Origin of the sequence: Clostridium cibarium, from assembly GCF_014836335.1 — a bacterium.
Classification (GTDB): domain Bacteria; phylum Bacillota; class Clostridia; order Clostridiales; family Clostridiaceae; genus Clostridium; species Clostridium cibarium.
On the sequence record NZ_JACSRA010000002.1, the window covers coordinates 1 to 115,343 of the forward strand.

116 protein-coding genes and 1 pseudogene (1 of these 117 running past the window's edge) are annotated in these 115,343 nt (G+C 29.0%); 9 read left to right on the forward strand and 108 right to left on the reverse strand.

The features are described from left to right. From H9661_RS19390 to H9661_RS01310, 8 genes are all read right to left on the reverse strand, one after another. The coding region (locus H9661_RS19390; RefSeq protein WP_207729612.1) for a hypothetical protein at positions 1-543 on the reverse strand (543 nt) is incomplete at its 3' end. Further along, the gene (locus tag H9661_RS01280; protein WP_191767508.1) at positions 527-1,300 is read right to left on the reverse strand and encodes a hypothetical protein; all 774 of its coding nucleotides are present in this window, start codon (positions 1,298-1,300) and stop codon (positions 527-529) included. The genes H9661_RS01280 and H9661_RS19390, both read right to left, overlap by 17 nt. Before the next feature lie 75 nt (positions 1,301-1,375). Further along, complete coding sequence (locus tag H9661_RS01285) at positions 1,376-1,786, reverse strand: hypothetical protein (protein ID WP_191767509.1); 411 nt, start codon at positions 1,784-1,786, stop codon at positions 1,376-1,378. Between the two features lie 259 nt (positions 1,787-2,045). Beyond that, positions 2,046-2,354: a hypothetical protein gene (locus H9661_RS01290; protein WP_191767510.1), complete on the reverse strand. Its 309-nt coding sequence runs from the start codon at positions 2,352-2,354 to the stop codon at positions 2,046-2,048. Positions 2,355-2,376: 22 nt separating this feature from the next. Next, positions 2,377-3,129 (reverse strand): rolling circle replication-associated protein, encoded by a 753-nt coding sequence (locus tag H9661_RS01295; protein WP_191767511.1) that lies wholly within the window; start codon positions 3,127-3,129, stop codon positions 2,377-2,379. A 267-nt stretch (positions 3,130-3,396) separates the two neighbouring features. Then, positions 3,397-3,582 (reverse strand): hypothetical protein, encoded by a 186-nt coding sequence (locus H9661_RS01300; protein ID WP_191767512.1) that lies wholly within the window; start codon positions 3,580-3,582, stop codon positions 3,397-3,399. 86 nt (positions 3,583-3,668) lie between these two features. Further along, complete coding sequence (locus tag H9661_RS01305) at positions 3,669-3,830, reverse strand: hypothetical protein (protein ID WP_191767513.1); 162 nt, start codon at positions 3,828-3,830, stop codon at positions 3,669-3,671. Positions 3,831-3,889: 59 nt separating this feature from the next. Continuing rightward, positions 3,890-4,132 (reverse strand): helix-turn-helix domain-containing protein, encoded by a 243-nt coding sequence (locus tag H9661_RS01310; RefSeq protein WP_191767514.1) that lies wholly within the window; start codon positions 4,130-4,132, stop codon positions 3,890-3,892. Between the two features lie 273 nt (positions 4,133-4,405). On the opposite strand from H9661_RS01310, the gene H9661_RS01315 reads away from it, so the two are divergent. Continuing rightward, on the forward strand, positions 4,406-4,783 hold the full coding sequence (locus H9661_RS01315; RefSeq protein ID WP_191767515.1) for a helix-turn-helix domain-containing protein: 378 nt from the start codon (positions 4,406-4,408) through the stop codon (positions 4,781-4,783). Then, entirely contained in the window at positions 4,783-6,498 is a 1,716-nt protein-coding gene (locus H9661_RS01320; protein ID WP_191767516.1) for a recombinase family protein, read from the forward strand. The genes H9661_RS01315 and H9661_RS01320 overlap by 1 nt, the downstream gene beginning before the upstream one ends. On the opposite strand, the pseudogene H9661_RS01325 reads toward H9661_RS01320, so the two are convergent. Continuing rightward, positions 6,478-7,266: pseudogene (locus H9661_RS01325) on the reverse strand (FAD-dependent oxidoreductase); the annotation flags it as partial. The gene H9661_RS01320 and the pseudogene H9661_RS01325 overlap by 21 nt on opposite strands. Then, positions 7,263-8,255: a sulfide/dihydroorotate dehydrogenase-like FAD/NAD-binding protein gene (locus H9661_RS01330; RefSeq protein WP_191767518.1), complete on the reverse strand. Its 993-nt coding sequence runs from the start codon at positions 8,253-8,255 to the stop codon at positions 7,263-7,265. The gene H9661_RS01330 and the pseudogene H9661_RS01325, both read right to left, overlap by 4 nt. A 145-nt stretch (positions 8,256-8,400) precedes the next feature. On the opposite strand from H9661_RS01330, the gene H9661_RS01335 reads away from it, so the two are divergent. Continuing rightward, entirely contained in the window at positions 8,401-9,270 is an 870-nt protein-coding gene (locus tag H9661_RS01335) for a methionyl aminopeptidase (RefSeq protein WP_143314286.1), read from the forward strand. Positions 9,271-9,370: 100 nt separating this feature from the next. Here the strand turns inward: H9661_RS01335 and deoC are convergent, their stop codons facing one another. Together deoC and H9661_RS01345 are read right to left on the reverse strand one after the other, a co-directional pair. Then, on the reverse strand, positions 9,371-10,036 hold the full coding sequence (gene deoC / locus H9661_RS01340; protein ID WP_143314288.1) for a deoxyribose-phosphate aldolase: 666 nt from the start codon (positions 10,034-10,036) through the stop codon (positions 9,371-9,373). A gap of 78 nt (positions 10,037-10,114) precedes the next feature. After that, positions 10,115-11,026 carry a D-alanyl-D-alanine carboxypeptidase family protein gene (locus tag H9661_RS01345; protein WP_143314290.1) on the reverse strand — a complete coding sequence of 304 codons (912 nt, stop codon included), beginning with the start codon at positions 11,024-11,026 and terminating at the stop codon, positions 10,115-10,117. A 137-nt stretch (positions 11,027-11,163) separates the two neighbouring features. Between H9661_RS01345 and H9661_RS01350 the strand changes: the two genes are divergently transcribed. Both H9661_RS01350 and ytfJ read left to right on the forward strand, forming a co-directional pair. Continuing rightward, a complete protein-coding gene (locus H9661_RS01350) occupies positions 11,164-11,745 on the forward strand; it encodes a DUF2953 domain-containing protein (protein ID WP_191767519.1) in 582 nt (193 codons plus the stop codon). After that, positions 11,742-12,194, forward strand: a complete 453-nt coding sequence (ytfJ, locus tag H9661_RS01355; RefSeq protein WP_143314294.1) for a GerW family sporulation protein — start codon at positions 11,742-11,744, stop codon at positions 12,192-12,194. Before H9661_RS01350 ends, ytfJ begins: the two co-directional genes overlap by 4 nt. Before the next feature lie 128 nt (positions 12,195-12,322). Here the strand turns inward: ytfJ and scpB are convergent, their stop codons facing one another. The 49 genes from scpB to H9661_RS01600 form a co-directional block, all read right to left on the reverse strand. Continuing rightward, positions 12,323-12,925, reverse strand: a complete 603-nt coding sequence (scpB, locus tag H9661_RS01360) for an SMC-Scp complex subunit ScpB (RefSeq protein WP_191767520.1) — start codon at positions 12,923-12,925, stop codon at positions 12,323-12,325. Further along, positions 12,918-13,667: a segregation/condensation protein A gene (locus tag H9661_RS01365; RefSeq protein WP_143314298.1), complete on the reverse strand. Its 750-nt coding sequence runs from the start codon at positions 13,665-13,667 to the stop codon at positions 12,918-12,920. The genes scpB and H9661_RS01365 overlap by 8 nt, the downstream gene beginning before the upstream one ends. A gap of 134 nt (positions 13,668-13,801) precedes the next feature. Further along, complete coding sequence (locus tag H9661_RS01370; protein ID WP_243129487.1) at positions 13,802-15,070, reverse strand: D-alanyl-D-alanine carboxypeptidase family protein; 1,269 nt, start codon at positions 15,068-15,070, stop codon at positions 13,802-13,804. Between the two features lie 124 nt (positions 15,071-15,194). Next, positions 15,195-16,499 (reverse strand): pyrimidine-nucleoside phosphorylase, encoded by a 1,305-nt coding sequence (locus H9661_RS01375; protein WP_191767521.1) that lies wholly within the window; start codon positions 16,497-16,499, stop codon positions 15,195-15,197. A gap of 19 nt (positions 16,500-16,518) precedes the next feature. Then, positions 16,519-17,688, reverse strand: coding sequence for a phosphopentomutase (locus H9661_RS01380; protein ID WP_143314302.1), 1,170 nt, complete (start codon positions 17,686-17,688; stop codon positions 16,519-16,521). A gap of 54 nt (positions 17,689-17,742) precedes the next feature. After that, a complete protein-coding gene (locus H9661_RS01385) occupies positions 17,743-18,621 on the reverse strand; it encodes a tyrosine-type recombinase/integrase (protein WP_143314303.1) in 879 nt (292 codons plus the stop codon). Positions 18,622-18,708: 87 nt separating this feature from the next. Next, positions 18,709-19,338 carry a stage II sporulation protein M gene (gene spoIIM / locus H9661_RS01390; RefSeq protein ID WP_143314304.1) on the reverse strand — a complete coding sequence of 210 codons (630 nt, stop codon included), beginning with the start codon at positions 19,336-19,338 and terminating at the stop codon, positions 18,709-18,711. A gap of 153 nt (positions 19,339-19,491) precedes the next feature. Continuing rightward, complete coding sequence (locus tag H9661_RS01395; RefSeq protein WP_191767522.1) at positions 19,492-20,010, reverse strand: NUDIX domain-containing protein; 519 nt, start codon at positions 20,008-20,010, stop codon at positions 19,492-19,494. A 41-nt stretch (positions 20,011-20,051) separates the two neighbouring features. Beyond that, positions 20,052-20,543 (reverse strand): hypothetical protein, encoded by a 492-nt coding sequence (locus tag H9661_RS01400; protein WP_143314309.1) that lies wholly within the window; start codon positions 20,541-20,543, stop codon positions 20,052-20,054. A gap of 160 nt (positions 20,544-20,703) precedes the next feature. Beyond that, entirely contained in the window at positions 20,704-22,740 is a 2,037-nt protein-coding gene (locus H9661_RS01405) for a pectate lyase family protein (RefSeq protein WP_207729613.1), read from the reverse strand. A 424-nt stretch (positions 22,741-23,164) separates the two neighbouring features. After that, complete coding sequence (spo0A, locus tag H9661_RS01410; RefSeq protein WP_143314313.1) at positions 23,165-23,980, reverse strand: sporulation transcription factor Spo0A; 816 nt, start codon at positions 23,978-23,980, stop codon at positions 23,165-23,167. Positions 23,981-24,384: 404 nt separating this feature from the next. Further along, complete coding sequence (gene spoIVB, locus H9661_RS01415) at positions 24,385-25,572, reverse strand: SpoIVB peptidase (protein ID WP_191767523.1); 1,188 nt, start codon at positions 25,570-25,572, stop codon at positions 24,385-24,387. 162 nt (positions 25,573-25,734) lie between these two features. Then, positions 25,735-27,429, reverse strand: coding sequence for a DNA repair protein RecN (gene recN, locus H9661_RS01420; RefSeq protein WP_191767524.1), 1,695 nt, complete (start codon positions 27,427-27,429; stop codon positions 25,735-25,737). Between the two features lie 20 nt (positions 27,430-27,449). Beyond that, positions 27,450-27,899 carry an arginine repressor gene (locus H9661_RS01425; protein WP_143314319.1) on the reverse strand — a complete coding sequence of 150 codons (450 nt, stop codon included), beginning with the start codon at positions 27,897-27,899 and terminating at the stop codon, positions 27,450-27,452. A 12-nt stretch (positions 27,900-27,911) separates the two neighbouring features. Next, entirely contained in the window at positions 27,912-28,751 is an 840-nt protein-coding gene (locus H9661_RS01430; RefSeq protein WP_143314321.1) for an NAD(+)/NADH kinase, read from the reverse strand. 17 nt (positions 28,752-28,768) lie between these two features. Next, positions 28,769-29,578, reverse strand: coding sequence for a TlyA family RNA methyltransferase (locus H9661_RS01435; protein WP_143314323.1), 810 nt, complete (start codon positions 29,576-29,578; stop codon positions 28,769-28,771). A gap of 15 nt (positions 29,579-29,593) precedes the next feature. Further along, the gene (gene dxs, locus H9661_RS01440) at positions 29,594-31,450 is read right to left on the reverse strand and encodes a 1-deoxy-D-xylulose-5-phosphate synthase (protein WP_191767525.1); all 1,857 of its coding nucleotides are present in this window, start codon (positions 31,448-31,450) and stop codon (positions 29,594-29,596) included. Positions 31,451-31,469: 19 nt separating this feature from the next. Beyond that, positions 31,470-32,342 (reverse strand): polyprenyl synthetase family protein, encoded by an 873-nt coding sequence (locus tag H9661_RS01445; protein WP_191767526.1) that lies wholly within the window; start codon positions 32,340-32,342, stop codon positions 31,470-31,472. Then, positions 32,329-32,553, reverse strand: a complete 225-nt coding sequence (xseB, locus tag H9661_RS01450) for an exodeoxyribonuclease VII small subunit (RefSeq protein WP_191767527.1) — start codon at positions 32,551-32,553, stop codon at positions 32,329-32,331. The genes H9661_RS01445 and xseB overlap by 14 nt, the downstream gene beginning before the upstream one ends. A gap of 9 nt (positions 32,554-32,562) precedes the next feature. Beyond that, complete coding sequence (gene xseA, locus H9661_RS01455; protein ID WP_191767528.1) at positions 32,563-33,759, reverse strand: exodeoxyribonuclease VII large subunit; 1,197 nt, start codon at positions 33,757-33,759, stop codon at positions 32,563-32,565. Further along, the gene (locus H9661_RS01460) at positions 33,749-34,597 is read right to left on the reverse strand and encodes a bifunctional methylenetetrahydrofolate dehydrogenase/methenyltetrahydrofolate cyclohydrolase (RefSeq protein WP_191767529.1); all 849 of its coding nucleotides are present in this window, start codon (positions 34,595-34,597) and stop codon (positions 33,749-33,751) included. The genes xseA and H9661_RS01460 overlap by 11 nt, the downstream gene beginning before the upstream one ends. A gap of 11 nt (positions 34,598-34,608) precedes the next feature. Beyond that, positions 34,609-35,016, reverse strand: coding sequence for a transcription antitermination factor NusB (gene nusB / locus H9661_RS01465; protein ID WP_191767530.1), 408 nt, complete (start codon positions 35,014-35,016; stop codon positions 34,609-34,611). Positions 35,017-35,212: 196 nt separating this feature from the next. Beyond that, on the reverse strand, positions 35,213-35,590 hold the full coding sequence (locus tag H9661_RS01470; protein WP_143314337.1) for an Asp23/Gls24 family envelope stress response protein: 378 nt from the start codon (positions 35,588-35,590) through the stop codon (positions 35,213-35,215). Positions 35,591-35,677: 87 nt separating this feature from the next. Beyond that, positions 35,678-36,214 (reverse strand): SpoIIIAH-like family protein, encoded by a 537-nt coding sequence (locus H9661_RS01475; protein WP_143314339.1) that lies wholly within the window; start codon positions 36,212-36,214, stop codon positions 35,678-35,680. A gap of 42 nt (positions 36,215-36,256) precedes the next feature. Then, positions 36,257-36,853 (reverse strand): stage III sporulation protein AG, encoded by a 597-nt coding sequence (gene spoIIIAG, locus H9661_RS01480; protein WP_143314340.1) that lies wholly within the window; start codon positions 36,851-36,853, stop codon positions 36,257-36,259. A 13-nt stretch (positions 36,854-36,866) separates the two neighbouring features. Beyond that, entirely contained in the window at positions 36,867-37,433 is a 567-nt protein-coding gene (gene spoIIIAF / locus H9661_RS01485; protein WP_143314342.1) for a stage III sporulation protein AF, read from the reverse strand. Positions 37,434-37,437: 4 nt separating this feature from the next. Continuing rightward, positions 37,438-38,637: a stage III sporulation protein AE gene (gene spoIIIAE / locus H9661_RS01490; RefSeq protein WP_143314345.1), complete on the reverse strand. Its 1,200-nt coding sequence runs from the start codon at positions 38,635-38,637 to the stop codon at positions 37,438-37,440. Positions 38,638-38,646: 9 nt separating this feature from the next. After that, entirely contained in the window at positions 38,647-39,030 is a 384-nt protein-coding gene (gene spoIIIAD, locus H9661_RS01495) for a stage III sporulation protein AD (RefSeq protein WP_143314347.1), read from the reverse strand. Positions 39,031-39,038: 8 nt separating this feature from the next. Next, complete coding sequence (gene spoIIIAC / locus H9661_RS01500; protein ID WP_143314349.1) at positions 39,039-39,236, reverse strand: stage III sporulation protein AC; 198 nt, start codon at positions 39,234-39,236, stop codon at positions 39,039-39,041. A gap of 15 nt (positions 39,237-39,251) precedes the next feature. Further along, positions 39,252-39,770, reverse strand: coding sequence for a stage III sporulation protein SpoIIIAB (gene spoIIIAB / locus H9661_RS01505; protein ID WP_143314351.1), 519 nt, complete (start codon positions 39,768-39,770; stop codon positions 39,252-39,254). Next, positions 39,758-40,654, reverse strand: a complete 897-nt coding sequence (gene spoIIIAA, locus H9661_RS01510; protein WP_143314352.1) for a stage III sporulation protein AA — start codon at positions 40,652-40,654, stop codon at positions 39,758-39,760. The genes spoIIIAB and spoIIIAA overlap by 13 nt, the downstream gene beginning before the upstream one ends. Before the next feature lie 167 nt (positions 40,655-40,821). Further along, on the reverse strand, positions 40,822-41,184 hold the full coding sequence (locus H9661_RS01515; protein ID WP_143314354.1) for a CD1247 N-terminal domain-containing protein: 363 nt from the start codon (positions 41,182-41,184) through the stop codon (positions 40,822-40,824). 63 nt (positions 41,185-41,247) lie between these two features. Beyond that, the gene (gene efp, locus H9661_RS01520) at positions 41,248-41,805 is read right to left on the reverse strand and encodes an elongation factor P (RefSeq protein WP_143314356.1); all 558 of its coding nucleotides are present in this window, start codon (positions 41,803-41,805) and stop codon (positions 41,248-41,250) included. A 125-nt stretch (positions 41,806-41,930) separates the two neighbouring features. Then, entirely contained in the window at positions 41,931-42,347 is a 417-nt protein-coding gene (locus H9661_RS01525; RefSeq protein ID WP_191767531.1) for a hypothetical protein, read from the reverse strand. Next, complete coding sequence (locus H9661_RS01530; RefSeq protein WP_143314360.1) at positions 42,301-42,711, reverse strand: hypothetical protein; 411 nt, start codon at positions 42,709-42,711, stop codon at positions 42,301-42,303. Before H9661_RS01530 ends, H9661_RS01525 begins: the two co-directional genes overlap by 47 nt. Then, positions 42,692-43,318: a hypothetical protein gene (locus tag H9661_RS01535; RefSeq protein ID WP_191767532.1), complete on the reverse strand. Its 627-nt coding sequence runs from the start codon at positions 43,316-43,318 to the stop codon at positions 42,692-42,694. Before H9661_RS01535 ends, H9661_RS01530 begins: the two co-directional genes overlap by 20 nt. Beyond that, on the reverse strand, positions 43,293-43,625 hold the full coding sequence (locus H9661_RS01540) for a hypothetical protein (protein WP_191767533.1): 333 nt from the start codon (positions 43,623-43,625) through the stop codon (positions 43,293-43,295). The genes H9661_RS01535 and H9661_RS01540 overlap by 26 nt, the downstream gene beginning before the upstream one ends. Before the next feature lie 94 nt (positions 43,626-43,719). Continuing rightward, the gene (locus tag H9661_RS01545) at positions 43,720-44,172 is read right to left on the reverse strand and encodes a PulJ/GspJ family protein (RefSeq protein ID WP_143314366.1); all 453 of its coding nucleotides are present in this window, start codon (positions 44,170-44,172) and stop codon (positions 43,720-43,722) included. Further along, the gene (locus tag H9661_RS01550) at positions 44,165-44,572 is read right to left on the reverse strand and encodes a hypothetical protein (RefSeq protein ID WP_191767534.1); all 408 of its coding nucleotides are present in this window, start codon (positions 44,570-44,572) and stop codon (positions 44,165-44,167) included. Before H9661_RS01550 ends, H9661_RS01545 begins: the two co-directional genes overlap by 8 nt. Before the next feature lie 22 nt (positions 44,573-44,594). After that, a complete protein-coding gene (locus tag H9661_RS01555) occupies positions 44,595-45,059 on the reverse strand; it encodes a type II secretion system protein (RefSeq protein ID WP_191767535.1) in 465 nt (154 codons plus the stop codon). Next, positions 45,060-46,094, reverse strand: coding sequence for a type II secretion system F family protein (locus tag H9661_RS01560; protein WP_191767536.1), 1,035 nt, complete (start codon positions 46,092-46,094; stop codon positions 45,060-45,062). Continuing rightward, positions 46,045-46,770, reverse strand: a complete 726-nt coding sequence (locus H9661_RS01565; protein ID WP_191767610.1) for an ATPase, T2SS/T4P/T4SS family — start codon at positions 46,768-46,770, stop codon at positions 46,045-46,047. The genes H9661_RS01560 and H9661_RS01565 overlap by 50 nt, the downstream gene beginning before the upstream one ends. 504 nt (positions 46,771-47,274) lie before the next feature. After that, positions 47,275-50,325, reverse strand: coding sequence for a phospholipase D-like domain-containing protein (locus H9661_RS01570; protein WP_191767537.1), 3,051 nt, complete (start codon positions 50,323-50,325; stop codon positions 47,275-47,277). Between the two features lie 307 nt (positions 50,326-50,632). After that, on the reverse strand, positions 50,633-52,672 hold the full coding sequence (locus H9661_RS01575; protein WP_191767538.1) for an NACHT domain-containing protein: 2,040 nt from the start codon (positions 52,670-52,672) through the stop codon (positions 50,633-50,635). 152 nt (positions 52,673-52,824) lie between these two features. Further along, the gene (locus tag H9661_RS01580) at positions 52,825-53,364 is read right to left on the reverse strand and encodes a toll/interleukin-1 receptor domain-containing protein (RefSeq protein ID WP_191767539.1); all 540 of its coding nucleotides are present in this window, start codon (positions 53,362-53,364) and stop codon (positions 52,825-52,827) included. A 272-nt stretch (positions 53,365-53,636) separates the two neighbouring features. After that, on the reverse strand, positions 53,637-54,605 hold the full coding sequence (locus H9661_RS01585; RefSeq protein WP_191767540.1) for an HNH endonuclease: 969 nt from the start codon (positions 54,603-54,605) through the stop codon (positions 53,637-53,639). Continuing rightward, positions 54,598-56,754 (reverse strand): AAA family ATPase, encoded by a 2,157-nt coding sequence (locus H9661_RS01590; protein ID WP_191767541.1) that lies wholly within the window; start codon positions 56,752-56,754, stop codon positions 54,598-54,600. Before H9661_RS01590 ends, H9661_RS01585 begins: the two co-directional genes overlap by 8 nt. A gap of 137 nt (positions 56,755-56,891) precedes the next feature. Next, positions 56,892-57,530 (reverse strand): HEPN domain-containing protein, encoded by a 639-nt coding sequence (locus tag H9661_RS01595; protein ID WP_191767542.1) that lies wholly within the window; start codon positions 57,528-57,530, stop codon positions 56,892-56,894. A gap of 417 nt (positions 57,531-57,947) precedes the next feature. Further along, the gene (locus tag H9661_RS01600) at positions 57,948-59,606 is read right to left on the reverse strand and encodes an ATP-binding protein (RefSeq protein ID WP_191767543.1); all 1,659 of its coding nucleotides are present in this window, start codon (positions 59,604-59,606) and stop codon (positions 57,948-57,950) included. Between the two features lie 106 nt (positions 59,607-59,712). On the opposite strand from H9661_RS01600, the gene H9661_RS01605 reads away from it, so the two are divergent. Next, the gene (locus H9661_RS01605) at positions 59,713-59,940 is read left to right on the forward strand and encodes a helix-turn-helix domain-containing protein (RefSeq protein WP_191767544.1); all 228 of its coding nucleotides are present in this window, start codon (positions 59,713-59,715) and stop codon (positions 59,938-59,940) included. A gap of 361 nt (positions 59,941-60,301) precedes the next feature. On the opposite strand, the gene H9661_RS01610 is transcribed toward H9661_RS01605, so the two are convergent. The 7 genes from H9661_RS01610 to H9661_RS01640 form a co-directional block, all read right to left on the reverse strand. After that, positions 60,302-60,637 carry a hypothetical protein gene (locus H9661_RS01610; protein ID WP_191767545.1) on the reverse strand — a complete coding sequence of 112 codons (336 nt, stop codon included), beginning with the start codon at positions 60,635-60,637 and terminating at the stop codon, positions 60,302-60,304. Beyond that, a complete protein-coding gene (locus tag H9661_RS01615) occupies positions 60,624-62,657 on the reverse strand; it encodes a tyrosine-type recombinase/integrase (RefSeq protein WP_191767546.1) in 2,034 nt (677 codons plus the stop codon). Before H9661_RS01615 ends, H9661_RS01610 begins: the two co-directional genes overlap by 14 nt. Next, positions 62,650-64,683, reverse strand: a complete 2,034-nt coding sequence (locus H9661_RS01620) for a site-specific integrase (protein ID WP_191767547.1) — start codon at positions 64,681-64,683, stop codon at positions 62,650-62,652. The genes H9661_RS01615 and H9661_RS01620 overlap by 8 nt, the downstream gene beginning before the upstream one ends. A 58-nt stretch (positions 64,684-64,741) precedes the next feature. Beyond that, a complete protein-coding gene (locus H9661_RS01625) occupies positions 64,742-65,674 on the reverse strand; it encodes a tyrosine-type recombinase/integrase (RefSeq protein ID WP_191767548.1) in 933 nt (310 codons plus the stop codon). Positions 65,675-65,685: 11 nt separating this feature from the next. Continuing rightward, positions 65,686-66,006, reverse strand: a complete 321-nt coding sequence (locus H9661_RS01630; protein ID WP_191767549.1) for a hypothetical protein — start codon at positions 66,004-66,006, stop codon at positions 65,686-65,688. A gap of 424 nt (positions 66,007-66,430) precedes the next feature. Next, on the reverse strand, positions 66,431-67,129 hold the full coding sequence (locus H9661_RS01635) for a GspE/PulE family protein (RefSeq protein ID WP_191767550.1): 699 nt from the start codon (positions 67,127-67,129) through the stop codon (positions 66,431-66,433). Between the two features lie 82 nt (positions 67,130-67,211). After that, entirely contained in the window at positions 67,212-68,216 is a 1,005-nt protein-coding gene (locus H9661_RS01640; protein ID WP_191767551.1) for a hypothetical protein, read from the reverse strand. 182 nt (positions 68,217-68,398) lie between these two features. Here H9661_RS01640 and H9661_RS01645 point away from each other — a divergent pair, with 182 nt between their 5' ends. After that, complete coding sequence (locus H9661_RS01645) at positions 68,399-70,138, forward strand: Rqc2 family fibronectin-binding protein (protein ID WP_143314377.1); 1,740 nt, start codon at positions 68,399-68,401, stop codon at positions 70,136-70,138. A 39-nt stretch (positions 70,139-70,177) separates the two neighbouring features. Here H9661_RS01645 and H9661_RS01650 read toward each other — a convergent pair whose 3' ends face one another. The 21 genes from H9661_RS01650 to ychF all read right to left on the reverse strand — a co-directional run bounded on the left by H9661_RS01650 (position 70,178) and on the right by ychF (position 89,309). Beyond that, positions 70,178-71,347: a THUMP domain-containing class I SAM-dependent RNA methyltransferase gene (locus tag H9661_RS01650; RefSeq protein WP_191767552.1), complete on the reverse strand. Its 1,170-nt coding sequence runs from the start codon at positions 71,345-71,347 to the stop codon at positions 70,178-70,180. Positions 71,348-71,365: 18 nt separating this feature from the next. After that, the gene (pyrR, locus tag H9661_RS01655; RefSeq protein ID WP_143314382.1) at positions 71,366-71,902 is read right to left on the reverse strand and encodes a bifunctional pyr operon transcriptional regulator/uracil phosphoribosyltransferase PyrR; all 537 of its coding nucleotides are present in this window, start codon (positions 71,900-71,902) and stop codon (positions 71,366-71,368) included. Between the two features lie 11 nt (positions 71,903-71,913). After that, positions 71,914-72,831 (reverse strand): RluA family pseudouridine synthase, encoded by a 918-nt coding sequence (locus tag H9661_RS01660; RefSeq protein ID WP_143314384.1) that lies wholly within the window; start codon positions 72,829-72,831, stop codon positions 71,914-71,916. Positions 72,832-72,981: 150 nt separating this feature from the next. Next, positions 72,982-73,587 (reverse strand): DivIVA domain-containing protein, encoded by a 606-nt coding sequence (locus H9661_RS01665; protein ID WP_143314386.1) that lies wholly within the window; start codon positions 73,585-73,587, stop codon positions 72,982-72,984. Between the two features lie 15 nt (positions 73,588-73,602). Continuing rightward, on the reverse strand, positions 73,603-74,370 hold the full coding sequence (locus tag H9661_RS01670; protein ID WP_143314387.1) for a YlmH family RNA-binding protein: 768 nt from the start codon (positions 74,368-74,370) through the stop codon (positions 73,603-73,605). 2 nt (positions 74,371-74,372) lie between these two features. Next, positions 74,373-74,633, reverse strand: a complete 261-nt coding sequence (locus tag H9661_RS01675; protein ID WP_143314388.1) for a YggT family protein — start codon at positions 74,631-74,633, stop codon at positions 74,373-74,375. Between the two features lie 9 nt (positions 74,634-74,642). Then, positions 74,643-75,104: a cell division protein SepF gene (locus H9661_RS01680; RefSeq protein ID WP_143314390.1), complete on the reverse strand. Its 462-nt coding sequence runs from the start codon at positions 75,102-75,104 to the stop codon at positions 74,643-74,645. Continuing rightward, on the reverse strand, positions 75,097-75,777 hold the full coding sequence (locus tag H9661_RS01685) for a YggS family pyridoxal phosphate-dependent enzyme (protein ID WP_191767553.1): 681 nt from the start codon (positions 75,775-75,777) through the stop codon (positions 75,097-75,099). The genes H9661_RS01680 and H9661_RS01685 overlap by 8 nt, the downstream gene beginning before the upstream one ends. Positions 75,778-75,869: 92 nt before the next feature. Beyond that, complete coding sequence (locus tag H9661_RS01690) at positions 75,870-76,604, reverse strand: DUF881 domain-containing protein (RefSeq protein ID WP_143314393.1); 735 nt, start codon at positions 76,602-76,604, stop codon at positions 75,870-75,872. Between the two features lie 9 nt (positions 76,605-76,613). Then, on the reverse strand, positions 76,614-76,955 hold the full coding sequence (locus H9661_RS01695) for a small basic family protein (protein WP_143314395.1): 342 nt from the start codon (positions 76,953-76,955) through the stop codon (positions 76,614-76,616). Between the two features lie 11 nt (positions 76,956-76,966). After that, a complete protein-coding gene (locus tag H9661_RS01700) occupies positions 76,967-77,695 on the reverse strand; it encodes a DUF881 domain-containing protein (RefSeq protein ID WP_191767554.1) in 729 nt (242 codons plus the stop codon). A 13-nt stretch (positions 77,696-77,708) separates the two neighbouring features. Beyond that, positions 77,709-78,455 (reverse strand): cell division protein FtsQ/DivIB, encoded by a 747-nt coding sequence (locus H9661_RS01705; RefSeq protein WP_191767555.1) that lies wholly within the window; start codon positions 78,453-78,455, stop codon positions 77,709-77,711. Positions 78,456-78,592: 137 nt separating this feature from the next. Further along, complete coding sequence (gene spoVE, locus H9661_RS01710; RefSeq protein ID WP_243129492.1) at positions 78,593-79,711, reverse strand: stage V sporulation protein E; 1,119 nt, start codon at positions 79,709-79,711, stop codon at positions 78,593-78,595. A 21-nt stretch (positions 79,712-79,732) separates the two neighbouring features. Then, positions 79,733-80,707 carry a phospho-N-acetylmuramoyl-pentapeptide-transferase gene (gene mraY / locus H9661_RS01715; protein WP_191767556.1) on the reverse strand — a complete coding sequence of 325 codons (975 nt, stop codon included), beginning with the start codon at positions 80,705-80,707 and terminating at the stop codon, positions 79,733-79,735. Positions 80,708-80,759: 52 nt separating this feature from the next. Then, complete coding sequence (locus tag H9661_RS01720) at positions 80,760-82,106, reverse strand: UDP-N-acetylmuramoyl-tripeptide--D-alanyl-D-alanine ligase (protein WP_143314404.1); 1,347 nt, start codon at positions 82,104-82,106, stop codon at positions 80,760-80,762. A gap of 106 nt (positions 82,107-82,212) precedes the next feature. Then, positions 82,213-83,670, reverse strand: coding sequence for a UDP-N-acetylmuramoyl-L-alanyl-D-glutamate--2,6-diaminopimelate ligase (locus tag H9661_RS01725; protein ID WP_191767557.1), 1,458 nt, complete (start codon positions 83,668-83,670; stop codon positions 82,213-82,215). Between the two features lie 34 nt (positions 83,671-83,704). Then, a complete protein-coding gene (locus H9661_RS01730) occupies positions 83,705-85,906 on the reverse strand; it encodes a stage V sporulation protein D (RefSeq protein ID WP_143314408.1) in 2,202 nt (733 codons plus the stop codon). A 49-nt stretch (positions 85,907-85,955) separates the two neighbouring features. Next, positions 85,956-86,456: an FtsB/FtsL family cell division protein gene (locus H9661_RS01735; RefSeq protein WP_143314410.1), complete on the reverse strand. Its 501-nt coding sequence runs from the start codon at positions 86,454-86,456 to the stop codon at positions 85,956-85,958. Positions 86,457-86,490: 34 nt separating this feature from the next. After that, complete coding sequence (rsmH, locus tag H9661_RS01740; protein WP_191767558.1) at positions 86,491-87,423, reverse strand: 16S rRNA (cytosine(1402)-N(4))-methyltransferase RsmH; 933 nt, start codon at positions 87,421-87,423, stop codon at positions 86,491-86,493. An 11-nt stretch (positions 87,424-87,434) separates the two neighbouring features. Next, entirely contained in the window at positions 87,435-87,863 is a 429-nt protein-coding gene (mraZ, locus tag H9661_RS01745; protein WP_143314413.1) for a division/cell wall cluster transcriptional repressor MraZ, read from the reverse strand. 348 nt (positions 87,864-88,211) lie between these two features. Continuing rightward, complete coding sequence (gene ychF, locus H9661_RS01750) at positions 88,212-89,309, reverse strand: redox-regulated ATPase YchF (RefSeq protein ID WP_191767559.1); 1,098 nt, start codon at positions 89,307-89,309, stop codon at positions 88,212-88,214. Between the two features lie 219 nt (positions 89,310-89,528). On the opposite strand from ychF, the gene pdaA reads away from it, so the two are divergent. Beyond that, positions 89,529-90,314 (forward strand): delta-lactam-biosynthetic de-N-acetylase, encoded by a 786-nt coding sequence (gene pdaA, locus H9661_RS01755; protein ID WP_143314417.1) that lies wholly within the window; start codon positions 89,529-89,531, stop codon positions 90,312-90,314. A gap of 143 nt (positions 90,315-90,457) precedes the next feature. Here the strand turns inward: pdaA and H9661_RS01760 are convergent, their stop codons facing one another. The 9 genes from H9661_RS01760 to H9661_RS01800 all read right to left on the reverse strand — a co-directional run bounded on the left by H9661_RS01760 (position 90,458) and on the right by H9661_RS01800 (position 100,480). Continuing rightward, the gene (locus H9661_RS01760; RefSeq protein WP_143314419.1) at positions 90,458-91,108 is read right to left on the reverse strand and encodes a cyclodeaminase/cyclohydrolase family protein; all 651 of its coding nucleotides are present in this window, start codon (positions 91,106-91,108) and stop codon (positions 90,458-90,460) included. Between the two features lie 28 nt (positions 91,109-91,136). Then, the gene (locus H9661_RS01765; protein WP_143314421.1) at positions 91,137-92,051 is read right to left on the reverse strand and encodes an AEC family transporter; all 915 of its coding nucleotides are present in this window, start codon (positions 92,049-92,051) and stop codon (positions 91,137-91,139) included. Positions 92,052-92,149: 98 nt separating this feature from the next. Beyond that, a complete protein-coding gene (locus H9661_RS01770) occupies positions 92,150-93,295 on the reverse strand; it encodes a glycosyltransferase (protein WP_143314423.1) in 1,146 nt (381 codons plus the stop codon). Positions 93,296-93,298: 3 nt separating this feature from the next. Further along, complete coding sequence (locus H9661_RS01775; RefSeq protein WP_143314424.1) at positions 93,299-94,576, reverse strand: glycosyltransferase; 1,278 nt, start codon at positions 94,574-94,576, stop codon at positions 93,299-93,301. A gap of 9 nt (positions 94,577-94,585) precedes the next feature. Continuing rightward, the gene (gene murJ / locus H9661_RS01780) at positions 94,586-96,112 is read right to left on the reverse strand and encodes a murein biosynthesis integral membrane protein MurJ (protein ID WP_191767560.1); all 1,527 of its coding nucleotides are present in this window, start codon (positions 96,110-96,112) and stop codon (positions 94,586-94,588) included. A gap of 11 nt (positions 96,113-96,123) precedes the next feature. Further along, a complete protein-coding gene (locus tag H9661_RS01785; protein WP_143314428.1) occupies positions 96,124-96,831 on the reverse strand; it encodes a WecB/TagA/CpsF family glycosyltransferase in 708 nt (235 codons plus the stop codon). A 9-nt stretch (positions 96,832-96,840) separates the two neighbouring features. Continuing rightward, a complete protein-coding gene (locus H9661_RS01790; protein WP_143314430.1) occupies positions 96,841-97,929 on the reverse strand; it encodes a tetratricopeptide repeat protein in 1,089 nt (362 codons plus the stop codon). Positions 97,930-98,022: 93 nt separating this feature from the next. Then, positions 98,023-99,747, reverse strand: a complete 1,725-nt coding sequence (locus tag H9661_RS01795) for a phosphohexomutase domain-containing protein (RefSeq protein WP_191767561.1) — start codon at positions 99,745-99,747, stop codon at positions 98,023-98,025. A 112-nt stretch (positions 99,748-99,859) separates the two neighbouring features. After that, positions 99,860-100,480, reverse strand: coding sequence for a 50S ribosomal protein L25 (locus tag H9661_RS01800; protein WP_243129494.1), 621 nt, complete (start codon positions 100,478-100,480; stop codon positions 99,860-99,862). Between the two features lie 224 nt (positions 100,481-100,704). On the opposite strand from H9661_RS01800, the gene H9661_RS01805 reads away from it, so the two are divergent. Continuing rightward, positions 100,705-102,165: an aminotransferase class I/II-fold pyridoxal phosphate-dependent enzyme gene (locus tag H9661_RS01805; RefSeq protein ID WP_191767562.1), complete on the forward strand. Its 1,461-nt coding sequence runs from the start codon at positions 100,705-100,707 to the stop codon at positions 102,163-102,165. 163 nt (positions 102,166-102,328) lie between these two features. On the opposite strand, the gene H9661_RS01810 is transcribed toward H9661_RS01805, so the two are convergent. The 10 genes from H9661_RS01810 to H9661_RS01855 form a co-directional block, all read right to left on the reverse strand. Continuing rightward, on the reverse strand, positions 102,329-102,679 hold the full coding sequence (locus tag H9661_RS01810) for a DUF1667 domain-containing protein (RefSeq protein WP_143314435.1): 351 nt from the start codon (positions 102,677-102,679) through the stop codon (positions 102,329-102,331). Positions 102,680-102,682: 3 nt separating this feature from the next. After that, the gene (locus tag H9661_RS01815; protein ID WP_143314437.1) at positions 102,683-103,936 is read right to left on the reverse strand and encodes an NAD(P)/FAD-dependent oxidoreductase; all 1,254 of its coding nucleotides are present in this window, start codon (positions 103,934-103,936) and stop codon (positions 102,683-102,685) included. A 15-nt stretch (positions 103,937-103,951) separates the two neighbouring features. Then, positions 103,952-105,379 (reverse strand): NAD(P)/FAD-dependent oxidoreductase, encoded by a 1,428-nt coding sequence (locus H9661_RS01820; RefSeq protein ID WP_143314439.1) that lies wholly within the window; start codon positions 105,377-105,379, stop codon positions 103,952-103,954. Between the two features lie 156 nt (positions 105,380-105,535). Continuing rightward, positions 105,536-107,035 carry a glycerol kinase GlpK gene (gene glpK / locus H9661_RS01825; RefSeq protein ID WP_143314442.1) on the reverse strand — a complete coding sequence of 500 codons (1,500 nt, stop codon included), beginning with the start codon at positions 107,033-107,035 and terminating at the stop codon, positions 105,536-105,538. A gap of 53 nt (positions 107,036-107,088) precedes the next feature. Beyond that, complete coding sequence (locus tag H9661_RS01830) at positions 107,089-107,646, reverse strand: glycerol-3-phosphate responsive antiterminator (protein WP_143314444.1); 558 nt, start codon at positions 107,644-107,646, stop codon at positions 107,089-107,091. Positions 107,647-107,751: 105 nt separating this feature from the next. Then, positions 107,752-108,456, reverse strand: a complete 705-nt coding sequence (locus H9661_RS01835; protein WP_143314446.1) for an MIP/aquaporin family protein — start codon at positions 108,454-108,456, stop codon at positions 107,752-107,754. Between the two features lie 492 nt (positions 108,457-108,948). After that, positions 108,949-109,689, reverse strand: a complete 741-nt coding sequence (locus H9661_RS01840; RefSeq protein ID WP_191767563.1) for a 2-thiouracil desulfurase family protein — start codon at positions 109,687-109,689, stop codon at positions 108,949-108,951. Positions 109,690-109,738: 49 nt separating this feature from the next. Next, a complete protein-coding gene (locus H9661_RS01845; RefSeq protein ID WP_143314450.1) occupies positions 109,739-112,099 on the reverse strand; it encodes an endonuclease MutS2 in 2,361 nt (786 codons plus the stop codon). Positions 112,100-112,102: 3 nt separating this feature from the next. Beyond that, positions 112,103-114,442, reverse strand: coding sequence for a U32 family peptidase (locus H9661_RS01850; protein ID WP_191767564.1), 2,340 nt, complete (start codon positions 114,440-114,442; stop codon positions 112,103-112,105). 172 nt (positions 114,443-114,614) lie between these two features. Next, a protein-coding gene (locus H9661_RS01855; RefSeq protein ID WP_191767565.1) for a cell division protein ZapA crosses the window boundary here: on the reverse strand, positions 114,615-115,343 show its 3' portion. The gene runs 435 nt beyond the window's last position; only the last 729 of its 1,164 coding nucleotides appear in the window; its start codon lies beyond the right edge, outside the window; the stop codon is at positions 114,615-114,617.

The following is a 115,343-nucleotide window of genomic DNA, read 5'->3' on the forward strand; positions in this document are numbered from 1 at the left end:
AAATAATACACCTAAAAATGTTAGATATAATATAACTAAAATATTTGTATATATTACATAAGTTAGCGGTGAAAGTGTACTAGTAATAAATTTTACGATTTCTTCACTAAAAATCAAATTAACATTTCCTGTCATGTTGTGAAAAAAATATTCACTCCATTGATTTTCAAAACTTGTATTCATTATACATTCAATAAAGGCAATTAAATTCAATCCAACATCAAATATTATGCTTGTAAAAAAAACTGTCAATATATTTATATTATATACTTGTACCTTATTTTTAAATTTTAAGTGATAATATTTATAAAAACTACTACTATTACATAGATTATAAAGAAGTAACAAAAAGAAAAAGCTTAAAAAATAAAATAAATTTAAATACTGAAATTGTTTAATTATCAAATCATAAAAAGTATACTTATATGGATTGTTTATTAATTCAACATATAGCAAAAATTGAAATATGACGATACATACAAAAATTCCAATGATTTTATTAGAGTTAAATTTTAAATTAAAGTAATTAATTATCTTTTTCATTTTTCCATAGCACCCCAAAATAAAATAAAATAAATCCAATTGCAAACAATGCACATTGATAAAATATTACATCAAATTCTGTTGCAATTTGATGTAATGTAAATAGTATAGTAGCATTAAGTTTGTTTAATCCTACTGACACAAATAATGTTGCACTAATTACATAATAGAAAAATGCTGATAGAATTGTTAGATATCTATTCTTTACCCATGCAGATATTCCTAATGCAAAAGTAGAAAATACCACATTAAAAACAAACGAAACCATCATCAATACTATCACATATAAGAATTTTGATTTTAAAAAAATAAAATCAAATGGTCCTTGCACTGGATTTAGACTAGTTTTAGATATTCCAAGAAATATATATAATATGGCATATATAATTATAGAAGATATGGCCATAATTAATCCGCTTGCTAAAGCATTAACTAACACTTTAGTTAAAACATATTTTTTCTTTGATATTCGTAAATAAATAAAATTTAGATATCCTGACTCTAAGTCTAATAAATATGAATCTGAAAAAATAAATGTTGCCAATAATGGTGCAACTAAAGCAATCAAATCTACTCTTATCATTATAAAAACATCTACAGAATCATATATTTCATTAAATTCTTTTAAATTGAATCCTTCATAAAGGGTAAGATTATGCAAAGATATTAAGTATAAAATCATAGCAATAATAATGGATAGTGCAGCTCTTTTGGAAAATATTGCTCTTTTTAATTCACATTTTATATAGTTGACCAAAGTAGTCCTCCTTAATAGTATATTTGATAAATTATAATAATAGGAACTACAAAATGTAGTTCCTACTATCATATATTACATATCTGTATGAAATTCACCAGATACATCACATGCATGCATAGTTGTTGGAGATGTCTTAAGTTTTAAACGTATATATCCACCTCTATATTGATTAGCAAGATTTTGAGCTATTCTCATAGAATAAGAACCAGTTCCTGTAACATCAGTTCTAGCAGATAATTCTGAATTTTTATATACCCAAGTATAAATTGTAGAACCTGACCAACCAAATGAATTAACAAAATTTTTCATTTCGGTTGAGTTAGTTGTTTTGTGAACTGCCTCAGTAGTAGCATAATTAAATTGTGGCACTCGAATATCATAGTTTGTATAAGCATTCCAATCTGCAGCCTTTACATTAGCTAAACCAGAAAACGCTAAAAGACCCACAACTGTAGTTGCAACTATTTTTGATATTTTTTTCATAATTTTTCCCCCTTTTGAACTTTTTCTACATAATAATACCATTAAGATATTATTTTGTAAATATGTATATAATGTTTACATATAGATATTAAAAGAAAATTTACCATATTATTTGAATAATTGTATATTTAGTATTTAAAAAAGATAATAAGCATAATTAAACACTTACTATCTTTAAATTTTATATCAATATTTATATTATTAAATTGCTATACACTCATTATTAAACAAGTATATTTCCATAACTAAAAATTCTTCTTTAATTATTAACACTTAACTCCAATTTCCCAACTCTCCACTCCCCATTATCAATAAACTCAACCCTTAAACTATTATTCTCCCTACTGACCTTAAGAAAAGATACATCCCTACTATCTAACCCACTACTATTATAATAACTAAGAACAAACCTACTAAACCTAATCCTCTCAATCTCTTCAAGCTTACTATACCCTTCAATTTGATTTAACTTAACCCCGTAAATATAAAACAGATCATGGAGTGTCTCCAATTTATAATCCATTAATCCTCTTTCCTCATAAACCCTCTTTAAACTATCTCTATTCATAAATTTCCCCATCCCCTTCTCTTCAATTTAACCTTCTCATCTTTACATAAATATAAGTTCCTGAATTAATATCATTAACTTCTACTCTATGATCTGTAAATCTATATCCTGGATATAAATTTTCAAAAACTCTTTTATCCCCTTGCTCTCTGCTTAATTCCCACACCTTTCTATGAGAGTACTTATAATCATTTACTTTTACTATTGGCTGCTTCAAATTTTTACTTTGGCACCATCTCTTACTTCCCTTAGGATCCTTAGCAATATAATTAGCTAACTCCTCATACCCTAGTTCATTTGCCTTTAACCTATCCGCATTAGAATGTTTCCCCTTCCCCCATATCCTTTCAACTTCATCTCTGTCCATGCCACTCATAATTACATGATGATGTATCCTTGTCCTGGTTCTCTTATCTTCAGTTGCTTCTTTATATTCTGTTACTGCTATATACTTTAGTGGTTCTAGTCCATTCTTTTTTCTATATGTTTTAACTCTTCTTAGAAAATTTTGTACATTCCTCTTAGCCTCTTCTTCATCTTTAGGTAAATTTTTTTCATCATAAGTTGCATGGAATGCTATATCCTTGTCTGTAAAATTTGCATTAATTAATCTCCTAAGATGCTTCTTTGCATTTTTATCATTTAAGTTTTTTTGCTTAGGAAGTGATACTTTATTTTTCTTCCCTCTCTTCTGTTTTTGTTCCATCTTTGTTATTGGATAAATTTCAACTTCTAAATATTTTCCACTATAAATTCTCTTCTCTCTTATAGGCAAATATCTCTTCACCTCTTATCTTTTTATTACTTGTGGTTGTTAAGATAATACCTATTACAAGCCCGATAAAAGGTTGTTTTATAACCAATTTAAGGTTATAATTAATATGAGGTTTTTAATCAGGCTTCACACACATTGCAACCCGTCCAAAGCTTGCAATGTGTATTTTTTTGTAATAGTTTTACTCTTAATTTCTTTCATCTAATAACTTCCTTCTTAAATTACCAGTCTTAATAGCTTGTCCTTCTTTTGCTTATACATAAGTCTCTACTCATAAAAAAAACTTCCTGCAACATAAAATAAACTTATTAATGTCCATATTGCTAAAATTGTATTAATAATAATGCCCTTTTTCTTCTTGCTTATTTTCAAATCCCTAAGGCACAATATTAAAATCATTATTAAATAAATTAAAGTTAAACTGCCAGCTACTCTTTTTACTAAAATGTACATACATCACCTCCATGAAACAAAGCTTGTCTAAATTCCTTGTCTTTAAGAATAATATTTATTATGTTACTTCCTATTTTCTTAAGGCATTAAGCCCCTTTTTCTTTAGCTTCCAATTTATCAATTAAAATTTTCAATTCTTCTGTACTTAACATATCACAAGCTATATTTGCCATTACCCTTGCATAGCTCCTTTCAAGTTCTTCTTTTCCTTCCTTTGTACTTGGCAAAACTATTGATACAGTATACATTGCCCACCCCCATTAAAGCATCCATACATGATATGAATTATTTAACTAAAGGGTTACTATCATTTTTCTTTTTCTTTATCTTTAATATCACTCTCTTCATCCATTGCCTCCTTATTTAAGATTTCATAAATTGAAATATTAAGCCCCTCTGCAATTTTACTTACTGTATCAATACGTGGATTTTTAGCTTTTCCATTTAGAATATCATGCAATGTAGAATAAGGTACTTTGCATTTATTAGACAACTCATGCATTGATATTCCTTGTCTTTCAAGTGTTTTCATAATTTTATTTATATTCATATCCCCTCCTTTTTATCGCCAAAGCGAGATTATACTCAAATTATATATCGCTTTTCTGATAGAGTAAATATTTATTTATCGCTTGTACCACTTATTTTTTGCATAGATTACCATATTATCTCATTAATGCTCCCTTTCTCTTTTATTTATATCATATTAGCGATAATTTTTACTTTATTTTGTCACATTACCGATAATTAATTGTATTGCATATTATCGGCAAACTGATATAATTTACTTATAACAAATAAAAATATATAGAGGATGGTTTATATGAATATTAGTACCCTAGGTGTAAATATTAGATCGTTAAGAGAAAAAAAAGGATGGAGTTTAAATAAACTTAAAGAAGAATGCGAAATTGGATATGCAACATTACATGACATAGAAAATGGAAAAAGTCAAAACTTAAACTCCAATAACCTTGAAAAAGTTGCAAAAGCATTAGAGACTACAGTTGATGAGTTATTAAATCTAGAAACAATTGAATATCATGTTAGTGATATAGCAGATACTTTAGATACTGTATTTGAATCTGACGAACTTAGACTAGATGGTCAAAAATTAAATGACTATGAATCAAAGTTTTTAAAAGACTTTTTCAAAGCTGGAATAGACAGAATAAGAAAGAAAAGAGATGAAAGTAAATAATGCCTAAACGAGTAGCTATTTACAGTAGAAAATCCAAGTTCACTGGAAAAGGTGATTCAATTGAGAATCAAGTTGAAATGTGCAAGGACTATATAAATAGAAACATAGGTCAAGATGTTGAATTTACTATTTATGAAGATGAAGGTTTTAGCGGTGGAAACCTTGATAGACCTAAGTTTAAGAAACTCATGCATGCCATAAAGAGTAAAAAGATTGATATTCTTGTATGTTATAGATTGGACAGAATTTCCCGTAATGTAGCTGACTTTTCTTCTACACTTGAAATTCTGCAATCTCATAATTGTGATTTTATTTCAATTAAAGAACAGTTTGATACAAGTACCCCAATGGGTAGAGCTATGATATATATAGCTTCTGTTTTTGCCCAATTAGAACGTGAAACTATTGCAGAAAGAGTAAAGGATAACATGCTAGAAATGGCTAAAAATGGTCGCTGGACTGGTGGCAAAATACCTGTTGGCTTCATTTCAGAAAGGAATACTTTTATTGATGAAAATGGCCTACCAAGGGAAATAACTCAGTTAGTTATAAATGAAGATGAAATGAACTTAGTAAAATTCTTATATGAAAAATATCTTGAACTTGGTAGCCTCCATAAGTTAGAAGTTTACATCACTCAAAACCAAATCAAATCAAGAACAGGTATTATGTACGAGAAATCTACTCTTAAGATTATCTTGCAGAATCCTATTTATGTTAAAGCCAATTCAGATGTTATAGAGTATCTAAAAAATAATAATTGGTCCATATACGGAAATACTGATAATGTCCATTCGTTATTAACATATAACAAAACTGAACAAACTAAAAAGAATGGGAAATTCATAAAGCAAAACAAACCTTTAAGCGAAAGGTTTGCTGCAGTAAGTTCTATTGAAGGATTCATAGAGCCTGAGCTATGGCTTAAAGTCCAAGAACAGTTTGCTAACAATAAAACTAAATTCCCAAGGCTAGGGAAAACCCACAATGCTCTACTAGTTGGCAAACTTAGATGTGGAAGATGCAAAGAATATATGCTGATCCAACATGGATCTGTCTCCAATGTTACAGGCAAAAAACGTTTTTACTATACCTGCTCATTGAAAAGAAAATCCCACAAAGCCTTATGTGATAATGATAATGCTAAGGCAGATACAATAGAAAGACTAGTAATGCTAAGCTTAAAGCAGCTCTCTTATACTAAGGAAGAATTTCTAAATTCCCTAAAAGAGCAGTATAAAGAGAAATCTAAAGCAAATAGTATAGGTATAGAGAAAATTTCTCTTGAAAAATCTTTATTGAATAAAAGGAATCAAATTGACAATTTAGTAGAGAAATTATCTTTAACTTCCGACATATCGGAAGTTCTAGTAAATAAAATTAAAACCTTAGAATCTGAATGTAAAGATATTGAGCTTAAAATAAAGAATCTTGAATTAGAAAAATCTAAATTGAAAATAGATATGTTAAGTACTCAGATTATAGAGAAACATCTGAATGATTGCAGATGTATTGATACTTTGCCTAGAGAAAAGCAGAAAGAGATAATTGATTGCCTTATTGATGTTATCTATTGGTATGGTAGTGGCAGGGGGAATGGTGGTATAAAGATAAAGTTTATTGGAAGTGATGAAAGTGATGAGGAGGTTGAATATACTGAGGAGGAATTAACCAAAATTTTGCAGAATGGACTATCTGGGATGACCTGTATCTAGAAGTATAATATTTTCTGCAAATTCTTTTAACGCATATTGCTGACATACTTTACTATTAAGCTTATCATAATTAACATCTTCCTTTGGTACTTTTAATACAACTACACCTTTATCATCTAATTCATTTCTTATTTCATCTGATAAACTATCCTTAGCTAATTTACAAGATCCACTCATTGCACCTAATACATCTTCTGCTCTTTCTCCTTGCAAATCAGATACTCCACATCTTTGACTGATACTTATTCTTGGACCAAAAGATGGACATCTTAAAATACACATAGAACAGCCATTCCCATACCTTAAACAGTTTCCCATAGGCCCAGTGGTACCTGTAGTTTCAATAAAAACATCGCCCTCTACAAAGGTATCATCAGCCAAATATAATCCTTTGATTTTATGTCCATCAAATTCCACATCTCTTACTCTACTTTCCATATGGAGGTTAATTCCCAGTGTTTCCACATAATCTTTAACTTCCCCTTCAATTTTGTTTACATTATAAAGAGTCGCATGTACATGCCCTGGGAAATCTATATCCTTATGAGTTGCAACTCTATCAGTAATTTTTATTAGATCCCCACCACCAAGCACTATTAACTCTTCTGATGCAGTATATCTACCGTTATTTCTCATAATACCGCCAACATTGCCTAATCCTAATAATAGATCGGTTTTTTCATAAAGATGCACTTCTGCACCTGCTTTTTTTGCACTAATAGCTGCTGCTGTTCCTGCCCAACCTCCACCAACTATAACTATCTTCATATAAATCTTCTCCCCTCAAAAATGCTTCTTGGATCTTCTTGTACTTTACAAAACCTCTTAACTTTATGTCCAGCAAATCTTGCAGTACAAGCTCCGCAAATTCCTTCTCCACAGCACATTTTAAAATTATTACAACATGAAAGTTTTATATCATTTCTATTTAATTCATTTAAATACTCAATCACACCATGAGTTAAAATATCTGCACCTGCTAAATGTATAAACTCTATGTTCTTATCCTTAATTGAATGATCTATTATAAATCTGCCTTCATCTGACAACTTTCCATTATGAAGTAGATTAGTTTCTTTAGGAAATATTCCATACTTCTCAATATATTCTTTCGCAAAGTTCTCCTTAAATGGGTTGCAATCTACATAAACATCTACCTCATTTTTATTAGTTATAAGCTTTCTAATAACTGGCATCATTGGCGCCATTCCTATTCCTCTAGCAAAAACTAAACAATTTTTCCCCTTTTGATTAGCTATATTCTCTAGTCCGAATACACCATTCCAGTATGGACCTCTTATAACTATTTCATCATATAAATTTATTCCCCGTAATTTCTTTGTTTTAATTCCTCTAATTTCAATAACAACTGTAATTATATTATTTTCTATATCTGACTCCATAATAGAAATTGGAATATCAAAGAAATAATTTTCATCTGTTCTTATAAATATATAACTTCCTGGCTTCACCAAATCTAAAGCTAGCTTATGAGGAGCAATAAATTTAATCATAGAAGCTCCACTATCGAAAGTATTAACCTCTATAACCTTACAAGTTATAGCCTTTCTTCCCTCTTTAGCTTTCATCCCATTATTGAAATATTCTTGATATACACAAACTCCTTTCCAGTTTAAACAATCACAAAAACATTCTCCATGAAGTTGAGAACATAGTATGCATTCACCTGATTCAGCTAATTTACATGGACAATATTCTGTTCCACAGTCAATACAATCCACTTTTTCTTTAATCATTAAGTACTCCTTAATAGAAATTACTCCTTATAATAAAGTATTTTTTAAAATCTAATTTGTTACATCATTATACTTTTATTTCATTCCTATTCTTCCTTAAAAGTTATATAATAAATATAGATGACTAATAAAAGGAGAGATAAAAATGGATTTTAATAGAAATGATCTCTGTTGGTGTGGTAGTAATAAAAAATATAAAAAGTGCCATTTAGAATTTGATCAAAAAATACAATCATATGCAAATAAAGGTTGTATAACTCCACCAAGAGAACTAATAAAAAACGCAGAGCAAATTGAAGGAATAAGAGCAAGTGCTAAAATAAATACTGAGGTTTTAGATTTAGTTGCTAAAAATATTAGGATAGGCATGTCTACAGAAGATATAGATGTTTTAGTTCATGATTATACAGTTTCTAAAGGTGCAATTCCTGCTCCACTTAATTTTGAGGGATTTCCTAAAAGCTGTTGTACTTCTATAAATGATGAGATATGTCATGGTATTCCTGATAAGAATGTAATTTTAAAAGAAGGAGATATTATAAACGTAGATGTATCTACCATCTATAACGGATACTATTCTGATGCTTCACGAATGTTTATTATTGGAGAAGCCCATGAAGATTTAAAAAAATTGGTTAGAGTGTCTAAGGAATGCTTAGATTTAGCCCTTGAAGCTGCTAAACCTTGGGGTTTTCTTGGTGACATAGGCGAAGCTTGCCAAAAGCATGCTGAAGCAAATGGTTACTCTGTTGTCCGTGAATTTGGCGGCCATGGTGTTGGAATTGAATTCCATGAAGATCCTTTCGTAGCTCACGTAGGGAAAAAGGGTACCGATATGTTATTAGTTCCTGGTATGATTTTTACTATAGAACCTATGATTAATATGGGTAAACCTAATTTATTTGTAGATGCCGATAATGATTGGACAGCCTTAACAGAAGACGGATATCCTTCTTCTCAATGGGAATATACAATTCTTATAACTGAGACTGGAAATGAAATACTTACTCATTAGTATTTTTATATAAATTTAATAAATCATTTAGTTAAGCAAAAAATTCCTACTTACCTTTTGATATTATTGAAAGGTAAGTAGGAATTAAATTTCTTACTAATTAATATCCAGTAACTTCTTCATTATTAATTATTTTTACAATAGAACTAGTTCCAAGTCTGCTAGCTCCAATATTAATAAACAATTCAGCTGTTTCTAAATCTCTAACTCCTCCAGCTGCTTTTATCTTTACATTTGGACCTACATGTTTTGCAAATAATTCTAAATCTTCTTTAGTAGCTCCTCCTGTTCCAAATCCAGTAGAAGTCTTAATAAAATCAGCACCAGCCTTTGTTACAACTTCACACATTTTTACTTTTTCTTCTTCTGTTAAAAAACATGTTTCAATTATAACTTTAAGAATTTTTGAACCACAAGCTTCTTTTAATGCTTTAATTTCATCTTCTATAAGATCAAATTTTTTATCTTTAACCCATCCAAGGTTTATAACCATATCTATTTCATCTGCTCCATTTGCTAAAGCATCTTTTGTTTCAAACACCTTAGTTGCTTTTGTCATATACCCATTTGGGAAACCTATAACCGTACAAAGAGCCAACTTATCGCCAACATATTCTTTAGCTTCTTTAATATATGAAGGTGGTATGCAAACTGATGCTGTTTGATATTTTATACCATCATCACATATTCCTTTTATTTCTTCCCATGTACTAGTCTGACTTAATAATGTATGATCTACTGTACTTAATATTTTTTTCTTATCCATTTAACTTCCCCCTGTAACTTTTACTCTCTTCAGATTATCAAAATACTGTAAAAAAAGCAAACCATTTATTACAAAAGCTTACGTCCTAACTTCAAACTGTGCCTCTTCTTTTTCAAATCCATATTCCTCATCTTGATTTTTTACAAGTTCCTTCATAACCATACTTTCATAAGCATTGATTCCTTGTACATATTTATATATCTTTTCTGTTTGATTCCACCTATCTGGACAATTTAAAACTACAATTATTATATCTTTTCCATTATCATTAATGGATGAAACTAAACACTTTCCTGCTTGCCCTGTATAACCTGTTTTTACACCATTTGCTCCTGGTATTTTCCATAATATTTTATTTATATTATTATAACTTCTTGTAAAGTTATACTTTGATTTATCTATTTCTTTAGTTCCTACTATTTCTCTAAAGGTATCATATCCCATACCTTTTGCTGTTAAAATTGCAAGATCATAAGCTGATGAATAATGATCTTGTGAATCTAACCCATGAGGAGATTCGAAATGAGAATCTAATAATCCTAAACTAACAGCATAATGATTCATTATATCTGCAAACCCTTCAATTGATCCACCTATTCCTTCAGCTATAGTTATAGCTGCATCATTACCTGATTTATACATTAATCCATATAAAAGCTCCCTAATAGTTATTTGTTCCCCTTCTTTATATCCTACCTTAGAACCTCTTACACATGCAGCCTTTTTACTCACTGTAAAACTATTATCTAAATCACCTCTTTGAATTGCAATTAATGCTGTCAATATTTTTGTTGTACTAGCCATAGGAACTAACTCATAGCCTTTTTGCTCAAATAGTATCTGGCCTGTTTCTCTATCTATTGCTATTGCATTGTGAGCACTAACTCTAAAGTTACTCTTACTGTATGCTTCAGCAGTACATAGATTTATATTTAATATATAAATAGTAGTCACCATAAAGACAAATATTTTCCGCTTTATTTTTTTCATATAAACCACCTTCTAAATTGTACTATATGTGTAGTTTTTCTTTTTTTCGTTAAATAATACACCTCGTAAATAAAAATTATAGTTTATTTTGTGCATAACTGGTAATACTAAGAATGTTATATTTACGGAGGAATATCATGAAATTATTTCTATTTATAATTTTTCTTATTCTTTTTGTTCCTATCCCTATTAAAATTCACATACTTTTTTCTAAGGAAAATTACTATATAAAAATATATAACTTATCATTAATAAAGAAAGAAAAAAAAGCAAAAAAGAGTTCTAATAAGGTAAAACCAGAACAAAAAGATAATAATGCTGAAAACAAAACTAAAAATGCAAAAAATACTTTTCTAAATGGGCTTTCTATAGATAAAGTATTAACAATAATTAAGGAATTTAAAAAATCAACATTTAAACCTAGCTTAAAAATTCATGGCTACTTTAATTACTCTATTGGAGATGCAGCTAAAACAGCTATTTTATATGGAATTTTATCAACGTATTCACCTTTACTCTCTTGGTTTTTTAGTATAATTTTTAAAATTAAAAAATTTGGATTCAATATAAATCCAATCTTTAAAGACGAAATTATTGCAGAAATTAAATTAACTAGTATAATAACCCTTTCTATAGCACAAATTATTTATATGGGAATTTTATTCATTAAGGTAATTTTATTCATTAAAGAAGATGAACTTAAAGGAGGTAAAATATGAATAATGAACATCCAATTGATAATTTAATGAAAAGTACAATGGAAAATCTTAGAGACATGATAGATGTTAATACAGTAATAGGTGATGCCGTTGAAACTAAGGATGGCAGTTATATTATTCCTATATCAAAAGTTAGTTTTGGTTTTGCATCAGGAGGTAGCGAATTTCCAGATAAATCAAATTCTGATAAACTTGAATCAAAATATCCTTTTGGAGGAGGGTCTGGTGCAGGTGTTACAGTGAAACCAGTTGCTTTCCTAGTTGTAAAAGAAGATTCTGTAAGGCTTCTTCCACTAGATCACGACAGTACATATGATAGAATTGTAGATACTGTACCTCAAGTTATGGATATGATAAAAGATCTTTTTAAAAAACCATCATCAAATAAAAGCCAAAAATCAGATTCATATGATTCCACTGATTATTCATGCAAATTGAATGATGAATAAACATGGAGTTAACTATCCTTAATAGAAATTTAATATTTCCATTTACACAAATAATTTTTTCATAAAAATATTTAAGTAAAAATAAGTGTCTTTAAATAATTTACTCATTATTCAAGACACTTATTTCTTTACTCTTCTTCCAATGTGATACTAGCTTCACTTTTCTCATCTTCTGACACGAATAGATCTAATGATGGTAACTCCTTCAAATCATTTAATCCAAATTGTCTTAAAAATTCTTCAGTAGTACCATATAAAATTGGCCTACCTGGAACTTCAAGTCTTCCAACTTCTCGAATAATTTCTTTTTCAACAAGTTTTTGAATAGCACTTTCGGATTTTACTCCTCTAATTTCATCAATGTCTATTCTCGTTATTGGTTGTTTATATGCTATAATAGCCAAACTTTCTAGTGAAGCTTGAGATAAGGATTGTCTTTTATTCTTTTTTAATAACTTTTGGATATAATCACTGTACTCACTTTTTGTTACTAATTGATATCCTCCGTTAATTTTAATTAACTTTATCCCTCTCACTTCATTTTCATAATCATTCATAAGCTCTGTAAGTAAATCTTCTACATATTTTGTACTAGCTTCTAGATGAATAGCTAAATCCTTTAACATAAGAGGTTCTCCACTTACAAAAAGCATTGCTTCTATTATAGCTCTTTCTACACCTCTTCTTGATGTCTCTTCGAATTCAAATTGTCCAACTTCAAAATTATTCATCCTCTTCTGCCATCCTTTCAATGATTATGGTACCAAAGCTTGAACTTTGATATACTTTAACGACTTTTTGTTTAATCATCTCTAACAAAGCTAAAAAAGTTACTACACATTCTATTTTACATTCACATTCCATCATTATATCTTCAAAATCTGTAGCTTTTCCTTTTTCTAATCTTTCTGATAAATAACTAAATTTATCTTCAATTTTATATTTGTCAACATAAATCTTTTTTTGAATAACGTTAGCTCTATTTTGTTTATTCCTATGGATTTCAATTAAATTATTATATATGTTATATAAATCTAATAAAGTAATATTCTTTAGTAAATCCTGATTATCTATAGGTTCTCTAACTTCTTCTATTATCTCTGGCTTTTTAGTGAATATACTACCGGAACTTGTATATCTTTCTCTAAAAAAATTAGTAGACTCCTTAATTTTTTTATAAAGAATTAGCTTTTCTAACAAATTCTTTTCAATATCTTCTTCATCTTCTTCTTCCTTTTTGGGCTTTGGAAGCAAAGTCTTTGACTTAATTTCTATAAGGGTTGCTGCAACAACAATAAATTCTGAAGTAATGTCCAAATCCATTTCTTTCATTTTATCCAAATAACTTAAATATTGGTTAGTTACCTTATATATTTCTACATTATAAATATTCATTTGATTTTTCTTTATTAAATGTAATAACAAGTCAAAGGGTCCTTCGAAATTATCTATTTTTATACTTGGTAATTCCATATATAATCCCCCTTTACCCTATAAAATTCTATAGTCTACTCTTTATTATAATATAATTTTTATTTTCTTTAAACCTAATTTTTTTCATAATAAAAGGCTGCTTCTTCAATAGAAACAGCTTTTTATTAATTATCCTATTTAAATATACTTTTTATATTATATTTAATACCTTCTAAGAATCCACCTTTTTCTATATCCCTATCAGAATATATTTGTACTTCTCCAACCTTCTCTTTTCCTAGATAAACTTCACATTTTCCTACTACATCGCCAACTTTATATTGTTCCTTAAGTTCGTCAATTACTATCTTCTTCTCTAATTCGCCATCAATTCCTTTTGGTATTACTACTTCTAAATCATTTAATGCTTTTGCTATAAAAAATTTATCAGTTTTTTCTCCCATTTTAACTTCTTCTACATCTTCGTCTTTTGATAATAATTTCTTTCCTTGAAACTTTGAAAAACCATGATTCATAAGAATACCAGCGTCTCTGTTTCTTATCTTATATGTAGGAGCTCCCATTATGACAGATAACATCCTTACCCCATTTCTTTTAGCTGTTGCAGAAATACAATATTTTGCTTCACTTGTATATCCTGTTTTTAAGCCATCACACCCCTCAAAAAACCTAACCAATTTATTATGATTTACGAGTTCTATTGGAGATTTTCTTCCTTCTGAAATTGTCTCCATATATATTCCTGAATATTTTAATATAGTTGGATGTTTTAGTAATTCTTGAGACATGATTGCAATATCCCTAGCAGTTGATAGATGTCCTTCTGCTGGAAGTCCGTTACAGTTTTTAAAAGTGGTATTTTTCATTCCAAGTTCTTTTGCTCTTTTGTTCATCAAGATAACAAAATCCCCTTCTGTCCCACCTATGTATTCAGCTATAGCTACTGCAGCATCATTTCCTGATGCGATAGCTACACCTTTAATAAGTTCTTCTAACGTTCTCACTTCACCTGTATCTAAGAGCATTGTACTTCCACCCATTTTCTTAGCATTTTCGCTACAGGTTACCTTATCTGATAAACTTACCTTTCCACTGTCAATAGCCTCCATAGCAAGTAACATTGTCATAATTTTTGTTACTGAAGCAGGTGCAAATTTCTCATCTATATTTTTCTCATAAATTATCTTTCCAGATATAGGTTCCATTAATAAAGCTGATTTTGCCTCTATGTTTTCTGCTCCACCTGGAGTACTTTCTTCTTTCCCCTCCTCTTTCTCATCTGCTTCTTCAGCTTCTGTTTCAGTTTCTGCCTTTTCCTCTGTTTTTGGTTCTTGTTTTATATCATCTTCTACTGCAAATGCTATGCTATTATTTGGAATTATAAAAAATGTTAGCATAAATAATAGATATAATGATATAACTTTTATGCATTTTTTCTTCATTTATCTTCCTCCTTTCAAGAATTATTATCTCCATTTACAAAAAAAATATCACATATTGTCATTTAAATAAAAAAGCTGTATCAAAGTTTTAATAAGTAAACTTTGATACAGCTTTATAATTTTTCTACTTTATTATTTCATAAATTAAAGGAATTGTTTCAATATAAGAATCAGAAATAACAATTTCCTGAAGAAGCTTTTCTACAGCTCTTTCACCCTTTTCTTTCGAATTTGCATAAACAGTAGCCAAGACTTCTCCTTCCTTAACCTCTTCCCCTCTTTTCTTTCCAAGTACTATTCCTACAGATAAGTCTATAACACTATCCTTAGTTGCCCTTCCAGCTCCAAGTTCCATTGCTATTATCCCTACTCTTTCAGCATGTATCTTAGAAATAAAACCAGCTCTTTTAGATTTAACTTCCAACTTATATTTAGCCTTTGGAAATAAGTCTAAATCATCAATCATATTAGGATCTCCACCTTGAGCTTTTACAAATTCCTTTAACTTTTCTATAGCTTTACCATTTTCTATAGTTTCTAATAAAAGTTTCTTACCTTCTTCTATATTATATGCCTTCTTAGCTATCATTAACATGTTGCTACCTATTGTCAATGCTAACTCTAATAGATCCTTCGGTCCATTTCCTTTAAGAGTTTCAATAGCTTCAATGATCTCTAAAGAATTACCTATAGCAAAACCTAAAGGTTGATCCATATCTGAAATTACTGCAACAGTTTCTCTTCCTACATGTTTTCCTATATCAACCATTTCTCTAGCTAATGCTCTTGCATCTTCTGGAGTTTTCATAAAAGCTCCTTCTCCAACTTTTACATCAAGAACTATTCCATCAGCACCAGAAGCTATTTTTTTACTCATTATACTAGATGCAATTAATGACATATTATCAACTGTAGCTGTAACATCTCTTAATGCATATAGTTTTTTATCTGCTGGCGCTAAATCTGTTGTTTGGCCCGCTATGGCTATTCCTATGTTATTTACATTTTTAATAAATTCTTCTTCTGTAAGTTCTACTGAGAATCCATTAAATGCTTCTAACTTATCTATAGTTCCTCCGGTATGTCCAAGTCCTCTACCTGACATTTTTGCAACAGGAACGCCAAGAGCTGCAACCATTGGTGTTAACACTATTGAAATACTATCTCCAACACCACCAGTCGAATGTTTATCAACCTTTATTCCATTAATTCTATCTAAATTATATTGTTCTCCTGAATTAACCATTGCCATTGTTAAATCAGCAGTTTCTCTCTTATTCATACTCTTAAAGAAAATTGCCATTAAAAGAGCTGAGGCTTGATAATCAGGAATTTCTCCCTTAGTAAAGCCTTGAATGAAATAATCTATTTCTTCAGTTGTTAGCTCTTCTCCTCTCCTTTTCTTTAAAATAACATCGTACATTCTCATACTTTATCCACCTAAACCTTTATAGAATGATATCTATAAAAGATTCGCCTTTCAATTGATTTGGAACATTCAAGTAATCTAATATAGTCTTTCCTATATCAGTAAAAGATTTTCTTACTCCTAATTCTGCTCCACCCTTAACATTTTTGCCATACACAAGTATTGGTATGTATTCTCTTGAATGGTCAGTACTCTTAGTAGTAGGATCACAGCCATGATCTGCTGTTAGTATTAAGATGTCATCTTCCTTAAGCTTACTATATATTTCTCCTAATCTAGAATCAAACTCCTCGATAGCCTTTCCATATCCTTCAGGATTATTTCTATGACCATAAAGCATGTCAAAATCGACTAAATTGGTAAATATAAGTCCTTCATCAATACTATCCATGTACTCTAATGTCTTATCTACCCCATCCATATTTCCATTTGTATGAACTGCATCTGTTATTCCCTTTTTATTATATATATCTTCGATTTTACCTACTGCAGCTACTTTCTTATTTGATTCCTTAATATATTCAAGCATAGTCTTACCAAATGGATCCAAAGCATAATCCCTTCTATTTGAAGTTCTCTTAAAGTTTGGTGCTTCTCCAACAAAAGGTCTTGCAATTACTCTACCTACCGCTTTATCTCCAACTAACATATTTCTAGCCACTTCACACATTTTGTAAAGATTATCAAGTCCTACAACCTCTTCATGAGCTGCAATTTGGAACACACTATCAGCTGATGTATAAATAATTGGGTAACCAGTTTTTACATGCTCTTCTCCTAATTCCTCTATAATCTCAGTTCCTGAAGCTACTTTATTTCCTAGTATACCTTTGACCCCTGCCTTATCCATAAATTCCTTTATGATTTCCTCTGAAAATCCATTTGGATAAGTATTCAACGGTTTATCCAATACAACTCCTGCTATTTCCCAATGTCCAGTAACTGTATCCTTACCTATAGATTTTTCCATAGACTTACCAAAGGCCCCAATTACCTCTTCTTCTTTTCCAAGTTCATTAACTCCATCAATATTTCCAAACCCTAATTTTTTTAAATTTGGAACATTAATACCTCCAACACTTTTACATATGTTATCTAAAGTATGACTTCCTTTATCACCAAAAGCTTCAGCATCGGGCAATTCCCCAACTCCTAGGCTGTCTAAAACTATTAGTATTACTCTTTTCATTTAATGTTCTCCTTTCAATCTAGCAAATATCCTTTGTAAAAAATCATCATTTTCTTATGCTCTTGGATGTGATTTTTTATAGATTAAGTTTATTTTATCACTATTTATGATTTCATAATAGGTATCCATGTAAGTTAATACTTGATTTCCAAGTAATTTTTGAACTGCACGTACATTTGCACCATTTTGCAACATGTGAACTGCAAAGGAATGTCTAAAAGTGTTTAAATTAACATCTTTATCAATTCCAGCTTTATGAGAATATTCTTTTACTATTCTCCATATTCCTTGCCTTGTTAACTTGTTTCCATTTAAATTAACAAAAAGATTATTTACTCCTACTTCTGCTACCTGATCTCTAATAGAAAGATAATCTTCTATTGCTCTACATGCGCTTCTTCCAATAGGTATTAATCTTTCATAATGCTTGTTATCAGTACATTTTACAAAAGACAAATCAAGATTAACATCCTCAACATTTATTCCAATAAGTTCAGACACCTTCATGCCAGTTGCATACATAAGCTCAAGTAAAGCATTATCTCTTATCCCTTTAACTCCATCTTTGTCTACAGACCTTATTATTCTATCTACCTCATCAATAGTCAATATTTGTGGTAATTTTTTTGTATTTCTGCTACTTTTATAAGTTATCTTAGGTATATCATTTACTAAAGATCTACTCTTTAAATATCCGTAAAAACTTCTTAGACTAATTACAATCCTATTTATTGAACGTTCTGATTTTCCTTGGTTTAAGAGATGTTGAATATAAGCCATAACTGCCACATTATCAGAACTATACAAATTCATTTCCTTCTTTTCTAGGAATTTTGTATAAAGATTTACGTCAGTCACATATGCATATACTGTATTTTCACTCTTATCATTTTGCAGCAAGTAGTTCTTATAATTATTTATAATTTCTATCATTACCTTCTCCTACACCATTATTATAATTATATATTCGACATAATCAACCTTTTCCCTTCATCTATTCATCATTATGTTGTCATTATTCTAACTATATATCTTTGTTACCACTAATTTTATTAAATTTGGACACACATAGGTTTCTATCATTATTCCAATCACAAATAGCCCAGCTATTATTATAAAGTAATTCCCTAAACTTTTGGGATTAAATTGAACATTACTCTTTTTCAAGAACTTTACTCTAAACTTGGAAGCAGACAGCTCTAAGGCTATAACACTTAATGCTATAAAGCATGGTATATAAATAATGTTTTGAGGTATTATAGATGCAAAAGCTAAGCCTATACCTTTTCCTTCAAATGTTGTTAATAGAAAAGTAAAAGTATATCCTAAACTAAACCCTTTAAAAAAATCGATAATTAAAATAATTGGAGCTCCAAAAAAAGTAAAACCTAGTACAAATATTGGAAGTATCAGATATAAGTTTTTTTTAACTACATCAAATAGTAAAGTGCTATAATTTATCTCTCTATCACCAATACCATTTACAAATGTAGTAAAATAATTAGCTAAATCTTCTTTATCTCCTAAGTTCATATATTTTACTGTATAAGATCCTACTACTATTCCTACACAAAATAAAAGTAAAACAATTATATAGTAAAGTTTATTTTCTCTAAAAGTTTCATTCATTTTTTCTATTAACTTATTCATCTCTTCATCCTCCTACTGTTGTTCTAAATAATACTATGATTACTATTTATAAATTATGCCTAGTAGGTAGGTTACTAATATGTGAAGAGTGGAAAAAGGTACAAAACCTAAAATCTCTTTTAAGTTTTGTACCTTCCATTTGAAAATAATTTATTAAAGATACATCATAGATGATATTGTTTTTGCATCAATAATTTTTCCTTCTTTAATAAGCACTCTTACATCTTGAAGTTTATACGGTACTACTTCAATAAATTCATCATCATCTCCACCCTTAATTCCTTGAAATAGTTCAGAAGCTTTATATATGTGTATTTTTTCATCTGTAAATCCTGCACCTGTTGCAATCGTTCCTAAATACTCCATTTTTCTTGCTTTATATCCTGTTTCTTCTTCAAGTTCTCTATGTGCACACTCTACAGGATTTTCACCTTTTTCAAGTTTGCCAGCTGGAATTTCTAGTAAAGTCTTATTTAATGCCATTCTAAATTGCTCCACTAATAATATTGTTTCAGAATCTAGAAAAGCCAATAGTGCAACAGCTCCTGGATGTCGAACAACATCTCTGTTTCCTTGATTTCCATCAGGCAACCTTACCTTTAACTTTTCTACTACTAAAAAGTCACCTCTAAATACTTCTTTTTTATCAATAAGTGTTTCTTTAAAATCCATTACAATCCTCCCGATAAATATGTTACCAATTTACAAAATAATTATAACAAATCATCAGCATCAGTAATACTACTTATTTCCTCTTTAGAGCTTTCTTCTAAAACACTTTCTTCATTTTCAAACATTTCTTCTGTCGTTGATTTTTCTTCATATCCTTCACATTCTTCCTTCATCCACTTTACGTAGTCATTAATCTTCTGCACTACATCATATATTTCTATTGATTTATCTCTGTGAGCCTGACTTAATTTAAAGTCTCTTTCATTCTTTATTACATAGCTTGATTTGTCCTCAATAAAATCTATAGTACTCTCTAATGTGCTAGCCAAATTAAGCAATGAATTTCTTATTTCAGTAGCCATGGAAGGGAAATTATCAATGACATACTTAGTTATTTCTCTATCCATTATAGTTGTGTCTTTAATTTTTTTAAACTCATAATTTTCTACTTCCTTTTTCTCAATATTGTTTGTTTCATTCTGTGAAATTTCTGTATACTCATTACTTTTCTTAAAAAAACTTGATTTAGCCATATTATTTAATACCACCTTTATATTTTATTAAATTATATTCTATATGTAATATATTACCATATTATTCCAATAAAAAACACCTCTATAGTAACTTTTTTTACTATAGAAGTGTTTTTAGTATTTGCATATTTATTAAAATCTATTAAGGGTTGTTTAATTTTTAATATATTGTTTTAAGCCAATCTTGGGAGCTTAATTGAATGCTTCCTGCTCCAGCTCCATTAACTCCTGTTAATCTATCTATTAATGTTGCTGGATCATCAATTTTGTAATTATAAGGTAATTCAGAAAATCCGTTCCACGAGAAGCTTAAAGCTGGTGCTACCGGATTTGGTGCTAAAGGACTACCTGCTGTATCACTATCTCCTCTATATGACACATTATCATATTTATAGATAGTATCCGTTGCCTTAATCTTACCTGTATAATTTGCTTTATTAGGATCTTTTTGATTATTTCTTAGTGGGTTTTGAACCCCTAAAATTTGGCTCTTTTCTACAAGCACTGCACCACCTTCTGTAGATAATGCACCATTACTTGAAATGCCAAAATGATATCCTGCCTTTATTATTGCAGCAGTAACAGCTGAAGGCACTAATTTCGAAGCTTCATGAGCCCCTGTTGCATCCATTACTACATTATAAACATGTGCATTTCCACCTCTTAGTCTAGGCATACGATCTTGAGAATCTTTATAATAATTATGATGTAAAGTTACTTGTAGTTTTGCATTGTCACTTGCAAACTCTGTAGAACCAATTAAATGTGTTTTCTTTTGTGGAGCTGAAACTTTCATTATATCTTCTTTGCTTAATCCTTGAGATTTAACAAAGTTATACATTGGATACTTTGCTATGTTCTTCTCCATCTCGTCAAACATAGCAGTATAGAATCCTCCACTTGTCATATCACCTGGTAAGAACTTAGACCAAGATATAGTAAGACCTGTTGTACCTTTCTTTGAATCAACTATACCATCGTATGCTTTGCCAAAAGTACAGTGATCAATCCATACACCTTGACATCCCTGAACAGTCATGTAATCCCAGTCATTTCTATCATAATTTCCTTTTGTATTCTCATCCCATTCCCAAAGTTCATCAAATTGTAGATTTCTAATAACTACATTCTTACAACCATCTAAGGTTATACCAGCATGTTTCAACTTAGCTCCATTCTTAGAATAAATGGTAAGTCCATTAAAACTTTTAACATAAAGCTTACTTACACCAGTTTCCTTTAATATTGGATGTGTAAGTGGTGTATTAGCAGCACCAAAAGGTGATCCTTTTGCTGATTCTGGAATCTCGTTCCATCCTAAATTAATATCATTCATTATTTCTATAACTTTAGCATCTGATCTCTTATTCAAGGCTTCTGCTAATTCTGCTGCATTTGTTACTTTCTTATAATAAGGACTTGATTCGTCAATTACTCCACCACCTTGGTTTCCAGATGAAAATCCTGTAATTGAATATTCATTTAATGTTCCTACATTTCCTTGGTTTGGATTCACTGGCTTTGTTGGTTCAGATGGATTTGTTGGTTTTGTTTCATCATCGTTTGTATCAGTAGTTGATCCTATAACTTTTACATTATCATAAGTAGCACTTACTTTACTTGCCATTAATCCAACTGCTCCATTTTGTAAAGAATTATCATCCTTTTCTAATAGTAAAGTATCGTTTATGTACACTTTAATTGTTGTTCCTACCATTTCAAGCTTTACATTATATCTAGTACCAGCTTTGATCTCTGTTGAAGCTTTTGCTATAGTTTTATTGGATCCATTTACTTTCTTTTTTAATTCAACAGTTCCACCATTTTTGCTACTTAAGCTAACAGCATAGTAATTTTTAGCATCAGCATAACGTCCGCATAATAATGCTTTATTAGATCCATTAAAATCTAATACTTTTACATCTGCTTGTACACTATAGTCTGTCCATGCCTTGTCTCCTCTTGTAGCAACACCTTCAACTTTCTTTGAAGTCTGGCTAAACACTTGACTCTCGTCACTAGTTAAATCCCAACTTCCCTTTTCAACATTCCAGTTTTGACAACCTGATTCAAAGTCATCACTAAAATAACTTTCAGATGCAAATGTCACTTTTTGTGGCACTGCAACACCCATGAGCAAAGAAGTTGCAACTATACAGCATAAAGTTTTTCCTTTAAACTTTCTCCTGTATTTCATAAACATAAACCTCCCTCTATCTTTTTGTCTGCACTTGTATACTAATATTACATAAATTCATACACATACTAACATATTGAAAATGTCAACACAACAGTCATTTCCTAAAGTTGCTATTCTACTTCTTGAAATACACATACTTAAAATTTACGACTTTATTGTATACCATTTTTATGAATGTCTGCTATTTTTTGATTGAAATAAAAAAACTTCATATTCTCAGGTAATATTTCATATAAAAAAACAATCTTATTAATCTGCAAATCAATAAAAAACATCTCCTATCCATTAGTACTTAAACTAATAAATAGGAGATATTTGCCTAACAATACCATATTCTATTTACAGATATAATTTACTAAAATCAATAATAAACTTTTTAGAGTTTATATTAATCCATTAATAATATGCCATTATTACTAGTCTAGCTTACTTTGTTTTTTAATCTTAGCTTATCTGCAATTATTGCAATAAATTCACTATTTGTTGGCTTACCTTTTTCATTATGAACAGTATATCCAAATAGTCTATTTATTGCTTCTACTTGACCTCTTCCCCAAGCTACTTCTATAGCATGCCTTATTGCTCTTTCTACTCTTGAAGCAGTAGTATTATATTTTTTTGCTATTGAAGGATATAATTCTTTAGTAACAGCTGATAATAACTCCATATCATTAACAACCATTGTAATAGCTTCTCTTAAATACATATATCCTTTAATATGTGCTGGTACTCCTACTTCATGTATAATATTTGTTATTTCTGTTTCAAGATCTACAGGTCCTTTACTAGTTGCTGCTGTTTCTCTTTGCATAATTGGCATTTGAGCAACATGTCTTCCTATATCAGCTACTTCTGTTGTATTGAACATTTCTCTAATTCTTTTTGTGAAAATATCCATGTCAAATGGTTTAACAACATAATAATCTGCACCTAATGTAATTGCTTGTTGTGTTATTTTGTCCTGCCCTACTGCAGATAATACTATTACTCTTGGAACCTTCTCTAAAGTCATACTATTAAGTCTCTCTAAAACTCCTAAACCGTCTAAGTGAGGCATAATAATATCTAGAACAACCAAATCAGGTTGTCTCTCTTCAATTAGCTCTAAAGCTTCTCTCCCATCCTTCGCAATTCCTGTTACAACGATATCTTTTTGATTTAATAAATAATCATTAAGTATGCTGCAAAACTCTTTGTTATCATCAGCAATAAGTACTGATATTTTTGAATCTTCCATGTATTTCTCCCCTTTATCCAATATTTACCATCATAATTGATCTATTTAAATATTGTAAATTATTCTAACATGATGAAAATATATTATTTCCGTATCTTAACTGTATTCGACAAAACTAACTCGAAATCCTTCCTAAAAATAAATATAAAAAATTCAAGATATTAGAAATAATTTGACAATATATTTTTACAATTTTTATGATAGTACCCAATTCAAATGGATTTAATCCATTTATCTTTAATATTTCTTCCACTATTTGTAAATTATACACTATTATTTATTATTCGTAAATACTTTTAAATCATTTTTTTTATTTTGTTTACTCTATAGTAACTTAATTAGCTAGAATTGTATCGTGAATATAATAATAATTGGCAAGAATTTTGTATTCTTGCCAATTATTATTACTTAATTAATCCTACGTCTTCCAACATCCAGTCTATATAAATTCCATACCCTACATCTGGTTTATTAATTAACACATGTGTTACAGCTCCTATTATTTTACCATTTTGTATTATTGGACTTCCACTCATACCTTGCACTATTCCTCCTGTTTTTGCCAAAAGTTCCTCATCCGTTATCTTTATTATCATGCTTTTAGGCCCAGGCTCATTTTGTTCAAATAGCTTTACTAGTTCTATTTCATATTCTTTTGGTTCATTTTCATCTACAGTTGTTATTATTGATGCCTTTCCTATATTTATTTCATCCCTCTTTGCCACATGCATTGGTTTTGTATTATTAAATTTGCATGCATTTTTATTTCCTTCTCCAAATATCCCACATTGAGTATTTTTTTGTATTTTTCCTAATGGACTATCCTCTTCTTGGAATATCCCTCTAAGTTCTCCTGGAAGTCCCTTTTCACCTTTTTTTACACTAATAATTGATGACTTTAACAATTCTCCTTCCCTTATTGCAAAAGGCTCATTTGTTTCTCCATCTGTTACAGGATGTCCTAATGCCCCAAACTTACCACTTTTTTCATCATAAAATGTCATCGTTCCTACTCCAGCAGTTGAATCTCTTACCCATAATCCTATCTTGTACCCCTCATCTTTTTCCTCTATAAGTTTTATCTCCTTCTTTACATTCATCCCATCTCTAACAATATCTAATTCTAATTTGTTTGATTTTGAATTTTTCACTTTATCAATTAAATCTTTAGACTTCTCTATCTTTTCACCATTAACTTTAATTATTAGATCACCTATTTCGACACCTGCAAACTTTGCTGGACTTTCTTTTTTTTCATTATTAACCATTACATCTGAATGGCCTACAACTAATACACCTTCTGATGATAACCTAACACCAATACTATTCCCTCCTGGAATTACCTCTATATCATCTACTTTTCTAGCTGCTACAGATTTAGCTTGAAATGCTTTTAATAATTTATCTTTAAATTTTATATTTGAATTATTAAAATTAGCTAAAAGAGACATGTCTTCTTTAAAAGCTTCCAATGCCTGCATTTTATTTTTATTAGAATAATCAGGTATACTACTAATAGAAAGGCATGCCATAATTACCAGAATCAAGATTGGAGTTACTAATTTTATTCTTTTATTTAATACCTTCTTCATCTTTTCTCCTCCTCCTTTGCTTCTGTCTTTAAGTTGCCCTTTGTACATACCTTATATGCTATATTAAGTTTTCTATTATAGACAAAAATTTTTAACTAAAAAAAATAAAACCACATATCCTATGTGGTTTTATTTTTTCCAAAATCCCATTACTTATGTACTCTAATTGCCTTTTATCTCTTGTTTTTTATTTTCTGAAAACCTAAGCATTTCTCTAACGTTTTCCAATGTTGCCTCTGTAACTTCTCTACCGCCTAACATAGATGCAACTTGTTCTATTTTTTCATTAATTGATAAAAGTTCTATTTTGGTAAAAGTCTTTTCATCTTTCACTTCTTTTGAAACAAAATAATGATAATCTGACAATATTGCAATTTGTGGTAAGTGTGTTATGCACAAGACTTGATGTCCTAAAGAAACTTCATACATCTTTTCTCCAACTCGTTGTCCAACTTCACCACTTATTCCAGTATCAATTTCATCAAATATTAATGTAGAAATATCATCTTTATCTGCAAATACGCATTTTAATGCAAGCATTATTCTTGAAAGTTCACCACCAGATAAAACTTTTTCAAGTGGCTTTAAAGGTTCTCCAGGATTAGTCGATATCATTATATTAACCTCATCAAAACCTCTTTCTTTAATATCATTTTCAAGTTGCACTTCAATATGCATTCTTGATTTATCTAAGCCTACATAGGAAAGTTCTTCTAAAATCTTCTCTTCTAAAAACTTACTATTTTCACATCTTATATCATGCAATTTGCATCCAATACTTCTTAATTCCTTCAAAATATTATTTTCTTTTACCTTTAACTCATTTATTATTTCTTCGGCATTTATAAGTTCATCATATTTTTCTTTTAATTTTTTATAATATTCTATAACTTCTTTTATTGTTGTTCCGTACTTCTTTTTGTATGTATTTATTTCATAAATTCTTTCATTAATCTTTGCAAGTCTAGATTCATCATAAACTATTTCACTACCTAAATCTCTAATATCCCTTGCTACTTCTTGAATATTAAAATAAGCACCTTCAAGCAATTCTCTTTTTTCTCTTACTGTTTCTAAGTGTTTCTCGATGGATGAAATTTCACTTATTACTTTTGATAAAGATTCTAGTATTGAATTTCCATCTTCTCTAGAATCAAGATAACCATAACTAACTTTTATTGATGATATTATTTTTTCTGCATTGGATAAGATATTGTATTCTTCTTTTAATTCCTCTTCCTCACCAATTTGTAATTTTCCTTTCTCTATATCCTCAATTTGAAATTTAGTGTAATCTATTAATTTTTCTCTGTCCTCGCTTCCTTTAATGGCAGATATTTTATCTCTTATACTATGTAATTCTTCCTTCAATTTTAAAAATTCATTTAAAGGTTTTTCTATTTCCTTACCTATAAAATTATCTAAATATAAAATATGGCTTCCTCTTTGTAGTAGTGTTTGATTTTGATGCTGTCCATGAATATCTAATAGTTTTTCACGAATTTTTTTCAATTGAGATACTATTAAACTTTTTCCGTTTACCTTAACTATACTCTTTCCACTTATTAAAGTCATTCTTGATATTATTAATATATCATCGTATTCTATACCAATTTCATCTAAAATTAAATTAATTTTTTTATTATTTAATGAAAATACTGCTTCAACATAAGTTCTATCCTTGCCTGTTCTAATAAGATCTTTTGAAAACTTTCCACCTAAAACATAGTCTATTGCATCGATAAGTATAGATTTTCCTGCTCCAGTCTCTCCTGAAAGTATATTAAACCCTTCTCTGAATTCAACTGTTAGCTCTTCTATTAAAGCAAAATTTTTAATGTTTAACTGTATTAACAAATTAACACCACCTTTTACAATTAGGAAATGTATTCTCTGATTTTAATAACTAGTTCTTCAGCCCCTTTAATTGATCTTACCATAATAAATACTGTATTTTCACCAGCTATACTACCTGCAATATCATCAAAACCAAAACCATCAATAGCCTCTGCGACTGGATTTGCTCCAGCAACAACCGTTTTTACTATTACCATCTTATCTATATTTTCTACCGATACTGTTAACGTAGATAAAACCTTTGTCAACTTTGCAGATAAATGATTTTCTTCGGTTTTCGGTGCAGCATAACTGTATATTCCTGTCGCTCCTTGCATTTTAACAAGTCTCAAATCCTTTATATCTCTGGAAACTGTTGCTTGTGTAACATTAAAACCTTCACTCTTTAATTCTTCTGCAAGTTCTTCTTGAGTTTCAATATTTTTTTGTCTAATAATTTCTAGAATTTTTATATGTCTTTTAGATTTCAAAATACATCCCCCTTATTCATTTGAACTATTTAAAATTTTTGCCCTTAACACATTAAAATAATCATAATCGTCAAATAAAAGCAATTGTACATGTTTTTTAGCTCTTCTAACTTTAATAGGAGTTGCCTCCTTTATCTTCGTAGCTTTCTGTCCATCAATAGTCAAGTAAATTTCATCTTCTCCATTTTCTGGTATAATCTCTATAGTACTATTTCCACTTAGAACAATTGTATGCATACTCCTAGTATGTGGACATATTGGAGTTAAAGTTATCAAGTCAAGATTAGGATAAATAAATGGACCACCTGCTGAAAAAGAATATGCTGTGGAACCTGTAGGCGTAGCAACTATAAGCCCATCCCCCTTAAAAGTTGAATACAACTTATTATCGACAAAAACTTGAAATTTTACCATCCTTGACAAAGTTCCTCTAGCTACGACTATATCATTAAAAGCATTATCTATTCTAATACTTTTATCTTCATCATAATGACAATGAAGTAGCATTCTATTGTCAATTTTGAATTTCCCCTCTTTTATCTTTTCAATAGCTTCATCAATATCCGATATTTCAATACTAGATAAAAATCCAAGATTCCCTATGTTAATTCCAAATATGGGTACTATTGTTTTATTGCATACTTCTCTAGCAACATTTAAAAGAGTTCCATCTCCCCCCAAAACTACAAGTAAATCCATGTCACTATCAAATTCCTGTTTATCAGTTTCAAAAGAACTAAATATCTTGATTTCTTCTAAATCAAAGTTATTTTGAAACTTATCTATTATAAAATTTAATATTTTATTATCTATATCTTTTGTATTATTAATTGCTATGCCAATTTTTTTCATAATACCCCCCTTATATATTAAATTTCAGTATGTGACGCTTCCACTACCTCATCTATATCTTTCAGAGAGAATATAGTTTCTCTAGTTTTGTCCTTAGTAAAATAAACAAGATACTCTATATTTCCTTCTGGTCCCTTTATTGGAGAATATCCAACCCCGAGTATCACCAATTCCTGACTTAATAGATATTCAACTATTCCAGATACAACTTCCTTATGTACCAAACTATCTCTAACTACGCCTTTTTTCCCAACCTTTTCTCTACCAGCTTCAAATTGTGGTTTAATTAATGCTACTACTTCACCATTTTCTTTTAAAAGATTAATAGTCGCAGGCATAATTTTCTTTAGAGAAATAAACGAAACATCTATAGAAGCAAAATCTAATTTTTCTCCTATATCTTCTGGAGTAACATATCTAATATTAGTCCTCTCCATACATATAACTCTTTCATCTGTTCTTAATTTCCAAGCAAATTGTCCATATCCAACATCTACTGAAAACACTTTTTTAGCCCCATTTTGAAGCATACAATCAGTAAACCCTCCAGTAGATGCCCCTATATCCATACATACCTTTTCTTCTAAAGTAATAGGCCAAATCTTCATAGCTTTTTCAAGCTTTAGTCCCCCTCTACTTACATAAGGTAAATTATGTCCTTTATATTCAATATTAGCTTCAACAGAAACCTTTTCTCCTGCCTTGTCAACTCGTTGTCCATCAACAAACACATTGCCTGCCATAATGCAAGATTTTGCTCTCTCTCTTGAAGTAATAATCCCTTTCTCAACTAATAAAATATCTAATCTTTGCTTTTTTTCTGCCATAGTTTACTCCTTTAACTAAATTAACTCTAAGGCTTCTTTTGCAATTCCTTCTGGATCTAATCCATTTTCCTTGTAAAGAAGATCAACACTTCCTTGTTTAACGAATTCATCTTTATAACCTAAATTTCTAAACTTACCTTTATATCCTTCTCTAATCAATACTTCCATTATTGAAGACCCAAGTCCACCCTTTTTCATATTGTCTTCCACTGAAATTATATTGTAATTTTCATTAGACAATTTTTTTAACAATTCTTCATCTAGAGGCTTTATAAATGTAGCATTAATTATGGTTACATTAAAATCCTTCTTATCTAATATTGCTTTTGCTTTTAAAGCATGCTGCACCATTTTACCAGTAGCTATAATAGCTACCTTTTCTCCCTTACTTAATACTTCCCATTTACCTAATTCTATTTCTTTGCATGGATTTAATCCTTCAATAGAATCTCCGCCTCTCGGATATCTTATTGCTACAGGTGTTCCCTTTTTAATAGCCCATCTTAAAACACCTTCTACTTCACTTAGACATTTTGGGGCAACTATAGTCATATTAGGAATCATAGAAAGATACGAAATATCCATTATTCCTTGATGAGTTTCTCCATCTTCCCCAACTATACCTGCCCTATCTAAGCACAATACAACCGGTAAGTTCTGTATACATACATCATGCAATACTTGATCATAAGCTCTTTGCAAGAAAGTTGAATAGACTGCAAAGATAGGTTTTAATCCACTACAAGCCATACCTGCAGCAAGCGTTACTGCATGTTGTTCTGCAATCCCTACATCAAAAATTCTCTCTGGGAATTCATTAGCAAAACTTCTAAGCCCAGTTCCATCAGGCATCGCAGCTGTAATTGCTACTACATCTTTATCTTCTTTTGCTATATTTATAAGTGCTTTTCCAAAAGCTTTTGAATAACTGTTTTTAGGTGAAACATATGGTTCACCACTTTCTAAATCAAAAGGTGATACTGCATGATATTGCGCTGGACTTATTTCTGCTTTTTTATAACCTTTACCTTTTTTAGTGATTGTATGAATAATAACTGGACCCTTTATTTCCTTAGCATTATTAAATACTTCAATCATAGATTTAATATCGTGCCCATCAATTGGCCCTAGATATTTTATTCCCATGTCCTCAAAAAGCATTGAAGGTACTACTAATTGTTTTATACTATCCTTAATTTTAGAAAGAGAATTTACTACAGACTTTCCAATTTTCGAAGTACTAAGGGTGCTATTTATATCAGTTTTTAATTTATTATATCCAGGATCCATTCTGAGTTTTCCTAAATGTCTTGATATTCCTCCAACATTCTTAGATATAGACATTTGATTATCATTTAATATTATTATCATATCAGTTTTCTTAAAACCTACATCATTTAATGCTTCAAATGCCATTCCCCCTGTTAGTGCACCATCTCCTATAATTGATACAACTTTATAGTCTTCCCCTTTTAGATCTCTGGCCCTTGCCATTCCTAGTGCTGCAGAAATAGATGTACTGCTATGTCCTGTGTCAAAGCTATCATACTTACTTTCATTCCTTTTTGGGAATCCACTCATTCCATCTTTTTTCCTAAGAACATCGAATTTATCTTTTCTGCCTGTAAGTATTTTATGAACATAACTCTGATGACCTACATCCCAAATTAATTTATCTTTTTCCATATCAAAAGCCTTAAAAAGACTTAGAGTTAAATCAACTACTCCAAGATTTGAAGCTAAGTGACCTCCAGTCTTAGACACTTTTTCTATAAGGAATTCTCGTATTTCTTCTCCTAAGCTTTCTAGTTCTTTTGTGCTTAACTTTTTTACATCCCCAGGAAATTTAATACTTTCTAAAATATTATTCATTTATATCATTTCCCTCTTTTTAGTTTTCTCTATTTAAAAGATTAAACGTTAGTTCTTTAATATAAGTTGCATCTCCTGATATTTGATTTAACAATTCAATTCCTTCAGAAGTAAACTCCCTACATAAATCTTTACATTTATCTATTCCATACATGGTAACATAATTACACTTATTTTTCTTCATATCTTTCTGTGCATTTTTCCCAAGCTTTTCAACCGATCCAACAATATCTAAAATATCATCTTTTATTTGAAAAGCTAACCCAAGTTTTTTCCCATATTCATTTAACTTTTCTATATCTTCTTTAGGTGCATCAGCTAGCATTGCGCCTGCTACTATAGCACTTCGTATAAGTTCTCCTGTTTTTTTTGAATGCATATAGTTTAATTCATTTTCTGATATAGTTTCCTTGCTTTCACTAAGTATATCTACAACCTGACCACCTATCATTCCTTCTGCTCCAGCTGCAACAGCTATTTCTCTTGATGCCTTCAATGCACTTTCTCCGTATTTTAATGAAAAATCTAACATACATATAATTGCTTCATTTAATAATGCATCTCCAGCCAAAGTAGCTATACCATCACCAAACACTTTATGATTTGTAGGCTTTCCTCTTCTCAAGTCGTCGTTATCCATAGCTGGAAGATCGTCATGAATTAATGAGTAAGTATGAATCATTTCTATAGCTCCTGCCATTGGCAATACTCTTTTATAATCTTCCTTATACAAATTATAACTTAGTAATAATAATATTGGTCTTATTCTTTTTCCCCCTAAGTTTAAACTATAACTTGAGGCATCATAAATTAGCCTATTAAATGTTCCTTTACCTTCAAAATAACTGCTTAAATATTCTTCTATTTCCTTTTTACAATTATCTAATTCCATCTTCTCCTTCAAACTCCACTTCTTTACCATCTTTAACCACTGACAATTTTCCTTCCAATGTACCTAAAGTTTTATATAATTTATTTATTAGTTTAACTCCATCTTCATAAGCCTTTATGGAATCATCTAAATTCAACTCATTTTCCTCAAGATTTTTCAAAACTTCTTGGAGTCTCACTAATGTTTCTTCATAACTCTCTTTTTTAGCCATAAAGTCCTCCTATATATTAGGTGTAAAATCACCTTCTACTTTTCCATCTTTTAAGATAATCTTTATTGTTTTCTTTTCTTTCAAATTTTCTACACTATTTATGATTTTTGCATCATCTTCTATTATAGCATATCCTCTTTGAAGGAGGTTCACGGGATTATGTGCTATCAATAAATTGTTTAATCCCCTCAATCTTTCTTTTTCTATATTTATCTTGTTAATAACATTATTTTCTAAAGCCTCTTTTAATCTATCAACAACAATATAATTATTAACTATCTTGTTCATTGGCGAATTTAATTTAAGTATTTTTTCTAGAGATTCTATCTTTAATTTTTCACTTCTAATTTTGTTTTCTACATTATTTTCAAGCCACTTTTTTGACTCTTCTAATTTTTTATATATATCGCTCTCTAAAGGAACTGCTATTTCAGCGCCTTGTGATGGTGTTGCAGCTCTCAAATCAGAAACAAAATCTGAAATAGTATAATCCACTTCATGTCCGACAGCTGATATAATTGGAATTTTGGATTTAAATATAGCCATAGCCAACTCTTCTTCATTAAAGTTCCAAAGTTCCTCTATTGACCCTCCACCTCTTCCAATTATAATTACATCCACACTCTTTACCTTATTAAAATACTCTATTCCATCTATAACTGTTTCATACGCCCCTACCCCTTGAACCTTTGCAGGATATAATACAAGGTCAACCAGATTATTTCTACGTCTTGCTACATTTATTATATCTCTAACTGCTGCTCCAGTTTCAGACGTAACAATACCAATTCTTCGTGGCATATATGGTATAGTTTTCTTATTTTCTAGGTCAAAATATCCTTCTCTACTAAGCCTATCCTTTAATTTTTCAAATTTAACAAACAGGTCTCCTAAACCCTCTTTTTCAATTTCATCACAATATAATTGAAAGCTTCCATTTGCAGTATAAACAGAAGCTCTTCCACAAATTACTACGCTCATACCTTCTTCTAATCTAAAATTCAAAAATTCTACTCTATTCCTAAACATGACACAATTTACTTTTCCAGCTTCATCTTTAAGTGAAAAATAAATATGCCCACTAGTGTGATATTTTAAATTAGAAATCTCTCCTTTTACAGAGAGATTATTTAGTATAAAGTCATTATCAATTATTTTTTTTAAGTAATTATTAACCTCACTAACGGATAAAGTTTTAATTTTCATTATTTTTCAAAGCCTCACACGCGTTTTTTATTAATAGTGTTGTTGTTAAAGCTCCAACTCCCCCCGGTACTGGAGTAACAAAAGATGCTTTATTAATAACCTTATCAAAATCCACATCTCCAGTAATCTTTCCTTCTACCGATGACGTTCCAACATCAATTACAATAGCCCCATCCTTTATAAAAGTTTCATCTACAAACTTAGGTTTTCCTATCGCTACCACTAAAATATCAGCCCTTTTGCAAACTTCTTTTAGGTTTACAGTTCTAGAATGACATATTGTAACTGTGGAATTTTCATTCAAAAGCAATTGTGCCGCAGGTTTTCCTACAATATTGCTTCTACCTAAAACTACTACTTCTTTACCTTCTAAAGACATTTTTAAACTTTTTAGAAGAGTTAGTACAGAATTTGGAGTACAAGGCAAGAATCCTGCCTCCCCCATATAAAGCTTACCTTGAGATTCTACTGTCAAACAGTCAATATCCTTTTCAGGCGATATTTCAGCAACAACTTTCTTTTCATCTATATGTTTTGGTAATGGCAATTGAAGTATTATTCCATCTACATTCATATCGTTATTTAATTTATGTATCTCATCTATTAAGTTATCCTCTTTAATACTATCTTCTAATATTACCTTTTTAAATAATAATCCTAATGAAGTAGCTACCTTTTCTTGATTATTCATATAATAGATAGATCCTCCATCATTACCTACTAATATAGATGCAATTTTAGGAATTCTTTTATTATTTTCAGCCCTATTCTCTACAAAAGATTTTATTTCTTCCTTAATATTGGCTGCTATCTCTTTACCATTAATAATTTGCCCCATAATTAATCCTCCTAAAGATTCTTAAGCACTTTATCAAGAACTGCATTTATAAACGAAACACTCTTATCATCAGAATATCTTTTAGCTAATTCCAACCCTTCATTTAATGCAACTCTTCCTGGCACGTCATCTACATATTTCATTTCAAATATTGCAAGTCTTAAAATTGTTAAATTAATCTTAGCTATTCTTTCTATCTTCCAATTTTGAAGATTTTGTTCAATTATTAAATCTATTTGAACCTTATTATTATCTATTCCTTCAAGAATTTCTCTAATATATTGTAAATCTAAATCTTTTAAATTATCCCCTTCAAAATTGTCCACAAAAGTTTCCAAGGCCTCATTTGTTGTATCTTTGCTTATTTCCATTCCAAATGCCAATTCCATTGCTTTTTCTCTCGATTTTTTTCTACTCATTATTTCCTCCAAAATTTATAAAATAAATTTTACTTAGCATATCAAAAATTATAACTTTACTATCTATTATTATATACATTATAAAAACTTAATAAACAGCTTTCTATATTTTAACACAAGGACTGCATCCTTACCACAAAAAAATATACCTAGCTATTTAAACATAAAAAACCTCTGCCTTGGCAGAGGTTTTTTATTAGTTCTCAGTTTCTTCTACTTTTGAAAGATAAATGTTTTGAACATAAACATTTACTCCATCAACTACTAATCCAGTCATAGCTTCAACAGTCCTCTTTACATTTTCTTGAACCTCAGCTACAACTTCCATTATCTTAACACCATATTCAACTGAAAGAGCTAATTCTATGGTTGCTCTATCTTCTTCTAGGGTTACCTTAACTGCCTTCCCTGCTGATTTCTTCCCCTTAAATATTTGTGATATGTTACCTGAAACCCCTTGTTGGAATCCCATAACTCCTTTTATCTCTTCTGCTGCTATACCAGCTATAACGCTTACAACTTCATCGGATATTTTTACAACTCCTACATTTTCTTCGCCATTATATTCTTGCATCCTTTAATTCGCCTCCTAAGTCTTGATACACAAAACTGACTAATCTTAGGTTAATTATATCAAATACACTTTTATATTACAACGGATTTATTTTTTTACTTCTATAGAAACTTCTTTAATATTAGCAGCATTTTGTACTATTTCTTGGATTTCTGCTCCTTCTTTTTCACTAACACTATTGGCAGTTTTAACTATAACGTTTGCCTTCTTTTGATCATTTGAAATTTCACACAAAGCATCATCATAACCTTTATTCTTCAAGTTTAATTCTATAGTCTTCTGTTTATCTTGTTTTATTGTTACCTTCTGTAATTCACTTGTCGCACTTGCCTTTTGTTCTGAAGTTGTATTGGCATTTTCAGATATAGATTTTAAACTTTGTATTGTAGCTGCATCCTTTTGTTCCCTTTCACTTCTTGCATCCAAGAAAAAATCTGTTTGACTTAGAGTCTCTGTATCCTTTTTATCTTCCTTATCTGATTGATTTTTATCTTCTGTTGATAGAACTGTACTTAAGTCACTTGGATCATTAAGTCCTCCATTATTCAATTTTGCTGCAAGTAATGCAGTACAAACTATAAGAGCTAATAATGTACATATTATCCCTAATTGTTTTTTAGTCATATTGTCACTCCTCCCATCTATTTTCTATTGAATTATATGCTATTAATTCATAGTATATACATTAACCTTATTGGCAGGGAGACCATACAAATTCTCCACTGCTTTTTCTATATCACTTTTTACTTTACTATTTTTGGCGCCTTCAGCTACTACCAACACTCCAATTACTTTTGGCTTATAATTCTCCAAAATAAAAGGTTCATTATCACCGTTTTTCGATGACATAACCACTTTACTACTATCGTTTTGCTGTTTATTAACTCTCTTGCCGCCATCTTTATCTGTTTCTTCTGTAGTATTATTTTGCTTATCAATATCATAAGCTGGTACTTTTACTTCTCCACTTTCAAAAGTTATCATACAATCAACATTTCCAGTACCTTGAATCTTTTTCAATATATTAATTAATTCCTTCTTTTGTTCTTCTTCATAATTTTTAGTAGCACCACTAACAGTTTCATCTGCAACAGTTTTTACTTCATTTTGATTTTTGCTTGTTCCAGTTGTTATAAATTTAGGTAGCAAAATATTAATAGCAATAAGAACAAAGGCTAATATCAACAACACTGCTAACGAATTACTTACTTTTTTGTCTTTAAGTATTTTTTTTAATTCATTAAATATCTTATCTTTATCCATTCTATACCTCCTTTTACCTATAATGCACTTCAATTTTATCTTCTTCCAAGTCTAATTCCTTGCTTAAAAATCTTTTTATTTCTTTTTGTGTATTGTCTTCTGATTTTTCTTCTTTATGTTCTTTACCCAGTTCTACCTTTTCCACCTTTTTTATTCCCTTTTTCTGCACCCCAATCCTTAATTTAATAATCTTAAAATTCACATCGGTAAAATCCACTTTGCATTCCACAGCGCTGACAAAATTGAAATTATTAAACTCCTTATTTAATAGACTCTCACAATTCCTATTAAAATTATTTTTAAAGCTCTCCTCACGTATCTTATTGTTATCTTCTGTTTTTTTCTTATCATTTATATCCTTTGTTACCTCTTTAGAATACTTTCCTATTACTTCTGTTAAAACAGTTTCTCCTTTGCTAAAAAAATTAATTATTGGATTTAATATAACAGCTATCAAAATTAATCCTAAAACAAACTTTAAATATTTTTTCATACTATTATCAGGACCTATTAGCTCAATAGCAGTAATAAAAATTAAAGTTGTGACAAGCGTAACTACAAAATTTTTAATTAATTCCATTACCCTATCCTCCAACTATAAATTTTCCCGCAGACGCCATTATTGCAAGTAAAACAAAAAACATTAAACTTACACTAAGGACAGATGATAATAGCAAAACTAAAGAATCCCCTGCTGCAGCTATAGTACTTGTTATTCTTCTATCACTTATTGGCTCAACTACAGCAGATGATAACTTATATATTAAAACCATTAATACTATCTTAATTATTGGATAAAGTATAATTAATATAATTACTGCAAGTCCAATACTACTTATTGCATTTTTAATTATTAATGAATAACCCGCCACAGCTGTTATAGCGTCCGAAAAAGCTTTTCCAACTATTGGCACAAAGTTATCAACAGCAAATTTTGTTGTCTTTAGAGTTACCGCATCAATTGTAGTTGAAGTTATTCCTCTAATAGTTAGCAACCCAATAAAAATAGTTATAATTATTCCTTGTATCCATATGGTCGACTGTTTAACAAGCTTACACAAGTTATCTATTTTATGTTCCTCCGAAAGATTATTTGAAAATTGCAATACAAACCCTATTAAAATTAAAGGAATTATGAGGATTGTATAAATTCTTGGTATAATTACTACAGCACCCATTACTATCGGATCAATCGTAGTAGCTTGTACAATTCCTCCTGCTAGGCTAATCATGGTTACTAGCACTGGTAACATAGCTGCCATAAAATCTGAAACGTCGTTAATGACATCTTTAGCTACCGAAATTGATATTATAAAACTCTTAGAAAGAACCATAACTAAAACAGCATAACATGCATAAAATGCTATTTGAGATATACTTTTACTATTAAAAGCATCTTGCAAGTTATTCAATAAAGCGCATATAATAGCTATTGCAATTAACGAAACTGCTAACTTTAGCACACTTCTAACTTCTTTAAACAATAAACTAACAAGAGCTTTCCAAACCTTTTCAATCGAAATATTACCTTTGCCATCTTTTATATAACTTTTAACATATTCTATAGGATCTAATTCATTCATTAGCTCTACATCTGTTTTTCTTTTATTTATATAATCATATAGTTTATTTAAATCTTCTTTTGTACTTTCATCTAATAACTTGCTTCTATCTTCCGTTTGATTTTCAACAGGCTTTTCTTCACTATAAACATTTATAGGTTTAAACGAAATAATAATAAGGTTTACTACTATTAAAATCATTAGTCTTTTAACTATCTTCATAATTTACCTCTACAAAATCTGTAATATTGAATCTAGTACTGCCATCAAAATTGGTATAGCAAGTACTAATATAAATATTTTTCCAGAAAACTCCACTTTCGAAGCTAAGCTAGAAGCTCCAGCATCTTTACATATTTCACTTCCAAAAGAAGCTAGATAAGCTATTGCTAAAATTTTCAAAACTATACCTAAATAAACTATATCAAAACCAGCTTTTTCTGCTATACTTTTTAAAAAATTTATTACCTGCGAAAGTTCTGTTAAGCAAAATATAAATACTAAAATTCCTGCTGCTAGCATAACTAATATAGCTAAATCTGATCTTTTATCTTTAAAAAATAAATATAAAAACAAAGCAATTAGAACAAAAGATATAACTTTAAGTATCAACATATGGCCACCTAAAATAAGAACATAGTCTTAACTGTATTAAACAAATTACTTATTAGAGAAATAACCATAATTAGTATAATTACAATACCTGCTATATTCGCAATAGCTGCTATTTCTGACTTTCCGCTACTAGTTAACACCTTATCTAAAATAACTAAAATAATCCCTGCTCCAGCAATTTTAAATAGTATACTCAAATCTAGCATTATTCTCCCCCTCTATTACAACAATAATATGGATATCATAACTCCGATACAGATTCCAAGATATCTATAAAGTTTGGTGTTTTTTTTTCCTAATTCATAAGCTTCCTCTATATTAATTTTCAAGTTTTCAAGAGATAACTTAAAGATTTTTTCTTGTCCATATACTCCTGATTCACCTAATGATCTCACAAAATCCTCAAGTACACTTTTATCCTCCCTCGCAAAGAAAAAATCATTTTCTAAACTTGTAAATTCACTTTTAAATGCAGAATAAACATCACATTCTGTTCCTTTGCTTAATTTTTCTGAAACTCTATTTAAAAGTACATTCATAGGCTCTTTGGTTTTACTAGCTACATCCATAAATGCTTCTGGAAGAGGGGTGTTATTAAATACTACTTCATTTTGAAGTATAGTTATACATTTATAGCTCTCTTTCAAAATAACGTACCGTTTTCTAAAGCTTTCACCATATATATATCCAACAGAGGTACAAAAAATTAAAATCACTATTATAAGCATTATCTTAAACATTTCTTTTCACCCCCATTTTCTATAGAATAAATTTTTTCTATAGTACCTACACCTTTACTATTGCCTAAAACTACTACCCTTTCTAAAATATTATTTGAAATTATAGTTTCAAATACTTTCCTATTATATATATCCTCAATACTATATCCATGTAAAGTCACAATAATATTAACTCCTGAATTAAATGCCATATGAAGTGATTCAATATCTCTTGAAGTACCAATTTCATCACATATTAATACTTCTGGAGAAAGAGATCTTATTGCCATTATCATACCTTCACTTTTCAAACAATTGTCTAATACATCTGTTCTGATACCAACTTTCATTTGAGGTACCCCTAAATAACAAGCTGCAATTTCACTTCTTTCATCTATTATTGATATTTTCTTTCCATTATCAGATAAACTTCTTGTTACATCTCTCAAAATTGTAGTCTTTCCACATTTGGGCGGCGAAATAATTATAGTATTGAAAACACGCCCTTCTTTATAAATATATTTCATTATCTCTTTTGAACATCCAATTATTTCTCTACAAATACGAATATTTAAGGATGAAATATTTCTTATAGTCTTGATTTTTTCTTCTTCCATAACACATTCACCTGCAAGCCCTACCCTATGTCCTCCTTTTATTGTTATAAATCCTTGCTTTATCTCTTCTTCATAGGCATATAAAGAATAATTCGAAATTCTTTGAAGAATATATTTTACCTCTTCTCTAGATATTATATAATTTAGCACTGATTCACCTTTTGAATATACTACTATAATAGGTTTACCAATTCTAATCCTTATTTCTTGTAATGTTATATCTTTAAGAAAATTATCTAAATAATTAGCTATATTTTCTGGAAATATATTTTTCACCTCATCATTCATCAACCACTTCCTCCTCTATAAGTCCCCTATATTTAATCTTTATTTAACTTACAATGGAATTATTACAGTATCAGAAAAAAATATGTAAAACAGAATTTAAATTTCTATACAAAAAAGTTGTCTTTCTAATAATCTCTACCATCATTAGAAAGACAACTCTTTAAAAACTATATTATATTTTCATTACAATATGGACACGGAATTTCATGTTTTTCCGATAACGCTGATGTTTCTATGAAGATAGTTTTACCACAATTCTTACAGCTAACTTCTCTATATTCTTCTTCAATTTCATCTAATTCTTCTAATGTTACTTCTTGAAAAAGTTCCTCTTGAAGATTTGATATATCATCATCCATATATTTAAAATTCTCTGCTAGGACAGTTTCATTAACCATTATTTCTTGAACCTTAGCTGATAATCCTTCTAAAACACCCGATACTCTCTCAAAAAACTCTTTATACTGCTCATCTTGTATTTGAGAAATTTTAATGTTTAAATCTTCTATCTGCCTTTTTATTTCTTTCATAACAAACACATCCTTATTAGATTAAAAATTGCTAAGTTCAATAACTTAGCAATTTTTAGTCTATTAAACTCTTTCCATATATTCGCCAGTTCTTGTATCTACTCTTATTACATCACCTTCATTGACGAACATTGGAACGTTAACTACTGCTCCTGTTTCAAGTGTTGCTGGTTTTAAAGCATTTGTTGCAGTATTTCCCTTTACACCTGGTTCACATTCTGTTATTAATAATTCAACAAAATTTGGTGCTTCAACTGAGAAAGCATCTCCTTTGTAGAATTTGATTATAGCAAACATATTTTCTTTTAAAAACTTTATTGCATCTTCAACCTTTTCGTGGTTTAGTGGAATTTGTTCAAATGTCTCTTGATCCATAAAATAATAAAGTTCTCCATCTGAATAAAGATATTGCATTTCTTTTCTCTCTATTACTGCTTCTTGGAATTTAGCTGATGGATTAAATGTTGTATCTGTAACTGAACCAGAAATAACATTTCTAAGTTTAGTTCTTACAAAAGCTGCCCCTTTACCTGGTTTTACATGTAAAAAGTCTAAAACTGTATAAACTTGTCCTTCGTTCTCAAAAGTTGTACCTTTTCTTAAATCTCCTGCTGATATCATAGTAATATCCCTCCAAAATGTATAAGTTTCATAATAAATACCACGAATTAGCGTGGTACTCTAATTTGTTTATTCTTCTAGTCGCATAACAATATTATTTTATCAGATGAAAAAGATAAATGCAATTATTTATCTTTAGTTTCCCTTAAATTCACCTTTTGTGTATAATTAAGCGTTAATCTTCCCTCAATATTCTTTTCATCAAAATTGATGCTATAATCAACTATATTATAATTGTTTAAAATATTTATTTTTTCCATAGCCCATTCCTTTGTTCCTTCTATTTTAACTTCTATCTTATAACCCTCGCTTTCCTTCTTAGCAGCTAAAAAAGTAATATCATTTTCTTTTAACTCTTTTATTACATCTCTCAGTTTAATTTCATTCTTTTCATATGTAATTGAATTTTCAACATCTTCTTCTCTTTTGTTTTCTTTTAAAAAAGTTAGCATCTCAAATACAACAAAAATAGTCAATAGGAATAAATAACATTTTCTATTTATTATCTTCTTGAATAACTTGTAACCTATATTTATTTTCACCTAAATCCTCCATTGTATTTATAACAATTTTTTCATTTTGCAAAACCTTCTCCAAATCGTCTTTGTTATAAACGTATATATTACCTTCATAAGATGTAAAATTTCCTTGAAAACAATCATTTGTAATTTCCAACCAATTTTTTAATCTTTTATTTTCCAAGTTTTCATCTAAATCACTATTCTTAATAACAGGTTTATTTTCTCTAAAATAATATTTAATATTACTCATAGATATCGGGAGTAGCATTAATGCTATTGCAGTTATGATAATACTGTCTCTTTTACTCACAAAATTTATATATTTATTTTTTTTAGTTACAAAGCTTCTAGGCAAGAAATCTTTATTATACAAATACTTTTTCACTGAAGATTCCTCCTAACTTGACTTCTCTAGCTTTTATTTTATCTGATAGATCTATTTTTTTAATACCGCTTTCAACATAAATTACATCACATGTTTCAATACTTACTAATTTTTTCATTAAGTTTTCTAAATCATTAAACACATGCGCCTCCTCAAGAAATCCATCTAAAATTAAATTATAGTAATAAATTTCATTATAACTAAAAATGCATATATAAGACTTTTTCTTAATTTTTCTTCTTATTTTTTCCATCATATACATTTGAATTGGGATAATTTTAACTCTATTTGCACCATCACATAACTTAGAAATTCTTATACCACCCTTTATCGAGTATATATAAAGAATACCTGCTTTCTTACACACTTTATAATCCATAAGATACTCTTCATCTCTCCCAAAGGATTCTTCTTTAATTTTTTCAATATCTATATTAACTAAATCTTTTAAATTAGTACTAACTTTTTTAATGTAAATATCCTCATCCAACACTACTATATATCTTTTCTTGAGCAATTTTATTTTTTCATAAAATGATTTATAGTCATAACTAATTTTATTGTAAATCAATATATTTCTACTAATTAAAACTATACTTTCTTTCAATTTTACTCTCCTCATTCATATATTTCTCTGCTAAAGGTAATAATACTACTTTACTCCCCACATCTTTATACCTTAAAATTTTTTCTTGTCTAAATCCTTTATCCGTATATATCAAGTAAAACTTATCTATTTCTTTTTTATACCCTAAATTCATCCCAAAGTTTATATACTGTTCAGTTCCTTTTTTTCTTAATTCATTTATATTTTCTCTATTTTCCTTTGAATATTTATTTAATAGACATAATATTTTTTCAAAATCCTCAGAATTATATAGATCTTCTTTTTTATTCTCTAAAGACTTATGCATTATATTATTTATAACTACCTTATTACATATAAGCCCTATCAAAGAAATAATCATTAATATTAATAGAATATTGATAAGAACATACCCTCTATTTTTATAGACACTTTCTATATTCAGTTCCTCCTTTACTTATGTTTATATAAATTAATCTTCCTTTAATTTTAACTTTAAAATCATCTATATTAGAAATTATTGTATTCCTAGTTGTGTATCTATTAAAATTCCTTATATCATAATATTTAATTATTAAATTATTCTCGAATTTCAATATTTCCTGTATTTCGAATATGTTACTTTTATCCCCTCTATATATTATTATTTTGTTATCCTCACTACTTATCTTCTGCACTCCAGTATCTCTTAAAAACCTATCAATATCTAAAAAGCTTCCATCAATAGAATTTAAACCAAGACTTTTTTTAACGGTTTCAAAATATACACTAGTACATGTAACCAAAAGTTTAAATCCAATAATCATAATTAACATGGATAAAAACATATATACAACGCATTCAATCAGTGTAAATCCGTTATTTTTCCTAAACATACTCCATCCAAGGAGCTTTCAAAATAATTTGTTCTTCCTTAATATCTTTATATATAATCTTAATATTTATCTTCATATACTCTCCATTATCCTCAATTAATTCTAATTCAATTTTTTCATCATCTTTAGCATTCTTATTCATAAAAAGCAATTTAGTATTAGGAAGAAGAGATAAAAATTCTTCATTATATAGAAACGTTAACTTGTTATTTTTAATTTCATCCCTTATATCTTCATAAGCAACATTATATTTAACTTCACTACAAATTGCATAAAGTGTTTCATTAACATTATACTTAATTAAACGAGTTTCATTTGAATTAATGAATCCCTTAACTATATTTGCTAAGATAATTATACAAATACCTAATATCCCTAAAGATATAACAACTTCTATCATCAGACTACCTTTGCTTTTTACTTTAACTCCCTCCTTCCTTTACTAAAATTACATTACCACCAACTTGTACTGTAATTATAAATTCTTCTAATTTTTCATTAATAAACTTTATTGTAGTAGGTTCTACATATCCAAATTCATTAATCCTAAGATTTATATTTCTTATTTCTTCTTCATTATCAAAAGGCTTAATTCTTAAAACTTCTTTAATCTTTATATTTTTTATTACTTTATTATCAGCTATTAAATATACCTGCAAATAATCATTATTATTAATCAACTTAACATTTCCAGATAAATCATTACTTGCACAATAACTTTTTCCGTAACTTATCATATCAATGGTCTCATAAAGGAAATTACTTATTTCAATTTGTTTGTAACGTGTTTTAAATTGTTTTATACTAGCTATACCTATACTAAAAATAACAGATAACACTCCAATAACTGCTATTATTTCAATTAATGTAAATCCTCTTTTTTTCATTTACATATATCCAGAATAGACCATATCAATCAATGGCATAATGAAACTGACTATAAAAAGTAATATTAGTAATGACATTAACCCTATAAACAAAGGCGAAATAAATGTTACTACTCTCTTCATTTTCTCTGTTATAGAATTTTCTAATCTTTCTTGAGTCTTATTCAAAACATCTGTTAAGTTTCCGCTTCTTTCTCCTAAATATATCATTGAATATGTATATTTAGATAAGAAAGAAATATCTTTAATTGCTCTATTTAACTCACTACCTTTTAATATCTCTTCATTTATATCACATAGGGCATTTCTTATAATCTTAATATTCACTGAATCAATGCACAATTCTATTCCTTTTGTTAACTGAATGCCACTAGATAAAATGACTGTTAACAACAAAATAAACATGTACTCATAATAATCTCTGATGTATTTTATTTTCAAAAAAATACTGCTCCAATGGCTTTTTACCCTATTCCCCAAACTTTTTCCTAATAAATATATCACTATACTCCAAGAGAGAAGTGCTACAAAACTTATTATAGGATTATTACAAATCCAATCACTTGCATCATAGCACGCTTTAATAATCTTTGGCACCTTACTACTTATTGAACTGAATGTTTCATATATATTAGGAATAATGATAAAAAAAGCACTTATCGATAATAGCATTAATGATATAAAAATAATCAAGGGATATCCTAACTCTGCTTTGATATTTCTCTTAACCTTATCTATTTCATAATAGTATTTACTAATACTCCTTAAACATTTATTAAGTTCTCCACTATTTTCTCCTATTGAAATAATCCCCACAAAGAGAACCGGATATAAATTGCTATATTCACCAAATACTTCAGCTAGTGAATACCCTTTTAGAATTTTCACTTTAATTTCTTTAAGGCTATTTTTATAATTCTTACTAAAATGCAATTCTGATAACAATTCAAAAGATAAATCCATAGATATACCATCTTCATATAAATTAGCTAGGTTTTCTGCAATAATTGATAGTTCTCTGTAATTCTCCTTCATTTAGATCTTCCCCCTCTATAAATTGCAAATAATCATAATAGTCTATACTTTCACTTATTAATAGTTTTTTCAATACTACTACCATTTCGCTGTTGGATAATATATTTTCATCTTCATATATATTTTTAGTACTTTCTTTCAGTTCTTTATCTAAGTAATGTACAGCCGATATTAAGGTTCTGCCAACAAAGCCTGTTCTATTGCAAGCTTTGCACCCTGTCTTCTGAAAAATTGGTACTATATTAGAACCTATATTTACTTCTCCTATTTTTCTCTTACATTCATTGCATATTATTCTAATCAGCCTTTGAGATATGATTCCACCTAAAGAAGCTCTTATTAAATAAGGTTCAACCCCCATTTCTTCTAATCTTAAAAATACTTCACGGGGAGATTTCGTATGTATAGTTGAATATACTTTATGTCCAGTAATCGAAGCTCTAACAGCCATTTTTGCTGTCTCTTCATCCCTTATTTCACCTACCATAATTACATCTGGATCCTGCCTTAAAACACTTCGGAGCCCTGTAGAAAAAGTTATTCCTATCTTATTATTTAAATTAATTTGATTTATTCCTTCTAAAGCTATTTCTATAGGATCTTCTAGGGTTGTAATATTAATATTATCACTTTTAATTTCATTAATTATGGAATATAAGGTTGTAGATTTACCGATCTTATCATGACTTTAGTTGTTTCCCTTATGTTTATACTCTACTAAAGTTACCATAAAATAAACAATATAATTTAGTAAAAGATTAATTTATATATTACTTACATGTATCTTTCTTATATTATGAACAATTACAATAAAAATAAACGCAAGCTCCATACAAATGCAACAGCATGTTAATTTTGATTCTTTAAAGAAATCAGAATTAATGCTAATGTAATATATAATTTTGCCCCAAAACTAAATTTTATATCATTTATATAAAAAAAAGAGCTAACCACAATATATAAATTGGCTAACTCTATACTAGGCATAAACCATTTTGCCTTAACCCATAAATAGAATATTCAAAATTAGGAAATCTATTTTAACTTTTCATTGTATGAATAATATGAAGTCCACAAGCTACTTGTTAGCATAGTATATAAGAAATTAATATACTACTAAAATTCGCTTCATTATAATTAATACCAAACAATTTAGACTTATTTAGGAAACGTAACCCCTTTATAATTTTATTGTTTTAAAAAATTCACTAATATTACTTTCAAGAGTAAACTTATTTGTAGTGTGATACCCTCTTTTTGGCATTCGACTATATTGGAAAATTTCAGTTTTACTTAGTGTGGAAATTCGATTTATTTCTTCCTCGAAAGAATTCTCATATTTAATACAAAAATAAGAATTTCCTGCTTGAAAAGATTCTAGCACTAAAAGCTTCCTGTCGTAATATACAAAAGCAATATACTCTGGTAACGATAGTATGCATAAATCATCTGCAACTAGATCAGGATTCTTCTCCATCCATAAATTAAGGCGATACTTAACCTCTTCATTTGAAAGCTCATCGATTCTATGTTGTATGCTAGATATAGATAGTTTCCGAATTACAGTTGCACCTTCAACATTTATTTCGTTATCACTAAATACAGAAAGATCTAAATTATTTAATTGTACGGAATAAAAGAACAATTGATCAATCCATTTGCAAAAGTTCAAATAAATATCAGAGTTATTTGGGACATCTAAAACTATGTTCAATTCATAATTAGAAACAAATGCTGACCGACTTATATTTGAAGAACCAGTGCATATAATAGTTCGTTCTATCCCTTCAAAAAAATATATTTTCCCGTGATAGAACCTTTTCTCACAAGTGAATAAACTAAAATTTTCTTGATTTAAGTATGACTGCAACAACTGAATAGTTTTTTTATCTATTCCAGTCAACTGTCCATCCTGTGCCTCTGCACAGGAGCGATATTTCTGTAAAGAACCAATTAGTAGTTTCACTTCTATTTCTGATTCTATTATTGGCTTTTCTAATATTTCCTTAAGCATTGAGAAACCACTATTAAAAGCATATCCACAGGCAATTACTACTTTGCGAAGTGTAATTCCTTTACACATTTTCATTAATTGATCGCTTACATCTGCATGACTATTTAATATATATACTTTGGAATTACAATCATTAGTTATAGATAACCGTCCCATTTTATCTGCAAACAAATTCTCTGCCAAAATTACTTTCTGATTGAAATAATCTTTAACCACTTTGGAAGGATTATTGATATAACTATATGCATCAATATTTAAGTCAAGTGCATACTTTGCAGCTTCATCAGTTAAATGACTTATTCTTTGAACATTTCTATAGTCAATTTCTATAAACTGCTTTATAAAATAAAACGTTGGATTAATAATTTTATCAAAATCTATATTTATTTTTAGTTTCATAACATCGATTGTTTTAATTAGTGAAGCAATCCTATCTTTTAGGTGATCTTTTTCAAAAGTGCTACACTTTTCAATAATAGTAATTATATTGCCTGTTGTGTATGCATTTTCATTGATTATAAAATATTGTTTAGAATTGATTTCAGCAATTCTTGACGCCAGTTTTTTTCTTAAAGCATTATTATTTATTCGACTGAACAATAAATATAGATGGCTGTAATAATTTTCATCTCCAACTTCTTGAGCATATCGTACATTAAACAAATTATATTGTTGCTTTAACTGTAACAATAGATTTTCGGAAACCTTGACAATCTGTTCAATAACAAATTGCAATAATTCATCATTACATTGTTCAGTTTTGCCAGATAAGAATTTTTCAACCGGAATGATGTAATCATAGAATACTTTTTGCCAAATTACTTCTTTTGCCTTTTGGGCTGACTTTTCAACTACACAACAACTAAATCTTGTAAGGTACTTGTCAAAATAGACTGTTAGTTCATAATCTCCATTGTCAAGTATTTGCTTATCATAAGCAATTTTAAGACCCAACTGATTTGCAAAGTTCTGTACAGATAGTCTATAATCAGAAATTGTATTTACATATTTTTCAGAATAAAATGTTTTAATAATCTCTTGAAAAATATTCATAAACTTCTTACTAGAGTCAAAATTTGAGACAAAAAAACCTGCAACTATAGAAAAAGAAATTTGACTAATATCATTGTTGTGATAACTTTGTTCTAGCTCATTTCTTTGCAGAGATAAGTAAGAATAAATCTTCCTGGAAAATTCATCAACTTTTAATAATTCCTGTATTTTATCATATACTTCATTTGGTCCCATATTATTAGGATAACTCATATCATAGGCAATTAAGTTTATATTTTTAAAATTTCCACAAGTATAATTGTACTCAAATAAAAACATGGTGGTGATATATCTTCCAAAATTAATAAGATTACGCTTCATTCTTGATGCATTTACATCAAATGGAACAACATCTCTCATTCTTCCTAATTTAGAACGTGAAAGCAAACAAAACCATAATAGTGGATTATCCATTTCAAGCAACTTATGCAATGTTTCATTGGCAACATCATACTGTAAATTAACGCAATCTTCTTTAAACTCAAATTTATGAGAAGTAATAGTATTACAATAATTAAGCAACTCTTCTTCTGGAATAAATTTTTCTACAAAACATTTTGCTACATTTCGTACAGCCTCTTTTCTGCTAACTCCAAGTTCAGTAAATACGACACCATTATGCTTTAAGGATGCAGAAAACATCTGATCATATTCATCAAATGAGTAAACAAGCTTTACATTGTAGTTTACAGATTTGTAATAGTTTTTCCATAGAAAAGATTTAACAAGACGTTCGTAGTCATCTATAGGATATTTAGCAATTGTTTTAAGCTCTTCAAAGCATTCATTTTTGAATAAATTAAACATATAATCATACCCTTTATATTCATATAAATATCCTATAATACGATAACATATTTGAGTTTTGCACATTATTCCAATATCACTTCTTGCAAAAAAGTTTAATGTGCCAAAATATGAATATACTATGTCATACACTATCTGATTAAAAGATTTAGAACGAAGTATTTGAGAAGTTTCCTTGCTTTCTTGAGTAATGTACATAAATAAAATATGTCTTACAAAAACTTGAGCTACCAAATTTCCCAGTATTAAATAATTATCTATCAACTGTACATTAATATTTTCTTTAAGGAGCTCCTTTCTCGGTTTTAAAATATTTGTTACTTCAAGCTCATTTTTTATTTTTTCAATATCATTCATAATTTTCACTCCTATTTCTTATTACTTCTCAAGATGACTAATTAGGCAACCAGTTGTAATTTTGCATATTATTCAATAATTTATGATATATTTTTAATCTTCACATTTGTATTAACTTAATTTGCATTGTATTAATTAGTATCTTGGAATGAATATATTAAGAAGTCTAATTCTGAAAATATCTATTATTAGCCTAATGGATATATTGATAACATGTCCAATTATACGGATAATCAGAAGCTGTTTATTTCCGATTACTTAATAATGTAATTTATTTATATTATTTCAAGTAAAACTTTTGGTAATTTTATTTAATCCATCCTATGTTTTTCAAGTCAGATTCTAACCACTCAAACACAAGGTTAGTAATAGGTCTATCACCAAATATCTCTAAACTTGTTCCTCCACTAAAGAAATTAATCCACTCACTCTTTTCAAGACGCTTTGTTCGTAGTTCCATCCAAGATTTTGAATATTCTTCAATACTCTTATTCTGTCTATTTTCAATATCACTTAACTTAAAATTTACATATGATTTTTCTCCTTTTGCAAGAACTTCAAAACACCACTTCATTGTTGGTCTTCCATAAAACTCATTTTTTCTATTAATATATATATCTCCATTTAATTTTGTAGGCAACAAATTATATATGTTTAAACTTTCTTTAATTAGTGGAAACCATTTTTCAACAATTCTCAAATATTCCTTAATTGCATTATCATAAATAAAAATAGTCTTTTGAAGAATTCTTTGTTCTGAATATAGCCCCCATACTTTTCCTCCGCATTTCTTATAAGGAACATCATGTTTAGGCCAAGGAGCACTTATAAATGTATGTCCACTATCAATTAATTTATCAATTTCATTAAAGTAGAAATTCATATCAATCATTGTAGCACTTATACTCAAATTAGATTCATATAAATATTTTCTATATTCCTCAATTTCAGATATGTTTATAACATCATCATATAAATCACCTTTTTTAGTTAAACTGCAGCTTAAACTCCATATATATTCCTCTAATAAAACTCCATCTTCTAACATTAGTGGTTTTTGTTTAATTAAATTTTTGAGATTCTCACTAAGATATTCTAATGTGTCTATCCATGGCCATATAGATTGTGCGATTGGAACATGAGACCTCATCACTCCCCCACAAAACATTAACTCTTCATCATTAAATGTTTTAATGTCCTCATTATAACTTTTTTGATCCCATGTTACTGATATTCCTACTCCATCTACAGATACACCTAAATCTGCAATTTTCCCATATCTAAATGGTGCAATTACATAGGCAAAATTTCCTAATCCTTCAATCCATTTTCTCATACATTCTTGCAACATCTTCCCACATTCACTTGCAGATGGTAAATTACTTTTTCTTATAGTTTTTATTCCGTCTCTTATAATAATTGAAGCAACTCCAGGATAGAGACTTACAATCTTTGCAAAAAATTTTTTTGACTCATTATATGATAATTTTCCAAATAATATTGATAAAGGATATCTCCACTTTATTACTTGCTCTTCTGATTCAATAATTTCATCAATATCCTTATATTTAAGCCTTATACCTTCTGCTGAAAGCCATTGTGGTATTATTGGAAGTGGAAAATATAAATATTCATTATCATCTTTATATATAAGTCCTGATTTTAATAAATCATCTATATCAAAGTTACTCCCTAGCTCACTTAAATGTATCTTACAAAATTTATTATCTACCAAAATAATAGATAATCTAATTATTTGCTCATATATTTTTTCTTTTTGTTTAGATATTTTTGCAATTAAATTGTTTACTAAATAATCTATCATCTTATTTCTATCAATAATAAAATTATTATATTTATCCTTCATAGATAAAGCAAATAAAATGCAGAAAAATGGTCTTTCTATAGTTTCTTTAATATCCTTATCTAATCTAGCTCCTATTGTTGGCTCATAATCTATTCCAGATATACATTCAATAATTTCAACCATTTCTTCATCTTTTAAAAGAGGCAAATATTTAATATTATAATTATTAAGTAATGACATAGGCCTAGTTGTTACTATAAAGTTGCAATTTACCCACAATTCTTCCAAAAACATGATTTCATCAATAATTTTACCTACTAAACTATAATCAAGTTCATCTAATCCATCAATAAATATAATATACTTATTGTATCTATCAAAAAAATACTCATTTTCAATTTTTTCTCTCAAATTACCTATAGAATTAATTTTGAGATATATTGGGAACCTATCATCTAAGTCATTTAAATATACTTCAGCTTGTCTCTGAAACATAATATCTACTGCATATGTTTTTCCTACACCAAACTCTCCACACAAAATAGTTAATCTTAACTCTTCATTATTTATAATATAATCAAATTTATCTCTTTTTAAATCTTTTTCAATTATTTTAACAGCTAATTTTCTATCTAGTCCATTAGTTTTAAATCTTGAAATACATTTTGCATATACTTCTTGTAGTTCATTTCTTAGTTTTTTTTTAATTCAATATTATTTCCAAATTTAATATTGCTTAATAATGCTGCATTATTATCATCTAAAGAAAGTATATTCCCCAATTCTGGTTTATGTAGAAGTGGCTGTCTAGTAACATATCTATATAACTTCTCAAATTCTAGATTTTGATATAATTTATAATGTGTATAAGGTTGTAACGCTAATGGAATTGGATCATCAGCAGCAAAAAGTATAGGAATCACTTTTTTGTTATATTCATCAGCATATAATATTTGTGTTATATATTTTCCCTCAAACTTTGCACCAAGCCCTACTCCTATTTTCTCTTCATTTTCAAATCTTTTTTTATAATTTTCTGTGCAAACACATAATATGTAATCTGAAGACAATATATTCTCTAACATATATTGCGGCCATCCTTGTACGGGATTTGTAGTATATTGATCTATCTCAGTATTAACTCCATATTGTATTAATATATCAGCAAGATTTTTAACTTTCTCTTCTAATTCCTGTGAATCATGACTATAGCTTATAAAAACTTTAGGCATATTATCCCCCCTATATATATAAAGTATTATAATAATTTTTAATGCATTACACTATTTATTATAAATAAGCAATAAAAATTTATATTAAAACTTATTATTTCACAAAATAATATATTTCTTATTATACTGTATTTTTATCTATAAAAATTATCTTAAGTAAGTAAAATTGATAGTTAAATTTGCATTTTCTAATTATATGACTAATCAAAATCTCAGTTAATATAATCTAATTTAAGTTGCATATCATGCTCTATCAAATTTTTATATAAATTTCATCTAATTACATCAAATTCTTTCATCAAATCATATTTAAATTTAGATAAGGGCTTGTTTAGAAAATCATTGCCTTCATAATCAAATAAAATTTTAATAATTTCTTCTTCATCTAATAGTCCTGAATACTGATCAAGAAAGTCTTTAAGATATCCATTATTATAAATATAAGCTTTTCTAATTATATTTTTTGCAAATGAAGTCATATTCTTATATTTATCTTCTAAATGGAATGTTTCTATAGATTCCTTGATGCTATCAGTATCCTGATAATTAGAATAATCGAAAATTTCAATATCAAAATTTTCAGATAATCCATATAAATAATCAATACTAATCTTATCAGATTCCACATTAAAATTCGTTTTGAATTGATATAGATTTTCATGATTATCCATATATGGATGAAAGTGAACCTTATCTCTATCGCCTTTTTCCTGATTACATACTTTACATGAAGGTATAAGGTTATATAAACATAATGCTAAATATTCATATTTCCCTTTTGGAAAATAATGATCTATATCACCATTAAATTTACTAGGTATTGTAGTTCCACATTTATAGTAAATATCTATAAAATTTTTATTACAATATGGGCACGAATGTACCTCTAATTCTTTAACTATTTTAGGGGCTTGTGATTTTCTAAAATTTTCATATTTCTTCAAAAAGAAACTTTTTGATTCTTCACTTATTTCGATTCCATTCATTTTTTCTTTAAAATCAAAATGCTTTTTAGGCGACGAAAAGAAAAATTCCTTTAATACTCTATAATCATTTTTTCTATTTAAAGATAAATTTTCAATCCAAACCTTATACTTTTCTTCGCTTTCAAATATAAGCTTTTGTAATTCTATATCATTAGATAATATCTTCAAAAATATTTTCAGATTATATTTATAAAACCAATCCCAAAATATTTTCTCTATACTTTCTTTCTTATTTTCAAAATTAATTTTAATCATGATTATCACCACTTAAAATTTCTTTTATTTTATTAAGCTTATATTCATTAGTTTCTAACTTTATCTGTTCTATCACTCTGCTTTTTAACTTGTCACAATTTTCTCTATTCTTAATATACATACCTTGAAGTTTCTTTCTTAATAACCGTTCACCAATTGAATTCACTAAAAACTTTTCAAATTCCCTATCACAATCATTTAAATCATCTTTAAGGCTATTAATTAATTGGGTTATGATATCATATGAAAATTCACCTATTGTTTTCTCTAAAGTAAAACTATCTTTTAAAATTTCATAAATATTAGCTCCAAATGTATTATGTATTCCATTACCTTTTTTGTTCATAGAACATATATTAATTTTACTTTCTTCTTTAACATTTTTTATATTTTCGAAACAATACACATGCTCTGACATAATGTCTGTTACCATAAATGGAGAATGTGTTGATAACACTATCTGTATCTTTTTATTTTCATATTGTTTCATTTCATCACATAAATATTTAATAAATCTTCTACTCCATTCTGGGTGTAAGCTTTGATCAGGTTCATCTAATAGAATTATGGATAATTTGTTTTTTTCTGTTTTAGTTACTATATCAAAAATTTTTGATGATAAATCTAAAAAATTCTTTTCTCCTTCAGACAAGTTCAAAATTTTTATTTTAAATCTCATGTTAAGATCACTATATTGATTATATATATACTTGTCATATATTTTAAAAACTTTTACTAATTTTTCATCTATTTGAGAATTACATTTAATGTGGATATTTTTTTTATTAAAATAGTACTCTTCTAAACCATTTAATTCATTAAAAAACTCTTCAATGGCTAGTTCATATCTACTATCATTACCTAACCCAATTTCACTTTCCATTCTTGAATACAAATACCTACTTATACAAATCAACTTACCATAATCATTCAATGTTTTGTCTCTTTTATAATACTCTATTACCTTAATTAAATTTTTGTATTCACTTTTCTTATCTACTAAATGTCCTAAAATAGAATCAGAATTACATTGAGCATATTGATTATTTTTCAAATTATTTAAAAATTGAATATGTGTATTATTATAAATATCAAGATTAACTCCTGTATGCGTATTTCTTGCCTTACGATTATTATCATCTATCATATCACATACACCTTTTACAAACTGATAAATAATACACCTAGATAATGTATCTAATATAAACAAATCCTTATATTTTTTTTTAGTTTTAGTTTTAGTTTGCTTTTTGACTTTATCATTTTCATTCAATATTAAATTATTTAGTATATTAGACTTCTGAATATACAATGCTTCTTCTAAATTTTCAATCCATATTTCCATTTCTTTATTTTCTAAAATAGGATATAGATTATACTCACAATCTGGATAAATTTCAATTGCTACTGATTGAGGACGAAATTGCAGATTTTCTTCACATTTCATCCGATTAATATACTTATACTGACTCTCTATTGATGGATTTAAATAATATCGCCTCTTGAATAAATACTCATCTGTTTCATAATTCTCTTCATCTTTCCCTGTATAATAATTTTGTAAATTCACCCTATTGCTATGAGTATTTACTATATAATTTACACCTACTTTCTCAGTTATCTTATATCCTAGAGGTATGTACTCTCTAAAAATATGTTCAACTACTTGAAAATTGTCATTATCCTTTTTAATTATTAAGCTAATTGGAATTTTATAAAATGCACCATTGAGTTCATCAAAATTGAAATTGCTTAAATTATTCTTGAATAATTTTGTTATTTTATCTCCTTGATTTAAATCATCCATAACCTCGATACAAAAATAATCATCTTGAATATGATAAAGCATAAAATAACTATCAACAACTTCACTTCTAGATCTATCTTTTCTTTTTATAGATTCATAACATCTATCATCTCTGTTCATACCTAGTATATCTAGAATTGTTGTTTTTCCAGAGCCATTTTTGCCAAGTAAAACAGTAATATTATTAATATTTTTAGGATATATTCTATCCATATAAGATATTTTATTCTCAATAACTAACTTTTCATTTATAACTTTAACTTCAAACCTTGGCGAAAAATTTATTTCTTGTTTTCTTACCATGTTTCCAAATTTTTCTATATATAAATATATAAGTTCCATATAATACCCAATCACTTCCATTCCGAATTACTATATAAATCAGTATAAAAGAACACTAAAAACTGTTTTATAAATACTTAACTTAATTACCATTCTTACAACGAAATTTTTATTAAACTACAGGCCCTCAAACTTTCTTATTCATCCTGCTCCAATTCAAGAAAATCATATAAATAATGTTCTGCTATCCTCCTTAGGTTTGTACCAATTTCATTAAATCTTAACAAAAAATTTTCCAAGTCAATTACTACATTGTTAAAGTTATCTATATAGAAGTGATTAATATACTTAGTACTAAACGGATATCTTGAAAAATCCATATTATTCTTATGCTTTCCACTTGCTTTATCCTCAATCTTCATATATAGTTCATTCAAATACTCCTTTAAATTAATAGTTAACTTTTTAAACTGTTCTCTTCTTTCTTTATTTGTTTCAAATTCATTAACCTTTGAACATACTACATTAAATATTTGTTTTATGTCATGACTCCCCTCTATCTTCTCTTCTTTATTTAGAATAACATTTAACGTCCATGTAATTGCCTTCAAATATAACTCTACTGCATGATTGGCATTAAATAAAATTGGGAAAATAACTATATCTGCATTCCTATTTTGGTTATCCTTCAATATCTGTTCTGCCAATATTATTGAAGACATCATAAACCCATTAGCAATAACAATCATATTACTAATATGTTCATATTTATTTGTTCTCCAATTCATATAAGCGTTTTTATTATTATCTATGTTATATGAAAATATATCTTTCATATTCCCCTCCTAAATATACGTACTTTCTCCCTCAAAAATCTATTAAATAAATCCTTTTCCAAATTTAATTTATTATTATTTTTAAATCGACTTCATATTAAAAATTTAATTTATATTATTTTAAAAACAAATCGAAACTTTAAACTCATTAGTTTCTAAAATATATCCTATTGTGTAATATTCTACAAAAGAAAAAATATCCCTCCTTACCTTCTATATTGATGGAACACATATATTTATTTGGCATAATAATATATTTTTTGTGGTTTTCAATTTTAATATCTCATGAATTTCTTAACTAAAAAATAATAGAGTTATTATTTTTAATCATTTTTAATAAAGAAAATCTTTTGAATTCTTAAAAAAAAATACTTTTAAATTACTAAAAGTATTTTCTTACCACAATATCTTGTTGTATTATTTAATTTTCACCTTTATTTCTTCTTTTTTTTCCTTAATTAAAACATCTACAATGCTAGATAATTCTATTATAGGAATAATCTTTTCCGTACCACATTTTAAAAGCCATTGTCTTTTTTCATAACATAATTTTAATTCTACTCCATCAATCAATGTTTTCCTATCATTTATTTCCATATCCACCTTCCAACATACAATATAATCAAATGTCATATATGGGTGTTCGTGTTTAAATAAATTACTTAACAGAAATTCTATCTCAACAAGCAAAGTATCATCTTCCTTGTTTAGGCATATCAAATCAGTAGTAGATTGTAGTGAATAATGTGCTATGGATTCAATTCCTTTAATATAGTTTTTAAATCTAACATCACTTAATAATGTTGCTAATAACAATGTGACTTGTGCCTCATTATCAGGAATTCTTTTTATAGATATGTTATCCAAATCCAACTTTTTTAATTTATTATATTGATTAATTCTCCTTTTTAAACTACTTGTCTTTTCTTTTATTACAAAATTACTCTCTTCTTGTTTTCTCATTTTAGAATATGTTGCTTGCGTAATAGGTAAAATATCAGTATCTATTATTTGCTTAACTGTTTCAAGAATCCATTTAACTTTTGGATTATCTTCATTACTTAGATTATTTCTATCTGCTGTTAACTCAAAATTTTGAGAATTAACTAAAATATGAAAATGATGATAGTTTGGATCTGTAATAAGACTAGCTTTTTTTGTAAATGGTATAAAATCTTTAGCTAAATAAACGCCAAACCTACTTTTTAATCTTTCACATGGCCTTAGCTTACATATTGCTCTTCTGCAATTAACTCCTGACACAGTTCCATACATTTGAAACGAAACATATTCTCCATTTATATTTGTACTTCTGTGGTAAGGTCCAAAATGCCTGCAATAATTCACTGATCTTACATATATCTTTTCACTTACATCTATCTCTGGGTTTTCTTGTGGTGGAAAAAATTGATGTGCGCCTGCAATTTCCTCTCTCATATTAATAATATTATCGTTAATAAAAATCCTTGGAGCAACCTGCATGTTTTTCACATAACAATTCAATTCAGAATATGTAGCAAATATATTCTTAAAGCTTCCCCCTGCTGTAAACCATAATATATAATCTTTTAATGTTTCTAAATTATAATACTTTTCTGGATTATCAACTAAATAACCTTCAACAATTATCTTAGTACCGTCTTTTCCTATAACAGGTTCTTCACTCTGCAATGTATATGTTGGTATTTTATTATTAATTAGATAATACCATGGATCATTCATTTCTGCGATTAATCTTTTAGAATTAGTTTTTTGTGTTATTACAATTATCTTTTTACTTTTAAAGAATATTTTAGTTCCTAATCCTTTCTCTCCAATATTTCTCTTATCTTTTCTTGAATCTCCTAAATTAAAAAAGCTTTCTAATTCACTTTTATCCATTCCACATCCATCATCAGTAAAACTTATGCAGAATACTCCATCAACGTTTCTATTCACTTCTATATTAATATTTTTAGCTTCTGCATCAATAGAGTTACTAATTGCTTCCCTAGGTACTTCTAAAGGATTTATTAAATTCTTAGCAATTTCTTTAAATAAAGATATATCTTTAACTGCTGGTCTAAATGTCTCCATATATTTCACTCCTATAAATAAATTTTTCAAATGTGTACTTACTACACATTTTATTTTGTACATTTTATTACAATTAATACATTATTACAGAGTTAGGACTGATTTTATGGATAAAAGAAATATTATTGGTGACAATGTAAAGAGATTACGAAAAAAACAAGGCCTTACTCAAGAAGAACTTACTGCAAAACTTCAACTTTATGGTTTAGCTATTGATAGGCCTATGCTTACAAAAATAGAATTAAAGAAACGAGAAGTATTAGATTATGAACTTTTATGCATAGCAAAAGCATTTAATGTATCTACTGAAGAACTTTTCACAAAGCAAAGATAAGCTATAACCCCAAAATATAAGTTATAGCTTATCTCTATTTTTTATACTGATTAATTCTACATACTATTACTTGATCCTACTAAGATAATAAATTAATCTATTATTTCTTGATATTTACTAATGAATTACAAAAAAGCTTATTTAACTAGTTGTTATTTACTTACTAAAAATTAGAATATTTAATATTATACCTTAATTAATTATTTTTCATTTTTAAATCTTATTATTTTTCCCATAATTTTTCTCCCATATAAAACAACTCAAACATATTTAGGACTTTTAACTTATTTGCATATTTCCTACACCAATATAAAGTTATACTAATCTGTAACATGAATTTTCAAAATTTATATTTACAATATCACTTTGTTCTTTGAGTGTATAACTCATATTTTAATTGTTCATTCTGTTTTCGTAATTGTTGTATAATTTTTTTTAAATATTTTATATCTTCTAAATAAACATTTGATTCTTCATTATTTTCTCTTATCTTTTGAATCCCCTTCCAATTTGTTATGCATTCTTTATATGAACTATTCTGCAACGTTTTTATTGGTATCATTGTTTTTCCACTTATACTCTTATAAGTTATATTTTCATCTAAGCTAATTAGTTCTTCACAAACTTTATTAATAGACTCTATATTGTTCTTCACTCTTAACTTTTTCTGTTGGATCATCACATCATACTTCGCCATTTCTTATCATCTCAACTTTCATTCTTGACTTTTTCTTAATTGAGTTAATATGTTTTTTTAAACTGCTAGCATCTACTATATTATTATTAATTAAAACATTTTTACTTATTTCCTCAAATTTTCTACGAATCTCTTTTATCCTTTCATCTTTTCTATATAGATACATATGAATATAGAATTCTTCGCAAAACTTTCCAAAACCTTCTTTATCCTTATCACTTAACAGAGTGTAATTTTCGCACGCCATACAATATAATTGCCCACAAATCCATGCATTTTCAATTTGAGTGCATTGCCCAAGTGGCAGTGGAATAACTTGCTTTGGATTCTGCATTTTTTCAATTAGATTAATATTATTTCTTTTTATAATATCTTTGTCATTTAATAAATCATAAACATTTTCTTTCTCAATTTTATCAATATTCTCTTCTCTCTTGCCTATTAAAATTCCTTTTCTCTCTAAATCCTTTAATGTATTTATTGCTTTATCATTTCTTACTTCATATTGGACTATAGTATTAATTTTTTGATCTAGCAACTCGGCAATTCCTACTGCAGTGATGCCTGCAGATTCCATATTAGAAATAAAGTTTCTTTTATTGTCATGTAAACTAAATAGTGGTTCATTTTTGCAATCCACTATGCCATTCTCAATCTGAATTTCTTTAAATATTCTTGTTATTAAGGTATTACTAACAATTGATCTGAATTTATTCTTTTTAGATGCAAATAAGCGTCTTATTTTCAAGTTATCAATCTTTGAATACATCTCATTATCTACAGTACTACAAATCTTCTGTGCATTTAAAACTGCTTTTACTGATAAGTCCCCAACTTTTTGGTTTATAGAAACTCCTTTTTTGGTCTTATGAAAAAAAATGTAATTATTATCTCTTAAGCAATTATATGAAAGGCTACATATCTCATGAACTCTCCTTCCAGTATCCACCATCAAAATTATTATTAATTTCTCCTGTGGATATTTTTCTTCATCAATTTTATTAATCGCTTTTAATAACCTCTCTACATCTTTTTTTGATACATACTTAGGTAACATCTTATATTCTTTAACCTTATCATATTTAGTTATTATTTTTATAGATTTAACATCGCTAATGTTCTGTTCAATATAATTGAAAAGTTTTGCACATTCTTCTATTCTTGCGTTTATTGTAGATGGGCTTATTGATTTTTTTCGGCATGTCTTAGTTTTATTTAAGTAATTTATATACTCTCTTATATGATTATTACTTAATTTCTCAAACTTATTGACATCCTGGAACTCATTTTCCATGAAATCAAAAAAATTTTTCAAATGACTTTTTGTAGCACGAAATGTTTTTATTGCTTTTTGAGTCTTAATTTCTTTCAGATATCCTCTTGTTATCTCATTAAACTCAATGGAAGTATTTTTACTATTTAAATCTATAGATTCTTCTCTTATAAAAATTTTCTCTTCATCATCTATATAATCAATTTTTTTTAAAAACTCAATCATTGATATTATTATATATTTTTTTTCATATTCTTTTGCTAATTCTAAATATTGATCAATATGTTTAAAACAAGATTTTACTGATTTTTGGTAAAACAATTTCAACCTTATTACCTCATGCATAACTTGCCTTACATAACTCATACCATAACTATACTTGTTCACCATAACATCTCTAAACTTGCTCTTTATGTAATCTAATTCATTATCAATATTTTTGAGTTCATATAAATAGAATTTCATCATAAAAATAATATTATCAGGTATATTAATTCTATTGTAATATGCTAATATTGTAATATGCCAGTTATATAACTTAATAAAATCCTCTCTTAATTCTTCTTTTTTAAGGATAGTTTCAAATTCTTTTAAATCACTGAATATCATCTTAAATTCTTTGTATTTTTTAATTTTCGAATTACTTCTACTAGAGTTTTTTGTAAAACTCATTATTTCTTCTTCCTTAAGATGAACATATGATTTAGATTCGTTATAAATTATTTTATTGCTTGCATTATTATTCATTTATTTCTCTTTCACCTTTTAAATTATGCTTAATTTCATCCTGTGTAATTCCTAGTCCTTCTAACTCTCTAATTATAATCATTAAATCCTCAATATCAATTCTTAATTTATTTTCTACCTCTGTTGCAGTAAATGATTCTTTTAAAATGTGTTTTTTAAAAACAATGATTTCAAATAATTCTTTTGCATAATTTAATAATTTTTCGCTTTCTTGTTTCTCTATAATGAAATTATTACATTTAAAGCACTTATCAGCTTTTTTACAAGGATTTAAACAATACCCTAATGGTAATTTTTTTATTTCATTAATTTTTATCAATTCGGAAATACTTTCTGAAGCACTTAGTATTTTTTTATTCAATGCATAATCTTTGCACTTGTCATTACAAAATAGTATATTCAAAATACTCTCAACACCTAAACCTTCGTATTTTATATCTTCTTCTAAATATTCTCTAACTTTTACTATTTCTTTTTCTCTTTCTTGAGCCAAATAATTTAAAGACATGCTATACGATTTGTGCCTCAATAAATATTTTACAGTACTTATATCATAACCACTTTTTTTAAATATTTCTGTTGCAAAAAAATGTCTATAGCCATGCAATCCAGCTTCAACCTCCCCATCCTTTTTTTCTATATTTAACAGTTTATTTATTTTAATAATAAAATAATCAAACTTTGGACTATATAATATATCACTTGATTTATATTCAAATAAATGCACATATGCATCCCCACCTTTTCTCGGTTCCCTTTTGGTAAGAATATCTTTGTTTTTTCTAATGTTCATAACTTTCGCTATTTCTCTATATCCATCTTCTGTTACATATATAGGCCTGTTTTTAACTGATAATTTATCTACTATATTATGCTCTATTATATAAAGCTTTGTATCCTCACAAAATCTAATAATACCATATTCTAAATCTGAAATTTCACTTCTCCTCATTCCGCTATTTGCAGCAAGAATTATTGCTGATACATAAAATTCCTCATATATATCTACTGGCTTATATTCAAATCGTAAGAACTCTAATATTCTTCTTGCATCTTCAGAATCTTTAAATGCTAAATCATTTATTTTATTATCAACATGTGTTGTTTTTTTTAAATCATCTTTAGAAAACATTAATTTTTTATCTAACATTGATGGATGAATTACTCTTATCCATTCTAAAAATTGAAGAACTGATAGTAGCTTGGCATTCTTAGTTTTATTTACGAGATTGTCCATATTGCATATATAATTAATATATAACAGCCAATACTCTCTAGTTATAATCTCTAAGCTCTCAACTTTTGTTAACGAATAAGTTTTATTTAACCACTCTATAAACGCATTTATTGAATCTATTTTATACTTAACTTGCCTTTTCCCCATAACATTACTTATTATATTTCCATATTCACTTATAATTTTTTTCAAATCGTATCCTATATATTCTTTTTTTAATTGCTTATTTTTTATTTTACTAGCATTTATTATGTCTTTTGCTCGTTTCTGACTATATCCCATAAGATATCTAAGATCCAGTAATCTATATGTACACGCCAATTCTTTTTCAAATAGTCCTTCAATATTTTCATCTAATATCAATTCTTTAGTTATCTTATAGTATTCATTTATTCCATAATAAGAACAAATTATAAATACCAAGTAATATAGCCTTTCAAAATAAGCTTCTGTAGCACAAATCTTTTTCTTCTCCTCAATCTTTTTATTTAGAACATTAAAATCTTTTAGTAGAATTCTGAGTACTTGTTTTGAATCCTTTGTGCTAGTTTTAATTAATATACTCTTAGGCGCCTTAATTCCTTGATCAATACTTAATGATGCAAAATATCCTAGCACTTCTTTCTTATATTTTAACTCCGTATTAGTGTCATAATTTTTATAAAACTTTAATGGATCTTCCCACTCTGATGTTATATATGAATAGACTTTCCTATAAAACTTCTCATTTTTATCCATTTTAATATTAACTGTACTTAGATATAAAGCTAAGTTTATGTGATTATACAATTTTTTCTCCTTAACATTCATAATAATTAATGTGTAACACTAATTTTTTATTTAATCACTAGTCAATGGTTAATATATTATCTATATCAAACTCAGTATCCAAAAACTCATCATACTTTTCTCTTATTTCAGAAATATTTAATGCTGTAAGATGAACATATTTTTTTATTGTTGTATTTAAGTTTTTGTGCCCAACATATAAAGAAGCATATACTATTGGTGTCCCTTCCCCAATCTCCTTCGTAATAAAGGTATGTCTAAAGCTGTGTAATGTTAAATCTCTTTTCCTATATGATAGATTAGCTTTATCTAAGCAACTTTTTAGATATTTATATGCAGTATTTTGGGTTAATTCAGTACCTCTGCTTGATAAAAATAACCACTCACTGTTCTTTTTTCGTTTCATTTTCATAAGATATTTTTCTAATAATATTTCAAATTCTATACTTTGACTTTTCTTCAAGTATATACTTCTGTTTCTATGTGCTTTAGCTAGCTTATAATTTTCATTAGTATCTCTATATACAATTTTTATAAGCCACCTTCCATCCTTATACTCAACATCCCCTTTTAAACTCTCCTTCAGATTATTTGTATCACCTCCTTTTATCTTCAATCCTAAAGCTTCTCCTATTCGCATACCAGTATTATATAGAAGATAGAACAATAATTTAGCATAAATAGCTTTTGCATTTTTTAATAAAAGTTCGTATTCACTTTGTAATATAATTTCACTTTCGTCGATTTTTACAGTCTCAGTTCTTTTTTTATAAATACCATTAGCTTTTAGAATTCTTATAACATCTTTGCTAGATATCAATAATGAAACTTTTCTTTCAAACTTATACTCTTTATATGTAATCAAATAACGCAAATAATTAATTACAATAATAAAAATTCTTCTTATTGAATCTTGATTTAAGCCTTCACTTCTACCAAATAGCGATATATTCCCCTCAGATTTCTTTAAAATATCGATTCTCTTACTCATAGAATTTTCAATTATATATCTTTTTTTTTACTAATCCCAGTATAGTTTTTAACCCTTATTTTTTTTAAAAAATTAACAAATCCACTTAAACTAGAAGAACTTATATCTAGCAATTTAATATTGTTAGCCAATAAAAAATTATAGAAATAACATATATCATCACTATACCTTTTTATTGTGTTATATGAATTAGTTTTTGTGATTTCTAGTTCCCAAAGATATTCATTCACCTCATTTACCACTCGGCAATTATTATCGAACATCATTCTACTTATTTTTTTTCCTCTCTCGTCTTTTACATCCTCATTAAAAACTAAACCATTTATTTTCATATACTCCTCCTTTTGTTTTTATAAATATATCTATTGCATGCCCCCCCATTATATGATACAATAGATATATAATGGAATAATTGTATTATTTTTGCACACACTTCATATTCTATTGCATATCATTAAATTCTGCAATACTTAAATGTAAAAAATACTGGTATAAAAACTTTTATTATAAAATTAAAGCTTTTATATCAGTATTTTTTCTATCCCCATATTCCTTATATCAACATTTAATCCAACACCCACTTGTATTAATATGTGGTTTAAGTATAAATGCTGAATTAATACATCTAAGTTTAACTAATCATGATAACTATTAAATCCCTTAAACTATTCTTATTAATAATTATATCCCCTCATGTACACATCTCAATATCTTGAAATTTCAATACAAATTGAACAATCTTATATTTTTGCCCAACTATTCATGATAACCGCTTCCTGTAGGTCCATTTACTATTATTAAACCTGTTTTAATAGCAATTATCTTCTTTAATGATTTTATCTGATTCTCCGTAAAGTTTAACTTTTCTATGCTTGATAGATACTTTTCACCATATAATATTCTTAAAACTATTTTTTCACCATATATCACTGGCACTGATGATAATCTACAATTGTAAATTGTCTCTTCATGTTCCATAAACAACTTTCCATCCTGAGGTTTTCTTTTTTCTGTAATGTCCATATTAGATTTAATTTTAAATCTAGAAAGTATTTTCCCGTACTCATTCATCATTAGCTTTCTAACTAGAACTAATGATCCATTTATTCTAAATCTGATATTTACAGAACTTTTAACAGGTTCAAAATGTATATCACTTACCTTCATTTTTATTGCTTCTCCAAATATTTTTTGCTCTATATCTTCATAGTCATAATCTAATAAAATCTCAGTTAATCCCGCCAATTCTTCTCTACTAATTTCTATAAACCTCAAATCTTTTTGTAGTAAAAATTGCAAATATTCTTTTCCTTTTTCATTTTCCTCAATAGTTCCTACAAAGATTTTACCTTCACTCTCATATAGCGGGATAATTTCATATTTTTTTGCTTGCTTTAAAGTAATTTTTCTTGCTATATTTAAATCAACAACCTCGATTAAGCTTTCCTTATTCATGTTCCCTCCTATATATGTAAATATTGCCACAGAACATTTATTCTATTCTTATAAAATAAAAAATATCAATAAGATTTAAATCTTATTGATATTTAACAAAAGCATATTCTTTTACACTAGCTTTAGCTTCGCTTATTGAGCCTTCCTTAGTTACTTTATAAATTTCTTCATTCTTTGAATTTTTAGAACTACTCCCAATAAATAAAATATTACCTTTTGAATCCATGCTAAGGCCTTTATCATAATCTATTTTAGCAGGAAAATCAAAAACCATCCTTTTTATTATGTTATTATGAATTCTATATAAAGAATTATTATTTCCTTTAACTTTCCCTAAAAAATAATAATCTGTTCCATCAGTTATTATATCTGAAATATAAGTTATATCAGGAGGAAGTATTCCTTTCTCTGTTCCATCTTTATCTAAAAATTTTACTACTTTTACATTGTCTATAGTTTCTTCAATACAAATGACTCCTGTTTGTATATTTTTCACAAATTGAACAATTCCTCCATCCAACTTATAAAAAAGATCTTCCTTTTCATCACTAACATTGTATTTAAATACTCCATTAACTCTATCTTCACTTATACCATAATAAATTATAGTGTCTTCATCTACCCAATCAAGATAGGTATCCGATATAGCCACATTTGACTTAATTTCAATTAAGGAACCATCCTTAAGAGAAATGATATTTAACTTTAATATATTTTCTTCTTTTCTAAAATAACTTAAATATTTACCGTTAGGAGATAATTTCAAATCAATATCCTCTAACTTTACACCCTTTAATTCTTCCACTTTTCCCAAGTAGTAGGAACTATATTTTCCATCTTTCTGAGTTATATAATTTCCACTTTTACTATCAAACAAACTTATTATCTCATCGTTCTCTATTTTATTAAAGCTACCCTCATGCAAGTTATAATTTGAATAGATTCCACCTTCATTTTGAATTATTGCTCCCTTTTCCAGCTTTACTCCATCAATTTTTTTTTCTACATGACTTTCACAAGACATTAAAAACAAAGAACATAATACTACTATAAAAGCTCTGTATTTCGCTCTTTTAAACCCTTTCATTCTTTCTCCCTCTGCATAATTAATACTGCATTTTATGTACTTTTTCATCTCCCATTAACATAATACTATCTATTTTATCCCATTACAATAGAGAAAACTACAGATTTATTACTTTTCTTGTCTCTTAACTTAATTTTTAATTAATGATATACTATGAGTATTAGAAAGCGAGGATGAACATTATGGCACTAGATGGAATTTTTCTACACAGTTTATTAAATAATATAGAGCCTATTTTACTAGGTTCTAAAATAGATAAAATAAATCAACCAGAAAAAGATGAAATAATTTTAACTATAAGAAAAGAAAGAAAAAATCACAAACTTCTTATATCTGCTTCTTCGAAATTTCCTAGAATGCATTTTACTGAAGAAGTAAAAGAAAACCCATTAAAAGCTCCTATGTTTTTAATGGTTTTACGTAAATACTTAATTGGAGGTAAAATTACTAAAGTACATCAAAAAGATGGAGATAGAATAGTAATTCTAACTGTAGAAGCTTCTGACGAAATGGGATTTAACAGTACTTATTCTCTTATTATCGAAATAATGGGTAGGCATTCTAATATAACACTAGTTCGTGATAGAGATAACAAAGTTATGGAATCCATTAAACATATTACTCCTGATATAAACACCTATAGAGTTCTTTATCCTGGTGTTAGTTATATGCTTCCCCCAGCAACTACTAAGTTAAGTCCTATAAATTTTACAGAAATTGAATTCATAAGCTTTATTAATGAAAATCATCTTGAAATGAACGATAGTTTTTTCTTCAAATCCTTTACTGGAATTTCAAAAACTATTTCAAAAGAATTATTTAATCAGATAGTTACAAAAAACCTAACATTAAATAATATAGACTCATTATATGATTTTCTTAAATCTTCTTTTACAAATATATTAAATAGCACTGAATTCTTAATATACAAGGATGATTCAGGTATATATAAAGATTTTTATTGTTATAGATTCAAATTTATATTTAATGATTTAGATGTTATTTCCTATGATTCTCCTTCTATTATGTTGGATAATTTCTTTAATGTTAAAGATAAACAAGAAAGACTTTCAAATAGATCAACTGATTTGCAAAAACTTATTCATACAAACATTGAACGTTGTAAGAAAAAATCAAAAATTCTAAATGAAAATATTAGAGAAAGTCAAAATAAAGAAGATTACAAAATAAAAGGCGATTTATTAACTTCATACATTTACAGTATTAAACAAGGTGATAAGGAAGCTACTCTTCTTAATTTTTATTCTGAAAACTCGGAATATGCTACAATTCCTTTAGATGAATATAAAACCCCTTCCGAAAATATACAGTCATATTATAAAAAATATAATAAACTAAAAAAATCTGAAGAATGGGCAATTGAACAACTTAAGAAGAATGAAGAAGAGTTGGAGTACTTAAATTCTGTTTTAACTAACATACAAAACGTAGACTCATACAATGAGATAGAACAAATTAAAACTGAACTTATGGAAACAGGATATATAAAATATAAAACTCATAAGAAAAACATAAAAAAGACTAATGCTGATAAACCTCTACATTTTATTTCCTCAACAGGATTTGATATTTATGTTGGAAAAAATAATATACAAAATGATTATCTAAGTTTAAAATTTGCACATCGAAATGATCTTTGGCTACATGCTAAAGAAATTCCTGGTTCTCATGTGATTATTAAAGGAATTGAAATTGATGATACTACAATAGCAGAAGCTGCTATAATAGCTGCATATTATAGCAAAGGAAAAACGAATTCAAAAGTTCCTATAGATTACACAGAAATACGTAATCTTAGAAAACCAAATGGTGCAAAACCAGGAATGGTCATTTATTATACAAACAAAACAATTTACGCAGATCCACAAAAATACGAGAAATTAAATTTGATAAAGAAATAAAGAAAAAATGCACAATCTAATAAATTGTGCATTTTTTGTTTAAGAATTTCTAATCATCTCTTGAATAACGGTATCTCCTTGACCTTTTATTTCTTTGTTATCCATGTACTGATAATAATAACACTTAAGCTTTCCATTATAAAACTTTCTGTTTTTAGTTGATTTTCTACCAAATGGCTTTTCAAAGCCTTCATAGGAGGTTAAAATATTAAATTCCCAATTTTCATATTTATTTTTATAATCACCAAATATCTTGTATAATTTTTCAACTTCGCTCTTTTCACTTAATCGTTCCCCATAAGGAGGATTTGTTATTATAAATCCATTCTTTTTTCTATGAGAAAATTCTCTAAAGTCTCTATGTTGGAACTCTATATAATCACTTACGCCTGCTTTATACGCATTATTTTGAGCTGTCCTAAGTACCCAAGTATCATTATCATATCCAATTAATTTAATTTCTTTATTCTTCTCCGCCCTTTTTGCCCCTTCTCTCACCTGTTTAAATATATAATCAGGCATAGATGGCCACGTCTCACAGACAAAGTCCCTCATTATACCAGGAGCTATATTTTGCATTATCATAGCAGCCTCAACTAATATTGTTCCTGATCCACAAAATGGATCAATCAGTTCATAACTTTCCTGCCACCTAGATAACAAAACCATTGCTGCTGCTAAAGTCTCCTTAAGCGGCGCTGCTCCAGAATTTTCCCTATATCCTCTCTTATGTAACCCAGATCCTGAGGTATCTATAGTCAATGTAACTTTATCTTTTAATATTGCTACCTCTATCTTATATACAGGACCATCCTCCTTAAATTCACTCCCCCCATAAACTTCACTCATACTTGTAATAATAGCTTTTTTCACTATTGATTGACAATCAGGCACACTATGTAAAGTTGATTTTATAGATTTTCCTATAACATGCATTTTACCATTTATAGGTATAATCTTTCCCCAATTAACCTTTTTGGTTCCTTGAAATAATTCTTCAAAACTTCTAGCTTCAAACTCAGCCATTTTAATCAAAATTCTATCTGCTGTCCTTAAATGAATATTGGCAATAGCTATGTCCATTTCATCTCCAGAAAAAAACACCTTACTAGTTTCCGTTTTTACATCATCATATCCCAGAGTCTTTAATTCTTTAGCTGTTATCCCCTCTAATCCAAAGGTTGTAGTAGCTATTAAATTGTAATCCATATTTCCTTCTCCTTTTAGTTAATCCTCATATATTTTTACTGAATCCTCATTATCAATTTCAAGAATATGTACAGCTATCTTCTCATCCTTTGATGTTGGTATATTCTTTCCTACATAGTCTGCTCTAATTGGTAATTCTTTATGTCCTCTATCTATTAATACTGCAAGCTGAATTGCATTTGGTCTAGCGACATCTATTATTGCATCCATTGCTGCTCTAACTGTTCTACAAGTAAATAAAACATCATCTACTAAAATTACTTTTTTATTTTCAACATTTACGCCTAACTCAATATTAGATACTTTAGGAGCTTCTTCCTTGTATGTTAAATCATCTCGATAAAATGTTATATCTACACTTCCCACAGGAACGCTAACTCCTTCAATTTTAAGTATTTCATTTGCAATTCTTTGAGCAAGTGGATAACCCCTTCTTTTTATTCCAACCAAGACAATTTCCTCTACCCCTTTATTTCTCTCAATAATCTCATGGGATATTCTAATTAAACTTCTCTTAACCGCTTTATCATCTAGCAGGTTAGCTTTCAACTTCATTTTTTTACCTCCTAAACAACCTCGTTACGTAATTTATCTAATAATTCACTAAAATATAGTGGCAACTCTGACGTAAATTCCATATACTCATTTTTAGTTGGATGTATGAACCCAAGAGTTTTTGCATGTAACGTTTGTCCATCTAACTTATATTTTTGCTTTTTAAATCCATATAAAGAATCTCCAACTAGCGGATGTCCAATTGATGCCATATGAACTCTTATTTGATGAGTTCTCCCAGTCTCCAAAACACATCTAACTAATGTTGTACTCTTAAATCTTTCAATAACTTCATAATGTGTTACTGCCCTTCTTCCACCTTCAACTATTGAAATTTTAATTCTATCCTTCTTATCTCTTGCAAGAGGTCTATCAATCATACCTCTATCTTCTTTCAATCTACCTTCAGCCAAAGCATAATACTCACGCTTCATAGAATGATTTTTAAGTTGTTCAGATAAAAAAATATGTGCTTTATCATTTTTTGCAACAACTAGTATACCTGTTGTATCCTTATCTATTCTATGTACTATTCCTGGCCTAATTACTCCATTAATTGTAGATAAATCTTTACAATGATATAATAAAGCATTAACTAAAGTACCATTATAATTACCTGGTGCCGGATGGACTACCATACCTTGCGGTTTATTTACTACAATTACATCTTTATCTTCATATATTATATCTAATTCTATATTTTCAGGCTCTACTTTTAATTTCAAAGGTTCTGGTAGGCTAATTTTAATTTCATCATAGGACCTTAATTTATAATTACTTTTTATATCTTTTCCATTAATTATAACATTGCCTTTTTCAATCAACCCTTGTAAGTATGACCTGGACTTATCTTTAAAAACTTGAGTTAAATACTTATCAACTCGCTCCCCTTCAAAGTTCTCGTCTACTACAAAAATAGTTTCTTCCATTACATTATACACCTCACCATTGTATTCCTTAACATTATAATATAACATTACTTATTACTCAATTATTAATTTGAAGCTAATCTTTTCCTTTGAATATTATTGCACAACAAAAAAGAACCACCATTTTAGTGGTTCCTTCAAAAAATATATTTATTCCTCATCTTCTTCTGATTTAGCAAAAAAACTTTTTATTTCATCTATACTATCATCAGCATCTTGATATGAACTTAAATTTTCTTCATTAAAATCTATATCAGTGTCTTTAACTTCTTCCTCAACTGGTGTAGCAATACTATAATTTTTATTAAGATCTTTTTCTAAATCATCAAAAGTTTCTAATTGTGTATTTATAAAGTTTCTAAACTTAGCTCTAAACTTTATAAATTCTTGCTTTGTTTTATCAAATTCTGCATTTATTTCAATTACATCATTATGAGATTTATCTAAAATCTTTTGAGCAGTCTCATTTGCATTCTTTATTATCATTTCAGCTTCTTTTTGAGAAGAAGATTTTGCTTGTTCAGCCGCATTTTGAGCTAGTACTAACGTATTTTGTATTGTAGTCTCAATTTTTGAATATTGCTCTATCTTTTCTGTTGCAACTGTAAGTTTTTCTCTTAGTTTCGAATTATCCTTATACAATTCTTCGTAATTCTCAACTATTTCATCAAGAAATTCATCAACTTCTTCTGGAGAATATCCTCTTAATCCTCTCTTAAATTCTTTATTGTTTATATCCATTGGTGTCAGTTTCATTTAATTCACCTCAAATTATGTATATTTTTTTACTAATACCTTAAATTTACCACTTTTACTATTACCTAATATGTCACTTAATATGAACTTTCCAAATCCTCTAATTGTTATTGTTTCATCTATCTGTACTTCTGACGATTTATTTTTAGCAGAATTATAATCAATAAGTACTTTTCCTTCATCAATCATAGTCTGTGCCTTCCCCCTAGAAATCTTTACAAGTTTTGAAACAATAGAATCCACTCTAAGGGATTGGACTAAAATTATTATCTCATCAAACTTTACTTCTGGCGGAATAAAATCCTCTAATAATATTTCTACAGTACAAGGAGACTTTCCAATTGATTTTAAGTTACTCACTATAAATTCTTCTATTTCTTCACAAACCGGAAAATAACAATAATTTTCGTCGACTAAAAGATCTCCAATTTTATTTCTCTTAATTCCCAAGGCTAATAAAGCTCCCAAATAATCTCTATGACTTGGTATATTGAACTTTGATGAACTAGTTATCTTTATAACTTTAAACGGATAAGGTATATTATAAATGTTGTTAAAAGATATCATCCTTCGCTCAGAATCTTTGAAAAATCCATTAGAAGAAATATTAAAATCATTGTTTCCTAAAACTTTTTCAAAAAACTTCCACACTTTTGGGGAATAGAAATTATTGCCAAAGAGAGGTATCTCCCTCTCTCTAGCCAAATTATATTTTTCATATAGATTAAGAACTTCTGGTTTGTCACCATCTTCGAAGTTTTTTAATAATGTCTTTTTATCCATAATTAAAATATTGTAATAAGAAACCTACTTATCATTTGGAGAAGGATAAGTGCAAATATTGGTGAAACATCAATACCTACATTTCCAAAATACTTATATTGCAATCTCCTAAAAGGCTCTAAAATTGGATTTGTAATAGTTCTAAGTAAATTCATTATTTCATTTCTACTATCTTGAATAATCCAAGATAGTATGCACTCAATAAAAATAATCAGCTCATAAAATCTAATAAAAGTTAACAATATCTTTATTATTATTTCCATTAGCTGCTCCTATTTTGACCAGTTAAACATAGCTTTTGAACTCAACTCACTTTTAAGTTCATTTGTAACTTCAACATTTGAAGGAGATAAAATATATACACCTTTTTCAATTTCTTGAAGTTCTCCACCTAAAGCATAACATGTTCCACTTATAAAATCTAATAGTCTTTGAGCTATTCTTATTTCTAAAGCTGATGTATTTACTAACACTATTCTTCTTGACTTCAATGCATCACTTATCTCTGTTGCTTCCTCATATGCTAATGGCTTTGTGATAGTAACCTTTGTTGATGAAGAAGTATGAATATTAACAACTTTATTGTTTCTTTTGTTGTTTTGTATTACAGGCTCTATTCCTTCCTCCACCTCTTCTTCATTTTCCACATCATCAAAATCATCGTATTCATCATACTCATCCTCGTACTCACCAAACCCTAAAAAAGATTTAACTTTTGTTAACATACTACTCATTATTTTCTCCTCCTAAATTATAATTTCTTTTTCCAAATATACCTTCACCTATTCTAACTAAATTTGACCCCTCACTGACGGCGATAGTATAATCATGAGTCATCCCCATAGATAGAACTTCCATATCAATATTTTTGAGTTTTCTTTTCTTTAACGAATCAAAAACTTCTTTAGTTTGCCTAAAATACTTACTATTGCTAGCTTCATCTCCCTTAGGAATAATCACCATAATACCTTTTACTTTTATATAGTTAGATTTTTCAACCTCAATTATGAGATTTTCTAATTCTTCAAGTAAAATTCCACTTTTACTCTCTTCCCTCCCTATATTTATTTGTATAAGTACTTGCGCAATTTCTCCACCTTTTTCATATTCTTTTTCAATTTGTTTTAGCAATTTAATACTTGATAAAGAATGAATCAAATGAACTTTTCCTACTACATACTTTACTTTATTGCTCTGAAGCTTGCCTATAAAATGCCAATTTACATCTTCATGAAAGTTCTCCTGCTTTTTTAGCATTTCTTGTACTTTATTTTCACCAAAATCCCTAATTCCAGCCTTATAAGCCTCTTCCATTTCTTCTAAAGATTTAGTCTTAGAAACAGCCAAAAGTTTAACAGAACTTGGCAACTTACTTTTTACTTCTTCTATATTCTGACTAATACTCACAATAGTGCCCCCTTTAGAGTAACTAATCCTATTTATAGTTATTCTTCATAAAAATTATATTTCCTTCACAATTTAATTAAATTTAATTATTTCTATTTATTTTTTTTTATATACTCTTCTGCATACTTCATTTCTGAAATATTTGCAGCTTTAAGAGTGATATTATCCTTTACATCTAAATTTACAGATAATCCTCTAATTTTTAATCGCTTCAAATAACTACCTTCTTGTAATAACAATGTTTTCATACTCTCAGGATCTCCAATAGCATAAATATTAAAAGGTGCTGATACCATATCTCCATCTTCAAATTCTAAAAAAGCATATTTGCAAGTTAATGCTGTTAATGGAGAAATTCTATGATCATTAATTGCTATAGCCTCTGCTCCTGCTGACTTTAATTCATTCAATAAAGAAAACATATCAGCATCATGCAAAGTTTTTCTATCTGCATCCTCCTGACTATCTGCAGAATTATCTATTATTCCATCATTTATTACAACTACTATTCCAGGTCCAGTTGCCTCATTAAGACCTGTCAGCATGCCATAATCACGAACTTGCGCCTTCATATCGCTTAGTATCTTATCATAGTTCACATCATTATTATTATATTTATCGATTTTTTCTTTAATTTCTTGATTGTCGGATTTTAAGCTACCAACTTCTTTTAAAAGATTATTTTTTGTTTCTATAGCGTTTTGATACTCCTTTGCATTAAGCGGAAATGATGAATCAAATCCTTCAAAACTAAAATTACCAGCAATTAAAAAGCCTACTACTATTGTAGAAATAAACACAATGACTTTAGCTCTTTTGTTATTCATTTAATCACCTCATCGTTTTGACTTAGCTTTTTCAATCAAGAGCCTTCTAATTATAGCAAAGTTATCAAATATTCTTCCGCCAAAAACAATTACTGCTGCTATATATATAGGTATTCCTAATTTATCTCCTAAATAAGCTAATCCAGCTGCAAGTAATGCATTTCCAAAAAAACCTGAAATAAAAATATTAGCTTTGAAATTCTTCGACAAATTAGCTCTAACAGCTCCAAAAACTGAATCTAAACATGCGAGAATTGCAACTGACATATAAGGCGAAAACTTTTCAGGTATATTAACATCAACCACAAAACCTAAAATAATTCCTATCAAAACTCCTATTGCTGCTATCATTTATTTTCCCCCTATCCATTAACTGGCTTAATGTAATCACTTTTTATTGTTTGTGTTGTTTTATTAATCTCTACCTCATCTACTAATTTAACATCCACGTCATAATTTGCCAAAGAGCCCGTTGTTAAATTATAATCTGATTGAAATCTAACGCCAACATTTAAATTTGTTTTATCACCTATAGCCTTTATAACTATTTTTTCTTTTGGGCTAACCTTTCCTGCTGATCCAACCCACAAATAATTTCCTGAAGATTTAATACCTGTTTGAGGTGTCATTCTAAAATCATTAACAGATACCGCCTCAGCTCTAGAAAACCATAGTAGATTAATTATGTTAATTAATTCTCTTTCATCTAAATCTGTACTTGAATCACTAGAATTTGCTCCAAATATATTGGTTTTTGGTGTTATTGTAATAACTATTCCCTGACCCTTCACGTCAACTAATCCTAGTTGCATTCTTGCAGTATCCAATTGTTTTTTTACTTCTTTTTCTACTTGCCCTTCTTGAGTAGCACTTTCTTCTATCTTCTTTAAGTCCTCACTTAATGAAGCATTTGCATTTACAAGATCTTCTTTCTCTTTTTTTAAACTTTCTATTTCGCTTAAAACATTTGTATTATTACTATTTACATTTTTATTTTCTGCTTTTGATAATACTTTAAATTGATAAGCTAATAAAAATCCTAAAATTCCGCATACTATTGCTACAACTATTTGTGATGTGAGCTTTTTCATGTTATACCTCCTACTACTCAATATCTGGGGATCCATTAAAACTAATATTTATGTATTTTTTTGCAATGCCTTGCTTAAAAATAGCAGCTGCTGTCTTAATTTTATTTGTCAAATTCTCATCATTCCCCAAGTAAACTTCGATTTCTCCAAAATTAAGCTTAATCTTAGAGAGGTTGCTAATATCAATGGATGTTATTTTTACATTATCTCCATTATCATCAAATGACTTTTGTACCTTATATGTATCTTGTAAGATTTCCTTCACTCTCTCAGAATCCCAAACTTTATCTCCCAAATTCTTTCCTGAGAAATTTGCACCCTTTATTTCAACCAAATTTCTGCCATCTATTGAATTTACTTTTTCTAAATAAATCATTTCGTCACTTATTATATTATAATTTCCATTTTCTGAAGCATAATACAAACCTTTTTTCTCAACAATTCTTATTTCTAGAGTACTAGGATATTTTTTACTAAATTTTATATCCTCAACATAAGGATTTTCTTTTAATTCTTTCATAAAATCACTTTTACTTATAAATAAAAGATTTCTATTTTTTAACATCTCTGCCTTATCGACGACATATCCACCTGTAACAAGATTATCGCCTACACATTTTATTGTTTTTATTTTAAAAATATCTGTATAGTTAATTACTACAACCACAAGTGCTGCCACCAAAATGCTTGATATAATTATTTTTTTTATTTTTTTCTTTCTTTTTGCTTTTCTAATATACTCATTGTTACTCTTTACCATAACCATCCCTATCCCGTTATATTACATAATATGCTATTAATATAATACCACTTAACATTGTTAATTTCATTACAAAATTATAAAATATTTAAAAAAACTACTGCAAAATTTTGCAGTAGCTTCTTTTTTAATTTTATCTACTTTTGTGCATTTGCTTGTCTAGATATATTTAACAAAATTCCCATGGCTGCCATTGTTATAGCTAGAGAGGTACCCCCATAGCTTATAAAAGGTAGCGGAACGCCAGTAACAGGCATTGAACCAGTAACAACTGCAATGTTTATTATTGCCTGAACAGCAATTACAGATGTTATACCTGTGGCTAAAAGAGTTCCATAAGTATCCCTTGCTTCCATTGCTACTTTAACACCTCTCCATATTAGAAAAACAAATAGCAGTATTATAACAATACAACCTATTAGTCCCAACTCTTCTCCTATTATGGAAAAAATAAAATCATTATGAGGTTCTGGCATATACAATGTTTTTTGTCTTGACTGACCTAAACCTAATCCTGTTATCCCTCCGGCTCCTAGTGCATAAAAGGATTGTATTAATTGGTACCCATCACCAGCTGCATCTTCCCACGGATTTATAAAATTAAGCATTCTCCTTCTCCTATAATCAGGAATTAACGCAAATGCAAAAGCTGCCGCAATAAGTGTAGGAGCAACATATAAAAATAAATGTTTTAAATCTCCACCTGCAGTAAAAAGAATTATAAATGTCACTATCATTATTAGTGCTGCTATACTAAGATTTTTTTGTGCAAGTACTAATCCTGCATAAAATCCACCTACTCCGATATAAGGTACTATTCCAGTCCAAAATTTTCTTACACCATCACCTTTTACTGATAAGCTCATGGCCAAAAACAGCACTACTACATATTTTGCCAGTTCTGAAGGTTGAAATGATGTAAATCCTAAGTCGATCCACCTGTATGCTCCATTTGTAGGTTTAAATGCATATACTAGTAGAAGCAATGGAACAGTTATAACCATAAGTGGTACCGTAATTTTTTTCAGCCTATGATAATCAATATTAGCTGTAAAAAATAAAGCTATTATACCTAATACACCAAAGATAATTTGCTTCTTTAGAAAAAAAGTACTATCTTTATACTTAAACATAGCAAAATATGAACTTGCCGAATATACCATAACTATTCCTATTGCCAATAGTATTAATACACAATAGAAAATACCATAATCCATATTTCCTAATTTCTTTTTCTTTCTCATACCTCGAACCATTTAACAACCTCCATACAATTACTAAAGAGAGATAAATCCTAAAATACACAGAACAAACGTAATTACTGAAAATATTGTTACTATCTTAACCTCTGACCAACCTATCTGCTCAAAATGATGATGTATAGGTGCCATTTTAAACACTCTTTTCCCTGTTAGCTTAAAAGATGTAACTTGAATAATAACTGATAAGGTCTCTATAACATAAATACCACCTACTATTATAGCCAACAATGGTGTTTTTAAAACTAACATTATAGTTGCAATTGCACCTCCTAATGCCAAAGAACCTGTATCACCCATAAAAATCTTTGCTGGAAATGCATTGAATTTTAAAAATCCTAGTAAAGCTCCTGTAAGTCCTATAGCAAATACAGACACGCTATAAGCCCCTAACTTGAACGACACTATACTAAAGAAAGTTAATACAAGAACTGTAACTGATGTAGCTAATCCATCTAATCCATCTGTTAAATTAACTGCATTAGTTATTGCGGCAAAGTAAAATATTACAAAAGGAATATAAAACCACCCCATATTCCATTGAAAATCTATAAATGGTATTGAAATTGTTGTTCCAGTCACTTTATATCCATAAATAGCAATTGCCGTTGAAAATATTAATTGCAAAGTAAACTTTTGTCCCGCTTTTAATCCTTCATTATCTTTATGAATTATCTTTAGTAAATCATCTAAAAACCCAATTAGTCCAAATGCTAAAGTTCCATATAGTACCACCATAGCTTTATCTGACAAATCATATCTCATAAAGATCATAACTAATACTATTGAAAATATAAATATTAACCCACCTATTGTAGGTGTTCCAGCTTTCTTCAAATGACTCTTTGGTCCTTCTTTACGTATATTTTGCCCAAACTTCAGTTTATGAAGTACTGGTATTATTAATGGTCCTAAAATAATCGAAATTATAAATCCCATAAAAAAGGCTAGTATAATTTTATTGTTGAAAAATTGGTTTAAAAATTCCCCCATGGTATTGCTGCCCTCCCTGGCAGCTCACCTCCTTTAATTTCTGTATTTCTATTTATTCTTTTAACTTAGCTACTACATCTTCAAACTTAGCTCCCCTTGAAGCTTTTACCAATATAACATCATCCTTTTTAATGAATGTTCTTATTTCATTTATCATTTCTTCTTTGCTACTGTAATTTTTAAATTTACCGCAATTAAATCCTAATTTATAATCTTCTACATATTCTCCCGTAGTAACTAATATATCTGCTTTATCATTTGCATATTCACCAACAGCCCTATGAGCTTCTTTAGATTCATCCCCAAGTTCTCTCATTGTTCCTAAAACTGCAATTTTCCTTTTACCCTTATAGTTTTTCAAAACATCTAATGCTGCATTCATTGAATCCGGACTAGCATTATAACAATCATTTATTACTGTAAATCCATTCACTTTTATAAATTCTAGTCTCATTGAAGTAGCTTCTATATTTTTCAAACCTCTTTCCATTTCATCGTACGTTACACCTAAGGTTTTAGCTGCTGCTATACCTAATAAAGCATTCAATACATTATGTGCACCAACCATTGGCAACGTAAATTCATGTTCATAATCTCCATCCCTTAACTTAAAAGATGTTGTACTCTCACCCAAAACAATATCCTTTGCAAAAAATTTATTACCCTCTCCATATCCTGTTTTTATGAGTTCATAATTTTCTCTACTTAGATTCTTTAAATATTCATCCTCACTATTAACAATAAGTTTATTATCACTATTAAAGAAATCAGTTATTTCTAGCTTAGCTTTCAAAATATTTTCTCGTGTCTTCAAATTTTCTATGTGAGATAATCCAATATTAGTAATTAAAGCAATATCTGGTCTTGCACAATCTGCAAGGGTATGTATTTCACCAAGATTACTCATACCAAGTTCTAGAACTGCTACTTCTATAGACGAATCTAAACTAAGTATCATAAGTGGTAATCCTATATGATTATTAAAATTCCCTTTAGTTTTAAAAACTTTATATCTCTCACTTAAAAATGCTGCAACTAAGTCCTTAGTAGAAGTTTTACCAGTTGACCCTGTTATACCAACTACCTTTACTCCCAGTTTTTCTCTATAGTACTTTGCAAGTGATAATAAGGCATCATATGTATTATCTACCTTTATCACTGTACCTTTTACTTCCACTGGTTCAAAACAAACTTCGTCTACAATAGCAATAGAAGCTCCTTTTTCCAAAGCATCTTTTACATATTTATTTCCATTAAAATTATCACCTTTTAGTGCTAGAAATATATTATCTTTTACTATTTTTCTTGTATCAGTACAAATATTATTAAATATTTTTTTATTCTTAAGTAACACTTCTCCATCAATAGCTTTCACCAATTCCTTAAAAGTTAACTCCACTTTCTAATCACCTATCTCTTTACTTTATTTCAGTAATATGTGGAATACTGCATACTTTGCAATATTCCACATAACTTATTATAATATACACTTACTTAAAATATTCTTACATTCTACTCTTCAATATTTCGTCGACAACTTCTCTTTCATCGAAATGAATTTTACCTGTATTTAAAATTTGATAATCCTCATGTCCTTTGCCAGCTATTACAACAACATCTCCTGCTTCTGCTATCTCTATAGCTCTTTTTATTGCTTCTTTTCTGTTTTCTATTACTTCATAATTATCTTTATCAATCCCTACTAAAACATCATTTATTATGCTCATAGGTTCCTCTGTTCTAGGATTATCAGAGGTAACTATAGCTATATCCGATAAATCTGATCCTATCTTGCCCATTTGTGGTCTCTTAACCTTATCTCTATCTCCACCACAACCAAACACAGATATAAGCCTGTTCTTAGTAAATCCTTTTGCTGTTTTTAATATATTATCTAATCCATCTGGCGTATGGGCATAGTCAACAATTATAGTATATGGTAAGTTATATTTTCTACCAACCATTTCACATCTACCTAAAACAACTACTTCTTCTATCCCCTTTTTTATACTATCTAACGAAATTCCTAATTTATACATAGCAGCTATTGCTCCTAGTGAATTATATATATTAAATTCACCCGGCATTCCAACCAAGAAATCTTCTTCTCTATCTAACTTTAATTTAAAGCCAATATGCTTGCTTTCACACTTCTCGTCATAAGCCCTAAAATCGCTTTCTTCCTTAATAGAAAAAGTAACTATATTATTTTTACCTTGATTTTTAAGATCTTTAACTACATCTTTTCCATAGTTATCGTCTATATTTACTACACTTAAACTACTTCTTTGAAACAATTTGAATTTTTCAGAATAATAATTTTCAAAGGTTTTATGAAAATCTAGATGATCTCTTGTTATATTAGTAAAAATTCCCGCATCAAATTCTATACCATAAACTCTATCTAATGCAAGGGAATGTGATGATACCTCCATTACACAATACTCACAGCCATTTTTAACCATCTCACTAAATAACTTTTGTAATTCAAATGATTCTGGAGTTGTTCTTTCAGTATCTAACTTTTTATTGCCTATATAATTTGCTATTGTTCCTACTAATCCTACTTTTTTTCCTGCACTTTCTAATATAGTTTTAAGCATAAAAGTTGTTGTTGTCTTTCCATTAGTTCCTGTAACTCCGATAATCTTCATCTTTTTACTAGGATTTTCATAGAAATTGCAACCAATTATAGCTAAAGCTTTCCTACTTTCTTTAACTCTTATTATAGTTATACCCTTATCTTCACATTGAACTAAATCCTCACAAACTATAGCTATTGCACCTTTTTCCACTGCTGCATTAACATATTTATGCCCATCAACTTGGAATCCTTTTATACACACAAAAAGGTCTCCTTTTTTGACAAGCCTACTATCATAGTTAACTTCATTAATTGTTATATTTTCACTTCCTTGTACTACTTCATAGTTTAATTCTTCTAATAATTCTTTTAGAATCATGTTACCACCTCAAATTTATTTATCTGTATTAGAATTAATCTTTATAACTAGAGTTTAATTCTAATTTTATTGCTGTTTCCTTCGTAATTACCTCACCAGCTGGTACATTCTGAGTATATACCATGCCACTTCCTGAAATTGTATACTTTGTTAGTCCCAAAGATTTTAGCAATCCTGTTGCTTTCTCAGAAGAATACCCTCTAAGTTCAGGCATTACAATACTATTAGTGCTTCCACCATCTTCATTTACATAAAGGCTTATTTTGGACCCTTCCTTTACTGTATATCCTGGATATGGTTTAATTGTTTTAACAACACCACCTTCTCCAACTAACTCTCCATTTAATTTTAAATTACTTAAAACTTTTTTAGCTTCATCAACCTTCATTCCTCTTACTTCAGGAATAACTACATCCTTTACTAATGCATTATCATTTTCAGCAGAGAATTTACTTTCCATATAATTAAATATGTCAGTAAATAATATTTTAGCATAAGGTACTGCTACTTGACTAGCATAGTATGCTCCAGCTCCAGGTTCATCAACAGTAATCATAATTGTTACTTTAGGATCGCTAACAGGGGCCATTCCTACAAATGATGATATATATTTTTCATAATTTCCAGTTTCTCTATTTACTTTTTGAGCAGTACCTGTCTTTCCTCCTATATGATACCCTTCAATAAATGCACCATTACCTGATCCATTTGTTACAACCCTCTCTAAGTATTGTCTTAGTTGAGCTGCATTATCACTACTAACTACTTCAGTTTTAGTTGGATCAAATGTGTTATCAACTACAACAGTACCATTATCATCTTCATGGGTAACTTCTTTCATAACATGAGGTTGAATTAGTTTTCCCCCGTTTGCAATTGCATTAAATGCAGTCATATATTGAACTGAATTAACCGTATTAGTTTGGCCAAAAGATATAGTTGCTAGGTCAGTTTGCGAAATGTTTTCAACTGCTTTTACTATCCCTGAAGCTTCCCCTGGTAAATCCACACCACTTTTTTGACCAAATCCAAATTTCCCTATATATTCACATAACTTTTCTTTTCCTATCTTTTCACCTAGTTGCATAAATCCAACATTACATGAATTTTGAATTATATCCCCAAAATGCTGAGTACCATGTCCCTCAGGCTTCCAACATTTTATTGTTCGCTTACCAAATTGCAAACTACCATTACACGTAAAAGTATCACTATCTGAAACTAAATTTTCCTCCATAGCTGTAGCTGCTGTTATAACCTTGAATATCGAACCTGGTTCAAAAGTGTCATTTACTAACCTATTTCTCCACATTTTTTGAACTTTTTCACCTTCAGTATTTCCCTCAAAAGATTCTATTCCCGCATAAGGGTTATTAGGATCAAAATCCGGTTTATTTACCATTCCTAATATTTCTCCCGTTTTAGGATCCATAACCAAAATTGATACAGCCTTTGCCTTTTGTTCCTTTTCAGCTTGTGTAGCAACTTTTTCAGCAAAAGCTTGAATATTTTCGTCAATAGTTAAATTCACATCTTTCCCTTGAACAGGTGCAGTATATTGCGAAATAGTATATGGTAAATCTCCACTTTTGCTATCAAGTTCAGCTATTTTCATTCCTGGTGTTCCTGATAACACATCATTATATTTTAGTTCAACACCAGTCAATCCCTCACCATCTATATTGGTACTACCTAATACATGAGCCAAAAAGTTGTTATTTGGATAATATCTTTTAGTATCTGGCGAAATGATAACACCTGATATTTTTAATGCTTTAACACTATCCGCAGCTGCTTTCTCAACTCTTCTTTCTAATATTGCCGAACCAGCTTCTGCCCCACTTTTAAGTTTAGTCTCAAGCTTTTCCAAAACTTTTTTTTCATCTATTCCAGAAGCATTAGCAATAGCTTTAGCTATTTCCGCATTACTCTTATATTTTGAATCTTCCTTTTTTATATAAGCCCTTATGGAATTCAAATCAAAATCAATTCTATATACATTTGCAGAAACTGCAAGTTCTACACCATTTCTATCTAATATTCTACCTCTTTTGGCAGATATTTTAACTTCGCTTGTCCATTGTTCTTGGGCCATACCTGAATATTCACTCTGCTTCACTATCATTATATAAGCAAGCCTTAACGTAAGTAAGAATAACAACGTTGTTATAGCAATCAATGCTGCACTTATTCTTTTCCTCATCTTTGCTTTGTCCCTAAAATTTCTCTTCTTCACCCTAACGCCTCCGTCAATATTCTTTGATAAACAAACTTAGGATGCACTGCTATTTTAGCGCATCCATTAGCTTTGAAAACAATGTTTCTTGATTCGTCTTATCTTCTGTTTTTTTCTTATCTTTATCTTCAAGATATCCCTTAGGAATCTCTATTTGTATCCTATTGTCCTTTGTAGGTACAAACATACCCAATCTTTGTTCCGCTTGAGTTTTAATATTATCAAGAGTACCAACTTTTAAAAGTTCAACTCTTAAAGCTTCATTTTCATCATTTAGATTCTTAATTTGAGAATCTATATTTCCTACTTCCTTTTGCATATTATATACTTTGACATCCCTTGATATAGTGACCATCCCAACAAAAAAAATAACACATGCAATTTGAACTGCAGCTTTTCTAACACCCTTTTGTTCTTCTAATTTTCTTTTATTCCTATCTCTCTTTGAACGTTTTAGTTCTTCATACTTCTTTTTGTCCTTTTCATTACTTTTCCTATGTGGACTTATAGCATTATTGCCTTTTACATAATCATATTCTTTCACTATCATAATATTCACACCCCGGTTTATTTATAACTATAGTCTAAATTCTTTCTACTATTCTAAGTTTTGCACTTCTACTTCTAGGATTCTCTTCAACCTCTTCACTTGTTGGTTCTATAGCTTTTCTACTTACCAATTTTACTAAAGGTTCTTTCCCACATACGCAAACTGGAAATTCTTTAGGACAAGTACATGGATTTGCTAACTCCCTAAATTTCAATTTTACTATTCTATCTTCTAAGGAATGGAATGTTATTATCGCCATTCTTCCTCCTTTGTTTAACCTATTAACTCCATCTTCTATCGCTTTATTAAGAATTCTAAGTTCCCCATTCACTTCAATTCTTATAGCTTGAAAAGTTCTCTTTGCAGGATGTGGACCTTCTCTTCGAGCCTTTGCCGGTATTGCATTTTTAATTATTTCAACTAGTTCTAACGTTGTTTCAATAGACTTTTCAACTCTCCTATCTACAATAAAAGTTGCTATTCTCTTGGCAAACCTTTCTTCTCCATAATCCTTAATTATTCTATATAGTTCATCCATAGAATAATTATTAATAATCTCATATGCTGAAAAATCATTTTCTCTATTCATTCGCATATCTAAAGGAGCATCTTTCATATAACTAAAACCTCTTTCCCCTTCATCTAGTTGATACGAAGAAACTCCAAGATCCATAAGAATACCATCCACTTTAGGTATATCTATAGATTCTAAAATATTGTCTATATTATAGAAATTGTTATGTACAAACTGTACATTTTTATAATTTTTTAACTTTTCTTTAGCAGCCTTTAGTGCATCATTATCTTGATCGATTCCAACTAACAATCCATTTTCAGAAAGTCTTCTTAAAACTTGGCTTGAATGACCAGCACCCCCAAGAGTACAATCAACATATATACCATCTTTTTTTATGTCTAAGCCTTCAAGGCACTCATCTAATAAAACCGATACATGTTTAAATTCCATATTAAAACTCCTTATATTCCTAATTCGCTCATTTTCTCCGCAATTGATTCGTAATCCACATTTGAATCATTGTATTCCATCCACTTTTCTTTACTCCATATTTCTACTCTGGTTAAAACTCCTATACTTACTATGTCCTTTTCTATAATTGCATATTCTTTAAGATTCTGTGGAATCAATACTCTTCCTTGCTTATCCATATCTACTTCGCAAGCTCCAGCAAAGAAAAATCTAACAAAGGCTCTAGCATCTTTATTAGTTAAAGGTAGTGTTTTTAACTTTTCTTCCATTTTTTTCCATTCGTTGAGCGGATATACATATAGGCAACCATCTAACCCCTTGGTAATAACAAATTTATTTCCAAGATCCTCCCTTAACTTGGAGGGTACAATCATTCTATTTTTCACATCTAAGGCATGTTGATATTCACCTATTAACATAAAATGTACTCCTCAATATTCATTTTGGTATTTGTGCTCTACTTATAACCACTTCACTCCACTTTAACCCACTTTTTTATTACTATTCGTTAAATAATTTAAATATCCTCTTTTTTTATTGATTTATTTTTTAAATTTTATAATAAAAAAGTAAATAAAGAGCTAAGCAAATATTGCCTAGCCCTTATATACACTAACTTGAAAACACTTTTTATCAATTATTAATTTTTTATTAAATTAATTTTTTTATAAAAATATCTTTTACATACTCCCAAACCACTTGGTATTTCTATGTTTTTTTGTAACTTCTTGTAGCCACAGTCGCAAACTATTAAAATAGTTAGTTCACTAAACATTAAATCTAAAATTAACTATATCTCCATCTTTCATAACATACTCTTTGCCTTCAAGTCTGTATAATCCTTTTTCTTTCGCCTTAGCTTCAGAACCACATTCTACAAGATCATCATACGAAACCACTTCCGCTCTAATAAACCCTCTCTCTATGTCAGAATGAATCTTACCTGCTGCTGCAGGTGCCTTTGTTCCTTCTTTAATAGTCCATGCTCTAACTTCTTGCACTCCAGCTGTTAAGAAACTCATAAGTCCTAACAGTTTATATGATGCTTGTATTAATTTATCAAGTCCAGATTCTTCTAATCCATATTCGGCCAACATTTCTGATTTTTCCTCATCATCAATTCCTGATAATTCTTCTTCTAATTTTGCACAAACTACCATAACTCCTGAGTTTTCCTTTTCTGCATAACTTCTAACAGTCTCAACATATTTATTATTTGGATTTCCACTTGCTATATCATCTTCTGATACATTGCAAGCATATAATACTGGTTTAGAAGTAATTAGGAAAAGACTTTTAATAAAAGTAGCTTCATCGTCTGTAACTTCCATTGTTCTAACCGGAAGATTCTTTTCCAAATGAGCTTTAACCTTCTCCATTAACTCATATTCTGCTTTTGCTGCTTTATCACCTGACCTGGCAAGCTTAACTGATTTTTCCAATCTTCTTTCTAAAACTTCTAAATCTGAAAAAATAAGTTCTAAATTTATTGTTTCAATATCCCTAATTGGGTCTACACTACCTTCTACATGCACTACATTTCCATCATCAAAACATCTTACAACATGGACAATAGATGCAACTTCCCTAATGTGTGACAAGAATTTATTCCCTAAACCTTCTCCTTTAGAAGCTCCTTTAACTAATCCTGCTATATCATAAAATTCTATTGAAGTGTATACTTTTTTCTTTGTATTATATAGCTTCTCCAATACATCTAATCTTTTATCTGGCACAGAAACAACCCCAACATTTGGTTCAATTGTGCAGAATGGGTAATTTGCTGATTCTGCTCCTGCTTTTGTTATTGCATTAAACAAAGTACTTTTGCCTACATTTGGCAACCCTACAATTCCTAACTTCATTATGTACATTCCTTTCTCATCTTAAAACTAGCCTCTTGATTATTCTACATTATAATATATCACAAAACTCTTCCAAAATAAACTTTAAAAATCCAAAACAAAAACGAGAAAGAATTTATTCTTTCATAATTACTCACAATTAAATTTTTTATAGTATTTATATTTCTTCTTGTGGACATAATACTTTTAAGAGTAATTAAGAAATAGGTGATATTATTTATGAAGAAAAAACTTTTTATATATTTTTTAACAACTTCATTGATAGTTGGATTCTTGGCATATCCCAGACCTGTAGAAGCATTTTCCTTTGGCAGCGAACTCAATTGGTACTTCGTCCCAACCAAGGAAAAAGGGAAAATACCAGAACCTGCAAAAGAGTCAATAAGCTTCCTTAAAGATTGTAATGGATATTACTTAGGAGACACATCACAAAAAACATTATACCTAACTTTTGATGAGGGATATGAAAAAGGATATACTAGTGCAATTTTAGACACATTAAAAGAGTTAGAAGTTCCAGCTGCTTTTTTTGTTGTAAAGCCATACATAGACAATGAGCCAGACTTAATAAGGAGAATGGTAGATGAAGGTCATTTAGTTTGCAATCATTCTAATCATCATCATTCAATGCCTTCAGTACATAACATAGAAAAATTCAACAGTGAGCTAAATGATGTTGAAGAAGCTTATAAATCTCTTATCGGTGAAGATATGCCAAAATTTTTCAGACCTCCTATGGGAAAATACTCTAAAGAGTCTTTAGAAAAAACAAAAGAATTAGGTTATAAAACAATTTTTTGGAGCTTTGCATATAAAGATTGGTTTGTTAACGATCAACCTTCAGAAGACTATGCTATAAAGAAAATTGAAAACGGAGTGCATCCTGGTGGAATAATTCTTCTTCATGCAGTTTCTAAAACTAATATGAAAGTTTTAAAAACAGTATTAACAGATCTAAAAAATGAAGGATATGAATTTAAATCTTTATCAGAACTTCCTGAATAATGTAGAAAACTTAAACTTGAATTTATCTTTCTCATTTTAATGTTTTCATTAAACTTATCAATATATGTAGATAGTCAGGCAATCCACTTAGATTCCTGACTACTTCCATTAACATATCATTTTCCCAATTAATAAATGTTTTACTATTTACCTGGATATATTATCTCATTTACTTTTTTACAAATTGCCTCTTTTCTCTTTAATGAATCAACTTCTATACTAGCTATTTCCATTTCAATACCTTTTGAAAAACTTTTTTCTCTTAATGAATTTAAGTTAACTTTTACATTTATTATAGATGTTTCTATTGCCGCATGCAAAAGAATTGCTGCACAGCCTGCATCAGAAAGTAACATCTTATTGCCGTATTTCACTGCAATATCAATATTATCATAAAACTTATACCCTTCTTTTGCAAGTTCTAAAGGAGCCTTCATAGCTTTTAAAGTTCCTTCAAGTATCCCTTTATTTCTTTTTTCTTTTTCTTCATCTGTATCTTTCTTTAACTTATAACAATCCATAAGTTCATTAAAGTATCTTCTATCATCTTCCATCAAAATTAAAGATTTCTTAGTAAACTTTTTTGAAGCTTCGCAAAAATCTAAAATCACCTTTTTAGTATCTATATCCAATGCTTCAAATGATTTTTTATTTACTGTTAATGAATACACCATTGAATTTAAACTTCCTGCAAGCGCAGAAACAAGTCCCGCCACACTTCCTCCACCTGGAGATGGTGAACTTGAAGATAAATCCTCAATAAACTCTCCTACCCTATAATCTTTAAACTCCATTAAAATCACGTCCTTACAATACATAAATTTACGATATAATTTTCAAAACTATTGGAAAACTTACTATAGAAAACAAGGTAGTTACAAAAACTATTATAGCTGCATAACTACTTTCCTTATTATAGCTCTCTGCTATTATTGATGTCATTGTTGCCGCTGGCATAGATTGAAGCACTATTATTGTATTAATTAATATACTATCATCTTTCACAAGCTTTGCAAATAAAATAATAGCTAAAGGAATTATTATTAACCTTATAAAAGTTCCATAATACACGGTTATATCCCTAAAAGCTTCCTTCATATTTACCTTTGATAATACACATCCTATTATTATCATGGACAACGGTGTTGTCATGTCTCCTACTAATTTAAAGCTTTTATACAAGGTTCCAGGTAATTCTACATTAAATAATAAAATAGAGATTCCAATATATACTGCCACTATTCCTGGAGTAAACAGAACTTTCCTAATATCCTTAATAGCAAAGTTATCTGAATAAAGCACAATTCCATATGTCCACAAAAACAAATTGAATAGAACATTAAATATAGCTGTATACACTACACCTTCAGCCCCATATATGCTGCTTACTATAGGAAACCCAACAAACCCACAGTTAGAAAATACATTTGCAAACTGTAATACATTTCTTTTACTCTTATCTTTAATTACTAAAAGCAATATGTATGATATTATTCCAGTTATAATAAAACAAAAAAAGCTATAAAAAAAAGACCTTAAAATATTGCTCTTCATACTTTCATCAAACTTTAAACTAAAAGATGTAATTATCAAAAGAGGAAGCGTTATATTCATAAGAATTCTAGTTAGTCCCTTTTGAATTTCACCAGTTATTATATTCCTCTTTACTCCATACAATCCTACTAGAATTATCAAAAATAAGGATATAACGTTGTCCATCACTGCTTTTATCTCCATATATTTTCACCTAAATCCCCAAATTTTATTATTGTACTTTTAAACATAATTATATTATAAAAAAGAGTGATATCAACACTCTTTTTTACAGCCTATTTTTATTTACTTAAAACATCTTTATATATTTTCTTTATCTTTCCTATAATTACTTCCTCACCATAATTACTTATACATTTTTCTCGTATCAACTCATTATCAAAATCATTAATGTTTTCAACAAAATTCATTAGCCCTTCAACTAAAGCATTATGATTTTTATTTTCTACTATGATCCCATTGTAATCCTTAATAATGTCTTCAGCGCCACCATTTTTAGTTCCAAGAACAGGTTTACCAAGTGCCATCGCTTCAATATAGACAACTCCAAAAGTTTCATATTCAGATGCTAGAACAAAACCATCAAATTCATTCATAACTTTAACCACATCATCTCTTCCAACAGCGCCTAAAAAAGTAACTCGTCCTTCAAGTCCAAGCTCTCTTGTTAATGATTCCAATTCACTTCTTTTTTCTCCATCTCCACCTATAGTAAGAGTAACATTATCTTCACTAAATGCTTCACTAAATGCTCTAATAAGTCTATCCATACCTTTTCCTTCAACTAAGTATGCTAAAGAAAATAATTTAATTTCTTTTGAAGTTTCAATCTTTTCTTCAACACTAGTTCTTGAGAAATCAACCAAGTTATGTATTACTTCTATATCATTATCTGTGTACTTAGTCATTTCCTTCTTAAGCCCATTTCCAACAGCTATTAATTTATCAGCCGAATCATATGAATATTTAATCCATTTAAAATAACTCTCTTTAACATACTTACTATTTTCTAGAGATGTATGCTCTGTAAGTATAAATGGAACATTATATTTTTTTGCTACATATGCAGCAGAAATCCCACCCCAAAAAGCTGAGTGAGCATGGATTAAATCCACCTTTCCTTCTTTATTTACTATTTCAAGGTAAAGTTTTTCCATTCGCTTATTAAAACTCTTAAACATCCTAGGATTCTTAGGGAAAAAGTTATAGTCTTTGTATCTATAAGTTCTTAAATCTTCTTCAATATTAAAACTTAATCTTCTCTTTTCATTAACTCTCCCTAGCAAAGTTAAAGGCCAAATCTCATTATAAGCCACAGATATTTTCTCACCACTTCTCTGGAGCGCCTGAAACTGTTCTTTAAAAAAACTCCCATGAACTTTATTTCTAGGCGAGGCATACCAAGATGGCACAACCATTATATGCATAATCTACACCTCTAATATTTTATTTAATCTTTCAACTATTGTGTTCCACTCATAAGAATAATCTGGTTCAGTAAATAATTCTTCCTTCTCTTTTTGTAAAAGGTTAACCAAATTTGCTTTAATATCATCTCTGTTATTGTCAGCAGTAACACATCTATCATGATTTTCAACCAACTTCCGAATAGGATCATGATTATCACCATATATAGCAAATATCTTTCCTCTAGCACCAAAATACTCATAAACTTTTGCAGGTATCTGCTTAGATTCCCTATTTCCAAAAAGCAATAATATATCAGACTTCAACATATACTTGATTGCTTCATTAAATGGTATTCGTTTAGATACAGTAACAACTTCTAAAGAATCTAACTTTTCCTTCGCTTTTGCATCATCAATATTTCCAAAGAATAATACATTCATCTTTTTATATAGCAAAGAATTTTCTTCCTTTATTTCTTCTAAAGCCTTAATGAAAGGATTTATATCTCTAAGTTTTGAAAATATTTCACCAGCATAAATAATATTTATTTTATCATTTTTAATCAATTTAGGTTTTTCTTCCTTATTTATTTTTTCAAATAATTTAGAATCAAAACCTCTAGTTATAATATAGGTCTTTTCCTTATCAATACCATAACTTTTTATATAATCTTGTCTATTATCTTCTGTTACAAAAATAAATTTATCAGCTAAATTAACTATCTTCTTTTCCATACTTGCTTCAATGCTCTTTTTAACGAAATTAGATCTTAATCTAGTTGAATCCTTAAGCCATGGATCACTCCAATATGTTATCCATGGAACATTATTATACTTTTTCTTTATATTATATCCACATAAATGAGAAGATGGAGGTTCATGCATTGAAAATATTACATTAAATTTCTCTTCTTCCATCAACTTAATTCCATATTTACTAGCTTTTTTTGACCATATATAATACATATCTGGAATTACTACTGCATTTTTAATATTTCTAAGAATTTTTAATTTCCTTATTGACCCACTAGAAGGAGCTGTCTCTAATTCATTTTCTGAGTTTCTTGGAACTAGCTTATTAAATAGCTTCCCTCCTTCAATCAGATGTGTCTTTATATCTGAACTTATCATTTTACTTAACTCTTCATCATAGTATATTGAATCCTTTGGAAAATCTACCGTTAAAAGATGAACTTCATTTTCTTCTATTTCACTAAGTTTATTTAAGTACTGTAAAGTCTCAATTGCTGCTGAATTATTAATGAATGGCGAATAACACGCAATAAATAATATTTTCATTTTTTCCTCCTATGAACTAATTTTATTTTTCAATACAATTAGTATTTCTCTAACTTCATCTATTTTTAATATATAAGTAAAGCAGAAATAAACTAATGCACCAATAATAGTTCCAATTAATATATGAATAATTATAGGAAAACTTATAGTAATCTTACTTATTATCCCTATAATAATTACCATCCCTAAAGTAGAAAGGATAACCTTCACTAACTTTCCAAATAATAATTTAACATTCAACTTTCCCTGTAGCTTAACAATATTCCTAATGAGCAAAAGTGCTGTTACTAACATTGCTACTGAAGAAGCTATAGCAATACCTAAAATCCCTAAGTTTTTAGATAATGTTATGCTCAATACAATATTTATTATCATTCCTATAACTCCATTAGTTGCTGTAAGTTTTGTTTTTCCCATAGAAAACAAAGTTGAATTTAGTATATCTCTAACGCCTGTAAAGAATATTCCAAACGAATATCCAAACAGAGCTAATGTTACTAGTAATTGAGAGCTTTCCTCATATTTAAAAAATACAATCCTAACTATATCATTTCCATACAATAGCATACCTGCTGTAATAGGAACTAGTAACAATGCTAAATATATCACCGATTTTGATAACACTTCTAAAAACTCTTTATTCTTTCCTTCGCTTTGTCTATTAGCCAAAATAGGATATACAACTGTAGATATCGATGTGGTTACAATTGTATTTATAAAAGAGATCAAAAGTTGAGCATTATCTAATGTAGTTAAAGCACCTTTATCAAGACCTGAAGCTATATTTTTATCAACAACCATATTTAACGAATTTGCACCAGCCCCAACCATAACCGGTAATATTAATATGATAATTCTCTTTACTCTCTCATCTTTTAAGTCAATAAAGAATCTATACCTATAGCCATGTTTTTTTAATGATGGTACTTGAACTACTACTCTTGCAAAATTACCAATTACATTTGCAATAGTCAATCCATATATATTGAAATCCTTAAATATTATTAAATAAATTATCATAGGCAAATTAAAGAACAATCCAAGTATAGATGGAATTACAAAATCTTCATGAATTTGTAATATAGCCGTAAAGCATGCATTTATAGACAAGAACATCAAGTTTATTAATGTTATTCTAGTTAGTTTTGTTGCTATAATCATCGTTTCAGGATCAACCTTATCTCTATTCATAAATAGTCCTGTAATTTGCTCTGGAAAAAAACTTGCAACCACAAAGATTACCAATGATATAAAAAAAAGTATATTTATTATATTGTTGGCGAACTTATGCATTTCACTTTTTCCTTTTTTTACCTTAACATTACTAAGCATGGGTAAAAATGATGTTGAAATAGCAAGACCAACTAAGGTAAAAATTATATCTGGAATAGATGCTGCTGCTTTATATGCATCAGATTCTATTCCTGCCGGAAACCTTACTCCGATTAAAAAATCTCTAGCAAAACCCATGCACCTGCTTATTAAAGCAACTACCATAACTATAGCAGTCGACTTAATCAAACTATTTTTCTTCATATATTCACCCACTACTTACTTTTAGCTACTCTCCACAAAAATCGTGGAATTACTCCTAATCTTTTAATCCTACTTGGTTCATTTGAAACTCTGTACAACCATTCAAGTCCCAAAGAAATCATCCATTTCGGTGCTCTTTTAACATTTCCAGCAAAAACATCAAAACTACCACCCACTCCCATATATATTTTACATGGAAGCTTATCCATATTATTAATTATAAAATTTTCTTGTCTAGGACATCCCATAGCCACAAATATCGCCCATGGCTTCTTATCTTTTATATCTTGAACAATATCATCACAATTATCTAAATCAAAATATCCATTATGAGCCCCAACAATGTTAATAGTAGGTATATCTTTTTTAATATTCTTAATACATTCCTGTAGAGTCTCTTCCTTTGCTCCAAGTAGATAAATGCCTTTACCTTCATTAGCACCCTTATATAAAATTCCCTTCATAACTTCAATTCCTGCAATCTTCTCTTTAACAGGATTTTTTACCATCCTTGAAGCAATTACAGTTCCAACACCATCAGGAATTATTACAGAATACTCTGAATTAAAATTTTCATTAAGACTTTTATCTTCTAATCCATTAAATAGGATCTCTGGATTGCCAGAAACTATATTTACTTTATCTTTTTCAAAAATCTCATTTAATAATTCTGATTTACTCTTATTAAAAATCTTATATCCTAAAATTTTTGTATACATATAAACTCCTTATTTTGCTAACATTCTATCAATTTGTTGTACAATCTCATCTTCAGGATTTAATTTTCTAGCTATATCCAAGTGTAGTTTTGCTTCTCTTTCATTACCTAAATTAAGATAACACATTACTATATTTGTACATATTTCAATATCCCTTGAAGCCTCAAATCCTTTTTTAAAATATTTTATAGCCTGTTCAAAATCTCCGATGCAAGCATAATTAACTCCAAGTTCATTTACTACTTCTAGAATACCTGACTCTATATCTAAACTTTCATTTAAATAATATATTGCTTTTTCATAGTTTTCAATTTTTCTATATGCTACTGCTAAGTAATAGTAAAGCAAAGGATTTTTTTCAAAATTATCAATTAGTGATAAAAATATTCCTATAGATTTTTCAGGACTTTCGTCTAACATATCTATAGCCTTTTCATATGAAGTAACATTCTCAATATCATTCATTATTACCTTAATATCTTCACTTACTTCCCCACCTTTATTTACATACTCATTAATATCTACTTTAGCACCTCTATAATCACCTTTAGCTTTAAGTATTAAGGCATTATAAAGATATGGCTCTGACAAGTTTGGAAATTCACCTTTTCCCTCTTCGATATCTTGCAATAAAATCTCTTCAAAAGCACTATCTCCTTCTCTTATAGCCTCGCCAATTAATAAAAGTTTTTTATAATATTCTTCATTTCCACTAGCTAAATATAGTCCTCTTACTAAAAGATAAGCTTCAACCAGGTCATTTTCCTTTATTCTATTTGTAACTAGTGATCTTCCACATTCTTCACTTTCTTTTATGTTATTTAAAACAATAATATAATCTTCGCTATATATAAGATTTTCATCTGCACCCAATGCAATTAACATCCCTTCGATAAAATAATATATAGGCAAATTACTAATTTTTATCTCATCATTCACATTACTTGTAATGTATTTAGAGCTAATTGGCACATATAAATCTTTGGTCTTCAAAGAAATTTTTTTCGATATATTGGTACTATTCTTAAAACCTTCCCAATCTACCTCTAAGAACAATAATTTATTTAATTTATCTTTAAATACTGTTTTATAATCCATTCGGCACCACCTAACCATTTTATGTCTCTTATAATTATACCCCAAAACAGAAAAAATGCTATCATCTTTCAAAATGATAGCATTTTCTTAATTTTATTTTAATTTTTTATTTATTATTTCCATTACTTTTTCTTTAAATCTTTGGATTTCTGTTTCAGCATTCTCTAAGCTATTTCCTTTAACTGCAAGATATACTTTCATTTTAGGTTCTGTACCCGAAGGTCTTACAACAAAATATGAATCATCTTCTAATATAAACTTCAATACATTAGAAGTTGGAAGATTAATATCCTTATTCTCTGCCTTAATTAAATTTTCTTCAACCTTTAGTTTATAATCTAATTTAGTTACAACCTTTACTCGATCAACTTCATTTAATGTAGAGCTTCTTAATCCATCAATACAAGTTGCAATCTTTTCTGCTCCTTCTTTTCCTGCAAGTTCTAAAGAAACTAGTTCTTCCTTAAAGAATCCATGTTTTTTATAAAGTTTAATTAAAGCTTCATAAAGACTCATTCCTTCTTCTTTATAATAAAGAGTCATTTCAGCAATAAGCATAGAAGCTATAACAGCATCCTTATCTCTTACAAAATCACCTGCAAGGTATCCATAGCTTTCTTCAAATCCAAATAAGTATTTCTTTTCTCCTGAAGTATTAAATTCTTGAATTTTTTCTCCAATATACTTAAATCCAGTTAATACATCCATAATTTCTATACCATAGCTTTCAGCTATTTTTCTAGCACCTTCTGTTGTAACAATTGTTTTTATTACAACTCCGTTATTTGGTAATTTTCCTGTCTCTTTTAGCGAACTTAATATATAGTTAGTTAACAGTAAACCTGTTTGATTTCCTGTTAAAACCTTATATTCTCCATTTCCAACATTAACAACAACACCAATTCTATCACAATCTGGATCAGTACCAAATATAATATCTGGCACTTCTTTCTTAGCCATATCTAATGCCAATTCAAATACTTTTGGTAGCTCTGGATTTGGATAAGGTGCAGTTGGAAAATCTCCATTTGGAGCCTCCTGCTCTTTAACCACTTTAACATTATTGTAACCTAATTCGTTTAATACTCTTCTAACAGGTACATTTCCACTTCCGTGAATTGGGGTATATATTATTTTTAAATCCTTTGCTTTATCTCTTACTAAATTCTCTCTTATAGTTAGTCCTTTTACCTTCTCTATATATGCTTTATCAACTTCTTCACCGATATACTTAAGTAATCCTTTTTCAATTGCTACACCTTCTGCAATTGATTTCAATTCTTCAAAACTTTCAATAGCATTTACAGCTGAAATTATTTTGTTAGCTTTTTCATCAGTTACTTGTCCACCAAACTCATCATACACTTTGTATCCATTATATTGTTTAGGATTATGAGATGCAGTAACAACTATACCACCTTGACAATTTAAATGTCTAACTGAAAATGAAAGCACTGGTGTTGGTCTTAAACTCTCATACAAATAAACCTTTACTCCATTTGCACATAAAGTTAATGCTGCCGCCTTTGCAAATTCCTTTGACATATTTCTTGAATCATAAGCTATTGCGATAGATGGTTCTTTAAAGTTTTCATTTAAGTAATTTGCAAACCCTTGTGTGGCCTTTGATACTGTATATATATTCATTCTATTAGTACCAGCTCCTATTACTCCTCTCAACCCACCTGTACCAAATTCTAAATCCTTATAAAATCTATCTTCAATCTCCTTGTCATCTTTTATATTACGTAATTCTTCCTTGATTTCTTCACTTATAATACTTGAGTTTAACCAGTTTGTATACTTATCTTTATACACTAATACCCCTCCTCCTATTCTTTACAAATATATTATACAACATAAATTACAATTTACAATGGGAAAGTTAATTTTTCCCATTTTTTTCTAAACGAGGGGTATCACTCCCCTATCAGTCTTCTGACTTTTTCTCTTCTTTATCCGTATCACGATTTTCCATTTCTTGCTCTCCTAATTGAGATGTTAATCTATTTTCATTACTAATTGAAGCAACTACTGTATGAATATCATCTATAATTGAAATTTCTTCTCCAAACTCTAGATCTTCAAACCTATATACATCTCCTAATTTTCCTTTTGATACATCAACTTTAAATGATCTTGGTAAATCATCGGGTTTACAGGTTACTTTAACAACTGCTTTTTCTTTTTGAAGAACAGCACCTTTATTATTTAGCCACTCTTCTCCAACAAATTGAATAGGTACTTCGGATTGGATTTCTTTATTTGTTGTTATTTCTTCTAAATCTATATGAATTACCTTATGTGATACCGGATCTCTTTGAACTTCTTTTAGTAAAGCTTTTTCACTTCTCCCATTTAAATTAAAATTAATTATTCCATGTTCTCCTGATAAAGATAATTCTCTTCTTAATTCTAGTTCTCCAACTTCAAACAAAAAATTTTCCACCCTTTTTCCGTATAAAATTCCTGGAACAAATCCTTTTCTTCTCTCTCTTCTAGCAGAATGTCCTGATACTATATTTCTCTCCATCAATTCTAAATTATTCAAAGTTTTTTCACTCCTTATTTTATAAACTCTTTTTAATTATTCCAAGAATTTATAAAAATTATACAAATGAATTTAAAATTGCCATTTAATTTTCGAATCATTTACATCAAATTCTTTGAAAACTCATATATTAATATTGCATCCTACAAATTTATACAATATAATCATATAGGATTAATTTCTAAAAAAATAATTAAACTAAACTCATGAAAGCGGGTGTATAAATGAACAAATTTGATCAAAATAGAACTCCTTTATTTGATGCATTAAAAGAATACGTGAACAGAGATACTCTACCATTCCATGTACCTGGACACAAAAAAGGAGTAGGTATAGATAACGAATTTAAGAATTTTATGGGAGAAAACCCTTTTAAGATAGATGTTACAGTATTCAAACTAGTAGATAGCTTACATCATCCAACAGGCCCTATTAAAGAAGCTCAAGAACTTGCTGCAGATGCATATGGTGCAGATGCTAGTTTTTTTTCAATTCATGGAACTTCTGGTGCTATACAAGCAATGATTATGTCTGTTGTATCTGATGGAGATAAAATAATAGTTCCTAGAAACGTTCATAAATCTGTTACTGCCGGAATTATATTAAGCGGAGCTACTCCTGTATTTATGCAACCTGAACTTGACAAAAAATTAGGAATTGCTCACGGAGTTACTCCTTCAACAGTTAAAGAAACCCTTGATTCCAACCCTGATGCCAAAGCCGTACTCCTAATTAATCCTACTTACTATGGAGTATCTACTGATATTAAGAAAATCGCAGATATAGTTCATGAATATAATATACCATTAATTGTAGACGAAGCTCATGGCCCACACTTGGCATTTTCAGATAAACTTCCAATGTCAGCTATAGAAGCAGGAGCAGACATTTGTGCTCAAAGTACACATAAAATTATAGGATCATTAACTCAAGGCTCTCTACTTCATGTAAAAGGCAACTTAGTTAGTCCTAAAAAAGTACAACAAAGATTAAATCTTTTACAAACCACTTCTCCTTCTTATATTTTAATGGCATCTTTAGACTGTGCTAGAAGACAAATTGCTTTAGATGGAAAAAAACTTTTAGATCAAGCCATAAAGTTATGCGATTATACAAGGGAAGAAATAAATAAGATACCTGGTTTTTATTGTTTTGGAAAAGAAGTACTAGGAAAAGATGGCTCTTATGCTTTTGATTCTACTAAACTTACTATATCCTGTAGAGAACTAGGGATAACTGGATACGAACTAGATACAATATTAGCTGATAAATACCATATTCAAATGGAATTATCTGATTTTTATAATGTTTTAGCTGTTGGATCTTTTGGTGATACAAAGGAAGGTATGGACAAATTATTAAATGCCTTAAAAGAAATATCAAGAGAATTTATTGGAAAAAGACCAGCAACGCCTGACTTTTTGGACATTCCATCCATTCCAAAAAAAATACTAGAACCACGTGAAGCCTTTAACGCTAAAAAAGAAGATACTTTACTTGAAGAAAGTGAAGGCAAAATTTCTGGAGAATTTCTTTTAGCCTATCCACCAGGTATACCATTACTTTGCCCTGGTGAAAAAATTACTAAAGAAATCATAGATTATGTAGATGATTTAAAACGTGCTAATCTTTATGTTCAAGGGACAGAAGATTCTACAGTAACTTATATAAAAACTGTCATTTAGCTTTTTTATCTTATCCTATAGAGTAGAGATTTAAAATTTCTATTCTATAGTTTTTTTATACAATAGCAAAGTATGCAATCATTGTTTGTAAGATACTAATTCATTAGCTGTAAAAATAAGGTTTAGAAGCAACTTAATCACAAAGCTGCTTCTAAGCCTTCTATTACTTCCAAACATTTTTTGTTGCAACAACATCAACACCAGTTTGAAGTACATCTTTAATTAAAACATCTCCTATTTTAACTGGAGCATTTACACTAATTCTATTTATTTCCTCCATACACCTCATAGTAAGACCTTTTGGTATTGGCTTTTGAGTTTTTACTGGAACTACTTGCACTTCTCTTCCATTAACCTTTACTGTTGAAGTTATTATTCTAACTGGATTTGTAACTTCATTTACTCCATACTCAGCTCCTCTAGGACAAGTATTTCCACTAACTTTTAAAGTGTCCTCTTCAACCTTTAAATGACAGCCTTTAGGACAACATATACATATTAATTCTCTTTCCATTTTCTACTCACCATCCTCTAATGATATTGTTATATCTTCTTTAACTTTTTCTAATAGCACTTTACTTAAAACCACTTTTTCCATTTCTGATGGTGCCAAATGAGCTCTTTTAAATTTAGCTATAATCTCGTCTCCACTTCTAACTACTAGTGCTTTGTTGTGATATATATTATTTACTCTCATAAATACAGTTAACTTATCTTTAACATCATCTATATTTAATCTTTGTGGAACTGTATAATTAACATTATTACCATTAATTATATTTACATATTTATCTTTCTTTAGTTCATTTCTTATATATCTAGCTGCTGAAATACCTGTACGTTTTGATTCCTCTGTTACAAAATCAACTAAGTCATGAACATGAACTACATTACCACAGGCAAATATTCCATCTACTGATGTCTCCATACTTTCTGTAACTTTTAATCCATTTGTTCTTCTATCAGGTTCAATTCCAGCATTAATAGATAATTCATTTTCTGGTATTAGTCCTACTGATAACAACAAAGTATCTGCATCAAATGTTATTTCTGTCCCTTTAATAGGTCTTCTGTTTTCATCTACCTTTGCTATTACTACTTTTTCAACTCTTTCTTTACCTATAATATCTACAACTGTATGGGATAGATATAATGGAATATCATAATCATTTAAGCATTGTACTATATTTCTATTTAATCCATTTGAATATGGACATAATTCTACTACTGCTTTAACTTTTGCTCCTTCAAGAGTCATTCTCCTTGCCATTATAAGACCAATATCACCAGATCCTAAAATAACAACTTCCTTTCCAGGCATATACCCTTCAACATTAATATATCTTTGAGCTGCACCTGCACTAAATACACCTGCTGGTCTATCACCTGGTATATTTATCGCCCCTCTTGTCCTTTCTCTGCATCCCATTGAAAGGATTATAGCCTTGGCTTCAAGTTCCATATATCCTTCTTCTGAATTTATTGCATAAACTTTTTTATCCTTTGTTATTTCTAATACCATAGTATCAAGTTTCACTTCTATATCAGTATCTTTTACCATTTCAATAAATCTACTTGCATATTCTGGACCTGTAAGTTCTTCTTTGAAAGTATGTAACCCAAAGCCATTATGAATACATTGATTTAGTATTCCACCTAATTCTTTATCTCTTTCTATAATTAATATCTTTTTTATTCCATTATTATATGCTTCATAAGCTGCTGCAAGGCCTGCTGGTCCTCCACCTACTACGATTAATTCATAACTCATAACTTTGTCCCCCTTCTACTTAGTTTTCCCTACTAATATATAAGATTTATCTTTTTCCAACATAACACTTTCTAATGGAACATCATATTCCCTTGCTATTATCTCTTGAACTTTTGGTCCACAGAATCCACCTTGACATCTTCCCATTCCTGGTCTACATCTTCTCTTTACTCCATCTAAGGATATGCTTCCAAAACTTCTTTTTATTGCATCAACTATTTCTCCTTCTGTTATACTTTCACATCTACAAACAATTCTCCCATACTCAGGATTTTCTTTTATAAGATTAGCCTTATCCTTTGGTTCCAATTCCATAAAATGAATTTGATCTCTTTTTGCTATGAAATCTTCTTTTTTCTCTAAGCTACATCCTGCTTTTTCTAATATACTAACTACATCTAGTGCTATAGCTGGAGCTGAAGATAATCCTGGTGATTTCATTCCTGCAACATCTACAAAACCTTTTACTTCGTCATTTTCTTCTACTATAAAGTCACCTGTATCTGGATTAGCTCTAAGGCCTGCAAAATTTCTTATTCCTTCTCTAAAATTAACTTTTGTTGTAGTTTTCATAGCAGATTCTCTTATTTCTTCTAATCCTTCTGCAATTGTTCCTAAATCTTCTTTATCTTCTATATCTCTTGCATCAGGCCCAACTAATAAATTTCCATGAACAGTTGGTGTTACTAATACTCCTTTTCCAAGCTTTGATGGACATTGGAATATTGTATGACTAACTAAACTTCCTTGGCTTTTATCCATTACATAATATTCACCACTTCTTGGAATTATCTTAAAGCTTTCTTTACAAATTAAATTGTGTATCTTATCAGCATAAACTCCAGCAGCATTTATAACAAATTTAGCTTCTACTATTTCCCCATCCTTAGTTGAAATTTTAAAGGAATCATCTTTTTCTATTGAAACAACTTCTTTTCTCAATTTAATTTCTCCACCATTTAAAACTCCATTTTCTGCTAAAGCTATAGTATATTCAAATGGTCCAACTATACCACCAGTTGGTGCATATAATGCTCCTTTTATATCTTCATTAAGGTTTGGTTCTAATTCTAAGGTTTCTTCCTTTGTTAAAATCTTCAAATCCTTAACTCCTATTTTGCTTCCATTTTCATAAAGGTTTTTTACTGTATTCATATCTTCATCATCAAAAGCTAATATAAGTGATCCGTTTCTCTTAAAAGGAACGCTTAACTCCTTACATAAATCACCAAACATTTCATTTCCTTTAACATTGTACTTTGCCATTAAAGTATCTTCCTTAGGATCATATCCTGCATGCACTATTGCCGAATTTGCTTTACTTGTTCCTAGTGAAACATCATTTTCTTTTTCTAACACAACTACCTTTAAGTTATACTTGGTTAATTCTCTAAATATGGAACATCCTATGACACCTGCTCCAATTATTGCTACATCATACATATTAAACCCTCCTTAATTACGTAAAAAAAGCCAAGCTAAAAACAAGGTGAATAATCACCAAATTTTTTATGCTTGACTCTAAATTCTCTCAGCATTTTATTATTTATTTTATACTTACATTATAGCCTGTATAGGTATACATGTCCAGCTTTTATTTTAATCTTCTTCCCATTCTTTTGCTCTCTTAACCGCTTTATTCCATCCCTTGTATAATTTATTCTTTTTATCTTCATCTAGATTAGGAGTATAAGTCTCACTTACAGCCCACTTTTCCGCAATTTCTTCTTTAGATTTCCAAAAACCTACAGCAAGACCAGCTAAGTATGCTGCACCAAGAGCTGTTGTTTCTGTTATTATAGGTCTTACAACATCTGCACCTGTAATATCAGCTTGGAATTGCATTAATAAATTATTTCTACAAGCCCCACCATCAACTTTAAGACTTGTAAGCTTACATCCTGAATCTTCTTGCATTGCATCTATTAAGTCTCTTGATTGATAAGCGATAGATTCAAGTGCAGCTCTAATAATATGATTTCTATTAGCTCCTCTTGTTAATCCCATAATGGCTCCTCTTGCATACATATCCCAGTATGGAGCACCAAGTCCAGTAAATGCTGGAACAATATAAACGCCTCCATTATCTTCAACTTTTTTTGCAAAATACTCTGTGTCTGCTGCATCACTAACTAACTTAAGTTCATCTCTAATCCATTGAATAACAGCACCTCCAACAAACACTGAACCTTCTAATGCATATTGTACTTTGTTATCAATTCCTATTGCAATGGTAGTTACTAATCCATTTTTGCTTTGTATCATCTTTTTTCCTGTATTCATAAGAAGGAAGCAACCTGTTCCATAGGTATTTTTAACACTACCTTCTTCAAAACAAGTTTGTCCAAATAGAGCACATTGCTGATCTCCAGCCATACCTGCTATAGGAACTCTAACTCCTCCAGTACCTCCAAGGTTTGTATATCCATAAACTTCTGATGAATTTCTAACCTCTGGTAACATTGATTTTGGAATGTTAAGTTTCTCTAAAATCTTTTCATCCCATCTTAATTCTTTTATATTATAAAGCATTGTTCTTGACGCATTTGTGTAATCGGTTACATGAACTTTGCCATTTGTAAGTTTCCATACTAACCAAGTATCAACTGTACCAAACAATAACTCCCCATTTTCCGCTCTTTCACGTGCACCTTCAACATTATCTAAAATCCATTTTATTTTAGTTGCCGAAAAATATGCATCTAATAATAATCCTGTATTTTCTTTTACATATTCCTGAAATTCTTTATCTTCTTTAAGCTCTTCTATTATTGCTGCTGTTCTTCTACATTGCCAAACAATAGCATTGTATACTGGTTCACCTGTTTTTTTGTCCCATACTATTGTTGTTTCTCTTTGATTTGTAATTCCTATAGCTGCAACTTCATCTTGAGTTATATTAGTTTTTGCCATTACCTCTTGCAAAACTCCATATTGACTTGCCCAAATTTCTAAAGGATTATGCTCAACCCACCCCTTATCTGGATATATTTGGGTAAATTCCTTTTGGCTTACACCAAATATATTTTGTTCTTTGTCAAAAATTATTGCTCTTGAACTTGTAGTTCCTTGATCTAAGGCTATAATATATTTTTTCATATAACGCACTCCTCTGCTATCTAATATTTCTCTAAAACTTAATTCTATATAGACTACATGTCCCAAATTTCTTTTTTAGTCGTAGACACACATGTAGCTCCTGAACTTAAAGCCTCCATAACCTCTTCTTTAGTTTCAATTAAACCTCCGGCAACTACAGGTTTATTAGAATACTTTGCAATTATATCAATTACCTTTGGAATTATTCCAGGTAAAATTTCTACTGCATCGCATTCAGAAATCAAATGATTCTTAACATTGTTTAATGAAAGTGTATCAAATATAAAGAACCTTTGAACTGCTAACAAATCATATTTCTTAGCAAGCTTAACTACTTGTGGTTTTGTACTAATTATTCCACTAAATCTTGTTTCTTCTTTTATATACCTTATGACAACTTCCTTATTTGTAAATCCTTCAACTAAATCGATATGAATTATCCCTATTTTATTACTAGATATTATGATATTGCTTATTTCTTTAATGTTAATTACATCTCCATATAAAACAAATATGATTTCAGCATCTGAATTTACAGCCTTATCTAATTGTTCTTCATTTTTTACTGCTGCTATAATTGGATTTTCTTCTAATAATTCTTTTATATTCATGTTCACTCCTATGTAATTGTTTTCTTCCCATCCTAAGTATTACACACTAATTTTATAGTGTCAAATCATGGTATGAAAGTTTGCCTTTAAAATATGATTATTTTATTAAAAAAGCATTGTATAAACTAAAGCCCCTAAAACACCACCAATTATTGGTCCAACTACAGGAATCCATGAATAATCCCAATCTGAATCACCTTTATTAGGTATAGGTAAAACCGCATGTGCGATTCTTGGTGCTAAATCTCTAGCTGGATTAATTGCATAACCTGTTGTCCCTCCTAAGCTTAATCCAATTCCCCAAATCAATAAACCTACAAATAATGTACCTACTCCATTAGTCAAGTTTTGCGCTCCTATTCCTAAAATTCCAAAAACTAATACAAATGTACCTATGACCTCGCAAGTAAAGTTTATTATCTTATTTCTTATAGCCGGACCTGTACAAAATACTGCTAGCTTGTCTTCTTTGCCTTCACTACATTTGAAGTGATCATAGTTATGAACAAACACTAAAACGGCTCCTAAAAATCCACCTATAAATTGTCCTGCTAAATATATTGGAACTTCGCTCCATGCTACTTTTCCTATTACAGCAAAAGCAATTGTTAATGCTGGATTAAAATGTGCTCCACTGTAGCTTCCAAAAATCAAAGCAGGGACCGCCACTGCAATAGCCCATCCAGTTGTGATTACCATCCAGCCTGCACCATATCCTTTAGAATTCTTTAAGACAACGTTTGCAACAACACCATCTCCTAATAGAATAAGTAATAACGTTCCTATAAGCTCTGCTAAAAAAATTATCATAGCACTCTCTCCATTCTATTTTATAGTACTTTTTGATTATTATATTCATTACATAGAATTATTTTATATCCACCTACTTTCATAAATTAATCTTCTTATTGATATTACCGGTAAATAACACAATACATACTTATGATTTTAGTAAAACTAGTTTTATTAAGAATTAGTTAATTTTCTCCATAATTATAGCCACATAAAACACACTTCATTTTAAACAAATAATTTTTTATATTGCTTAAAATAGAAGTTTCAAATTACTTAGTTACATCTAACTAAGTAATTTCTGTTTTATGTGGCCGAATTCTCTCATCTCTCTATAGCCTACATTCCCAAAAAACTTTGTTATTACTTTAATGTAATTGTTTCCTTTATATGCTAAGTATCACATATTTATTTTCCAGTGTCAAGATTAATTATTTCATTGATGTAATAATATTATTAAGTGTTTCAAATTTAACTAGATAGAGTACTTTGAATAATGCTGCCTAAATTTTATTCATCCTTACTCTCTTCAAGAACTTCTAGTATCTCTTTCTTAGTAAAGCCCGTGGCACTTTCTATATCCTCTAATGTTTCAAGTCCAAACATCTCTTTTGCCATAGTTATTATCAATCTCTTCATGTTTTTCTCAACATTTTCAGGTAAGTCTGTAATTATTTCTTCATCATCTTTTATAATGCTATAAACTATTGCACTTTCTTCATTTCCAAAATTCTCATCCACGTCTTTTCTTTTAAAATCATAATCTGACAGATAAATTAGCTTATTACTCTCTTCTATCTTCTCACTGTATTCTTTATCAGATAGTATATCTACTCCTGATCTCTTTAGTATATATGCTGTAATGCCTTCACCAGCTATCTTACTACCACAAAAGCTTCCATCATAAATATAATTACATCCACAAGAAGGACTACCTTCTTTTAGTATTGCTGCTATAGTACCAGAAGTTTTGGCAATCTTTATAGTTTCCTCAGCACCTTTTATAAAAGATTCAGTTACATCCTCACCTTCTGAAGTCACTACCTTACCTATTCCATCTTCTACAATACTTCTTGCTGTACCACCTATAATCTCTGCTGGTTTTCTCGGAGTTGTCAATCCACCTAATTGTTCAGGACAAATTAAAATAGCTTCACCTTGCTCCAACAATTTAACACAATCCTTATTTAAATTATTTTTGCCACTATACTTACAATTGACTCCACATAAGCATGCACTTATCAAATACATTTTAGCACCTCAATTTCATTACTGCATAAATATATAAATATTAATCATTTTATTTTAATTCAACTACTGTAACACCATCTCCACCTTCGCCATAAACCCCTAGTCTATAACTTTTTACGTGAATGTGTTTCTTTAACATAGTATTTATTGCCTGCCTAAGAACTCCAGTACCTTTACCATGTACTATTGTAACTTCACCTAGGTTTGCCATATAAGCTTCATCTAGATATTTATCTGCTCTATAACATGCCTCTTCCCCATCTAGTCCTCTTAAATCAATACTGTTTTCAACAGCCCTCAAGTTAAGATTAACTTCTCTTTTCCTCTTCTTTTCTTTCGGTTTGGAAGCACCTTCACTCGTTCTAAGATCTTTCAATTTTACACTTATCTTCATTATACCTGCTTCAACTTGAACTTCACCTTTTTTATCAGGCATAGAAATTATAACTACTTTTTGATTTAATGAAGGTAAAAATGCATCCATTCCAAGTGTTACTTTTTCAATTACTTCTCCTGAATTTTCTCTTGCCTTTATCATAGCTTTTTCTTTTTCTTCAAGTGAATCCTTTAATTTCTTTCTTTCTTCCTCTAATCTATTTCTTCCGCCCCCTGAGATACCCATCTTTTCAAGTTCTCTCATAGCCTTTAATATATCATCAGCTTCGTCTTTGGCTTTAGCTATTATTTCTTTAGCTTCTCTTCGCGCCTCATTATAAGCATTATCTCTAATTGTCTCAAGTCTCTTAAGTTTATCTTCATAAGTCTTTTTAATTGTTTCTGTTTCATTCTTTAATCTCTCAGCGGCTCTTGCATCTCTATTAGCAATTATACTCTTCTCTTGTAAATCTCTTATTAAATCTTCAAATTGAAGATTTTCCTTTGATATATGTTCTTTTGCTTTATCTATAACATAATCATTTAATCCAAGTCTCCTACTTATTTCAAATGCATTAGATTTACCTGGTATTCCAATTAGCAATCTGTATGTAGGTCTTAAGGTTTCAACATCAAATTCCACTGAAGCATTTTCTACCCCTGGAGTTTTTAAGGCATATCCTTTAAGTTCACTATAATGAGTAGTAGCTATAATTTTAGTTCCTCTCTCCTTTAACGTTTCAATAATTGATACAGCTAACGCCGCTCCTTCTGTAGGATCTGTTCCTGCCCCAAGCTCGTCAAATAAAGCTAAAGATTCTTTATCTGCCACTTTCATTATTTCAACAATGTTTGTTAGGTGTGAGGAAAATGTTGAAAGACTTTGCTCTATACTTTGCTCGTCTCCTATATCAGCAAATACCTCTCTATAGAAACTTATAGACGATCCTTCCTTTGCACATATTAACAATCCACTCATTGCCATAATATGTACAAGTCCAACTGTTTTAAGGGTTACAGTTTTCCCGCCTGTATTGGGCCCTGTTATCATTAAAGCTGTAAAATTCTTACCTAAGTACACATCAGAAGAAACAGCTACATCCGGATCTAATAACGGATGTCTCACATTAATTAAATCAAATACACCATCACTATTCACTTCAGGAATTATTCCATTAATGGACAACGAATATTTTCCCTTTGCAAATATAAAATCAAACTGCAGTAATATCTTCATATCACTTTCAAGTACATCTACATTATCCCTTACTTTTCTAGATAGTTCTAAAAGAATTCTTTCAATTTCAGCTTGTTCCTTTAACTTTAATTCCTTTATTTCGTTATTAAGATTAACTAAGCTCATAGGCTCAACAAATAAAGTTGCTCCTGTTGAACTTTGATCATGAACAAGTCCTGGCACAGCACCCCTATATTCGGCTTTTACAGGAACTACATATCTATCTCCCCTCATGGTATATATGGCATCTTGAAGATATTTTGCATTGCTTCTCACTATAGAATTAACTTTTTCTCTTACTGAAGAATTTTTTTCCTTTAAACTCCTTCTAATTCCATGCAAAGTTCCACTTGCTCTGTCGCTTATTTCTTCTTCAGAAATAATGGCTCTTTCTATTTCTAATTTCAAATTATTTATAGGAGTAAGTATATATGCCAAATCTTCTAATTTATCATACTTTTCCTCTTCATCTTTTCTCTCTAAGTAGCCTTTAACTTTGTCTGTACATCTTAACATATTACCTACATATAATAATTGTGCAGCTGATAAACTTCCACCTTTTTTCGCTCTTTCTAAGCCCTCTCTCACATCATGCAACCCTTCAAATGGAGGATTTCCTTTTTTTATAATCAATTTGCAAGCTTCATCAGTTTCTTGCAATGCATTTCTTGTATCAAATATTGATTCACAAGGAGCTAATTTTTCTACAAGTTCCTTTCCTCCACTAGTTACTGCATACCTCTTAACTTTGTCTCTAATCTTATTGAATTCTAATACTCTTAATGCTCTTTCATTCATTTCTTATTCAACACCTCTTCTATAATGGCCCTTAGTATATAGGTTTGTATCAACCTTAACGCTACCTCTTATCATATTTAAAACTTTAATAACTTCTTCTTGTCCTTCATCTTTAAAATCTACTCTAAAAGTTTCAATTCCCATTGATTTTAAATCTTCAATTTCTTCTATTAGATTCAATGGAGAACTATTTAAGATATGGCTCCTACAATATACATCAGTCATTACTCTAAATTCTTCATTCATTCTATCAACCAATGTAAAATTATCTCTCATGCAAGCACTATTACACTCTTTATCATTGCACTTACCACCAAAAGTACTTCCTATAGGACAATATTCACTTATCATTACTTCTGTTTTTCCATACATATTATAAGCTACTCCCTTAATATTACTCTTCATGATTTCTTTTATTTCTTTTCTATTAAGTTCTAAACTAAGAGAAACTATACCTAAATCTTTTCTTGCAAAATCTAATGCGTGAGAATTAAATATATTAAGCTTATAATCTCCTATTATACTAAGTTCATTTCTATATATGTTAATTACACCTACATTTGAAGTTATTATTCCCTTTATATTCTCCTTGCACTTCTCTATAGTATTAACTATTGAATTAAATTCTTCCTTAATAACTTCAGGAATTAGTAGATATACATTAGTATTTTTTATATTTTCTAAATCTGAAAGTCTTATTGCATCTTTCTCCCTACTAAATAAATCAACACCAATGCTTTTTATATTCTCCTTAAGCAAAGAATCTAGCTGAGCTTTCGTAATACATGTGAATAAAATATCTATCTTTGGTATATTTTTATACTCTTCACTATCCTTTACTCCTAAAGCTCTTTTTCTTCTATATAAAGATGTTTCTTGCTTCCTTATCTTCTCAAACAATTCTCTCCTTAGATTATTTAAAGATGCTATTCTTAAAAAACCTTCTTCATAACAAGCAAACTCAATTTCTTCTAGTTTATATGGACAATCCCCTGATTTTTTTAAAGCTTCCCTAATCCTATCCTTTTCTAAGGGTTTTCTTTCGGCCTTTTCAACCATGTCACCTTTTACGGAATAAGTTTTTCCATTTAGTATAGCAGTTATTGTAATTTCTTCTCCTATTTTAAAATTTACTTTACCATATAAATTTATCTTTTTATAATAAGGTTTGATTTTTTCTTCCAAAGAGTCAAAAAGTTCTTTACTAGATGTTCTAAATAGCATATCTCCCTTTTTATATCCCTTTGGAAATAACTTTACCCTTTCTCCTCTTTCAGCTCTTTTAACTTCATTTCCTTTTACCATAATTTTACTTAAGGTGAATCCATTTTCTCCATATCTTATCCCATCACCTATAGTTACACTTTCATTTAATATTACCTCTCCATTATCTAATACCTTTCCAATTTCGACTCCAGTATTTTTAGCAAAAGAATAACTCATCATATCTTTTCCTACATTCTTTCTGAGATATGCCTTAGAAAACCCACTTCTATTAAATAATTGAAGTAACACTCTCTTACCTTCAGCTATATTATATTTTTCATTTTTCAACTCTTTATCAATAGCTTTTCTATAATTTTCCGTAACACCGGCTACATATTCAGGCCTCTTCATTCTTCCTTCAACTTTTAATGATGAAGTTCCACTTTCTATTATGTCTTTAACATCCTCTATTGTGCATATATCCTTAGGACTCAAAAGGAATCCTTTCTTTTCTCCCATTGAATTAGACTTCAATGTATATTGCATCCTACAAGGTTGTGCACATCTACCTCTATTTCCACTTCTCCCACCTATCATCGAACTCATCAAGCATTTTCCAGAATAACAAACACATAATGCTCCATGTACAAATATTTCTGTCTCAATACCTAAATCCTTTGAAATATGTTTTATTTCTTCAAGTGAAAGTTCTCTTGAAAGAACAATTCTAGTAAAACCTTTTTCCTTAAAATATAAAGCTCCCTCACCGTTATGTATTGTCATTTGAGTAGACGCATGAACTTCAAAATCTTTATAATTTTCTTTAATTAGCTTAAGTAAACCTAAATCTTGAATTATTAAAGCATCAACTCCTATTTCATAAAGATATCCTGCATATTTTACAGCTTCTTTCAACTCTTTTTCCTTAAGAATTGTATTCATTGTTACATATATTTTAACTCCATAACTATGGCAATAATCCACAGCTATTTTCATATTTTCATTATCAAAATTTGATGCATAGGCTCTAGCTGAAAACTTGCTCCCGCCTAAATAAACTGCATCTGCTCCATTATTTATTGCAGCATAAAGACTTTCCATGCTCCCTGCTGGAGCCAATAATTCTATTTTAGTCATCTTCATCTCTCCTATAGTCTACTATCATAATCAGCATGTCTAATCTTATTTATATCATAAAACCTTCAATATTACCAATTTTCTTTATTCATGACCCATTTATAACATAAAAAAAAGATTATTATAAAATAATATTAAATATATCATCCTACAATAATCTTAATTTTATCCTCTATTTCATTAACGGATTATTTGCTTTCTTCATCTTTGCCATTTCAATTTGAGCATCTAACAGCTTCTTTTCTAAATCTAAAATCCTGTATTTTGAAGTCTTCAACTCATTTCTAGATTCTTTACCACTATCCAATATTTTTGTTTTTTCATAAGTTAACCTTTCTACTTTTTCTTCTAGTTCACTTATGATATTTTTCTTTTCTTGAATTTCTTCATTTAATATTTCTTTTTCATTAATACCTTTTATTCTACACTCTTCCTCAAAGGATGCCTTTATTGATTTTTCCATATCTAGTTCTTTATTCTTTTCATCTATTTTCCCTTTTAAGCTAGTGACGCTTTTATTTAAATTATTAATTTCATCTTTCAATTCCTCATTACGTCCCATTATTATGTCAAGTTCTTCTTCAACAGATTCTTTCGAATTACTAATCCTCTTTATCTCATCATTAAGCTCTTTATTTTTCTTTTTCAATGACTCTATTTCATTATTTAAAATATCTTCTGAATACTTTCCTTCGTCAAGTAGTTTATTAATTTGTTCTTTTTCATTTAAAGCAGCTGTTAATTCTTTTTTGATAGCATTTTCAGCATAAGATGCTTCTTTTATCTTTTCTTCTAGAATAGTATTTTTTTCTCTTTCTTTTTCTACTTGCTCGTCCAAATATCCATTTAAATTATTTACTTTAGATAATTCTTTTTTTAGATTTTCAATTTCAATTTGTAA

Coding starts and splice junctions, on each gene's coding strand:
- H9661_RS01770 (WP_143314423.1), bottom strand. CDS start 93,295: ATGCATATAATGGTTGTGCCATCTTGGTATGCCTCGCCTAGAAATAAA.
- spoIVB (WP_191767523.1), bottom strand. CDS start 25,572: ATGAAGAAGGTATTAAATAAAAGAATAAAATTAGTAACTCCAATCTTG.
- spoIIIAD (WP_143314347.1), bottom strand. CDS start 39,030: ATGTTGATACTTAAAGTTATATCTTTTGTTCTAATTGCTTTGTTTTTA.
- H9661_RS01460 (WP_191767529.1), bottom strand. CDS start 34,597: ATGGGGCAAATTATTAATGGTAAAGAGATAGCAGCCAATATTAAGGAA.
- H9661_RS01335 (WP_143314286.1), top strand. CDS start 8,401: ATGGATTTTAATAGAAATGATCTCTGTTGGTGTGGTAGTAATAAAAAA.
- xseB (WP_191767527.1), bottom strand. CDS start 32,553: ATGGCTAAAAAAGAGAGTTATGAAGAAACATTAGTGAGACTCCAAGAA.
- H9661_RS01545 (WP_143314366.1), bottom strand. CDS start 44,172: ATGTTTAGGAAAAATAACGGATTTACACTGATTGAATGCGTTGTATAT.
- H9661_RS01665 (WP_143314386.1), bottom strand. CDS start 73,587: ATGAAACTGACACCAATGGATATAAACAATAAAGAATTTAAGAGAGGA.
- H9661_RS01835 (WP_143314446.1), bottom strand. CDS start 108,456: ATGATAATTTTTTTAGCAGAGCTTATAGGAACGTTATTACTTATTCTA.
- spoIIIAA (WP_143314352.1), bottom strand. CDS start 40,654: ATGAATGATGAGGTGAAAAATATATTTCCAGAAAATATAGCTAATTAT.
- H9661_RS01680 (WP_143314390.1), bottom strand. CDS start 75,104: ATGAGTAGTATGTTAACAAAAGTTAAATCTTTTTTAGGGTTTGGTGAG.
- H9661_RS01705 (WP_191767555.1), bottom strand. CDS start 78,455: ATGGTAAAGAGTAACAATGAGTATATTAGAAAAGCAAAAAGAAAGAAA.
- H9661_RS01595 (WP_191767542.1), bottom strand. CDS start 57,530: ATGAAAGATATATTTTCATATAACATAGATAATAATAAAAACGCTTAT.
- H9661_RS01310 (WP_191767514.1), bottom strand. CDS start 4,132: ATGAATATAAATAAAATTATGAAAACACTTGAAAGACAAGGAATATCA.
- H9661_RS01605 (WP_191767544.1), top strand. CDS start 59,713: ATGGATAAAAGAAATATTATTGGTGACAATGTAAAGAGATTACGAAAA.
- H9661_RS01785 (WP_143314428.1), bottom strand. CDS start 96,831: ATGTATACAAAAATTTTAGGATATAAGATTTTTAATAAGAGTAAATCA.
- pdaA (WP_143314417.1), top strand. CDS start 89,529: ATGAAGAAAAAACTTTTTATATATTTTTTAACAACTTCATTGATAGTT.
- H9661_RS01670 (WP_143314387.1), bottom strand. CDS start 74,370: ATGGATAAAAAGACATTATTAAAAAACTTCGAAGATGGTGACAAACCA.
- H9661_RS01600 (WP_191767543.1), bottom strand. CDS start 59,606: ATGGAGACATTTAGACCAGCAGTTAAAGATATATCTTTATTTAAAGAA.
- H9661_RS01445 (WP_191767526.1), bottom strand. CDS start 32,342: ATGGAATTAGATAATTGTAAAAAGGAAATAGAAGAATATTTAAGCAGT.
- H9661_RS01845 (WP_143314450.1), bottom strand. CDS start 112,099: ATGAATGAAAGAGCATTAAGAGTATTAGAATTCAATAAGATTAGAGAC.
- H9661_RS01625 (WP_191767548.1), bottom strand. CDS start 65,674: ATGAGTAAGAGAATCGATATTTTAAAGAAATCTGAGGGGAATATATCG.
- H9661_RS01400 (WP_143314309.1), bottom strand. CDS start 20,543: ATGGCTAAATCAAGTTTTTTTAAGAAAAGTAATGAGTATACAGAAATT.
- H9661_RS01375 (WP_191767521.1), bottom strand. CDS start 16,499: ATGAGAATGTACGATGTTATTTTAAAGAAAAGGAGAGGAGAAGAGCTA.
- spoIIIAB (WP_143314351.1), bottom strand. CDS start 39,770: ATGTTTAAGATAATGCTTATAATAGTGATTTTAATTTTTTGTACCTCT.
- H9661_RS01775 (WP_143314424.1), bottom strand. CDS start 94,576: ATGAAAATATTATTTATTGCGTGTTATTCGCCATTCATTAATAATTCA.
- H9661_RS01675 (WP_143314388.1), bottom strand. CDS start 74,633: ATGGAAATAATAATAAAGATATTGTTAACTTTTATTAGATTTTATGAG.
- H9661_RS01370 (WP_243129487.1), bottom strand. CDS start 15,070: ATGAAGAAAAAATGCATAAAAGTTATATCATTATATCTATTATTTATG.
- H9661_RS01590 (WP_191767541.1), bottom strand. CDS start 56,754: ATGGAACTTATATATTTATATATAGAAAAATTTGGAAACATGGTAAGA.
- H9661_RS01305 (WP_191767513.1), bottom strand. CDS start 3,830: ATGTATACTGTATCAATAGTTTTGCCAAGTACAAAGGAAGGAAAAGAA.
- H9661_RS01630 (WP_191767549.1), bottom strand. CDS start 66,006: ATGAAAATAAATGGTTTAGTTTTTAATGAGGATGTAAAAGACGAGAGA.
- H9661_RS01840 (WP_191767563.1), bottom strand. CDS start 109,689: ATGTATTTGATAAGTGCATGCTTATGTGGAGTCAATTGTAAGTATAGT.
- H9661_RS01555 (WP_191767535.1), bottom strand. CDS start 45,059: ATGAAAAAAAGAGGATTTACATTAATTGAAATAATAGCAGTTATTGGA.
- spoIIM (WP_143314304.1), bottom strand. CDS start 19,338: ATGAATAAGTTAATAGAAAAAATGAATGAAACTTTTAGAGAAAATAAA.
- H9661_RS01470 (WP_143314337.1), bottom strand. CDS start 35,590: ATGCAAGAATATAATGGCGAAGAAAATGTAGGAGTTGTAAAAATATCC.
- H9661_RS01570 (WP_191767537.1), bottom strand. CDS start 50,325: ATGAATGATATTGAAAAAATAAAAAATGAGCTTGAAGTAACAAATATT.
- H9661_RS01320 (WP_191767516.1), top strand. CDS start 4,783: ATGCCTAAACGAGTAGCTATTTACAGTAGAAAATCCAAGTTCACTGGA.
- H9661_RS01405 (WP_207729613.1), bottom strand. CDS start 22,740: ATGAAATACAGGAGAAAGTTTAAAGGAAAAACTTTATGCTGTATAGTT.
- H9661_RS01820 (WP_143314439.1), bottom strand. CDS start 105,379: ATGTATGATGTAGCAATAATTGGAGCAGGTGTCATAGGATGTTCCATA.
- spoVE (WP_243129492.1), bottom strand. CDS start 79,711: ATGGTTCGAGGTATGAGAAAGAAAAAGAAATTAGGAAATATGGATTAT.
- ychF (WP_191767559.1), bottom strand. CDS start 89,309: ATGAAGTTAGGAATTGTAGGGTTGCCAAATGTAGGCAAAAGTACTTTG.
- H9661_RS01725 (WP_191767557.1), bottom strand. CDS start 83,670: ATGATTCTAAAAGAATTATTAGAAGAATTAAACTATGAAGTAGTACAA.
- H9661_RS01645 (WP_143314377.1), top strand. CDS start 68,399: ATGGCACTAGATGGAATTTTTCTACACAGTTTATTAAATAATATAGAG.
- glpK (WP_143314442.1), bottom strand. CDS start 107,035: ATGAAAAAATATATTATAGCCTTAGATCAAGGAACTACAAGTTCAAGA.
- xseA (WP_191767528.1), bottom strand. CDS start 33,759: ATGAAAATTAAAACTTTATCCGTTAGTGAGGTTAATAATTACTTAAAA.
- H9661_RS01815 (WP_143314437.1), bottom strand. CDS start 103,936: ATGAGTTATGAATTAATCGTAGTAGGTGGAGGACCAGCAGGCCTTGCA.
- H9661_RS01635 (WP_191767550.1), bottom strand. CDS start 67,129: ATGAATAAGGAAAGCTTAATCGAGGTTGTTGATTTAAATATAGCAAGA.
- spoIIIAF (WP_143314342.1), bottom strand. CDS start 37,433: ATGGAATTAATTAAAAATTTTGTAGTTACGCTTGTCACAACTTTAATT.
- H9661_RS01690 (WP_143314393.1), bottom strand. CDS start 76,604: ATGAATAACAAAAGAGCTAAAGTCATTGTGTTTATTTCTACAATAGTA.
- H9661_RS01830 (WP_143314444.1), bottom strand. CDS start 107,646: ATGAATATAAAAGAATTATTAGAAGAAAATCCAATTATAGCAGCAGTA.
- mraZ (WP_143314413.1), bottom strand. CDS start 87,863: ATGTTAATAGGTGAATATCAACATGCCTTAGATGTGAAAAATAGAATG.
- nusB (WP_191767530.1), bottom strand. CDS start 35,016: ATGAGTAGAAAAAAATCGAGAGAAAAAGCAATGGAATTGGCATTTGGA.
- spoIIIAC (WP_143314349.1), bottom strand. CDS start 39,236: ATGCTAGATTTGAGTATACTATTTAAAATTGCTGGAGCAGGGATTATT.
- H9661_RS01735 (WP_143314410.1), bottom strand. CDS start 86,456: ATGATAGTGAAAGAATATGATTATGTAAAAGGCAATAATGCTATAAGT.
- spo0A (WP_143314313.1), bottom strand. CDS start 23,980: ATGGAAGATTCAAAAATATCAGTACTTATTGCTGATGATAACAAAGAG.
- H9661_RS01640 (WP_191767551.1), bottom strand. CDS start 68,216: ATGAAAGGGTTTAAAAGAGCGAAATACAGAGCTTTTATAGTAGTATTA.
- H9661_RS01765 (WP_143314421.1), bottom strand. CDS start 92,051: ATGGAGATAAAAGCAGTGATGGACAACGTTATATCCTTATTTTTGATA.
- H9661_RS01290 (WP_191767510.1), bottom strand. CDS start 2,354: ATGAATAGAGATAGTTTAAAGAGGGTTTATGAGGAAAGAGGATTAATG.
- H9661_RS01475 (WP_143314339.1), bottom strand. CDS start 36,214: ATGACTAAAAAACAATTAGGGATAATATGTACATTATTAGCTCTTATA.
- pyrR (WP_143314382.1), bottom strand. CDS start 71,902: ATGAAGTTGAAAGCTAACCTGCTAGATGATAAAGCGGTTAAGAGAAGT.
- H9661_RS01350 (WP_191767519.1), top strand. CDS start 11,164: ATGAAATTATTTCTATTTATAATTTTTCTTATTCTTTTTGTTCCTATC.
- ytfJ (WP_143314294.1), top strand. CDS start 11,742: ATGAATAATGAACATCCAATTGATAATTTAATGAAAAGTACAATGGAA.
- deoC (WP_143314288.1), bottom strand. CDS start 10,036: ATGGATAAGAAAAAAATATTAAGTACAGTAGATCATACATTATTAAGT.
- H9661_RS01790 (WP_143314430.1), bottom strand. CDS start 97,929: ATGGATTATAAAACAGTATTTAAAGATAAATTAAATAAATTATTGTTC.
- H9661_RS01580 (WP_191767539.1), bottom strand. CDS start 53,364: ATGCCTAAAGTTTTTATAAGCTATAGTCATGATTCACAGGAATTAGAA.
- H9661_RS01435 (WP_143314323.1), bottom strand. CDS start 29,578: ATGGCAGAAAAAAAGCAAAGATTAGATATTTTATTAGTTGAGAAAGGG.
- spoIIIAG (WP_143314340.1), bottom strand. CDS start 36,853: ATGGATAAAGATAAGATATTTAATGAATTAAAAAAAATACTTAAAGAC.
- H9661_RS01315 (WP_191767515.1), top strand. CDS start 4,406: ATGAATATTAGTACCCTAGGTGTAAATATTAGATCGTTAAGAGAAAAA.
- efp (WP_143314356.1), bottom strand. CDS start 41,805: ATGATATCAGCAGGAGATTTAAGAAAAGGTACAACTTTTGAGAACGAA.
- H9661_RS01585 (WP_191767540.1), bottom strand. CDS start 54,605: ATGATTAAAATTAATTTTGAAAATAAGAAAGAAAGTATAGAGAAAATA.
- H9661_RS01695 (WP_143314395.1), bottom strand. CDS start 76,955: ATGATAGCAGCAATAGGAGTTTTGATAGGAATTATTTTAGGTTTTGTG.
- H9661_RS01540 (WP_191767533.1), bottom strand. CDS start 43,625: ATGCATAAGTCTTTAGAGAATAAAAAAGAAGATCTATATAATTCTGAG.
- H9661_RS01380 (WP_143314302.1), bottom strand. CDS start 17,688: ATGAAAAGAGTAATACTAATAGTTTTAGACAGCCTAGGAGTTGGGGAA.
- H9661_RS01550 (WP_191767534.1), bottom strand. CDS start 44,572: ATGATAGAAGTTGTTATATCTTTAGGGATATTAGGTATTTGTATAATT.
- H9661_RS01515 (WP_143314354.1), bottom strand. CDS start 41,184: ATGAAAGAAATAAAAAGGCAGATAGAAGATTTAAACATTAAAATTTCT.
- H9661_RS01345 (WP_143314290.1), bottom strand. CDS start 11,026: ATGAAAAAAATAAAGCGGAAAATATTTGTCTTTATGGTGACTACTATT.
- H9661_RS01700 (WP_191767554.1), bottom strand. CDS start 77,695: ATGAAAAAGCTCACATCACAAATAGTTGTAGCAATAGTATGCGGAATT.
- H9661_RS01810 (WP_143314435.1), bottom strand. CDS start 102,679: ATGGAAAGAGAATTAATATGTATATGTTGTCCTAAAGGCTGTCATTTA.
- H9661_RS01430 (WP_143314321.1), bottom strand. CDS start 28,751: ATGAAAAAAATTGGCATAGCAATTAATAATACAAAAGATATAGATAAT.
- mraY (WP_191767556.1), bottom strand. CDS start 80,707: ATGGGGGAATTTTTAAACCAATTTTTCAACAATAAAATTATACTAGCC.
- H9661_RS01285 (WP_191767509.1), bottom strand. CDS start 1,786: ATGAAAAAAATATCAAAAATAGTTGCAACTACAGTTGTGGGTCTTTTA.
- spoIIIAE (WP_143314345.1), bottom strand. CDS start 38,637: ATGAAGATAGTTAAAAGACTAATGATTTTAATAGTAGTAAACCTTATT.
- dxs (WP_191767525.1), bottom strand. CDS start 31,450: ATGAATAATATTTTAGAAAGTATTAAATTTCCTGGGGATGTAAAAAAG.
- H9661_RS01560 (WP_191767536.1), bottom strand. CDS start 46,094: ATGAAGGAGAATTACAGAGAACTATCAATTATTGCAGAAAACCTAGCT.
- H9661_RS01760 (WP_143314419.1), bottom strand. CDS start 91,108: ATGGAGTTTAAAGATTATAGGGTAGGAGAGTTTATTGAGGATTTATCT.
- scpB (WP_191767520.1), bottom strand. CDS start 12,925: ATGAATAATTTTGAAGTTGGACAATTTGAATTCGAAGAGACATCAAGA.
- H9661_RS01365 (WP_143314298.1), bottom strand. CDS start 13,667: ATGGAATTACCAAGTATAAAAATAGATAATTTCGAAGGACCCTTTGAC.
- H9661_RS01660 (WP_143314384.1), bottom strand. CDS start 72,831: ATGGAAGAAACTATTTTTGTAGTAGACGAGAACTTTGAAGGGGAGCGA.
- H9661_RS01650 (WP_191767552.1), bottom strand. CDS start 71,347: ATGGATTACAATTTAATAGCTACTACAACCTTTGGATTAGAGGGGATA.
- H9661_RS01395 (WP_191767522.1), bottom strand. CDS start 20,010: ATGGATTTTAAAGAAACACTTATTGATAAAAAAGAAGTATTTAGAGGT.
- H9661_RS01850 (WP_191767564.1), bottom strand. CDS start 114,442: ATGACTAAAATAGAATTATTGGCTCCAGCAGGGAGCATGGAAAGTCTT.
- H9661_RS01385 (WP_143314303.1), bottom strand. CDS start 18,621: ATGATAGAAATTATAAATAATTATAAGAACTACTTGCTGCAAAATGAT.
- H9661_RS01300 (WP_191767512.1), bottom strand. CDS start 3,582: ATGTACATTTTAGTAAAAAGAGTAGCTGGCAGTTTAACTTTAATTTAT.
- murJ (WP_191767560.1), bottom strand. CDS start 96,112: ATGAAGAAAAATAGTTTGATTAAGTCGACTGCTATAGTTATGGTAGTT.
- rsmH (WP_191767558.1), bottom strand. CDS start 87,423: ATGGAATTTAAACATGTATCGGTTTTATTAGATGAGTGCCTTGAAGGC.
- H9661_RS01610 (WP_191767545.1), bottom strand. CDS start 60,637: ATGGCGAAGTATGATGTGATGATCCAACAGAAAAAGTTAAGAGTGAAG.
- H9661_RS01330 (WP_191767518.1), bottom strand. CDS start 8,255: ATGATTAAAGAAAAAGTGGATTGTATTGACTGTGGAACAGAATATTGT.
- H9661_RS01805 (WP_191767562.1), top strand. CDS start 100,705: ATGAACAAATTTGATCAAAATAGAACTCCTTTATTTGATGCATTAAAA.
- H9661_RS01615 (WP_191767546.1), bottom strand. CDS start 62,657: ATGAATAATAATGCAAGCAATAAAATAATTTATAACGAATCTAAATCA.